Genomic DNA, 112,502 nt, shown 5'->3' with positions numbered 1-112,502 from the left:
CTTCGTCCCATTGCGCGCCGTCGATGCCGAAATACAGCCGCACGCGATCCTTGCGGGCGAGGGCGCGTGCGGTGTCGGGCTGTTCGGCCTTGCCGGCCCAGGCGGTGAGTTCAGGGATGATGTCGCGCTCGATGATCTCCGGCCGCTTTTCGCGCCAGTCTTCCCAGGGGAAGAAGCGGTACCACGGCTCGAAGGTCGCCCCCGCCGCGCGGGCGGTGTTGTCGACCGCGCGGGTCAGCGCCAGATAGCCGATCGATGCGACGTGGACGTCGGTGTCGCCGAGCCGCGCATGGCGGCCGCGGTCGCCGAACGTGTAGAGCTGCTCGACATAGCCGAGCCGCAGCCCGGTCTGCTCCTCCACCCAGGCGCGCAGGCCGATATCGAGCGTGCGGTGGGAGATCGCGTCGAACGGTCCATAGGGCAGACCGATCAGATCATTGCCGCCGGACGCCGTCAGGATCAGCGGCTCGTTGCTCTCGATCGCGACGATCGCGGCGGTCAGTCCGATCTCGATCGGAATCGGGAGTTTGTCGCCGGTCTTGTCGCTCATGCGGTCTTCGATCGTCATTCGAGATCGATGAGGAACGGCTGGCCTTCGATGCCGAGATTGCCGGGGCCGATCCGGTCCAGCGCCCGCAGCATCCGCCCCTCGCGCCCGAGCGCGCGATCGGCCAGCGTCACGATCAGCCGGTTCGGGAAGGCGCTCGGCGAAGCGTCGCGGATCTGCTGCGCGATCACCATTTCGTCGCGATGCGGGTTGAGCGCGCAGGCGGCCGCGAAGGCGCTGGCGGTGGAGCGGCTGATGCCGGCGTAGCAATGCACCACCAGCGGCGCGGCGCGGTCCCAGGCCCGGACGAAATCCAGCACCTGGGTGATGTGCTGTTCGTTGGGCGCGACGAAGCCGTCGATGTTCTCGGTGATGTCGTCCATCGAAATGCGCAGATGGTTGGCTTCCGGCACCGACGGCGGCCGCTGCACCTGGCCGACATTGGCCATCACCGACAGGATGTGGCTGGCGCCGGTCGCCGCGACGGTGGGGTGCAATGCCGCAAGGGAGCAGACGTGAATCATGGGGCCTTCCGGAGTTGCGCGATCCTAATCCTGCGCCGCAGCAGGTGAAAGCGCGATGACGGCGCCGGCTTCCGGGAACAATGCGATCGGACCCGCGTGCTAGCTGTACAGCGCCTCGAAGCGCGCCAGAAGCCGCTTCTCCGCCTTTCCGGCCGACCAGGGCGTCAGATAATCGTCGACCATCGCGGGCGGCAGGCCGGGATCGCTGCCGAACAGCCGCTTGGCTTCGGCCTTGGTGAAGCCGGCGAGGTGGGTGGCCTCGAGAAAGGCGGCGCCGCGGTCGGCGGCCTTGATCTGGCGTTCGATCGAATCGTCGAGCACCGCCGGCAGCCCGAATCGGATGTGAATCGCGGCGAGCAGCCGCCGCTCGACCGCCTTGTAGGACTCGCCGATCACCGCCTTGAACGGCGAGATCATGTCGCCGATCACGTATTCGGGGGCGTCGTGCAGCAGCGCCGCGAGCCGCAGCCGGGCGTCGACCCGGGGGCACTTCTCGCGCATCACCGCCTCGACCAGCAGCGTATGCTGCGCCACCGAGAAGATGTGCGCACCGCTGGTCTGGCCGTTCCAGCGGGCCACCCGCGCCAGGCCGTGGGCGATATCGGCGATTTCGACGTCGAGCGGCGACGGATCGAGCAGATCCAGCCGGCGGCCCGACAGCATCCGCTGCCACACCCGCGCCGCGGCCGGCGAAGTCTTGGTAGTGACCGTCTTGCCAGCGACAGTCTTGGTAGTGACGGTCTTGGTGGCGGCAGTTCTGGTGGCGGAGGTCATGGCAAGGCCAGGTAGAGTTCGGGATGATGATCAATCGGGGGCAGCAAGTCGGCCGACATATAGGCTATCTTGCCCGAACTAAGCCACCGTCTCGGCTCAGTTCTGCACGATCTCATAACTACGCTCGACTCTCTTGGTGCTGGTGGTGGTGTGCGCGAAGGGGGAATGCCATGGGAATGAACGGTCGCCGCGAAGCGGAACCTTCTCGGGCTGAAGACGGACACCGTCAGGCCGCCTCCGAAACTCTGCTGCAGGAACTGCGGCATGAGAACGAGACTCTGAAAGAGCTGGTCGTCAGCCTGTCGGAGTTGGTGATCAAGCGGGTCGCGGATCAACGCTGACGAATCGCCGTCTTGCGAGCCGGCGCTGCAGAACGTCGCGCCGGTCGCTTTGCTGCGCCGCAACGGGCGTGGCAATGGCAGCTCACCAGATGATCGTTGACCATGCCGACCGCCTGCATGAACGCGTACACGATGGTCGGGCCGACGAATTTGAATCCGCGCGCCGACAGATCCTTCGAGATCTTCACCGACAGCGGCGTCGAGGCCGGCACGCTCAACGTGGTCTTGAACGCGTTGACCTTCGGCGCGCCGCCGACGTAATCCCACAGGAACTTCGAGAAGCCCGGGCCTTCCTCCTGGATCTTCAGCCAGGCCCTGGCGCTGCCGATCGCGCCGTCGATCTTGGCGCGGTTGCGGACGATGCCGACGTCGTTCATCAGCGCCTGAACCTTCTCGGCGTCGTAGCGCGCGATCTTCTCCGGATCGAAATCGTCGAAGGCGCGGCGGAAATTGTCGCGCTTGCGCAGGATGGTGATCCACGACAGCCCGGCCTGGAAGCCGTCGAGAATCAGCTTCTCAAACAGCGCGCGGTCGTCGTATTCCGGCACGCCCCATTCGGTGTCGTGATAGGCGACATACAGCGGATCGTCGCCCGGCCACGGGCAGCGGGTGAGGCCGTCGGGGTGAACGCGCGCGCCGCTCATGCCACGGTCTTTCGCACGGCCGGCTTCAACTCGTCCGGGTCGGCGAGCTGCAACGCGATGCCGCCGGCGCTGAGCGGCACCGCCGCTTCGCGGGCATCGGCGACGCGGTCGATCCGCAGCAGCGCCAGCCCGCAGCCCTCGGCCGACGAGCCCATGGTGCCGACGCTCTTGTCGCCGGCGGTGATGTCGCTGCCGGGCTGCGGCGCCGCGCCGTCGAGCAGCACGCGCACGATCCGGGTGCGCGCGGTGCCGCGATGGTGCATTCGCGACACCACCTCCTGGCCGATGTAGCACCCCTTACTGAAATCGACGCCGTGCAGGCGGTCCATGTTGGCTTCGTGCGGGAAGGCGTCGCCATAGGCGAAGTCGATGCCGCCCGCCGGCGCGCCCAGCGCGATGCGATGCGCCTGGTAGGCGGCCGCATCCACCATCGCCGCGCCGATAGCTTCGGCGGTCTTCCGCGCCAGCAGTTCGGGCACGATGAGTCGCCAGCCGAGCCGATCGTTGCGCGGATCGACGAAGGCCGGTTCCGGCGTTCCGGCCGGTGTGCCTTCCCACACCGCGAGCACGCCGAGCCGGTCGGACAGATTCTCGATCAGCACCTTGGCGCGCAGTTTGTAGAATTTCAGCTTGGTGGCGAGCGGTTCGGCCAGCGTTTTCGGGCAATCCAGCAGGAAGCCGCCATCATCTTCCGCGGCGATCTCGGTGATGAAGAAATCGCTCACAATCTTGCCCTGCGGCGTCAGCAGCGCGCCGAACCGGCCGAGCCCCGGTTCGAGCAGCGTCAGATCCGTGGTGACCAGGCCGTTCAGCAGATGCCGCGCATCGGCTCCGCTGATCTTGATTACGCCGCGGTCGGGGAGGAGGGCTGCCTTCATTGCATTCTCTCGTGGCGCCGGTCAGGAACTTCCTTGCGGAAACCCGCCGGCTGGATAAGACATTTCAAGTTAAGCGGCCGGGCTCCGGCCAACAAGACTAGCAAGACTCGCGCCGGACCACTGAAGGGGCATCGACGGGCCATGACCGCCACATTCGACACCATTCTGAAGGGCGCCACGATCGTCAATCATGACGGCGAAGGCATCGGCGACATCGGCATCAGCGGCGGCCGGATCGCGGCGCTGGGCTCGCTCGGCCAGGCCTCGGCCGGCGAAACCATCGATTGCCGCGGCCTGCATGTGCTGCCGGGCGTGATCGACACCCAGGTGCATTTCCGCGAGCCGGGCCTCACGCACAAGGAAGACCTCGAAACAGGCTCGCGCAGCGCCGTGATGGGCGGCGTCACCGCGGTGTTCGAAATGCCGAACACCAATCCGTTGACGGTCACGGCTGAGACCTTCACCGACAAGGTCGCCCGCGCCGAACACCGGATGCATTGCGACTTTGCGTTCTTCATCGGCGGCACCCGCGACAATGTCGAGGAGTTGCCGCAGCTCGAGCGCGCCCGCGGCTGCGCCGGCGTGAAAGTGTTCATCGGCTCGTCGACCGGCAGTCTGCTGGTCGAGGATGATCCGAGCCTGCGCCGTATCCTGTCGGTGATCCAGCGCCGCGCGGCGTTCCACGCCGAGGACGAGTATCGGCTGAACGACCGCAAGGGCGAACGCATCGAGGGCGACCCGCGCTCGCATCCGGTGTGGCGCGACGACGTCGCGGCCTTGACGGCGACGCAGCGGCTGGTGGCGATCGCGCGCGAGACCGGCAAGCGCATCCACGTGCTGCACGTCTCGACCCGTCAGGAGATGGAATTTTTGCGCGAGCACAAGGATGTCGCGTCGGTCGAAGTCACGCCGCATCACCTCACGCTGGTCGGACCGGAGTGCTACGAGCGGCTCGGCACCAAGGCGCAGATGAATCCGCCGGTGCGCGACGCCTGGCATCGCGACGGGCTGTGGCATGGCCTCGCGCAGGGCGTGGTCGACGTGCTCGGCTCGGACCACGCGCCGCACACGCTGGAGGAAAAGGCCAAGACCTATCCGGCCTCGCCATCGGGCATGACCGGCGTGCAGACGCTGGTGCCGACCATGCTGGATCACGTCCATGCCGGAAAGCTGTCGCTCGCCCGCTTCGTCGATCTCACCAGCGCCGGCCCGGCGCGGCTGTTTGGCATCGCCTGCAAGGGCCGCATCGCCGCGGGTTATGACGCCGACTTCACCATCGTCGATCTCAAGCGCAGCGAGACCATCACCGACGACTGGGTCGCCTCGCGCGCCGGCTGGACGCCCTATCACGGCGTTCGCGTCACCGGCTGGCCGGTCGGCACCTTCGTCCGCGGCGCCAAGGTGATGTGGCAGGGCGAACTGACCACGCCCGCGACCGGCGAGCCGGTGCGGTTTCTGGAAACGCTGAAGCCCTGACGCTGCGATAGCGATCAAGATTGCCGTCCGGCGTTCCGCCACGCGCGGATGCGATAACGCACGATTTGTGAATGCGGCACGGAACCGCAGTCCGGGATTCTGCGTATCCCTCCCGCGGGAATTCTCCGTGATGATCACAGCAGACGATTCGGCCGCGCACGCCGAAGCGGAGCTCCGAACAGTTGGTTAACAGGAAATCAACGAAAGAGGCGCAGACTTCCAACGTCGCAACGATCGCCGGGTCGTCGAGTGACCGATACGCTTGAGGGGGATTCCAGATGGAAGCTCAGAAGACCGCGGTCGATGCCATCGTCGCCTTGACCGGATGTGATCGCGCAGCGGTGACCGAGTTCATCCGCAGGTTTTACTTGGCCGGGGTCAAGGACCCGAAACGGCTCACCTTCAAGGGGCTGCAGGCGTTCGCTCGCAATTGAGGCGGCCAACGGCGCCGTCTGCCCGGACCTGATCCGGGCACGAATCGCTGTTTTCGAGGATGATGGATTGACGGGTCGCGCCGGCAATCCCATGCAATGCGCCTTGAAAGTGCGCTTGCCGCCTTGAAAGTGCGCTTGCAGATGACGGCTACTGCTTGGCCAGCGCGACCGAAAACTCGCCGTTACGAACCCGGCCGGGCAGACCTTCGACGAACTTCGCCACCGCGTCCTCGCCATAGGTGCCGACCAGTTCCGCAAAGGCGGTGAACAGGCTGGCCTGCGCCAGGCAGTCTCCGTCGACGCCCTCGTGGAGAGCTTCTGCCCACGCTTCGCTGAGATAGCTCAGCGCGGTCTGCTTCTGGTCGCGGTCGGTCTGCATGTCGCGATCGATCGGATAAGTCGTAAGGCTCATGAAACTCAACAAGGTCGGCGCGATCCACTGCGGATCGGCGATGTCCAACTGTTACCACGCACACGCCGAGGAGCTAGGCAGATCTTTAGGAAAGGTTAATGGCGCGGGATAATCCCGGGGACCGGCCGATCAGTTCGCGTATCTCGCGGTCAGATCTCGGGAAATCCGCGAGCCCTCCTCGAGATAGCGGCGGATCGCCACCTGGGCGGCCGGCGTGCAGGTCCGGTAGGTCTGCTGGAACCCGTTATAGCCGCGGTTGAAGCCTGCGATCAGCCGGGTGCGGCGTTCGCCGGAGGGGGTTTCGGCGTCGATCAATGCCTGCATTTCGTTGCGCCATTTGGCGCCTTCGTTGCTGCCGCAGATCCCGCGCAGATAATGCAGCGTGCCGAGGATCTCGGCGAATCGCTGCAAATCGGCATCGAACGGCGCGGCGCCCTCCTGCGCCCGTGCGGGCGCAAGGCTGCAGGTCGCAGCGACGAGGACAACAGCAAGCAGGCGCTTCAGCATGAGGGGATCCCGACGCGGCCTGATAGGCTGTTTCGGCCACAGCGGCAAGCCGCACGCGGGCCGTCAGGTTCCGATCAGGCGGCGGGCGCTGGCGACGATCGCGGCCAGGCCCTCGGTGGTCCGGAATGTGCCGATGGCGTCGGGGGCGACCCAGACGGCGTCGTCGAGTTCGTCGTTCAGCGCCGGTTCGCCGGCCATCCATCGCGCCGCGAACGAAAGGATCACATAGTGCCCGGCATTGGCCGGCCCGGGCACGACCTCGCGCCACCCCGCAAGGCCGTCGATCGCGATCGTCAGCGCGGTTTCCTCGGCGACCTCGCGCGCCAGCGCGTTCTGCAGCGTCTCGCCATATTCGACCCGGCCGCCCGGCAATGAGTAGAATCCCCGCGCCGGCGAGCGCGCACGCCGCACCAGCAGCACCTGTCCGTCGCGGAAGATCGAGGCGCTGACGGCGATCTGCGGATGGCGCGGCGGCTCGGGCGTCGACACGGCTATCAATGCGCCATGATGTAGTCGATGTCGGCTTCGCTGCCCTGGCCGTTGATGACGCCGCCGGCACGCCCGATCATCGGCTTGATCCAGCCGACCGCCTCCTCGGCGAGCCGGGCGCGGGTGGCGTCCTGCCGGGCTCCGCGCATCGCATCGCCGACGGCGGTGAGGATCCGGGTCATGCTGGTGACGATGTCGTCGAAATCCGAGCGGATGCCGGGATCGGCGGTTTCATAGGCCTCGATCGCGAGGTCGCGAGCCCTGAAGTTCGACGCCCTGAAATGCTCGGCATAGGACAACGGATGCCAGCCCAGAAAATCCTCCGCACATTCCGGCATGTCGGGAATCATTTCAAGCAGCATCACCGCTTCGTTGAAGTGATTGAGATAGTCGGTGGCGAGGCCGGTTCTGGGATTGATGTTGGCCGCCCCGAGTTGCGCAGCACGCGCGGTGGTGTCCACGCCGACCGGAGTGCTTGCGTTCGCTGACGGAATTGGTTGCATCGACGACATCGGTGGTATTCTTGGATTGACCAAGTTAATAGGCTCTGAAGACGCGGCCTCGGAACATTGCGCAGATGTGCGGACGCTTTGTCATTACTTCAGCACCCGCGGCGATCCGCGAAGCGTTCGGCTATGCAGACCAGCCGAACTTTCCGGCGCGTTACAATATCGCGCCGACACAGCCGGTTCCGGTGGTGTTGATCGACAACGGTGCGCGCCGGTTTCGCCTGATGCGTTGGGGTTTTTTGCCATCCTGGGTCAAGGATCCGCGGCAATTCACGCTGCTGGTCAATGCGCGTTCCGAGACCGTGCTCGACAAGCCGGCGTTCCGGAACGCGATCAGGCGGCGGCGCTGCCTGGTCCCGAGCGACGGCTACTATGAGTGGAAAGCGGCGGGCGCACGCAAGCAGCCGTATTTCATCCATTCGCAGGGTGGCGGGCCGATCGGCTTCGCCGGGTTGTGGGAGACCTGGGTCGGACCGAACGGCGAAGAGCTCGACACCATCGCCATCGTCACCACGGCCGCGCGCGGCGGGATGGCCGAACTGCACGACCGCGTCCCGGTGACGATCGCCCCGCAGGACTACGCGGCCTGGCTGGATTGCGCCGAGGTCGATGCGGAAAGCGCCGTCGCGCTGCTGCGCCCGCCGCCGGACGGCGCCTTCGTCTGGCATCCGGTCTCGACCGCCGTCAACCGCGTCGCCAACGACAATCCGCAACTGATCCTGCCGATTTCGGAAGAGGAGATACTCTCCGAGGCGCCGGTCGCGGTGCCGAAAAGCGCGCGGACCAGGCCTGCCGCGAAGCCCAAGGCATCGGCATCTGATGATGGCGGGCAGGGGTCGCTGTTTTAGGGTGCCCTACACCACCTTGCCCGGGTTCATGATGCCGAGCGGATCGAGCGTCGCCTTGATGGCGCGCATCAGTTCGATCGCGGTCTTGTCCTTTACGGCCGGGAGGTCGTCGCGCTTCAGCACGCCGATGCCGTGCTCGGCCGAGATCGAGCCGCCGAGCCGCAGCACGATGGCGTAGACGAGGCCGTTGACCTCGTGCCAGCGCGCCAGATACTCGGCCTTGTCGGCGCCGACCGGCTGGGTGACGTTGTAGTGGATGTTGCCGTCGCCGAGATGGCCGAACGGCACCGGCCGCGCGCCGGGGATCAGCTTCACCACCGCTGCATTGGCTTGGTCGATGAACTCGGGCACCGCGGCGACCGGCACCGAGACGTCGTGCTTGATCGAGCCGCCCTCCGGCTTCTGCGCCGGCGAGATCTCCTCGCGCAGTTTCCAGAACGCCTGCTGCTGCGCGCCCGACGCGGCGATCGCGGCGTCGGTGACGATGCCGGCCTCGAAGCCCTGTTCGAGGATGGCCTCCAGCGCGCCGCTGGCGTCGTCGCGCATCGACGACAATTCGATCAGCACGTACCACGGATGCCGGCTCTCCAGCGGATCGCGGTTGGCGGCGTGGCGCACCGAGAAATCGAGCGCGATCTCGGCGATCAGTTCGAAGCTGGTGAGGGCGCCCGCGGCTTCGGCTTGCGCGATGCCGAGCAGCTTCAGCGCATCCGCCGGCGATGGCAGCCCGACGAAGGCGGTCGCGACCGCGCGCGGTTTCGGAAACAGCCTCAGCGTCGCCGCGGTGATGATGCCGAGCGTGCCTTCGGCGCCGATGAACAGGTCGCGCAAATCGTAGCCGGTATTGTCCTTCTTCAGCTTCGACAGTAGATCGAGGATGCGGCCGTCGGCGAGCACGACCTCGATGCCGAGCGCCATGTCGCGGGCGAGGCCATAGGCGAGCGCCGCGGTGCCGCCGGCATTGGTCGCGAGATTGCCGCCGATGGTGCAGCTGCCCTGCGCGCCCAGCGACAGCGGGAACAGCCGGTCGACGCTCGCCGCGCGCTCCTGCGCATGCTGCAGGATGACGCCGGCTTCCACCGTCATGGTGTTCGAGGCGAGATCGACTTCGCGAATCGCGTTCATCCGCGTCAGCGACACGACCACCTCGCCGTGATGCGGCGTCTGGCCGCCGACCAGGCCGGTGTTGCCGCCCTGCGGCACCAGCGCGACCCGCGCCTCGTGCGCCAGCCTGCAGATCGCCGCGACCTCCGCGGTCGAGCCCGGGCGCAGCACCAGCGGCGAGTGGCCGCGATACAGATTGCGCTCCTCGGTGACATAGGCTTCGAGCTCGGTCGGGTCGGTCAGCGCATGTTTGTCGCCGACGATCGCGGCAAAGCGCGCCAGCAGTTCAGGCGACAGCGCAGCGGCCGGCTGCGGATTGGCGATGTTCATGGGCGTTGTCCGTCGAGCCTGGTGTTTGAGCCCCTCCCATCGCGGCGGGAGGTGCCCGGCCGACACTTCACCACATTGGCCGGCCGATCAATCCCGCGGCGCCGCGGCGCGGCGCAGCCGGTCGTTGATCGCCTCGCCGAGGCCGTGATGCGGGATCGGCATCACCGCGATCGCGCGTGCGCCGCCGGCGTCGAGCTCGCGCAAGAACCCGAACAGGTTCGCCGCCGCCTCGGTCAGATCTGCGGCCGGCGACAGGTTACGGATGGCGGCAGCCGTCTCGGCGCCCGGCAGCGCGACCGGGCCGAACGCGAGCAGCGCCTCGCCGGGACGGACCTCGCTGGCGTCCAGCCGGACCTGCGCGCGAGGGGCGTAATGCGAGGCCAGCATCCCCGGCGCCAGCGGGGCGTCGTCGCCCGCCGGCGTCGGCTGCGGCTCGGCCAGCGCGACGCCGAGCAGCCGCTCGATCGCCTCGCGCGGCACGCCGCCGGGGCGCAGCAGCCGAGGCGCGCCGAGGCAGCTCACGATGGTCGATTCGACGCCGACATCGACCGGCCCGCCATCGACGATCAGGTCGATCCGCCCGTCGAGATCGGCCAGCACATGCGCGGCGGCGGTCGGCGACACGTGCCCGGAGCGGTTCGCCGAGGGCGCCACCACGGCGCCGCCGAACGCGCGCAGGATCGCCTGCGCCACCGGATGCGCCGGAATCCGCACCGCGACGCTGTCGAGCCCTGCGGTGGCGAGGTCACACACCGTGCAGCACTCCGTCTTCGGCAGCACCAGCGTCAGCGGCCCCGGCCAGAACGCCTCGGCGAGTTTCAGCGCGATCGCGTCGAATCGGGCGATTTTTCGCGCAGCGTTCAGGTTCGCGACGTGGGCGATCAGCGGATTGAACGAAGGTCGGCCCTTGGCGGCGTAGAGCCGGGCCACTGCGGCCGGATTCGCCGCATCGGCGCCGAGCCCGTAGACGGTTTCGGTCGGAAATCCGATCAATCCGCCGCCGCGCAGGCAATCCGCGGCCGCCGAAGCCGCCGCGTCCCCGGCGGGCAGGGTCCTGGTGTGCAAATCGAGGGTCATCCCCGGTTCATATCGCAATTCGCCCGCTTGCGAAGGGCGAAGGTCGACGCTATAAGCCGGCCTCTTGTCGGAGTGTGGCTCAGCCCGGTAGAGCACTGCGTTCGGGACGCAGGGGTCGCAGGTTCGAATCCTGCCACTCCGACCAAGATTTCGTCAGGCGCCGGCCTGATTTTCATCAACAATATCAAGCGCGAACTGAGACCCTCCGGATCGAATCCGAGCGCTTCGCTCGCCTCGGACCGCGAACGCGCGATTCTGTGGGTCGGCCTGTGACGTGGCTTGCCGGCGCGCAGTCCGGCCGCTGAGCTTCGCCAGCGGCCGGAGCTTCGCCCGGTCAGGCGGTGGTCGCGTTGGCGCAGCAGCTTGCGGCGTTGACCTCGGGCGGCAGGTCGATCCCCGGATTGCCGTTGAAGAAACCGTGCGGCACCAGCTTGAAGCCGGTCGAGATGCAGGGCTGCACCGGAAAGTCCTCCAGCCGCACCGGATGATGCAGGCCGAACACGTGCCACAGCACGATGTCGGCGTTCTCCAGCGGACGATCCTGCTTGATGAAGTCGGGCAGCCCGCCGCTGCCGTCGGAATGGTTCATGTATTCCCCGGCTGGATAGCGTTCGTCGGTATCGAACGCCGTCACCCAGAGGTGGTTTTGGACGAAGCTCGCCCGCTTGCCGGAAGGAGAATTCGGGCTGACGAACGGCGTCACGCAGTTCATCGCCTCGAGCTTGTAGCCGACCGGCGTGCCGGCGTAGTTCATCTTGTTCGGATTGATCACCTTCCAGTAGCGATGCGAGGCCGGGTTCGCGCGCCGCGCAGCCTCGACTTCGCTGCCGAGCACGGTTTCGGCCTCGTAGAACGCGTTGCCGTGCGGATTGTGCGGGCCTTCCTCTTCCGCATAGGTGTTGCATTCGACGATGCTGTTCTGGTCGCCGTCGACCGCCATGTCGAGCCGGGCGCAAAAGATGTGCTGATGGATGTGGCCGACGACGCCGGGCAGCACTTCGCGGGCGTATTTGCCGGGCTGGCCCGGAATGCAGGCGGCGGTGTTGATGATGCCGGTCGCCTTCATCTCGAATTCGATCGCGCCGTCGATGTGGAAGTACCAGTACAGCGCATATTCGTAATTGCCGACGGTGCAGATCGACGACACCACGAGCTTGCGCGCGCGCCGCACCTCGGCGCGGTCGGTGCGGAAGTCCCAGTGCTTCCACAGCAGGCCGGAATCCTCCTCGTGGATGCAGATCGCCTTCTCGATCGTCATCACGTCGCCGTTCATGGTGTTGAGGTGGACGTCGAGATATTCGATCGCGCCGAGGCAGTCGCAGCCGAGCTTCAGCGAATTGGCGAGCTTGCCGATGCCGTATTCGCCGATATCGAACACGTTCTTGCGGAAATGGCCGTTGTCGGGGCTGCCATAGGGCACCACCATCTCGACCAGCGATGCGCGATGCGCGACCGGGCGGCCGTCATATTTGATGTCGTGCAGCGTCAGCGCCTCGCGGGCGTTGAAGCCGATCACGAACGACCATTTGTCCCAGGTGAGAGCCCGGCCTTCGATCCTGAAGCTGACGCCCTGCGGCTGCGTCACGTTGATCGGCTTCAGCGGCGCGCGCTTGGATTCGATGAATTCGCGCTCGTAGTTGGCTTCAATCTTCGGGATCGGCACCACGCCGTAATCGTCGACGCGGATCACCTCCCAGGTCTTTAGATCGATCACCGCGTTGAGCCCCTCGATCGGATGGGCGTAGAAATTCTCGTTCTCGCGCAGCCGCTGCCAGGCGAAGACGTGGCACAGATGCCGGCCGTCCTCGCCGGGAATGCCGAAATTGCCCGCCGACCATGGGTCGACGCAGACCGTGGTCATGTCGGTGATGCCGCGGCGCTCGCAGCCGGCGATGAATTCGGGATGGGCGCGGACGAAGCCTTCGATGGCGAGAAACTGTTCGAGCTGGATCATCGGCCGCGCGGTCGGGAACGCCTTGCGCGAAGTGATCGTGCCGGAATCGAGCGAGACGAACAGCCGCGTCACGCCGATGCGGGTGGTGCTGAACACGCTGACGCGGGCGTTGCGCGCGATCGGCATCCCGGGCTTGAACGCGCGCACGATGGCCTTTTCGGGCTCGAGCAGCTCGATCGTCTCGAACCTTGTATCGGTGCCGTAGGGCGGGTCTGCGTTGACGATCGCCGCGACCCTGGTGATTTCGGCCGGAGTGAGAGGCTGCAGCGGATGCTGGACTGCCGGGGCGTCAGCCACTGCAGCCGCGTGACAGCAGGTGGTGTCTTCCGCGAGGCTCATGATGTCGTCTCCCTGATTGGTTGCGGCGGTTCGTCGATCGCACTGGTACGCGGCATGCTGCATCAAGGAGAACGCCGCGGGATTGACAGTAGGCGCCAATTGCGGCCGCCGACGGGTGCTCGCGCGAACACGTGACCCGGTGAGGGCGGATTCGCGTTACTGTTGAAATGAAGCGCCGCTTGTCTGGTCTTCCTGATCGACGCGCTTCTGATTGCAGACAGGAGGCGCCACCCGGCAGGTGGTGCGGTTTTTGCTTCGCGATCCCGGCGTTTCCTCTGGATCGGTGGACATGTCTGCTTCGGGAACCATCGCCTGCGGCCCTGTGCAGCAGCTTCTGGCGGCGCTCGCGCGGTTGCGGCCGGAATCCGCAGGAATCAACGCCCGCGCGGGGATTTCACGCGCGGCCCTCGACGATCCGTCCGAGATGCTGCCGCTGGCCGCCTTCACGTCGATGCTGGAGGCGGCTGCGCATGAAAGCGGCAATCGCACGCTCGGCCTCGAGCTCGGCCGCGACTTCAAGCTCGCGGCGCTGGGGCCGATCAGCGATCTGATGCAGACCGCCCAGACCGTGGGCGACGCGCTGGAGAGCTTCAACGGTTTCTTCGCCAGCGTTCAGACCAGCACGCGCACCACGCTGTCGGTCAGCGACGGCACCGCGCGGCTGTCCTACGCGATCGAGGATCCGGCGATCCGGTTTCGCGAGCAGGACGCCGGCTTCTCGCTGGCGATCGAATATTCGATGCTGGCCGGCTTTCTCGGCCCGGCGTGGCGGGCCAGCGGCGTCGAATTCGAGCACGCGGTCGGGGACGATCTGCCGTTCTATCAGCAGCATTTCGACTGCCCGCTGCGGTTCGGCCGGCGCGACAACGCGTTGCTGTTTCAGGCGCGGTGTCTCGACGTGCCGTTGCAGCAGGCCGATCGCAATCGGCACGCCCGGCTGCGCGCCGATCTCGCGGAGGCGATCCAGCGGCGGGCGACGCGGCTCGATCTGGTGGGCGGCATCGAGGCGTGGATCGCGGCCTCGCTGTGCCGGTCGGTTGCCACCGACATCGAGGTCGTGGCCTGCGATTTCGGCATGAGCACGCGGTCGTTCCAGCGCAAGCTCGCCGATCACGGCGTCAACTATCTCGACATCCGCAACCGCGTCCGCTCGCATATCGCCAAATGCATGCTGGCCGAGACCCGCGCGCCCGTGACGTCGATCGCGCTGCAGCTCGGCTACAGCGAGACCAGCGCGTTCTCACGCGGTTTCAAGAGCCAGGTCGGCGAAACGCCGGTCGAGTTTCGCAGGCGTCGGCGCGGCATGGAAGCGGTCGTTGCTGCTGTGGCGTGAGCGCGTAGCGTCGAATGCCGAGCGACCAGAATTGCTGTGAGCAGAGGCCTCAACTTGCCACAGCGTCATCCTGAGGCGCACGCCGGGCCGCGCTTTGGCGCGGCGCGGCGGGCCTCGAAGGATGAGCCGCAGGCACTCGTCTCTCATCCTTCGAGGCTCGCTGCGCTCGCACCTCAGGATGACGTCCGAATTACGTGGATGGCCGGGACGAGCCCGGCCATGACGAGACATGAGGTGATATCAACCGCGCAGGACGCCTTCAGCAGTCCAGCGTCATGTCGCGTTCCCAGTCGGTCAAATGCCGGGAGAACTCGTTCCATTCGTGGTGCTTGAGCTTGAGATAGGCCGGGACGTATTCGCCCAGGCTGTCCTTCAGCAGTTCGGAGGCCTCCAGCGCGCGCAGCGCGTCGAGCAGGTTCAGCGGCAGCCGCTTGGCATTTTCGACCAGATGGCCGTCCTGATACATGTTGATGTCGAGCCGCTTGCCGGGGTCGCGCTGGCATTCGATGCCGTCGAGGCCGGCGGCGAGGATCGCGGCCTGCATCGCATAGGGGTTGGCGGCGCCGTCGGCGAGCCGGAGTTCGAACCGGCCGGGCTCGGGAATCCGGATCATGTGGGTGCGGTTGTTGCCCGAATAGGTCACCGAGGAGGGCGACCAGGTCGCGCCCGAGGTGGTGCGCGGCGCGTTGATGCGCTTGTAGGAATTGATCGTGGGGTTGAGGATCGAGGCGAGCGCGTCGGCGGAGTGGATGATGCCGCCGATGAAATTGTAGCCGAGCGGGGAGACGCCGAGTTCGCCGCCCTCGTCCTCGAACGCGTTGGCGCCGTCCTTCCACAGCGAGACGTGGACGTGGCAGCCGTTGCCGGTGAGGTTCGAGAACGGCTTCGGCATGAAGGTCGCCCGCATCTCGTGCTTCTCGGCGATCGACTTCACCATGTATTTGAAGAAGGCGTGGCGGTCGGCGGTGACCAGCGCGTCGTCGTAGTCCCAGTTCATCTCGAACTGGCCGTTGGCGTCCTCGTGGTCGGTCTGGTAGGGCCGCCAGCCCAGTTGCAGCATGCCGTCGCTGATTTCCCGGACCACGTCGAAGCGCCGCATCAGCGCTGCCTGGTCGTAGCAGGGCTTGGTCTGGCGGTCGGCTCCGTCCTTGATGTCGTAGCCGTCCGGGGCGATCAGGAAGAACTCGCATTCGACGCCGCTCTTGAGCTGCAGGCCTTTCTCGGCGGCCCTGGCCTTGAGCCGCTTCAGCATGTTGCGCGGCGCCTGCTCGACCGGCTTGCCGTTCATCCACAGATCGGCGGCGAGCCAGCCGACTTCCGGTTTCCACGGCAGTTGCATCAGGCTGTCGGGATCGGGGATCGCGAACAGATCGGGGTCCGCCGGGGTCATGTCGAGCCAGGTCGCGAAACCGGCGAAGCCGGCGCCGTTCTTGGCCATCGTGGCGATCGCTTGCGCCGGCACCAGCTTGGAGCGCTGGGTGCCGAGCAGGTCCGTAAAGGAGATCAGGAAGTACTTGATGTTCTTCTCTTTGGCGGCCGCTACGAGGTCGACGGTCATGGAGTCCTCTTGATGACTGGGTTGAGGCTTCGTCAGTAACGCTGTCCGGGAATCCAGTCGGTGCCGACCAGTGGCACGCGGGCGATCGCGGCCGCCTCGACGGTGAGGGCGACCAGATCTTCCGGCTCGAGATTGTGGATGTGGCTCTTGCCGCAGGCCCGCGCGATGGTCTGGGTTTCGAGCGTCAGCACCGAGAGATAGTTGGCCAGCCGGCGGCCGGCGAGCATCGGGTCGAGCCGGCGCGCCAGCTCGGGGTCCTGGGTGGTGATGCCGGCCGGGTCGCGGCCCTCGTGCCAGTCGTCATAGGCGCCCGCATGGGTGCCGAGCGCCTCGTAGTCCTTCTCCAGGCTCGGGCTGTTGTCGCCGAGCGCGATCAGCGCCGCGGTGCCGATCGCCACCGCGTCGGCGCCGAGCGCCAGCGCTTTCGCGATGTCGGCGCCGTTGCGGATGCCGCCGGAGACGATCAGTTGCACCTTGCGGTGCATGCCGAGCTCCTGCAGCGCCTCGACCGCGGGCCGGATCGCCGCCAGCGTCGGAATGCCGACGTGCTCGATGAACACTTCCTGGGTCGCGGCGGTGCCGCCCTGCATGCCGTCGATGACGATGACGTCGGCGCCGGACTTCACCGCCAGCGCCGTGTCGTAATACGGCCGGGAGGCGCCGATCTTCACATAGATCGGCTTTTCCCAATCGGTGATCTCGCGCAGTTCCTCGATCTTGATCTCGAGATCGTCCGGCCCGGTCCAGTCCGGATGCCGCGACGCCGAGCGCTGGTCGATGCCGGCCGGCAGCGTCCGCATCTTGCCGACGCGCTCGGAGATCTTCTGGCCGAGCAACATGCCGCCGCCGCCGGGCTTGGCGCCCTGGCCGATCACGATCTCGATCGCGTCGGCGCGGCGCAGATCGTCCGGATTCATGCCGTAGCGCGACGGCAGATACTGATAGATCAGCGTCTGCGAGTGGCCGCGCTCCTCCTCGGTCATGCCGCCGTCGCCGGTCGTCGTGCTGGTGCCGGCCAGCGTGGCGCCGCGGCCCAGCGCTTCCTTGGCGGCGCCGGACAGCGAGCCGAAGCTCATGCCGGCGATGGTGACGGGGATCTTCAGTTCGATCGGCTTCTTGGCGAAGCGGCTGCCCAGCACGACATTGGTGCCGCATTTCTCGCGATAGCCTTCGAGCGGATAGCGCGACATCGAGGCGCCGAGAAACAGCAGGTCGTCGAAATGCGGCAGCCGCCGCTTCGAGCCGCCGCCGCGGATGTCGTAGATGCCGGTCGCCGCGGCGCGCTGGATTTCGGAGATCGTGTAGGGATCGAACGTCGCCGAGACCCGCGGGGTGGTGCGTGGAGAATTTGCAGACATGGTCTTACCCGTCAGTAGGAGGCGGCGTTGTCGACGTGGAAGTGGTAGAGCTCGCGCGCCGAGCCATACATCCGGAAGTCGTCGACCTTGGCGTCGTCGAGGCCGGCGCGGCCGAGCAGGCCGGCCAGCCGCTCGCGGTCGGCGTCCGTCATCGGTTTCTCGATGCAGTCGGCGCCGAGGCTCTTGACCTCGCCGCGCACGAAGATCGTCGCCTCGTAGATCGAATCGCCGAGCGCTTCACCGGCATTGCCGAGCACCACGAGGTTGCCGGCCTGCGCCATGAAGGCGCTCATCGAGCCGATCGAGCCCTTCACCAGAATGTCGATGCCCTTCATCGAAATGCCGCAGCGCGCCGAGGCGTCGCCGTCGATGATCAGCAATCCGCCGCAGCCGGTGGCGCCGGCCGACTGGCTGGCGTCGCCCATCACATGCACGGTGCCGGACATCATGTTCTCGGCGACGCCGGTGCCGGCATTGCCGTGAATCCGCACGCTGGCGAATTTGTTCATGCCGGCGCAGTAGTAGCCGACGTGGCCCTTGATATCGATTTCGACCGGCACGTTGATGCCGACGCCGATGGCGTGCTTGCCTTGCGGATTGTCGATCTCCCACGCGGTCTCGTTGGTGTCGGGCGTGAGCCGGTGGAGGGCTTGGTTCAGCTCGCGGACGGAGCTGACGGCGAGGTCACAGACAGGCATTACGAACGTTCCCAGGCATAGACGGTGGCGGGTTCGGGCTCGAACACCCGCGCCTTTTCGATCGCGGGCAGCACCGACAAAGCGCGAAATTCCGAGCCGAAGGCGACGTAGTCGTCGGACTCGGCCATGATCGCCGGCTTGCAGGCGATCGGATCGCGCAGCACGGCGAAGCCGTTGCGGGTGCCGACCACGAAGGTGAAGAAGCCGTCGAGATCCGAGAGGCTGGAGGTGAGCGACTGCTTGAGGCTGTCACCCTTGCTCATCCGCCAGGTCAGATAGCCGGCGGCCACTTCCGAGTCGTTCTGCGTCGAGAACGTCATGCCCTCGCGTACCAGCGTGCGGCGGATGCTGTTGTGGTTCGACAGCGAGCCGTTGTGCACCAGGCACTGGTCCTCGCCGGTCGAGAACGGATGCGCGCCGTTGATCGTCACCGCCGACTCGGTGGCCATCCTTGTGTGGCCGATGCCGTGGCTGCCGGCCATCCCGGCCAGCGCGAATTCGCTGACGACGTGTTCGGGCAGGCCGACGTCCTTGTAGATCTCCATCAGGGTGCCGACGCTGACGAGCTGAATCTGCCCCGCGCGCGCCTTGACCCATTGCAACGCCGCCGCTTCGGCGTCGCGCGGCAGCGACGCCACGATGTGATTGGCGCGGATGCTGAGATCGACCGGCACGCCGAGCGCCGCCGAGAACTCGTTCGCCAGCGCGGCGGCCGCGCCGGCATCCTCGGCGCGCAGGGTCAGCTTGACGTGATCATTGTTACCGGCGCCGTAGACGGCGACGCCGGCGCTGTCCGGGCCGCGCGCCGTCATCGTCACCAGCATCTTCGACAGCATGTCGCCGAGCGCCGGCTCCAGCGCCTTGTTCTTCAGGAATAGTCCGACGATTCCGCACATCCGATTGCTCCTTGCTGGAGCGACCATAGGCGGGAACCGTCTGGCGGGTCAACTGGGAAGAACGGAAGTTTCCTGATGAGAAACTAGACCGACGGCCCGAATTTGCGGCAGAGGGCACTGTGGCATCGTCCCTCAGCTCCGCGGATAGACGATGATCGACAGATACGTCATCGGCAGCTTCACCAGCGTTTCCGGCCCGTGCAGCGCGCCGGAATCGAACAGCATCGAATCGCCGGGCCGCAGCCGGTAGGAATTGTCGCCGTGGCGGTAGATCACTTCGCCGGTCAGCATATAGATGAACTCCATGCCGGCGTGCTGGAACGCGGTGTGGGTGCTGGCGCCTTCCTGCAGCGAGATCAGATAGGGCTCGACCACCACCTCGCCGCCGATCACATGGCCGAGCAACTGATACAGATGGCCGGCCTTGGAGCCGCGCCGCTCGATCGCGACGCCCTGCTTGGCGCGCACGAAGGAGCAATCCCGCCGCTGTTCGGAGGCCGCGAACAGCAGGCTGAGCGGCACGTTGAGCGCGCCCGCGATCGACTGCAGCGTCGACAGCGACGGCGAAATCTGGCCGTTCTCGATCTTCGACAGCATTCCGGCGGAGATCTTCGAGGCGCTGGAGAGGTCCGACACAGAGAGATCCCGCTCGCGCCGGATCATCCGGATCTTGGCGCCCAAAGCACGTTCGAGGCTTCGCTCGGTGTCCTGCGGCGCGTTCGAGCCGGTGCGATATTCGGGCGCGCCACGGGTCGGCTCTGCGGATGGCTTGTCTGGTTTCGGCGTCTTCATCTGCTTCCGGCCTTTGATGGTGTCATGCCTTCCGTCGTTAAAACGCATATTCCGGAGCCCAGCACCACCCTCGTCAGAGCCGGCGGTCGGCCGACGGCGTGCGCGCGAAGCGCTGTTTGTAGACGCGCGAGAAATGTGTGAGGCTGACGAAGCCGCAATCCGCGCCGATCTGCGTCACCGGCAACGAGGTCTGGCGCAGCAGAATCCGCGCGCGCTGCAGCCGGATCAACAGATAGCGCCGTTCGATCGTCGTCTTGAGATGCGTCGCGAACAGCCGTTCGAGCTGCCGCAGCGAGACGCCGGCGGCGCGGGCGATCTCGGTTCGGCTCGCCGGCTCGCGCAGCCGGCGCTCCATCAGCTCGATGGCGGCTGCCACGCCGGGATGGCCGAGCCGGGCGCGCTCGCGCGCCGCCGGCCGCTGGCTGGAATCGCCGAGCCGGACATTGGTCTGCAGAAACCAGTCGCTGACCTTGGCGGCAAGCTCCGGGCCGTGGTCGCGGCGGATCAGCGCCTGCATCATGTCGAGGCCTGCGACGCCGCCGCCGCAGGTCAGACGCTCGCGGTCGATCTCGAACAAATTGCGCGTCAGGTCGAGATGCGGAAACGCCTCGGCGAAGGCCGGCGCGTGCTCCCAATGGATGGTGCAGCGATAGCCGTCGAGCACCTTGGCGCGGGCGAGAATATAAGGACCGCCGGAGATGCCGCCGATCGCCACGCCGCGCCGCGCCAGCGCGCGCAGCCAGGTCATCGTGCTGCGATCGGAGAATTTGGTCGGATTGCCGCCGGCGCAGACCAGCACGATGTCGAAATCCTGCGCGCCGTCGATCGAACAGTCCGGCTTGATCGACAGTCCGCTGGAGGCGGCGGTCGGGCGGCCATCAATCGAGACGTGAAACCATTCATACAGCGTGCGCCCGGCGATCGTGTTGGCGGCGCGCAGCGGCTCCACCGCCGAGGCGAACGACATCAGCGCGAAGCCGTCGATCAGCAGGAAGCCGACCCGCGAGGGGCGAACGTCGGGCGGCGGTAACGTCTTTGGCAATGGCGCTCCTGGGCAAGAGGATGGCGTTTTCAGTCTATAGCGGGTTTCGCCGATGCGCGACAGTGAGAGCCGAAGGATCAAGCATGCGCTATTCGCTGTTCTCGCTTCTCGGCAACACACTCGGCGGCCACAAAGCCTGGCAGCCGACCTGGCGTGACGCCGCGCCGAAGCCTTCTTATGACGTGGTGATCGTCGGCGGCGGCGGTCATGGGCTCGCGACGGCGTATTATCTCGCCAGCCGCTACGGCGTGCGCAACGTCGCGGTGCTGGAAAAGGGCTGGATCGGCGGCGGCAATATGGGCCGCAACACCACCATCATCCGCTCCAACTATCTGTTGCCCGGCAACATCCCGCTCTACGAGCTGTCGATGAAGCTGTGGGAAGGGCTGGAGCAGGACTTCAACTACAACGCCATGGTCAGCCAGCGCGGCGTGCTGAACCTGTATCATTCCGACGCCCAGCGCGACGCCTATGCGCGGCGCGGCAATGCGATGCGGCTGCACGGCGTCGACGCCGAACTGCTCGACCGCGACGGCGTGCGTAAACTCTATCCGTTCCTGAATTTCGACGACGCCCGGTTTCCGATCCAGGGCGGCCTGCTGCAGGCCCGCGGCGGCACCGCGCGGCACGACGCGGTCGCCTGGGGCTTCGCCCGTGGCGCCAGCGATCGCGGCGTCGACATCGTGCAGAATTGCGAAGTCACCGGCATCACCATCGTGGGCGGCCGCGTCACCGGGGTCGAGACCACGCGTGGGCCGATCGCGGCCGGCAAGGTCGGCATCGCGGTCGCGGGCTCCAGTTCGAAGGTCGCGGCGATGGCCGGGATGCGGCTGCCGATCGAATCCTTCGTGCTGCAGGCGATGGTCTCCGAAGGGCTGAAGCCGATCATCCCCGGCGTGATTACTTTCGGCGCCGGGCATTTCTACATCAGCCAGTCCGACAAAGGTGGCCTCGTGTTCGGCGGCGATCTCGACGGCTACAACTCCTACGCGCAGCGCGGCAATCTGCCGACCGTGGAAGACATCTGCGAGGGCGGCATGGCGCTGATGCCGGCGATCGGCCGCGCCCGCATCCTGCGCACATGGGCCGGCCTCGTCGACATGTCGATGGACGGCTCGCCGATCATCGATCGCACGCCGACGCAGAATCTCTATCTCAATGCCGGCTGGAACTATGGCGGCTTCAAAGCGACGCCGGGCTCGGGCCTCGTGTTCGCGCATCTGCTCGCCCGCGACGAGCCGCATCCGGCGGCGACCGAGCTGCGGCTGGATCGATTCCAGCGCGGCGCGGTGATCGACGAAAAGGGCCAGGGCGCCCAACCGAACCTGCATTGAGGGCGCGATGAGAATTTCCTGCCCGTATTGCGGTTCGCGCGACGTCTCTGAATTCAGCTATCTCGGCGACGCAGCACCGCAACGGCCCGATCCGGCCGGCGAGCCCGCCGCCGTGGAAGCCGCGTTCTTCGACTATGTGTATCTGCGCGACAACCCCGCCGGGCCGCATCGCGGGCTCTGGTATCACGGCGCCGGCTGCCGCAGCTGGCTGGTGGTGATGCGCAATCCGTCGACGCATGAGATCCTGGATGTCGCGCTCGCGGCGAAGGAGCCGGCGGCATGAGCGCGCCTTCACGCATCCAAGGCGGTCTGATCGATCGCAGCCAGCCGCTGCGGTTTTCCTTCGACGGCAAACCGATGACCGGCTTTGCCGGCGACACGCTGGCCTCGGCGCTCGTCGCCAACGGCACGCGTCTCGTCGGCCGCTCGTTCAAGTATCACCGGCCGCGCGGCATCTTCTCTGCAGGCCCCGAAGAGTCGAATGCGCTGGTGGAATTGCGCTCGGGCGCGCGGCGGGAGCCGAACACCAAGGCGACCACCGTCGAGCTCTATGACGGGCTCGAAGCCCACAGCCAGAACCGCTGGCCGTCGCTCGCCTTCGATTGGCGCGCGGTGCATCAGTTCGCGTCGCCGCTGATCGTCGCGGGCTTCTACTACAAGACCTTCATGTGGCCGGCCTCGTTCTGGGAGAAACTGTACGAGCCGCTGATCCGCCGCTCCGCCGGCCTCGGCCGCCTCAGCGGCGAGCCCGATCCGGATACATATGAGAAGGCCACCGCGTTCTGCGACCTGCTGATCGTCGGCGGCGGCCCCGCCGGTCTGGCCGCAGCGCTGGCGGCGGGACGTGCAGGCGCGCGCGTCATCCTGGTCGAGGAGGATTTTCGTCTCGGCGGCCGGCTGTTGTCGGAGATCTGCGAGATCGACGGCTTGCCCGGCGCTTCGTGGGCGCAGATGGCGGAAGCCGAACTCGCCTCGCTCCGCAACGTCCGTATCCTGCGCCGGTCCAGCGTGTTCGGAATCTATGACGACGAGGTCGGCGTGATCGAGCGCGTCGCCGATCATCTGCCGGTGCCGCCGGCGTTCACGCCGCGGCAGCGGCTGTGGAAGATCGTCGCGCGGGAGTCGCTGCTGGCGACCGGCGCGATCGAGCGGCCGATCGTGTTCGGCGGCAACGACCGCCCAGGTGTGATGCTCGCGTCAGCTGTGCGCAGCTACGTCAACCGCTTCGCCGCAGCGCCGGGACAGCGCGCGGTGGTGTTCACGACCAGCGACGACGGCTGGCGCAGCGCGGCTGATCTGGCCCGCGCCGGCGTCGAAGTTGCGGCCGTGGTCGATCCGCGCCGCGAGGTCGCCGCCTCCGTCCGCGCGCTCGCCGGCAACGCGTCGGTGCATCTCGGCGCGTCGGTCACCGACGCGATCGGCGGGCAGGCGCTGCGGGCGGTCGAATTCGTCGGCGCGGATGGCAAGCGGCGCAAGCTCGCCGCCGATCTGCTCGCGGTGTCGGGCGGCTGGAATCCGAATATCGCGCTCGCCACCCATCTCGGCGGCAAGGGCGAATGGAATCCGGAGACGTCGGCGTTTCTCGCCACCGGCGCGCCGAAGGCGATGACCATCGCGGGTGCCGCGGCCGGGCGTTTCACGCTGGCGCAGGCGTTGGAGGACGGCGCGCGCTGGGGCCTAGAGGCCGCCTCGCGTTGCGGCCATGCCGGCGCCGCGCAGCCAAATTATCGCGCCCGCGACGAAGCCTTCGCCGTGACGCCGCTGTGGCAGGTCGCAGGCGTCCGCGGCAAGGCGTTCGTCGATCTGCAGAACGACGTCACCGCGGATGATATCGAAATCTCGGCGCGCGAGGGCTTCCGCTCGGTCGAACACCTCAAGCGCTACACCACGCTCGGCATGGCGACCGATCAGGGCAAGACCTCGAACGTCAACGGCCTCGCGATCATGGCGGCGCTCACCGAACGCGGCATCGCCGCCGCCGGCACTACGCGCGCCCGGCCGCCGCAGGTGCCGGTGGCGATCGGCGCGTTCGGCGGGCTCAGCACCGGCAAGCATTTCAAGCCGACGCGTCTCACCGCGACCCATGACTGGTCCGCCCGGCAGGGCGCGAGTTTCGTCGAGACCGGGCAGTGGCTGCGCGCGCAATGGTTCGCGACGCCCGGTGAAACTGAATGGCTGCAAAGCGTGTCGCGCGAAGTCAGCGCCGTGCGAAGCCGCGTCGGCATCTGCGACGTCTCCACGCTCGGCAAGATCGCGCTGTGCGGCGCCGATGTCGGTGCGTTCCTCGATCGGGTCTATATCAACACCTTCTCCACGCTCGCGGTCGGCAAGGTGCGCTACGGCTTGATGCTGCGCGAAGACGGCTTCGTCATGGACGACGGCACCACCGCGCGGCTGGCCGAGGATCACTACGTGATGTCGACCACCACCGCGAATGCGGTGAAGGTGATGCAGCATCTCGAATTCTGCCATCAGGTGCTGTGGCCCGAGCTGGATGTGCAGATGGTCTCGGTCACCGAGCAATGGGCGCAGGTTGCGGTCGCCGGCCCGCAGGCGCGCGCGCTGCTGCAGAAGCTGTTCGGGCCGGGCGTCGATCTGTCGGACACGGCGTTCCCCTATATGGCGTGCGGCGAATTCCGCCTCGGCGAGGTGCGGGTGCGGCTGTTCCGGATCTCGTTCTCCGGCGAGCGCGCCTACGAGATCGCGGTCCCCGCCGGCTATGGCGACGCGCTGATGCGCGCGCTGATGGCGGCCGGCGAGGGGCTCGGCGTCGTGCCCTACGGCACCGAGGCGCTCGGCGTGATGCGGATCGAGAAGGGCCATGCCGCCGGCAACGAACTCAACGGCCAGACGGTGGCGCGCGATCTCGGCATGGGCCGGATGATGTCGACCAAGAAGGACTTCATCGGCCGGGTGATGGCGGGCCGTCCCGCGCTGATCGATCCGGCGCGGCCGACGCTGGTCGGGCTGCGGCCGGTCGACCGCAACGACCGCCTGCGCAACGGCGCGCATCTGTTCGCGCCGGGCGTAACGCCCGCGCCCGAGACCGATCAGGGCTTCGTCACCTCGTCGGCGTTCAGCCCGTCGCTCGGCCACTGGATCGCGCTGGCGCTGCTGTCGCGCGGGCCGGAGCGGATCGGCGAACGGATTCGCGTGTTCGATCCGATCCGCTCGCATGATTTCGAAGCCGAGATCGTGTCGCCGGTGTTTGTCGATCCGGAAGGAGTGCGGTTGCGTGGCTGAGCTGATGTATCAGAGCCCCTGGCGGGCGCTCGCGCCGCGCGGCAGCGGCGACGGCGTGGTCGCCACGCCGGTCGAACGCCGCGGCATCGCCACGGTGATGGCCCGCAAGGGCCAGTTCGCTGAATTGAGCGCGTGCGTGCATCGCGCATACGGCGTCGCGCTGTGCGATCGGCCGAAGCGCGTCAGCGCCGCCAGCGTGACGTTTCTCGGAATCGGTCCGGGCAAGTGGCTGGCGGTCTCGCAACGCCCGGACCCCGGCTTCGTCGCCGTGCTTGCGGCGCGGCTCGACGGACTGGCATCCGTGGTCGAGCAATCCGATGGCCTCGCGCTGCTACAGCTTTCCGGACCGGCGCTGCCTGCGCTGCTTGAAAAAGGCTTTCAGATCGATTGCGCGGCCTTCGCCGCCGACGATTGCGCGGTGACCAGCGTGCATCACATCGGCGCGACGATCTGGGCCACCGGCGACGGCGGCTTCGCGATCGCGGTGGCGCGCAGCCTGGTCGGCGGATTTCTGCACTGGCTCGACACCTCCGCGGCCGCCGGCGGCCTCGCGGTCGTGCCCGATCGAGGTTGAAGCCTCTCGTTCTGTTCTGAATTCGACGCGGATTCCCCGCGCGCTTCCGCATGGAGTATCTTCCGATGCCTCACACCAATGTCGTGCTGTCGCTGTCCTGCCGCGACCAGCCGGGAATCGTCGCAGCCGTCGCCAAGGCGCTGTTCGACGCCGGCTGCAACGTCGTCGAGGCGCATCAGTTCAACGATGCCGAGACGCATCTGTTCTTCATGCGGATGCGGTTCGCGATCCTGAAGCCGGACGCCAGCATCGCCGCGGTGAAGGCCGCATTCGAGCCGGTCGCGAACGAGTTCGGCATCACCTGGACGATGCGCAGCCTGAGCGAGAAGCAGCGCGTGATGATCCTGGTGTCGAAATTCGATCACTGCCTCGCCGATCTGCTGTATCGCTGGCGTAGCGGCGAAATCGCGATGGACATCGCAGGCATCATCGCCAACCATCCGCGCGAGACCTACGCGCATCTCGATCTCGACGACATCCCGTTCCACTATCTGCCGGTCACCAAGCCGACCAAGATGGAGCAGGAGGCGCAGGTCTGGGAGCTGATCCGCGCCGCCAACACCGATCTCGTCGTGCTGGCGCGCTACATGCAGGTGCTGTCGGACGGGCTGTGCGCCAAGCTCGCCGGCCGCTGCATCAACATCCACCATTCGTTCCTGCCGGGCTTCAAGGGCGCGCGGCCGTATCACCAGGCGTTCGCCCGCGGCGTCAAGCTGATCGGCGCCACCGCGCATTACGTCACGCCCGATCTCGACGAGGGCCCGATCATCGAGCAGGACGTCGAGCGTATCAGCCATCACAATTGCGTCGAGGACCTGGTGCGCAAGGGCCGCGAGATCGAACGCCGCGTGCTCGCCCGCGCCATCACCTGGCACATCGACGGAAAGGTGATCGTCAACGGAACGAAAACGGTGGTGTTCAAGGATTGAGGAAACTCTGAGTCGTCATCCTGAGGTGCGCGCCCTTGCGCGCCTCGAAGGATGCGGCGACGAGTAGCGGCATCCGTGCCTGCGGCTCATCCTTCGAGGCCCGTCGAACCGCGCGATGCGCGGCCCGACGGGCGCCTCAGGATGACGGTGTACGCGTTGAGAGCCCGCGCCGATCAGCGAGAGCGTTCGCCTTACAGCGTCAGCTCGTGCCGCCCGACCACCATCCAGTGCACTTCGTCCGGACCGTCGGCGAAGCGGAGGTGGCGGACGTCGGTGTACATCTCGGCCAGCGGCGTCCATTGCGAGATGCCGGTGGCGCCGTGCATCTGGATCGCCTGGTCGATGATCTTGCAGGCGCGCTCCGGCACCATGGCCTTGACCATGCTGACCCAGACGCGGGCTTCCTTGTTGCCGAGCACGTCCATCGCCTTGGCGGCCTTCAGCACCATCAGCCGCATCGCCTCGATCTCGCAACGGGCCTGCGCGATGATCTGCATGTTGCCGCCGAGATGCGCGATCTTCTTGCCGAAGGCTTCGCGGGTGAGACCGCGCGCGACCATCATGTCGAGCGCCTTCTCGGCCTTGCCGATGGTGCGCATGCAATGATGGATGCGGCCGGGGCCGAGCCGGAGCTGCGAAATCTCGAAGCCGCGGCCCTCGCCAAGCAGGATGTTCTCCTTCGGCACCCGCACATTGTTGAAGCGCATATGCATGTGGCCGCGCGGCGCGTGGTCGTGGCCGAACACGTGCATCGGGCCGATCACCTCGACGCCGGGGGTGTCGACCGGCACCAGGATCTGCGACTGCTGCTTGCTGGGCGCCGCGGTCGGGTCGGTCTTGACCATCACGATCATGATCTTGCAGCGCGGGTCGCCGAGGCCGGAGATGTAGTACTTCTCGCCGTTGATCACCCACTCGTCGCCGTCGAGCTTGGCGGAGGTCGAGACGTTCTTGGCGTCGGAGGAGGCGACGTTCGGCTCGGTCATCACATAGGCCGAGCGGATCTCGCCATTGAGCAGCGGCTTCAGCCACTTCTCCTTCTGGGCCGGCGTGCCGACGCGTTCCAGCACTTCCATGTTGCCGGTGTCGGGCGCCGAGCAGTTCATCACCTCGGAGGCGAGCGGCGCCTTGCCGAGTTCGGCGGCGATATAGGCGTAGTCGAGATTCTTCAGGCCTTCACCGGTGTCGGCGTCGGGCAGGAAGAAGTTCCAGAGGCCGACTTCCTTCGCCTTGGTCTTGGCCTTGCCGAGAATTTCGAGCTGCTTGTCGGTGAACGACCAGCGGTTCGGGTTGCCTTCGCCGGCCGCCTCGAATTCGTGCGACATCGGCTCGACGGTTTCGGCAATGAACTTCTTGACGTGGTCGTACAGCGGCCGGACCTTCTCCGACATCCGCAGGTCGTTCAGTTCGTCTTCGGGTGCGAGCGTGTAGGGGGTCTGGCGGGGCACATAGGCCAATTCCATCGTTATTCCTCCCGATGTGATCATCGCGTTTCCCCATCCTGAGTGGATGGTTGCGATCCTTTATAGACACGAACGCGCGGCGATGTGAATGATGGATCGAATTGATATCTGATACCTTCCGAAGCGCCTTGACGGAATCCGATTCCGGTTCGGCGTCACCGGCCTGCGGGAACGAAATCCGCTGATCGTTCGCCGATGCTGGATCTGGCGCAGATTCGATGACCGGGTCTGCGGCGCCACAACGCCGACATTCCGTCAGGCGGTATCACGAGCGACGGCGACGATCGATGATGAAGACGATCGGCCTGAGCCCGAAGGAGAAGATGCAACTATGCGCGCAATGGTCCTGCGGGAACACGGGGGGCTCGACAAGCTCTCATACGATCCGAATTTTCCCGATCCCGACGTCGGACCCGGCGACGTCCTGCTGCGCGTGCGCGCCACCTCGCTCAACTATCACGACATTTTCACCCGCCGCGGCATGCCGGGCATCAAGATCCCGCTGCCGGTGATCATGGGGCTCGATGTCGCAGGCGAGATCGTCGAAGTCGGCGCGGGCATCGAGGCCTGGCAGCCCGGCGACCGCGTGCTGGTCGATCCGCTCAACCGCGTCGAAGGCGGGCTGATGGGCGAGACTATGAACGGCGGCCTTGCGGAACTGTGCAAGGCGCGCGCGCACCAGCTCGTGCGCATCCCCGATAATGTCGGCTTCGAACAGGCGGCTGCATTGCCGGTCGCCTACGGCACCGCGCACCGGATGATGACCACCAACGGCCAGGTCAAGGCCGGCGAGAAGGTGCTGATTCTCGGCGCCTCCGGCGGCGTCGGCGTGTGCTGCGTGCAGCTCGCCAAGATCGCCGGCGCTTACGTGATCGCCTGCGCCGGTTCGGAAGAAAAAGGCGAGCGCCTGAAACAGCTCGGCGCCGACGAAGTCATCCTCTACACCAAGGAGGACTTCATGCAGGTGGTGCGCCAGCGTCACGGACGCCCGGCGCGGGTCGGCGGCTCGTCGGAAAACGGCGGCGTCGACGTCGTGGTGAATTTCACCGGCGGCGACACCTGGGTGAAGTCGCTGCGCACGCTCAAGCTCGGCGGCCGCATCCTGACCTGCGGCGCCACCGCGGGCTATGATCCGGCCGAGGATCTGCGCGTGATCTGGACGTTCGAATTGCAGGTCCGCGGCTCCAACGGATGGCAGCGCGACGACATCGACAAGCTGTTCGCGTTGCTGTCGTCGGGCAAACTCACCGCGAAAGTCGACAAGGCGTTTCCGCTCGAACAGGCCGCGGACGCGCTGGCGATGCTGGAGGACCGCACCGTGTTCGGCAAGGTCGTGGTGACGCCATGACCGAGCCGCTCGCGTCCGCGCAGATCGAGGCGATGCTGCAGGCATCGCCGTTCATTTCGTTTCTCGGTCTCACGGTAACGTCGCTCGATGCGGCCAAGCAGGAGATCGTGATGCGGTCGCCGATGCGGCCGGAATTCGAGCGCGAGCCCGGCACCGGGCAATGGCACGGCGGCCCGATCGCCTCGATCATCGACACCGTCGGCGACTACGCGCTGGTGGTGTTCGTCGGCCGCGGCCTGCCGACGATCAATTTCCGCGTCGATTACTTCCGGCCGGCGATCGGCACCGCGCTGATCTCGACCGGCCGGGTGCGCCGGCTCGGCCGCACCGTCGGCGTCGCCGATGTCGACGTCCACGACGAGAAGGGCGCGCTGATCGCGATCGGGCGCGCCACCTATGCGATCTGAACCGATGAGATTCACGCCGGAGCCGCCATCACGATGAATCCACTCTCCGACAGGATCGCTCTCGTCACCGGCGCCAGCCGCGGCATCGGCCGGGCGATCGCTATTCGCCTGGCGCAGGACGGCGCCGTCGTCGGCATCCACTATCGCGCCGGGCGCGACGAGGCAGCCGAGGTGCTCGCGCAGATTCGCAGCGACGGCGGCGACGGCTTCCTCGTCGCGGCCGATCTCGCAGATCCCGCGGGCGCTACGCAGCTCGCCGAAGCGCTGATCGCCGAATTGCGCGCGCGACGCGATCCGCCGCTGCTCGACATCCTCGTCAACAACGCCGGCATCGACGACCGCAAGACCATCGAGCAGGTCACCGAAGCCGAGTTCGACCGGATGCTGCAGGTCAATTTCAAATCTCCGTTCTTCCTGATCCAGAAGCTGTTGCCGGTGCTGGCCGATGGCGGCCGCATCATCAACATCTCGTCGATGGCGGCGCGGCTGTCGTTTCCGACCATGCCGGTCTACGCGCCGACCAAGGCGGCGCTGTCGACGCTGAGCCGCATCCTCGCGGCGCATCTCGGCCCGCGCGGCATCACCGTGAACGCAGTGCTGCCCGGCGCCACCGCGACCGACCTCAACCCTGCCGCGTCCGATCCGCAGCGCAACGCCGCGATCCGCGACAGCGTCGCACTCGGCCGCATCGCCGGGCCGCAGGACATCGCGCCGATCGTCGCCTTCCTCGCCTCGAAGGACGGCGGCTGGATCACCGGCGAGACCATCGAAGCCAGCGGCGGTCAGCGGCTATGAGAGTCCCGCCCGGCCGGGTGTTCTGCGATTCGCGGCCGGCGGCGCGCTTCGCGATGAAGACGATCAAATACTCCCCCACGCTTTCGCTCGACGACGCGATGGCGTGAGTCCAAAGACGACGCAAGAGAGACGCAAGAGAGGTGAACAGTTGAACCACGGCAATGATCGGCGAATTGGAGAGAACATGATGGCTATCTATCGAACGACTGCGACCAGGCGACTGGCGACGCTCGCTCTCTGCGCGGGGATCGCTGCCACGGGTTTCGGCGTTGCAGGTCTGGGCATCGGCGCCGCGACCGCGCAGCAGGCGGATTCGTCGCCTGTCCGGATCGGCGTGCTCACCGACATGTCGGGCCTGTTCGCGGATATCTCCGGTCCGGGCGCGGTCACGGCGGTGAAGATGGCGGTCGACGATTTCGGCGGCAAGGTGCTCGGCCGTCCGATCGAGGTGTTGTCCGCCGATCACCAGAACAAGGCCGACGTCGGCGTGTCGCTGGCGCGCGAATGGATCGACGAGAAGAACGTGGCGATGCTCGCCGATCTGATGAATTCCTCGGTCGCGCTCGGCGTGATGGAGCTGACCAAGACCAAGGACCGCATCGCCATCGTCAACGGCGCCTCGACCTCGGTGATCACCAACGAGAAGTGTACGCCCAACAGCATCCACTACACCTGGGACACCTATGCGCTGGCGCGCGGCACCGCCAACGCGGTGGTCAAGCGTGGCAAGAAGAAATGGGCGATCCTGCAGGCCGATTTCGCCTACGGCCACCAGCTCGCCAATGACAGCCGCCGCTTTGTCGAGGCGGCCGGCGGCAGCGTGGTGTCGGACATCAAGCATCCGATCAACACCAGCGACTTCTCGTCGTTCCTGCTGCAGGCGCAGAGCTCCGGCGCGGACGTGATCGCGCTCGCCAATGGCGGCGCCGACACCATCAATGCGATCAAGTCGGCGGCCGAATTCGGCATCGGCCGCGACGGCAAGCAGCAGGTTGTCGGGCTGGCCATCAACCTCAACGACACCCGCGCGCTCGGCCTCGCCAACGCGCAGGGCCTGCTGCTGACCGAGGCGTGGTACTGGGACCTCAACGACGAGACCCGCGCCTTCGCCAAGCGGTTCCAGGAGAAGTTCGGCAAGATGCCGACCTCGACCCAGGCCGGCGACTACTCCTCGACCATGCACTATCTGAAGGCCGTGGCCGCCGCCGGCACGCTCGACGCGCAGACGGTGATGGCCAAGATGCGCGAGATGCCGATCGACGATTTCTTCGCCAAGGGCGGCAAGATCCGGATCGACGGCCGCATGGTGCACGACATGTATCTCGCCGAAGTGAAGAAGCCGGCGGAGTCCAAGGGCCCGTGGGACTTCTACAACATCCTCGAAACCATCCCCGGCGACCAGGCGTTCCGCCCGCTGTCGGAAAGCGCCTGTCCGCTGGTGAAGAAGTAATCGGCGGTCTTTGCCCGTTGCGTGCGTCCGCGCGGTCCGAGGTCTCGGGACGCGCACGCACCTCTCGACACGTCATGGCCGGGCTCGTCCCGGCCATCCACGTCTTGCCACGTCGCGAGCTCGAAGGCGTGGATGCCCGGGACGAGCCCGGGCATGACGGATGTTGTGTTGGGCGACGGCTTGATGCGCCACCCCGGCCGGCGCGATGATCGCGACCTATCGCGGCCGCCACCTGGGCAATCTTCGAAGGCGGTAATAAGGCACGCGCTGGCGCGGCGATCACGCGCCGGGCGCCAGGGTAACGTCCTGCAGATATTCATCTTTTGACCTCCGGACGATTCCGGAGGTATCCCGCTCTGCGTTGACAAATATTGCGCTGCGGTGGAGTGATGCGCTGCAGATCGGATTGCAAGGCGGTTGCGACTTCCGCGCCCCGCGGTCCGGCACAAGACAGCACGGGAGAGAGATGTGAAAGCCCTGGTCCGAGCGTTCTACTTCGTGCCGGTGATCGGCTGGTTGACCAAGGACGCCGTCCACGGCACGCCGGAGGCGAAGTACTTTTTCGCGGCCAACATGGCGGTGCTGCTGATCGGCGCGATCTATCTCGTCGGTTATCCGCTGGTGATCACGCTGGCGCTGCTCGGCTCGGCCGCCGGGCTTTCGGGGCTGGTGCTGCTGACCGCGCCCGATGCGTTCGACCTGCGCTCCTCACAGGCCGTCGCCAAGGCTCCGGCGCCGCCGGTCCGCAAGGCGCCGCAGGCCGGCAAGGCGCCGATGGCAGGCAAGGCGCCGCAGGCCCGCGCGGCGTAAGCCCGGCGCGCTCAGCCGCGTCCCGGAGGCTCCGCGCAGATCCGCGCCAGCCGCTGCCAGGCGGGCTCGTTTGCCGGCAGGCCGAAGCGATAGACGCGCGGGTTGTGCGCGAAGGCACGGATGAGGATCCCCGTGCGCGCGAAGCGATCGACCAGATCGCAATCATTCCTGCATAGATAAAGCCCGAACAGATCGGTGCCGCCGCACGCTGCGAGTTCGGCAGCGCCCAGCGTCGCATCGAGCCGGCGGCGATCCTGCGCCAGCCTGCCGCGCGTCGCGTCGATCCACGCGGCGTCGCGCAATGCAGCCGTCGCGATCGTGCAGGCCGGTCCGGACGCCGCCCAGTCGCCGAGCAGATCGCGCCATCGCTGCGCCTCGTCGGCATTCACCGCGACGAAGCCCAGCCGCAGCCCGGCGAGGCCGAAGAATTTTCCCAGCGAGCGCAGCACCACCACGCCGCGCGGCAAGGCTGCGCCGCGCAGCAGCGACGCCTCGGGCACCAGATCGCCGAACGCCTCGTCGACCACGAGGCGCTTGCCGGCCGCGCTCCAGCGCTCCGCAAACGCCGCGAGCGTATCCTGCGCGATCAGGTGGCCGTCCGGATTGTTCGGGTTGACCAGCACCACGGCCTCGAGCGGCGCATCGGGATCGGGCAGGGCGGTCAGCTCCTGCACCTCGGCGCCCGCCGCGCGCCAGGCGGCGGCGTGCGAGCCATAGGTCGGGCCGATAATGCCGACGCGGGCGATCGGGCCGGACGCGGCCAGCACGCGCGGCGCCAGCCGGATCGCGATCTCGCTGCCCGGCGCAGGCAGCATCGCGGCGCCGCCCGGCAGCCCATAGCAATCCGCCGCGGCCGCGCACAGATCGTCGATTTCGCTCGTCAGCGGCAGCCGCGCAAAGCACGACGGCGCGAGCGTCGGGATCGGATAAGCGACCGGATTGATGCCGGTCGACAGATCAATCCAGGGCCGCGGTGCATCGGGATAACACCGTGCCGCGACGTCGATCCGGCCGCCGTGAATGCGGAGCGCCGTCGCCGCGGACCCTGCGGTCACGGCGTCACCAGCCAGTAGCCGCCGACTACCAGAATCAGCGCCAGCGCGATGATCACCCCCAGCACCGCAGCAACGATCTCCGGCAGAGTGTGATCGTCGAGCCAGCGTTGCAGCTTCCGTTCCAGTCCCAAACCCATCGATCGCTCACTTGTTCTGCGGCCAGCCGGCCGAGGATGCTGCGGCCGCCGCTGATCTAGCACTTTGCCGGCCGGCGCGCGCCGGTTCGCGTGCGGCGAAAGGTTCCGACCTTCGCCTGCGGCAACGCGGCTCACTTCCCCCGGAACCAGCCGCCGCGTCCGGATTTGACCTGTGAACAGGAGGTTTGCAATGTCGATCCGTTTTCAAATCGCGGCGCTGGTTTACATGATGATCAATGCGGTCGTGTTCGGCGTCGGCCTCGTGACCGTCATGACGTTCCCGTCGCTCGCGCGCCACGCGTTCGACCTGATCCCCGCGGTGGTCGTCGCCAGTTTCGTCCTCGCCGCGCCGCTGGCCTGGCTGATCGCGCCGCGGCTGCGCGCGCGCTTTGGGCGACGGGAGCGGATCGCGGCCGGCCGCTGAGCCGCGGCGGTTCGCCGCCTCCGCTCGTTGACGAGGATCAAACGCCCGCAGAATGCTATACTGCATACAGTAACAGGGTGCGGTGAACGGCGGTCCTGATGAGCTTGCCAGATCTCGGCTGGTTGCAGCGTTTTCCGGTTCTTGCCGGAATGCCTGACGCCGAGCGCGCGCCGCTGACCGGCGGTGCGATGGCGATGAACCTTCCCGCCGGCGCGACGGTGTTCGCGCCCGATCAGCCCTGCAACATGTTCATCCTCGTCACCGGCGGCACCGTTCGGGTGTTTCAACTCGACGCCGAGGGCAACGAGATCGTGCTGTACCGGCTCGGCCCCGGCAGCATCTGCATTCTGACCACGCTGGCGCTGCTCGCCTCCGACAGCTACAGCGCCTTCGCCGTCACCGAGACGCCGGTCGACGCGGTCGGCCTGCCGGCCGCCACCTTCAATGATCTGATGGGGCGATCGGCGGAATTCCGCGGCTTCGTGTTCCATGCCCAGGCGGCGCGGATGGCCGACCTGATGGCGGTGATCCAGAACGTCGCCTTCGCGTCGATCGACTCGCGCCTTGCGGCGCGGCTGTTGGCGCTCGCCGACGATAGCCGCGCGCTGTCGATCACGCATCAGCAACTCGCCGCCGAGATCGGCACCGCGCGCGAAGTCGTCAGCCGTCATCTCAAGACCTTCGAGCGCCGCGGCTGGGTCAGCCTCGGCCGCGGTCGGGTCGAACTGCGCAACGCTGCGCCGCTGCGCGCCGCCGCCCAGGCCGGCCGCTGAACGATCGTACGCCGGCGGTGACTTCGTCACAGACCGTGTGCCCCGCGCCCCTTACACGTCCAGTGTCACTCAACCAAGCGAGGGGAATGCAAGATGACCGTCAACATGGGAATGATCGACCGCCTGCTGCGCGCCATCGTCGGCGCCGGCCTGATCTATTGGGCGCTGACCACCGGCCCGATCTGGGCGTGGATCGGCGTGGTGCCGCTCCTGACCGCTGCGATCGGCTTCTGCCCGGCCTACACGCTGTTCGGCATCCGCACCTGCCCCGCCAAGCAGCCCTGACCGACCGCGTTTTGTCGAAGCTCCCGGAATCGGCTACGGCCCGATCCCGGGAGTTGTTCTCTTTTCAGGTGAGACCATGCACAAGAACTGGATCGATTTGACCGGCGAATTGTCGACGGCGTTGCGCGAAGTGCGCGGCGGCGCGCCGGACGTGATGAAAGGCTTCTCGGCGATCGCGCAGGCGGCGCTGAAGGCCAATGCGCTCGACACCAAGACCAAGGAACTGATCGCGCTGGCGATCTCGGTGGCGACCCGCTGCGACGGCTGCATCGGCTTTCACGCCGAGGCCGCGGTGAGGCAGGGCGCTACCCGCGAGGAGATCATGGAGACGATGGGCATGGCGATCTACATGGGCGCCGGCCCCAGCGTGATGTACGCCGCGCAGGCCGTCGAGGCCTACGATCAGTTCGTGCAGAAGAAGGCGGCTGCGGAAACCGCCAATTCCGCTGTGCGGTAGCGGCACCCGGCTCCGCAGCGGCGCGGGTTGCGTCGCCGCGCGCGCTGCGTCATATGGTCTGCCTCGACTTCAGAGAGTGGACCATGGCGCACCCGATCCAGGACGTTCTGCAAGCCTTCGCTGCCGGCGAAATCGTCGTCGTCACCGACGACGACGATCGCGAGGGCGAGGGCGATCTCGTGGTCGCCGCCTCGCTGTGCACCGCCGAGAAGATGGCGTTCATCATCCGCCACACCTCCGGCATCGTCTGCGCGCCGATCACCATGGACGACGCGCGGCGGTTGCGGCTCGACCCGATGGTCGCGCACAACGACAGCAATCACACCACCGCCTTTACCGTCTCGATCGACTACAAGCCCGACAACGGCACCGGCATCTCCGCGGACGAGCGCGCCTCGTGCTGCCGCGCGCTGGCCAATCCCAATGCCGGCGCCAACGACTTCGCGCGCCCGGGGCACATCTTCCCGCTGATCGCGCGCGACGGCGGCGTGCTGCTGCGCTCCGGCCACACCGAGGCCGCGGTCGATCTTTGTCGTCTGGCGGGCCTGCCGCCGGTCGGCGTCATCAGCGAACTGATGAACGACGACGGCACCGTCACCAAGGGCGCCCAGGTCGTCGAATTCGCGAAGAAGCACAACCTCAAGCTGGTCACGATCGCCGATCTGATCGCGCATCGCCAGGCGCGCGAGAAGCTGATCGAGCGCGTCGCGACGTTCCCGCTGGAAAGCCCGATCGGGCCGATGCAGGGCTACGCCTATCGCTCGCCGTTCGACGAGATCGCCCACGTCGCCTGCGTCTACAACGGCATCGGCGACGGCAAGAACGTGCTGACGAGGTTCCACAAGCCGAACATCGTCAAGGAGATCTTCACCGGCGCGCGCCGGATGGAGGCGGTGCTCGAGCACTTCAGGAAGAACGGTTCCGGCGTGCTGATCTATCTGCGCGACGGCGCCGCCGGCGTTCCCGTCGCGCCGATCGACGCGCCGAAATCGGCGGAAGCCGATCGCCACCGGCAATGGCGCGAGATCGGCGTCGGTGCGCAGATCCTGCGCGACCTCGGCGTCTCGTCGATCCGGCACCTCACCTCGTCGCAGATGGACTACAAGGGTCTGTCGGGTTTCGGCATCGAGATCGTCGGCAACGAGCACCTTGAAGGCACCTGACCAACGTTTTACCTTCCTGCTGTCGCGCCATGCGGCGGCGTCCTGAAAGGATGATCGATGAGCGTTCGCGCCCAAACCAAGGACAAGCCGGCTCCCGCGAGTTTCAAGTGGGACGACCCGCTGCTCCTGGAAGATCAGCTCACCGAAGACGAGCGGATGATCCGCGACACCGCCCGCGCCTATGCGCAGGACAAGCTGCTGCCGCGCGTCAGCCAGGCCTATCTCGAAGAGAAGACCGATCGCGAGATCTTCAACGAGATGGGTTCGCTCGGCCTGATCGGCATCACTCTGCCCGAGGACTACGGCTGCGCCAATGCCAGCTACGTCGCCTATGGCCTCGTGGCGCGCGAGATCGAGCGCGTCGATAGCGGTTACCGCTCGATGAACTCGGTGCAGTCGTCGCTGGTGATGTATCCGATCTACGCCTATGGCGACGAGACCCAGCGCAAGAAATATCTGCCCAAGCTCGCTTCCGGCGAATGGGTCGGCTGCTTCGGCCTGACCGAGCCCGACGCCGGCTCCGATCCCGGCGGCATGAAGACCCGCGCCGAGAAGGTCGCCGACGGCTATCGCCTCACCGGCACCAAGATGTGGATCTCCAACGCGCCGATCGCCGACGTGTTCGTGGTCTGGGCGAAGTCCGCCGCGCACGACAACCAGATCCGCGGCTTCATCCTCGAGAAGGGCATGAAGGGCCTGTCGGCGCCGAAGATCGGCGGCAAGCTCTCGTTGCGCGCCTCGATCACCGGCGAGATCGTGATGGACGGCGTCGTGGTGCCCGAAGACGCGCTGCTGCCCAACGTCTCCGGCCTCAAGGGTCCGTTCGGCTGCCTCAACCGCGCCCGCTACGGCATCTCCTGGGGCGTGCTCGGCGCCGCCGAGGATTGCTTCCAGCGCGCCCGGCAGTACACGCTCGACCGCAAGCAGTTCAACCGGCCGCTCGCCGCCACCCAGCTGGTGCAGAAGAAGCTCGCCGACATGGAGACCGAGATCGCGCTCGGCCTGCAGGCGTCGTTGCGGGTCGGCCGGCTGATGGACGAGGGCCGGGTCGCGCCGGAGATGATCTCGATCGTCAAGCGCAACAATTGCGGCAAGGCGCTCGACATCGCCCGCGTCGCCCGCGACATGCACGGCGGCAACGGCATCCAGATCGAGTACCACGTGATGCGCCACTCGCAGAACCTCGAGACCGTCAACACCTACGAGGGCACCCACGACGTCCACGCCCTGATCATCGGCCGCGCCATCACCGGGCTGCAGGCGTTTTCGTAAGCTTGATGCAGCGTCATCCTGAGGCGCCGCCGCGCAGCGGCGGCCTCGAAGGATGAGCCGCATGCAGTCGTGTCCGCATCCTTCGAGGCTCGCCCTTGCGGGCGAGCACCTCAGGATGACGGCTCATGGAACGCGGCGCGTCCGCGCCTCGATCCCACAACGAACAAGAAGAGCTCACGACTAACGACAACACCCCGGGGAAACGCCATGAGCGACGCCAGCGCTACCTCCGACGACGTCCCGTTCAATCGCGACTTCCCGCTGAAAGCGGGCGTGGTCGAGGAAATCCGTCCCGGGCTGCGCCGCGTGCTCTGCGACAACCCGTCGCCGTTCACCTTCACCGGGACGGTCAGCTACATCATCGGCACCGGCAAGGTCGCGATCGTCGATCCCGGCCCGGACAGCGAGGCCCATGCGCAGGCGCTGGTCGACGCGGTGAAGGGCGAGACCGTCACCCACATTCTCGTCACCCACACGCATAAAGATCATTCGCCCGGCACGCCGCGGCTGAAGGCCCTGACCGGCGCGACGGTCTATGCCGAAGGCCCGCACCGCGCCTCGCGGCCGTATTTCGAGAGCGAGACGGTCTCGACGGAATCCGGCGCCGACCGCGCCTTCAGGCCCGACGTCACGATCCGCGACGGCGACGTGATCGAGGGCGACGGCTGGGCGGTGGAGGCGGTGGCGACGCCCGGCCACACCGCCAACCACATGGCGTTCGCCTGGAAGGATCGCGACGCGATCCTGGTCGGCGATCACATCATGGGCTGGTCGACCTCGATCGTGGCGCCGCCGGACGGCTCGATGGTCGACTACATGGAGTCGCTCGACCGCCTGATGGCGCGCCCCGAGCAGTTGTATCTGTCCGGCCATGGCGCCGAGATTCTCGAAGGCCCGCGCTATTCGCGCTTCCTCAAGCGCCACCGCCAGGCCCGCGAAGCCTCGATCCTGCATCGCCTCGCCAAGGGCGAGACCGATATCCCCACCATGGTCCGCGCCATCTATATCGGCATCGACCCGCGCCTGATCGGCGCCGCCGGCTATTCGGTGCTGGCGCATCTCGAAGACCTGGTGCTGCGCGGCATCGTTGTGACCGACGGCGATCCTCTGATCGGCGGACGCTATAGGCTGGCGAAGTAACGGCACGGCCTCGTAGGATGGGTTGAGCGCAGCGAAACCCATCAGGCGTCTTGCGCGGACCGATGGGTTTCGCCGAAGGCTCAACCCATCCTACGTATTGGTGGAGTAACGGCCGCACCTTCGTCGGCTTTTCGGATCGTCATTGCGAGGAGCGCAGCGACGAAGCAATCCAGCCCAGTGCGCTGCGCTGGATTGCTTCGCTTCGCTCGCAATGACGGACGGGCTACTTCTTCACCCCCGCCTTGCCCTTCGCCGGCTTCGGCTCCGGTTCGGGCTTCGGCATCGGCGCGTTTTCGGCGGCGGTGGTGATGGCTTCGCTGAGTTTGGCGATGCGCGCGGCGTTGCTGCCGAGGTCGCTGTCGAAAAAACGCGAGGCGGAGCGGATATCGATCCGCGCGCCGTCGCTGTCGGGCAGGATGCGGATCGCGACGTCTTCGGGCAGGCCCATCACCGCGGTGCGAGCCACCGCCTCGATATGGCCCTCGCGGCGCGGCAGTTGCGGCGGTCGCGCGTCGACCACGCGCCATTTGCGCTTGTTGATCAGGTTGAGCGTCAGCTCATAGGCGCGCTGCACCGGCAGGTCGATCTGTACGGTCTCGATCCCCGGATAGGCGTCGCGCTGCAGCTCGGCGGAGTAGAGGCCGGCATAGACCGCGGGATTGGCGCCGTCGCTGGTGCGCAGCCGGGCCAGCGTCTCGAATTTCGGCGGGTCGATCGGGTCGGTGGTGATGTCGTGGATCGCCGGCAAAGTGCGATACTGCCAGCCGAGATAGGACGGGTAGGCGAGGATCAGCACATCGATCAGCAGCGCCAGCAGGATCCGCGCCATGCCGCGCGAGCCGTTCTGCCAGATCGCCGCGAAGCCGGCCAGCGCCAGCAGGATCGACAGGCCGGCCAGCGCCAGCGCCCCGAAGAACGTCGCCATCGCCGGGCGCACTTCGAGGAAGTCGAACCGCACCAGCAGCGTCGAAGCCACCGCGGTGATCGCGGCGAACACCGCGACGTAGCGCGCCCAGACGGCGAGGCGCGAGACGGGCTCCATCTGATAGGGAGCGTTGAATCTGCGCGCCATCGGGTCCGTTTCGAAGGGTTCGGGGCAGCTCCGGCCGCCGTCGTGTCGCGCCGCAACCGATCCGTTGAGACCATGGCGGGCGGCGAATTTCAAGGCCGGATTAAGCACAGCCCGCTCCCTCTCCCGCTTGCGGGAGAGGGCCGGGGTGAGGGCGACACGGGCAGGGAGCCGGCGAATGGCGACTCTCACGGCTCCTTGATATCAAGTTCGTGCAGGCCGAGACGCCGCTGCCCCCACCCGGATCGCTGCGCGATCCGACCTCCCCCGCAAGCGGGAGAGGTTGCACCGTGCCGGTGGCGACGCCTTGCGAAAACAGCCGTCCTCACGCCGCCGCGTTCGGCAGGCTGTAGGTCTTGAACTGATCGCGCAATGCGGTTTTCAGGATCTTGCCGGTCGCCGTGTGCGGGATCGCATCGATGAACACGATGTCGTCCGGCATCCACCATTTGGCGATCTTGCCGTCCATGTATTGCAGGATCTCGTCGCGGGTGCAGGTGACGTCCGGCTTGAGCTGGCAGATCAAGAGCGGCCGCTCGTCCCATTTCGGGTGATACACGCCGATCACCGCGGCTTCCGCGACCTTGGGGTGGCCGACCGCCAGATTCTCCAGATCGATCGACGAGATCCATTCGCCGCCGGACTTGATCACGTCCTTGGAGCGGTCGGTGATCCGCATATAGGCGTCCTTGTCGACGGTGGCGACGTCGCCGGTGTCGAAGAAGCCTTCGTCGTCGAGAATGTTGGTATCGACCCGGAAGTAGGCCTTCGACACCGCCGGTCCCGACACTTTCAGCCGGCCGAAGGTCTTGCCGTCCCACGGCACCTCCTTGCCGGCATCGTCGGTGATCTTCATCTGCACGCCGAACGGCGGATAGCCCTGGGTCGAGAGCCGGTCGAGCCGCTCGTCGCCTTCGGTCTTGTCGAACGGCGGCTTCAGCGTCGCCAGCGTGCCGAGCGGGCTCATCTCGGTCATGCCCCAGGCGTGGCGCGCCTCGCAGCCCATGTCGACGAACGCCTTGATCATCGAACGCGGCATCGCCGAGCCGCCGCAGATCACCATCTTGAGGTCCGGCAGCGTCAGCTTTTCCTTGGCCATGTGCTGCAGCAGCATCAGCCACACCGTCGGCACGCCGGCGGTGTGCGTCACCTTCTCGGTCGACAGCAACTCATACACCGAGGCGCCGTCGAGCTTGGCGCCGGGCATCACCAGCTTGGTGCCCATCGACGGCGCCGAGAACGCGATGCCCCAGCTATTGGCGTGGAACAGCGGCACCACCGGCAGCATGGTGTCGGCGGCGCGGGTGCCGAGCGCGTCCGGATTGTTGGCCATCAGCGCGTGCAGCACGTTGGAGCGGTGCGAATACAGCACGCCCTTGGGATCGCCGGTGGTGCCGGAGGTGTAGCACATCGCCGCCGCGGTGTTCTCGTCGAAGGTCTTCCACTGGAAGTCGCCGTCGGCCTCCTTCAGCCATTCCTCATAGGCGACCGCGTTCTTCAGCGTGGTCTGCGGCATGTGCTCCGCGTCGGTGAGCACGATGTAGCGCTCCACGCTCGGCATCTTGTCGGCGATCTTCTCGAGGATCGGCACGAAGGTGAGATCGGTGATCATCACCCGGTCCTGGGCATGATTGACGATCCAGACGATCTGGTCCGGAAAAAGCCGTGGATTGACCGTATGGCAGATCGCGCCGATTCCCATGATGCCGTACCAGCACTCCAGGTGCCGGGCGGTGTTCCAGGCGATCGTCGCGACCCGGTCGCCGAGCGTGATGCCGGCGCGGTCCAGCATCTGGCTCACCTTCAGGGCCCGTTGATGGATCTGTGCATAGGTGGTGCGGACGATCGGCCCCTCGACCGAACGTGTGACCACCTCCTGGTTGCCATGGACCTGCGCCGCATGCTCGATGATCCGGTGACACAGCAAAGGCCAGTCTTGCATCAGTCCAAGCATCAAATCGTTCCTCCCGTTTGTTATCCCTCATGGATTGGCGGCGACTTTAGCGCGGAGACGGCCCGGCGAAAACGGTCTTGTCGCAATTTGTTCCGCGGCAAAGCGTCGGCGCTGGTGGTGCTGATCGCGCTGGTTGCGTTCGCCGCGCCGGCCGCGCTGGCGCGGGATGCAATCCCGCTGCCGAAGCCGCGTCCCGCCGAGGCGCCTGCGCCCGAAGCTGCTCGCGCGGCCGACAAGCCGGAGGCCGACGCGCCGCAGGCCGAGGTGGCCAAACCGGAATCGACGCCGGAATCGCCGCCGGAGCCACCGCCGCCGACGGCGTGCCGGCTGGCGCTGACCGAGGCGATCGCGATCGCGCCGAGCCTTCCCGATATCACCGGCCCCGGCAGTTGTGGGGGGACCGATCTGGTGAAGCTCGAGGCGGTGGTGCTGCCCGATGGCAGCCGCGTGCCGCTGACGCCGGCGGCGACGCTGCGCTGCCCGATGGCGAGCGCGCTCGCCGCCTGGGTCCGCGCCGATCTCGCGCCGCTGGCGGCGTCGCTGGCCACGCGTCTCGCCGCGCTCGACAATTACGATTCCTACGATTGCCGCGGCCGCAACCGGGTGCGCGGGGCGAAGCTGTCCGAGCACGGCCGCGCCAATGCGATCGACCTGCGCGGCTTCAAGCTCGCCGACGGCCGGATGCTGTCGCTGACCGATCGCGCCGCGCCGCTCGCGGTGCGCGAGCGCGTGCGGCAATCGGTGTGCGACCGGTTCGCCACCGTGCTCGGCCCGGCGTCGGACGGCTACCACGAGGAACACATCCACCTCGATCTGGCCGAGCGCCGCGGCGGCTACAAGATGTGCCAATGGGCGGTGTGGGAAGCGCTCCCCGTGATCGCGCCGCTGCTGCCGGCCGAGCGCCCGGCCGAAGCGCCGCCGCGCGAAGTCGCGGCCGGCGAGCCACAGGACCGCGACCCCAACCGCTCGCCGCAGCAGGCTCAGCCTGAGAACGCGCCGCCGCAGCAGGTCGAGCCGGAGCAGGGCGGGCAAGCCGCCCAGCCAGAGCCGCCGCCGGCGAGCAGTAAGGCGAAGAGAAAGCCGAAGAAGCCGGCGGGGTGAACGGCAGTCTGAGCTGCGGTCGCGTCAGCTTTCTGTGCGATGCGAGCCGAGTCCGCTGGAGTGACGTTTTCGATCAGAACTCGCAGCCGGCACAGCGCAACCTCTCCCGCTTGCGGGAGAGGTCGTCCCGGCGTAGCGCAGCGAAGCCGGGACGGGTGAGGGCACTCCGCTCCGAGCTTGCCGAGTCAGTGCCCGGGTCGCCCTCACCCCAACCCTCTCCCGCAAGCGGGAGAGGGGGCGCGCCGTGCCAGGGGGGTGCGTTCCGCAATAAAAAAAGCGCCGGAAAACCGGCGCTTTTTGAATTCCGCGGACCAGACCCGCGCGCCTCGCGTCGCGTTACTGCGTCGCGGTGCCGCTGCCCTGCGCCATCTTCGAGCTGTACGGCGAGTCGCCGTGCTTCGGCTCCAGCACCACCACGATGGTGCCATTCTTGACCCGGGTGTAGAGGTCGATGACGTCCTCGTTGGTCATGCGGATGCATCCCGAGGAGATCGAGGCGCCGATATATTCCGGCTGGTTGGTGCCGTGGATCCGGAACAGGGTGTCGCGGTTGCCCTGATAGAGATACAGCGCGCGAGCGCCGAGCGGGTTGTCGACGCCGCCGGGCACCGAGGCCGGCAGGCCTTCGATCCGCTTGTGGATGTCTGCGGTGGGCGTCCACTTCGGCCATTCCGCCATGTTGCCGACCCGGGCGATGCCGGAGAACGCCAGCGCTTCCTCGCCGACGGTCACGCCGTAGCGGATCGCCTTGCCGCCGTCCTGCACCAGATAGAGATAATGGTTGTCGGAATCGACCACGATGGTGCCGGGCGTTTCCTTGCGGTGATAGTCGACGATGGCGCGGCGGAACTGCTCCGGCACCGAGACCTTGGCGTAGCGCGCTTTCGCCAGCTGGGCCTTGTCGTTCGGCTTCAGCGTCGCTTCGGGGGCGGCCTGGTAGGTGGTCTGCATGCAGCCCGACAGCAGCAATCCTACCGCCAGCAGTCCCAGTCTCGATGCAATCGACGCCATTCTCTTGTTCCAATCGACCTTCTGCGCTGGCCTCTGCGCTGGACAGTGGCTTCCGGCGCAACGCTTTTAGCGCAAGATTCCGGCCCACGACTGCCGGCGCAATTCAGCGACTTCGCGACTTCAGCGAAATCATGATTCCACAATCTTGATTATCGCTGAATGTCCGTTGGTTTCCAGCGTGCAAACGGTTGTTGCGCGCGACGGAAGTCCAGCTGTGGTATTTATGCCTCAGAAATCCGGGTGTCTGGTCAATCCCTGTGCATTTGCCGGCGGCAAGGCGCGTCGGGCATGTCACAGTCGCGTCACTGACATCGGCAAGGTTCGCCGCCTCTGCGGATTGGTGCTTGCCAAATCCGGCCCCGTTGCGCAGTGACGGTTCAAGCCACCCCCGCGGATCGTCGTCCGTCCTGTCCGGAGTTGCCATGCTTGCACTTTTTGCCCCCGTCGATTCCGCGCTGAAGCGGGCCGCCTCGGTCGATTACGACGCGCTGCCCGAGGACACGGTGTGGATCGACCTCGAACGGCCGACGCCGGACGAGGATCGGGCGGTGGAAAAGCTGGCCGGGATCGCGGTGCCGACCCGCGAGGACATGCAGGAGATCGAGATCTCCAGCCGTCTCTATATCGAGAACGGCGCCCGCTACATGACCGCCAGCCTGATGTGCGGCGCCGACACGACGTCGCCGCGGCTGTCGCCGGTGACATTCATCCTGGCCGGCCGCCGGCTGGTCACGGTGCGCTACGACGAGCCGCGGCCGTTCGCGGTAATTGAAAACCGGCTCGCCCGCACCCCGTCGTACAACGCCACCGGCGAGACCGTGCTGCTCGAACTGCTCGACGCCGTGATCGACCGCTGCGCCGACATTCTGGAGCGCGCCGGCGCCGACGTCGACGACGTCAGCCGCGAAATCTTCGAGCCCGAGGGCTCCGCCCGCACCGGCCACCAGAAGCGCTATTCCGAGATCCTGATCGCGATCGGCCGCAAGGGCGACCTCGTCTCCAAGGTGCGCGAGAGCCTGGTCTCGATCGGCCGCCTGGTCGCCTTCCTCACCGTCGAGGGCGAGGGCCTGAAATGGCCGAAGGACAGCCGCACCCAGCTCAAGACCATGCAGCGCGACGTGATCTCGCTGACCGACCACGCCAGCTACCTGTCGAACAAGATCACCTTCGTGCTCGACGCCATGCTCGGCGTCGTCAATCTCGAGCAGAACAACATCATCAAGCTGTTCTCGGTGATGGCCGTCGTGCTGATGCCGCCGACCCTGATCGCCTCGGTCTACGGCATGAACTTCAAATTCATGCCCGAACTGCAATGGGCCCACGGCTACACCATGGCGCTCGGCATGATGCTGATGGCGGCGGTGCTGCCGTATATGTTCTTCAAGTGGAAGAAGTGGTTGTAGGCGATTAATTAGTAGGGTGGGCAAAGCGAAGCGTGCCCACGTCTTGCCGAAGCTGAAGCAGGGGTGACGAATACGCGTGGGCACGGCGCAAGCGCGCCTTTGCCCACCCTACGTCGCTCACCGAGTCGCACGGAGCAGATCGCGCAGCGTAGTCCGCTCTCGCACTAGCGCAAGGATGCTTCGAGACGATCGTCCGGGCAATGCCTCTCAATTGTCATTCCGGGGCGCGAGCGTCGCTCGCGAACCCGGAATCCATATCCCCTGAACTCGCGGTAAGGCGCAGCGTCGCGACCCTCATGCCTCACCGCCGAGCGCGGTGGTTATGGATTCCGGGTTCGCGCCGACGCGCGTGACCGCGCATCGGCGCGCCCCGGAATGACGAACGAGAAGGCATGGGGTGGGCGAGCGCTGCAAAATCCCTTGCTACGCCCCTTGACAATAATCCTATTATGATTATAGTCCGCATCGTCCTGTCCGTGAGGGGCGCTTCGCGAGGCGTCGTACAAGCGGGACAGATCGACGGGCCGGGCAACCGGTCCGGAACGATGGTCCGGCGGAGCTGACCGTTGTCAGCGAAGTCGGGCGGACGCGGCGTCCTGCGCGTCGTGCCTCGCAAGCACGCGTCCGGGAGGCAGAGGTCACCGTCCGCCGCTACTACGAGCGGCTGCCGCTTTCGTGGCTGGACGGGCGCAGCAAGGCCGGGGAGATCCCGCACCGCTGTGTTCCCGGAAGAACGGTCCCGATGCCCAAAACCGCCGCGGTGGGCGCGCCGATCAGGCGTTGCGCGATGGTCCGCAAAGCCATCGCGTTACTCACCACAACTCGCGCCGACCGGCGCGCCCCCGCCCCTCGCTGTGAAAGCGACGGGTGCACAACTCGGGCTCAGCGGAGCCGCGAGAGTGAAGCGCCGTGGCTGTTTGATATGTCCATCGTCGCTCGCGCGCCTCACCGCCGCGCCCGGAAAAATTCCCGCAGCATCAAAGCCGCCTCGCGCTCTCCGACGCCGGAATACACTTCAGGCGCGTGGTGGCAGGTCGGCTGGCCGAAGAAGCGCACGCCGCTTTCCACCGCGCCGCCCTTCGGGTCGAACGCGGCGAAATACAGCCGGCGGATGCGGGCGAACGAGATCGCGCCGGCGCACATCGTGCAGGGCTCCAGCGTGACGTAGAGGTCGCAATCCGGCAGCCGCTCGCTGCCGAGTTTTCGCGCGGCCTCGCGGATCGCCAGCAGTTCGGCGTGGGCGGTGGGGTCGCGGTCGGTCAAAGTGCGGTTGCCGGCACTCGCGATCACCTCATTGGCGCGGACGATGACGCAGCCGATCGGCACTTCGCCGGCTTGCCCGGCGGTTTCGGCGGCGGCCAGCGCCAGATCCATGAAAGAGGGCGTCGTCATATGGCTCGTATCGTTCGAAAAACTCTGCTAGGAGAACCCATTCAGCAAAAGTGGATACCGGTTTTGCGTGGACCATGCGCCTTCAACGAGAGCGCCCGTCACCGTCGTGCCAGCCCGTTCCCGAAAGCCTGAGTCCCATTTCCGATCCCGACCGGATCCTGCAGAAAGACCAGTCATGCCCCGCGACACCGACAAAAACAACGCTTCCGCGCGGGGCCGCCGCGATCGGCCCGGCGCCGGCAAGGGCGCTTCCGGCGGCAGAAGCGCGGGCGGCGGCAAGGGTGCCTCCGGCGGGAAGGGCCGTTCCGGCGCGGCGCGCGGTCCGGAGAAGAAATTCGCCAAGCGCGGCGAGGCTTATGAGCCCCGCGGCGACAAGCCTTTCGCCAAAAAAGCGCCCGGCGGCGACGCCAAGCGCGCGTTCGGCGGCGAGGGCAAGCGGCCTTATGTGAAGCGCGATGGCGCCGCGCCGCGCCGCGATTTCGCCGATCGGCCGCGCCGCGACGACGGCGATGCGCCGCGCCCGCGTTTCAATCGTGACGAGCGCCCCGCGCGCAGCGGCGGTGACCGTCCCGAGCGCGGTCCGCGCAAGGAGTTCGGCGACAAGCGTTCGTTCGCGCCCCGCGAGGGCGGCGACAAGCGGCCGTATACGCCGCGCGCCGATCGCGGCGACGGCGCCCGTCCGGCGGGCCGGTTCGGCGACAAGAAATTCGGCGACCGCAAGCCTTATGCATCGCGTGAAGGCGGCGAAAAGCGCCCCTACACGCCGCGCGAGGGGGGCGGCGAAAAGCGTCCCTACACGCCGCGCGAAGGCGGCGGCGAGAAGCGTCCCTACGCCGCCCGCGCCGGTGGCGAGAAGCGCTCTTTCACCCCGCGTGGCGATGGCGAGAAGCGTCCCTATACGCCGCGCGCCGGTGGCGACAAGCGGCCTTACGCGGCCCGCGACGGCGGCGGCGAGAAGCGTTCCTATGCGCCGCGTGCCGATGGCGAGAAGCGTCCCTACACGCCCCGCGAAGGCGGCGACAAGCGTCCGTTCAAGCCGCGCGAGGGCGGCGACCGGAAATTCGGCCGCGGCGCGCCGGATCGTGGCCCGCGCAAGGAGTTCGGCAGCCGGCCGGAGCGCGGCTCGGATCGCGGCGAGTCCAAGCCCTGGCAGAAGCGCGAGGGCGCTTCCGCCGAGCGGGGCGAGCGCGGGGCGCGTAGCTTCGACAAGCCGCGGTTCGACAAGCCGCGCGAGGATCGCGGCGGCGAGCGCCCCAAATTCGAGCGCCGCGAGCGTTCGGGAGACTGGCACGAACATCCGCGCAGCGAAGCCGGCGGGTCGGATCGTCCGCGCAGCCGCGCGACAAGCGAGCGCGGCTTCGAGCGGCCGCGCCGTGCCAACGAGGACGAGAGCAAGATCTTCGCCAAGCGCCCGGCCTTCGGCGGCCGCGGCGCCTATCGCGAGCGGCCGAAAACCGAGCGTGCGAAACCGCGCGCGCCGGCTGCGGCGAAGGCGTCCGACAAGACCGGCGATCGCATCGCCAAGGTCGTCGCCCGCGCCGGCCTGTGCTCGCGCCGCGACGCCGAGGCCTGGGTCGCCGAGGGCCGCGTCGCGGTCAACGGCGTGGTGATCGACAGTCCGGCGCTCGACGTGATGCCGTCCGACGTCATCACCGTCGACGGCAAGCCGTTGCCGGAGCGCGAGCGGACGCGGCTGTTCCTGTATCACAAGCCGCGCGGGCTGATGACCACCCACGCCGATCCCGAGGGGCGGCCGACGGTGTTCGACAATCTGCCCGAAGACCTGCCGCGCCTGATCTCGATCGGCCGGCTCGACTTCAACACCGAGGGCCTGCTGCTGCTGACCAATGACGGCGGGCTCGCGCGGGCGCTCGAACTGCCGGAGACCGGCTGGCTGCGGCGCTACCGCGTCCGCGCCCATGGCGAAGTCACCCAGGCGCAGCTCGATCAGCTCCGCGACGGCATCGAGGTCGACGGCGTTAAATACGGCGAGATCGAAGCCAGGCTCGAACGCGACCAGGGCGCCAATGTCTGGCTGGTGTTCGCGATCCGCGAAGGCAAGAACCGCGAAGTCCGCAACGTGCTGGCCCATCTCGGGCTCGAGGTGAACCGGCTGATCCGGGTCTCCTACGGCCCGTTCCAGTTGCAGGAGATCGAGGAGGGCCAGGTCGAGGAGGTCAAGACGCGGGTGCTGCGCGAGCAGCTCGGCGACAAGATCATCAAGCTCGCCGAGGCCGATTTCGGCGGGCCGTCGCCGAGCGAGACGCGGCCGAAGCCGCGCCCCGGCAAGCCCGTCACCGCCGCCGAGGCGGCGCCGGCGCCGAAGAAGAAAGCCCCGACCAAGCGCGGCGCGGTCGAGGATCGCAAGGGCCGCAAGGTCAAGGTCGAGCGCACCGGCAGCGGCGACCGCGACCCCTCCCGTGGCCCCGCCCGCCGCTACCACGGCAAGCGCGAACCGTCGCCCCGCGAGGACTGAGCAATGCGCGTGATCGGCGGGCGGCTGCGGGGCCGCAATCTGGTGGCGCCGTCGTCGCAGGGCATCCGCCCGACCGCGGACCGGCTGCGCGAGTCGCTGTTCAACATTCTGATGCACGCTTACGCCGATCCGATCAGCGACGCGCGCGTGCTCGATCTGTTCGCCGGCACCGGCGCGCTCGGCATCGAAGCCGCCTCGCGCGGCGCCAAGTTCACGCTGTTCGTCGATAACGGCGCCGAGGCGCGCGCGCTGCTGCGCGCCAATGTCGAAGCGCTCGGCCTCGGCGGCGTCAGCAAAGTGTATCGCCGCGACGCCACCAATCTCGGCCCGGCGCATCCGGTCGAGCCGTTCTCGCTGGCGTTCCTCGATCCGCCCTATCGCATGGGATTCGCCGAGAAAGCACTGGCCTCGCTGCGCGACGGCGGCTGGCTCACGCCCGACGCGCTGGTGATCGTCGAGGAAGCCAAAGACGCAAACTTCGTCGCGCCGGAGGGCTTCACGGAGCTGGAGCGGCGCGCTTATGACGATACGGAATTTACGATCCTGCGTTTCGGAACGAGCGAGTAGCAGCCCGATCGTGTTGGGCACCTACTATCAACGTCATTCCGGGTTCGCGAGCTGCGCTCGTGCCCCGGAATGACGGCGAGAGATGGTCGCTCGAACTAGAGCACTTCATCGAATGATTGAAGCAACGCGGCATTCGCGCGTGCTGAGTCGTCATCCTGAGGTGCGAGCGCAGCGAGCCTCGAAGGATGCGGCCAAGCCGCTCGCTGCTCATCCTTCGAGGCCCGCAGCGCCGCGCATGCGCGGCCCAGCGGGCACCTCAGGATGACGGCGGTGATTCCATCAAAACCAGAGCTGCTCTAATCGTCTACAGATCCGCCGCGGCGATCCAGAAGACTTCGCCTTCGGAATCCTCGCTGTCGAGCCACAGCAGCGGCAGGTGCGGGAAGTCCTGTTCGATCGCCGGACGGCAGCGGCCGACTTCGCATAGCAATCCGCCGTCCGGCGTCAGATGCTGTTTCGCCTCGGCGAGAATCCGCCGAATGATGTCGAGGCCGTCGTCGCCGCCATCGAATGCCATCGCCGGTTCGGCGCGGCATTCGGCCGGCAGTTTCGCCATGCCGTCGGCGTCGACGTAAGGCGGGTTGCTGATGATCAGGTCGTAGCGTTGTTCGCCGAGCGGCGCGAACAGGTCGCCGTGATGCAGCGAGAGGCGATCCCCAAGATGGTGATCGGCGACGTTGCGGGTTGCAACCGCGAGCGCATCCTCCGACAGATCGACGGCGTCGACGACCGCATTGGGAAAGCTGCGCGCCGCGAGAATCGCGAGACAGCCCGAGCCGGTGCATAGATCGAGCACGCGCTCGACTGCTTCCGGGTCGCCGATCAGCGACGTCTCGCCGCCGTCGAAATGCGAGTCCAGCAGTTCGCCGATGTAGGAGCGCGGCACGATCACGCGTTCGTCGACGTAGAACGGCACGCCGCGCATGTAGATCTTGTTGACCAGATAGGCTGCCGGCAGTCGCGTCGTGATGCGTTGCTCGATCAGATGGAGAATCCCGACAGCCTCGTGATCGGTGACGCGTGCGGTGGCGAACATCTCGAACTGGTCGGGATGCAGATGCAGCGCTTCGCCGATCAGGAACACGGCTTCGGCGATCGGATCGGTGGTGCCGTGCGCGAACACCACGCCGGCCTCGGCGAAGCGGCTCACGGCGAAGCGGACGAAGTCGAGCAGGCTGGCGAGTTCGCCCGGAAACATCGCGTAGGGGTCTGTTTCGAGATCCAGCGGCATTGCCACGGCGACGCGGCGCTTCGCCGGTCGCTCGTCGTCAGCGGAGGCCGGAGTGGCTTTGGCCGCGGAGCGCGGCCTGGCAGGCCGCTTTGCCGGCGTCTTCTTCTTCGCGGCTTTCGCCTTCGCCTTCTTGGCCATCAGTCCTTGCTCCATCGCGCGGCGGCCGCGTCGTCGCGGTCGTGCGCCTCGACCCAGCGCGTGCCGTCGGCGCGCTCCTCGCGCTTCCAGAACGGCGCGTTGGCCTTCAGATAGTCCATCAGGAATTCGGCCGCCGCGAATGCGGCCTGGCGGTGCGACGACGCGGCCAGCACCAGCACGATGTTGTCGCCCGGCAGCATCCGGCCGACGCGGTGGACGATGGTCAGCGCCGTCACCGGCCAGCGCTTCACGGCTTCGGCGGCGTGGCGGCCGATCTCGTCTTCGGCCATGCCGGGATAGTGTTCGAGCGTCAATGCCGCGACCGCATCATCGCCGTCGGCGCCGCGGCAGATGCCGCTGAAACTCACCACCGCGCCGATATCGGTGCGGCCGGCGGTGATCGCCGCGATCTCGGCGGCGATGTCGAAATCGGCGTCCTGAATGCGGATCGTCACCGGAACGGTCATCGGATCATCCCGTGCGCGGCGCGCTCAGCCGCCGGTCATCGGCGGGAAAAAGGCGACCTCGCGGGCGCCTGCGATCGGCGTGTCGGGGCGCACATGGGTGCGGTCGAGCGCGGTGCGGATCACGCCGGGCTTCTCGAACGCGAAGGCGTAGCCTTCGCCACGCGCCGACAGCCAGCCGATCAGATCGGACACGGTCGCGACCTCGGCCGGCGGCTCGATGGTTTCCTCGTCGAGGCCGACCCGCTCGCGGACCCAGGCGAAATACTTCACCTTCATCGCGAATCCTCTTCGATCAGGTGATGGATGCCGGCGCGGAAATAGTCGTAGCCGGTGTACATCGTCACCAGTGCGGAAATCCACAGCAGGGCCAGGCCGATCTGGGTGGTGTAGGGCAGCACCTCGTCGCCGGCGTCGCCGGCGAGCAGGAAGCCGATCGCCACCAGTTGGACCGTGGTCTTCCATTTCGCCAGCTTGGTGACCGGAACGCTGACCCGCAATGCGGCGAGATATTCCCGCAGGCCGGACACCAGGATCTCGCGGCACAGGATCACGATCGCGGCCCACAGCGTCCAGCCGTGGATGATGCCGTCGGCGGCGAGCATCAGCAGGCAGGATGCTACCAGCAGCTTGTCGGCGATCGGGTCGAGCATCCGGCCGAATGCCGAGTGCTGGTCCCAGATCCGGGCGTAATAGCCGTCGAGGAAGTCGGTGATCGCCGCGGCAATGAACACCGCCAGAGCGACCCAGCGCAGCGCGAGCGGGCCGCCCATGATCGACTGCGCATAGATGCAGCCGACCACGACGGGAATCGCCGCGATACGGGCATAGGTCAGGATATTCGGAAGCGTCAGCGACTTCGCTCCGCGCGTCGGCGCCCTGGTCGAAACATCGTTCATCAAACTTACCAATACTGCCCGCGCCGGAAGGTCAACTCCCACGAAGGCGCCCTCCGATCCGTATCAGGAAAAGGTGAAATCCGCATGGTCTGGATCGGGCTGTGCCGCTGCCGACTTTGGTCGGGCTTCAGCCCGGGCCCGGATGAAAGAAATCGAAGATCCGGCGGGCGCTCTCGGCGCTGATGCCCGGAACCTTGCCGAGATCGCCGAGCGAGGCGCGTTCGATCTCCTTCAGGGTGCCGAAATGGTGCAGCAGCGCGCGCTTGCGCGACGGGCCGATGCCGGGGATTTCCTGCAGGCCGGCCTCGCGGATGTCCTTCTTGCGCAGCTTGCGGTGCGAGCCGATCACGAAGCGGTGCGCCTCGTCGCGCAGCCGCTGGATGAAATACAGCACCGGGTCGCGCGGCTCGAGCTTGATCGCCTCGCGCTCCGGCATGAACAGCGTCTCGCGGCCGGCGTCGCGGTCCGGCCCCTTGGCGACGCCGAGCAGCGTCACCTCGGCGCCGAGCCCGAGCCCGGCCAGCACGCCGCGCGCGGCGTTGAGCTGGCCGCGGCCGCCGTCGATGATCACGAGGTCGGGCCATTGCGGCGCCTCGTCGTCCTTCGGCTTCGCCGCATCGCCCTCGGCCTTCGCTGCCGCCAGCCGCTTGAACCGGCGCTCCAGCACCTCGCGCATCATCGCATAGTCGTCGCCCGGGGTAAGGCCTTCGGAGCGGATGTTGAACTTGCGGTACTGGTTCTTGATGAACCCGTCCGGACCGGCGACGATCATCGCGCCGACCGCGTTCGTGCCCTGGATGTGGCTGTTGTCGTAGACCTCGATCCGCTGCGGCGGCTTCGCGAGGCCCAGCGTGGTGGCGAGGCCCTGCAGCAGTCTCGTCTGGGTCGCGGTGTCGGCGAGTTTGCGGCCGAGCGCCTCGCGCGCATTGGTCAGCGCGTGCGCGACCAGCTCTTTCTTTTCGCCGCGTTTCGGCGTCGAGACCTCGACCTTGTGGCCGGCCTTGATGCACAGCGCATTGGCCAGCAACTCGGATTCCTCGATGTCGTGCGACAGCAGGATCAGCTTCGGCGGCGGCTTGTCGTCGTAGAATTGCGCCAGGAACGACGCCAGCACTTCCTCCGGCGTGAACGATTTCTCGGCGCGCGGGAAGTAAGCGCGATTGCCCCAGTTCTGTCCGGTGCGGAAGAAGAACACTTCGACGCAGGAATAGCCGCCCTCCTGATAGATCGCGAACACGTCGGCTTCCTCGACGGTGCGCGGATTGATGCCCTGCTGGGACTGGATCGCCGACAGCGCGGCGAGGCGGTCGCGATACAGCGCTGCGGTCTCGAATTCGAGCTCGTTCGAGGCCTTCTCCATCTCGACGGCGAGTTCCTGCTTCACCGCCCGGCTGCGGCCGGACAGGAAATCCTTCGCCTCGCGCACCAGTTCGGTGTAGCCGGGAAAATCGACCTCGCCGGTGCACGGGCCTGAGCAGCGGCGGATCTGATACAGCAGGCAGGGCCGGGTGCGGCTTTCGAAAAACGAATCGGTGCACGACCGCACCAGAAACGCGCGCTGCAATGCCGTGATGGTGCGGTTGACCGCGCCGACCGAGGCGAACGGCCCGAAATAGCGGCCGGGACGGCTCTGCGCGCCGCGGTGCTTCAGGATCTGCGGCGCCCAATGGTCGCCGGTGATCAGGATATAGGGGAATGACTTGTCGTCGCGCAGCAGCACGTTGAAGCGCGGCCGCAGCTGCTTGATCAGATTGGCTTCGAGCAGCAGCGCCTCGGTCTCGGTCGCGGTCGAAATGATCTCCACCGTGACGGTGGCGGCGATCATCCGCGCGATCCGCATCACGTGGCCGGTCGGCCGCGCATAGGACGCCAGCCGCTTCTTCACGTTCTTGGCCTTGCCGACATAGAGCACGTCGTGCGCGGCGTTGAGCATCCGGTAGACGCCGGGCGAGGTCGGCGCCAGCCGCACCGCCTGCTCGATCGCGTCGCGGCCGACCGCGAGCGTCCCGTCGGCGACTTCGGCGCTGTCGTCCTCGATCTCCGGCAGGCGCGCCTCGTCGTCCTCGTCCACCGTCAGCGCGGCGGTCGCGGCGTCGATGTCCTGTCCGCCGGGCGCGGGGCGAGGCGGCAGTTCGGGTGAGACCGGCGATGGGGATTCGGTTTCCGCAAGCGGCGCAGCCGCCGTGTCGCGGGTCTCGGCGGGATCTTGATTCATGGTCCTAAATTAGGCGTTCGGCGTGGTCGGTGCCAGCGGCACGCGGCCGGAACCCACATCGCGTTGACATCCCGCCGGGGCGACGATCTTTCGCCACACCCCGTGAATTAAGCTCTCGTTAAGAATGCGATCTGGAACCGCCAGCCGATTAACAACCGCTTAACTTAAAACTCTCGATAAATCTTACCGGAAAAGAGTGGAAATCCGTAACCATCCGGATCGCTTTTTTCGTCGGCCGCGTGTGGCCGAGGGCTGGACGGACGGCGCGCGCAAGCAGCGTCCCTGCCGTCGAGGAGAGTAAGATGCGTAAACTTGCGATGGCCGCGGCGACCGTTCTCGCCGCAACTGGATCGACGGCGCAGGCGGCGGATATGGGCTACTACCGCTCGCAGACGCCCTACACCGTCAATCAGCCGCTGAATGCCTTCAGTTGGGCGGGACCGTATCTGGGCGGCAACCTCGGCTATGCGTTCGGCAACGTCACCAATAACATCACCAACCCGTCGGGCTTCAGCGGTGGCGTTCAGGGTGGCTACAATTGGCAGAGCGGCAACATCGTGTTCGGCCTCGAGGGTGATATTCAGTTCTCGACCGCCGAAGACACCTTCGCGCCCTATAAATTTTCGAACCCGTGGTTCGGGACTGCGCGCGGCCGCGTCGGCTATGCGATGAACGACATTCTGCTCTACGCGACCGGCGGTCTCGCCTTCGGTCAGCTGAAGGGCGAATATCTGCTGTCCTCGGAGAGCCACACCTCGGCCGGCTGGACGGTCGGCGCCGGCGCCGAATTCGCCTTTGCGCCGAAGCTCAGCGCCAAGGTCGAGTATCTTTACGGCAGCCTGTCGACCGACAATTTCTTCATCACCGGCACCCCGAACGGCTACAATTTCGGACTCATCCGCGCCGGCATCAATTATCACTTCTAAGCTTCGTGACGAAATCGTCGCGAGCAAGAAACTCGGCGATCAACATTCCCGGCCCATGCGGCCGGGATTTTTTTCGGTGCGGGTTTTTCGGTGGTGGACGTATCCGACACGATCGCGGGTCGCCGCGCGGCGATTGCATGCGCTTGGTGATGAATATGATGCCGATGCGGGCCTCTGCTGCGGGCCTCTGCGGAGGCGACGTGTCGGTCCACGCACACGGCTTCAGCGTCACGGCGTCGACACGCGCCGCACCGTCCCGGTTGCGTCAAGGCTCGTCGTGGCGCGGCCATCGTCGTCACGGCTGTCGCGCTGAACGCGCGGAGCCGGGGTTAATGGCTACGAAATCACCAGATTGACCGCCTTGGGGCCTTTGCCCTTCTTGTCCGGCTCGACCTCGAACGAAATGCGCTGACCTTCGGTCAGGTCCTTCAAGCCGGCACGCTCGACTGCAGTGATATGAACAAATACGTCACGGCCGCCGTCATCAGGCTTGATGAACCCGTAGCCGCGTTCTCCATTAAAGAACTTCACCGTTCCCGTGTTAGGCATTCCGGAAACTCCCTCCCGCATGCTTTCCGTCGCGCGCCGGCGCGTCGGTGCGACCTGGCATTGCGCTGCCGGAAAGCTTGGCCGAGGGCTGGACCTGCTGATCGTCGCAGGTCCGAGGTAGTACGGCCTTGTCACTCCGCCGCCCCCATTCGCGGAAGCAGAACGTAAAGCCAGTCCAATGGAGTCAGCATAGTACGGATTTGCGCGGATTGACTACGCCCCAAATGCGACTTTTCGCGCCACGGGGCGCGCTGTGCGAGGCGTCACGGTTTAGGTAGCTCGAGCCGGTAGCGGCTGACCCCGCCCTGGCCGAGCGGTCTCTCCAGCTCTGGAAGAACGACTCTCAACTCCGAAGCCAGCGTCCACGGCGGATTGACCACCAGCAGCCCGGTCGAAGTCAGCGCGCCGTCCGGTTGCTGCGGTGCGACGCTGAATTCCAGCCGCAGACACTTGCCGTCGCCGCCGGCTGCCGCGAGCGTTGCAACGCGGTCGGCCAGCGCGTCGGTCGCGCGCCGGTTCTTCACCGGATACCACAACTGATAGATTCCGGTCGGCCATTTCCCGTAAGCGGTGCTGAAACCCTCCGCCAACCGCTCGAATTCGTCCTTCTTTTCGAACGACGGGTCGATCAGCACGAGGCCGCGGCGCTCCTTCGGCGGCACGAAAGCTGTGAGTGCCTGCCAGCCGTCGAGATCGACCACGCGCGCCTGGGTGTCTCGGCGCAGCGCATTGATCAGCTGTTTGCGCGCCACCGGCTCGAGCTCGCTGGCGACCATGCTGTCCTGCGGTCGCAGCAGGGCACGGGCGATCAAGGGCGATCCCGGGTAGGCGGTCAGGTCGCGCTGCGGGTTGAAGGCGCGGACGATGTCGAGATACGGCTTGATCAGCTCGCCGGCCTCGTCGCTGAACCGCGCCTGCATCACCCGGGCGATGCCGGTGACCCATTCGCCGCCGCGGCGAGCTTCGTCGCTGGTGAGGTCGTAGAGCCCGGCGCCGGCATGGCTGTCGATCACCCGAAACGGCGCCGGCTTCTCCTGCAGATAGGTCAGGATCCGGGCCAGCACGATGTGCTTGATGACATCGGCAAAGTTGCCGGCGTGAAAGGCGTGACGATAGTTCATCGGCATTCCCTAGCAGTCGGCGCCCCAACCCGCCATGGGTGTTCGGGGCGTGGCGAAGGCCAGTGCGCTGCGTCCGTAAGACTACGGGGAATCTGCGAGATCGTGCGAAACATCCAAGAAGCCAGTGTGCTGTAATGGTTTCCGACGCGGTGACCGGAATGCTTCGACGACCCCCGGTTAACGGGCTGTTTAATGAGCGGTGCTAGTTCTGGTTTCCGGATGAGGCCGGGCGTTTCGAACGTCGGGTCTTCCTGAGAACCACAATTTGGCCCACCGTTGGGGCGTTTCGGCGCCCCGTTGCGGTGCCCCTGGGAGTTGAAGATGGCGGTTGATTTGTCAATGTCGGTCCTGGTGGTGGACGACTACAGCACCATGATCCGGATCATTCGTAATCTTCTGAAGCAGCTCGGTTTCGAGCACATCGACGATGCCAGCGACGGCTCGGCCGCGCTCGAGAAGATGCGAACCAAGAAGTACGGTCTGGTGATCTCGGACTGGAACATGGAGCCGATGACCGGCTACGACCTGCTCAAGGAGGTCCGCGCCGATCCCAACCTGTCGCAGACGCCGTTCATCATGATCACGGCGGAATCCAAGACCGAGAACGTGATCGCCGCCAAGCGGGCGGGCGTGAACAACTACATCGTCAAGCCGTTCAACGCGGCGACGCTGAAGACCAAGATCGACGCGGTGTTCCCGGATCACGTCGCGGCCTGACACGCGACATCATCGAATTTGACGAACGCGCTCCGCAAGGGGCGCGTTTTTGTTTGGGGGCATCCGATCGCGCACGTCGTTCCGGGGCGCGCGCAGCGCGAACCCGGAACCCCGAGATGTTCATCCCTGCGCCGTGTGCCCCGAACCTCTGGATTCCGGGTTCGCGAGCGGCGCTCGCGCCCCGGAATGACTCATCGCTCGATGGCTCGCGACCCTACCACCGCAATTCGCGCGTCAGCGCAAGCGGCGGGTGGCCGAACAATTCGGTGACGGCGGCGGCATCGAGCCGGTCGATGCCCTCGAAGGCGTCGGCATGGATGCCGCGGGTGACGAACAGCAGATCGATGCCGTAGCTTTGCGCGCCGGCGAGGTCTGTGCGGACCGAATCGCCGATCGCCAGCACGCGCGGCAGCGGCGTGTCGGCGCCGCGGAGTCCGCGCGCGAGCGCCATCGCCCGGTCGTAGATCGGCCGGTGCGGCTTGCCGTAGAAGATCACGTCGCCGCCGAGCTCGCGATACAGTTCGGCGATCGCGCCGGCGCAATAGATCAGCCGGTCGCCCCGCTCCACCACGATGTCGGGATTGGCGCAGACCAGCGTCAGCCTGCGCGCCAGCGCCTCGCCCATCATCGCGCGATAGTCCTCGGCCGACTCGGTCTCGTCGTCGAAGGGGCCGGTGCAGATGATGTAGTCGGCCTCGTTCAGCGGCGTCAGCACCGCGTCGAGGCCGCGATAGATCGAATTGTCGCGATCCGGGCCGAGCCAGAACACCGATTGGCCGGGATGCTCGGCAACGTAAGTGCGAGTGAGGTCGCCGGACGAGACGATGGCGTCGTAGCAATCGTCGGGGACGTGCAGCTTGCGGAGCTGGCGCTGCACCGAATCCGCCGGGCGCGGCGCGTTGGTGATCAGCACCACGGTGCGGCCGTCGGCGCGGGCGTTGCGCAGCGCCTCGCAGGCCTCGGGGAACGATTCAAGGCCGTTGTGCACGACGCCCCAGATGTCGCTCAGCACGACATCGACGGATCCCACCAGCTCGCGCAGGTGTTCGACGAAACGCAGCGTGGTCATGCGGGAAGGCGGTCAGATCGGGCCGACGGCACGGCGCGCGAGCGCCGCAAGGCCGGTCGCGGCGCGCGGCGGATCGATCCGGGCGGGTTCGCCCTTCGGGGAGGAGCTTGCATCATGCGGAGGGGCGATGTCCTGCTTGGCCTTGTCGCCGGGCGTGGTGGGCGCAGGCGATGGGGCGTTCTCGGGTCGCAGCGGACGGGGCGCCGCGAACAAGAACCCCTGCCCAAACCGCACATCGTAGTCAAGCAGGTCGACCACGGCGCGCTCGCCCTCGATTCGCTCGGCGATCAGATCGATGCCGAACCGGCCGAGCAGATCGGACAGATCCGCCGGATGGATGTCGGCAGCCGGATGCTCGCGCTGGTCGAGCAGCAGTGCCGCCGGCACCTTGATGAAGCGGACGCCGCGGTCGGCGAGGTCGCGCGGTTCGAACCGCAGATCGGTGACGTGGTCGATCGAGAACCGGAAGCCGCGCTGCGCCAGGGCCGCGAGGTGCTCGGTTTCGAGCGGCCCGAGATTGCGCAGTGTGCTCTGCTTGAATTCGAGCACGAAGGACGGCGCCAGCGCCTTGTTGGCCTCGAGGAAATCGAGGCACTGCGCGAACGTCTCGGCGTCCGACAGCGTGGCGGCGGCGATATTGACGAACACGCCGACGTCCTTGTTGCGCACCATCAGCCGGCGCAGCACCTGGACCGCGCGCAGAAACACCGCATGGTCGATCCGGCCCATCAGCCCGGCGGTCTCGGCGACGCTGAGGAATTCGTCGGCGGCGAGGATCTGGTCGTTGCCGTCGCGCAGCCGTGTCACGATCTCGTAGAACCGCACCTTGCGCTGCGGCAGGCTCACCAGCGGTTGCAGGTAGATGTCGAGCCGTCCGGTCTCGAGCGCGGTCTTCACCGCGATCAGAACCTGCGCCGGGTCGCGCGCCGGCTTCGGCGCCGCCGGCAGGGGCGTGACGGTGGCGGAAACCAGTTCGGTCAGGGCCAGCGGCTCAGCGGCAGGTTGCGGCGTCTGCTGATCCGCGACCCTGGCTTCCGGATCGAGCGTCGGCGGACGGTGCGGTGCGGCACCCGTCGCGGCCGAATTCAGGATGTCCTCATGGGTCGCGACCGACGCGGCGAGCTGCTTCACCAACAGCCCGAGCTCGCCGATCTCGCTCATGGCGACCTGGGTGCGGTCCTGGCTGGCCGCATTGGCGGCGAGTACCCTGCCTTCGACCGCGGCGAGCCGGCGGCCGAATTCGGCGATCTGGCGGGCGAGGTCGGCGGTGCCGCGCGACAGATCGGCGATCTGGTGACCGGCGTCGGAACGGTCGCGGAGCCGGATCGACACGGCGCTGTAGAGAATGAACAGGCTCAGCGTCGCCAGCGCGACGATCGCGGACTCGACCGCGCTGAAGCCGGCGAGCGAATACACCACCGTACCCAGCGATACGGAGATCAGCACCATGCAGATGGCGACGAAAATGGTCGAGATTCGGATCATCCAGCGCCGGTTTCCCTGCAGATCCCGCCATCATTGGTGATTCGGCGGACGAGTCCAAAGGATTCGTCCGCCGCAGGCAGGGTCGAGGCGGGGAGCGTCAGGCGATGGCGCGGATCACGCGGCCGACTTTCTCGACGATTTCGCCGATATGGTCCGCATTGAGGATCAGCGGCGGGGTCAGCGCCAAGGTGTCGCCGGCGATCCGCAGCATCAGATCATGGTCGTGGAAGGCCGAGTTCATCGCTTCGAAGCCGCGCTTGCCGGCGCCGTCCGGGAGCGGCGCGAGGTCGATGCCGGCGGTCAGGCCGAGGGTGCGGATATCGACGACGTTCGGCTCGGACTTCAGCGACATCACCGCGTCGGCGAACACCGGCTCCAGCGCCTTGGCGTTCTCGAACAGCTTCTCGTCGCGATAGAGGTCGAGTGTGGCGAGGCCTGCGGCGCAGGCCAAGGGATGCGCCGAATAGGTGTAGCCGTGGAACAGCTCGATCGCGTAATCGGGCCCGCTCATGAAGGCGTCGTGGATCTCGGAGCTGGCGATCACGCCGCCCATCGGCACCGCGCCGTTGGTGACGCCCTTGGCGAAGGTGATCATGTCCGGCGTGACGCCGTAGCGCTCGGCGGCGAAGCTATGGCCGAGCCGGCCGAAGCCGGTGATGACCTCGTCGAAGATCAGCAGGATGCCGTGCTTCCTGGTGATCTCGCGCAGCTTCTGGAGATAGCCCTTCGGCGGCGGGAGCACGCCGGTGGAACCGGCCATCGGCTCGACGATCACTGCCGCGATGGTGTTGGCGCCGTGCAGATTGACGAGGCCTTCGAGTGCGTCGGCGAAGTGCGCGCCGTAGTCCGGCTCGCCCTTGCTGAAGGCCTGCTTGTCGCGGTCATAGGTCGCGGGCAGATGGTCGACGCCGTTCAGCAGCGTGCCGAACATCTTGCGGTTGTTGCCGATGCCGCCGACCGCGGTGCCGCCGAAGCCGACGCCGTGATAGCCGCGCTCGCGGCCGATGAAGCGGGTGCGGCCGCCCTGGCCGCGGATCTGCTGCCAGGCCATCGCGATCTTCAGCGCGGTGTCGGCGGCTTCCGAGCCGGAATTGCAGAAGAACACGTGGTCGAGGCCTTCGGGGGCGAGGTCCGCGATCCGGCTGGCGAGTTCGAACGCCTTCGGCTGGCCGAATTGGAACGGCGGCGAGAAGTCCAGCGCCTCGGCCTGGGCGGCGATCGCCGCGGAAATCTGGGGGCGGCCGTGGCCGGCGTTGCTGCACCACATGCCGGCGGCGGCGTCGATGATCTTGCGCCCGTCCGTGGTGAAATAGTGCATGTCCTTGGCGCCTGCGATCATCTTCGGCGCGCGCTTGAAGGCCCGGTTCGCCGTGAACGGCATCCAGAACGCATCGAGGTCGTTCGGCACGTTGACGGCGGAATTGGGCTTGCTCTTGTCTAACATAGCGCTCCTCATGCATGCGCAGGCTGGTTTGCGGACGGCGCGGCAGGCTAGCAGCTTCGAGGAACCACGGAAACGCCGGGAGCCCGCACAATTGCGTGGGGCATCCATTCGCAACGGCAGGCTGACGCTCACAATCGAGGCAGCCCGCTTCCGATTTGCGCTGGATCATGCAGCCCAGCCTTGCTGCAGGGCAGGGCGGCTGGTACCAACCCGGCCCTGAGCGGAAAGGCGACCATGGCTGAGAAATCGAAGAAACCGCAGAAGTTGCGCGCCCGTCTGCCGCGCGGCCTGGCCGATCGCGGCCCCGCGGAGATCGCGGCGACGCGCGCGATGGTGGAAACCATCCGCGAGGTCTATGAGCGCTACGGCTTCGAGCCGGTCGAGACCCCGGCGTTCGAATACACCGACGCGCTCGGCAAGTTCCTGCCCGACCAGGATCGCCCCAACGAGGGCGTGTTCTCGCTGCAGGACGACGACGAGCAATGGATCAGCCTGCGCTATGATCTCACCGCGCCGCTCGCCCGCTACGTCGCCGAGAATTACGACGCGCTGCCGAAGCCCTATCGCAGCTACCGATTCGGCTGGGTGTTCCGCAACGAAAAGCCCGGCCCCGGCCGCTTCCGCCAGTTCATGCAGTTCGACGCCGACACCGTGGGCTCCGGCTCGCCGGCCGCCGACGCCGAGATGTGCATGATGGCTGCCGACACCATGGAAGCACTGGGCATCCCGCGCGGCAGCTACGTGGTGAAGGTGAACAACCGCAAGGTGCTGGATGGGGTGCTGGAGTCGATTGGCCTCGGCGGAGAGGAAAATGCGGGGCGGCGGCTCACAGTGCTGCGCGCGATCGATAAGCTGGATCGTATCTCAGATCAGGGTGTCAAAGCTCTCCTAGGCGAAGGTCGGCTTGACGAATCTGGCGACTTTACAAAAGGCGCAGGTTTAACTTTCGATCAAATCGACAAGGTAATGTCGGTAGTAGACCCTGCTTGGCTCGACAACGACAACCAATTCAACGTTCGCCAATTGAGCAATATCTTGTCTGACGTGAATTTGGGGCGCGAGGGCGCTGAAGAACTTCGGGCAATCAATGAAATTGTTGAGTCGTCTGGATACAATGATGGACGTATCCGTATAGACTCGACCGTTGTCCGCGGACTCGAATACTACACGGGCGCGGTCTTCGAGGTCGAACTGCTGCTCGAGACCAAGGACGAGAAGGGTCGCCCAATTCGGTTCGGCTCGGTCGGCGGCGGGGGCCGTTACGACGGTCTCGTCTCGCGCTTCCGCGGCGAGCCGGTGCCGGCGACCGGGTTCTCGATCGGTGTGTCGCGGCTGCAGGCGGCGCTGACGATGATCGGCAAGCTCGGGACCCGGCCCGCGACCGGCCCGGTGGTGGTGACGGTGTTCGACCGCGAGCGGTTGGCCGACTACCAGAAGATGGTGTCGCAGCTCCGCGCCGAGGACATCCGCGCCGAGCTCTATCTCGGCAATCCGAAGAACATGGGCAACCAGCTCAAATACGCCGACAAGCGCAACTCGCCTTGCGTGATCATCCAGGGCTCCGATGAGAAGAACGATCCGGACGGCGCGCAGGTGATCGTCAAGGACCTGATCCTCGGCGCCGAACTCGCTGCGCTGGACAAGGATCGCGACGACTATCTGCAGCGTCAGGCCGACGCCCAGCGCAAAGTGCCGCAACTCGGGATGATCGACGAAGTGCGGAGGATTCTGGCGCGGCACGACATCGACTGGAATTGACGGCGGGCGGCGCGCTGTCGAACCCTCTCCCCTTGTGGGAGAGGGTCGCTTCGCGAAGCGAAGCGGGGTGAGGGGTCGAGGGCCTTTGCCGAGATCACAGGTCCCCCTCATCCGTCGCGGACTTCGTCCGCGCCACCTTCTCCCACAAGGGAGAAGGACAAACCAACAGCGCTCATCGCGCGACCACAGGGAGACACCACGATGCCCGAGATCACCGTCAACATGGCCGTAGGCCGCACCGACGAGCAGAAGGCGGCGATGATGCGCGACATCTCGCAGGCGCTGGTGACGCATCTCGGCGTCGCCGCCGAGGACGTGGTGATCCAGATCAACGAGGCGCCGCTCATCAACAAGATGAAGGGCGGCAAGACCTTCGTCGAGCGCAAGGCCGCGCAGGGCAAGTAAGCGGCTTCCAAATCCCCTCCGTCATTCCGGGGTACTCACGAAGTGAGCGAACCCGGAATCCATACCCCCTGTTCGTGTTGCCTGGTCGCTGACTTGCCACGCCCGGGTTCATCGCTGACACTGGGCGTATGGATTCCGGGTTCGCGCAAGCGCGCCCCGGAATGACAGCGCGTGTCGCAGGGATCGCTCAGCGCCCCTCGCGCAGCCAGGTCGCCGCAAACGCGCCGAGCAGCAGCATCAGGCCGATCAGGCCGGTGAACACCGGCAGCACGCCGACGCCGCGGACCACGCTGGCGTCGCGCATCCGCACGCCAAGCCAGCCGTCGCCGCGGAACAGCGTGGCGGATTGCACCGGGACGATCCGCGGCAGCTCGACGCTGCCGCCGTCGGCGATCCGTCGCGCATCGCCGCCGGTCGCCATCGCCAGCGGCTTCAGCGTCTCCGCCGTCGAGGTGACTTCGGAGAATTCCTTCGGGTTGACCGGACCGACATTGATCAGCGCCTTCAGCGTGCCGTCGGTGGCGGCCCACAGGCCGAGTTCGTCGGCCGGCAGCGTCGTGCGCCAGATGCCGGGATCGCCCGGGGCGAGGGTGAGCTGCCGGGTCTGGCCGGACGGCGAGGTGACGGTGACCGGCGGCACGGCGTCGGCCATGGTCTGGCGGATCACCTGCAGATCCTTGCCCTCGACCTTGAGCCGCAACGCTTCCTCGTCCAGATCAGGCTGCTTCATCAGCCAGTGCGACATCCGCCGCAGCAAATCGAGATGCGGGCCGCCGCCCTCATAGCCGCGCGCCCACAGCCAGATGTGGTCGCTCAGCAGCAGCGCGACGCGGCCCTCGCCGAAGTGCGACAGCAGCAGCAGCGGCATGTTGTCGGCGCCGGTCATCAGCGGCGGCGTGGTGGCGTTGCGGGTGTCGATGGTGCGGAAGAAGCGGCTCCATTTCGGCGGCTCGGAGTTCGAGCCTTCCAGCCCGCGCGTTACCGGATGGCGTTTGCCGGCGTCGGACAGATGCGCGTAGAACGGCTTCTCGGTGACGCCGACCGGCTCGGCCGGCAACAGACTGTCGAGCGGCGTCCGCCAGATCGACGTGGTCGAGGCGTAATCCGGCCCGGCCGACACCAGCACCGCGCCGCCGTTGCGGACATAGCGGGCGATGTTGTCGAAATACGCGATCGGCAGCACGCCCTGGCGGGCGTAGCGATCGAAGATGATCAGTTGAAACTCGTTGATCTTCTGCTGGAACAGCTCGCGGGTCGGAAACGCGATCAGCGACAATTCGTTGATCGGCGTGCCGTCCTGCTTCTCCGGCGGCCGCAGAATCGTGAAGTGCACCAGGTCGACGCTGGCGTCGGATTTGAGCAAATTGCGCCAGGTGCGTTCGCCGGAATGCGGCTCGCCCGACACCAGCAGCACCCGCAGCTTGTCGCGGACGCCGTCGATCGAGACCACGGCGCGGTTGTTGACCGTGGTCAGTTCGTTCGGCACCGGCGAGGCGTCGATCTCGACGATGTTCTGGCCGGCGTGCTTGATCTCGACGTCGACATTGACGGTCTGGCGGCTGGCGACGCTGCGCTCGGTCAGCACCTCGCCGTCGCGGCGGACGACGACGCGGGCACGCTCGCCGCTGATGCCCTGGTCGTCGAGCCGGTAGGTGATGGTCTGGATCTGGCCGACGATGCCGAAGCGCGGCGCGGCGACGATCGCGATGCGGCGGTCGCGCTCGTTGCTGCGGCCGGTGACCAGCGCGTGCACCGGCGCCTGGAATCCGAGCGCGGCGGCATTGGCCGGAATGTCGTGGACCCGGCCGTCGGTGATCAGGAAGGCGCCGGCGACGCGGTCGGTCGGCACGTCGGAGAGCGCCGAGGTCAGTGCGCCGAACAGCTTGGTTCCGTCGGTCTCGCCGTCGGCCTGTCCGGCCTCGACGACGCGGACCTCGACGCCCTTGAGCTGCTTCAGCCGGTCGACCAGCGCCTGCTTGGCCTGTTCGGCCTCCTCCGCGCGGCTGCCGAAATTCTGGCTCGGGCTCTTGTCGACCACGACGACGGCGACCGAGGACAGCGGCTCGCGTTCCTCGCGGGTGAAGGACGGGTTCGACAGCGCCAGCAGGATCAGCGCCAGCGCCGCGATCCGCACCCACGCGCCGCGCGAGCGGCCGAGCAGCAGCACGACTGCGATCACCGCGATCGCGGCAAGCGCGACCCACAGCACGGCTGCGGGAACCAGAGGCGCGAAGGCGATGCCGTATTGCAACTCAAGCACCTCTCAACTTGAAAGGCGTCATCCTGAGGTGCGCGTCGCGCGAGCGACGCGCCTCGAAGGATGGCCGCGGATTCCCTGTGGCAGTCATCCTTCGAGGCTCGCTGCGCTCGCACCTCAGGATGACGGCTGTTGTATTCCCAGCGAAGTCATTCCGGGGCGCGCCGACAGGCGCGAACCCGGAATCCAGAGCTTTAGGGCATCTCGGGATTCCGGGTTCGCGAGCTGCGCTCGCGCCCCGGAATGACGTGGTGAGGGCGGGATAAACTCGCATCACTGCCCCAATCGTTCGATCAGCGCCGGGGCGTGGACCTGGTCGGCCTTGTAGTTGCCGGTCAGCGTGTACATCACGATGTTGACGCCGGCGCGGAAGGCGAATTCGCGCTGGCGTGGTTCGCCCGGCGTCAGCGGCAGCATCGGCTGGCCGTCGGGGCGCATCGCCCAGGCGCCGGCCAGATCGTTCGAGGTGATGATGATCGGCGACACGCCGTCGCCGCCGCGCGCCGGGCGCGCATTGTCCTCGTCGTCGTTCTCGCGCGGCAGGGTTTCCACCCAGGTCTCGCCGGAGGTGAAGCGGCCGGGAAAGTCGCGCAGCAGGTAAAACGTCTTGGTCAGCACGTGCTCGCGCGGCACCGGCTCCAGTTCCGGCACGTCGAGCGACGACAGCACGTTGCGCAGCGTCAGCATGCCGGGCGTCTGCGACGCGCCGTTCGGGCCGGCGGGCGCCTCGATCGCGTCGCGGGTGTCGAAGATCACCGTGCCGCCCTGCTTCATATAGGCGCCGATCTTGTCGAGCGCGTCCTGCGGCGGCTTCGGCGCGCCCGCGATCACCGGCCAGTAGATCAGCGGGAAGAACGACAATTCGTCGCGCGCCGGATCGATGCCGATCGGCTCGCCGGCTTCCAGCGCGGTGCGCTGCGCCAGAAACAGCGTCAGCCCGTTCATCCCGGCTTTGACGATCGAATCGACGTCGGCATTGCCGGTGACGACGTAGGCCAGGTGCGTCTGCGACGTCGCCTTGATGGCGAACTCGTCCTTTGGGCCGTCGGCATAGGATGGCCGTGGCGCAGCGGCGAGCGGCATCGCGAGCAGCAGTGCCAGCGCCGCGGTGGCGGTGCGGCGGCGGCGCATCATCAGCGCGGCGAGGCCGCCGCCGAGCAGCGCCACGATCAGCGCGTCGAGCCCGAACAGGCCGAGCGCGGAAGCGAGCAGCATGCCGCGCAGGTCGCGCGGCTCGGCGTTGGTGTAGTTCGCCCGCCGCGCATTGATCGCCGCGGTGTCGAGCGGCGCGATGCGGTCGGCGCTCGCCAGCGCATTCACCGCCAGCGGACCGTCGGCCGGGCCGTAGAAGCCGGGCGGATGATCGGCGCTGCCGCGGTCGCGATAGTCGGTCGGGATCGGTTTGGCGGAGGCCGGCGGCGGGCCGAATGCGCCGAAGCCGTCGAGCGTGCGCAGCGGCGCCACGGTCTCGGCGGCATTGGCCTCGGCGGCGACGCCCGCGCCCGGCGTCGCCGTGTAGCCGGACATGTCGACCAGCCGCCGCAGCATTTCGACGAAGGTGCCGGACATCGGCAGGTCCGACCAGCGCATATCGGCGCTGACGTGGAACAGCGTCACCAGACCCTTGCCGCGATGCTCGCCGGTGACCAGCGGCGTGCCGTCGGCGAGCGAGGCCCAGCTCTTGGTCGCCAGCACCGCGTCGGGCTCGGCCAGCACCTGGCGGTTGACGGTCACGTCGGTCGGCACCGCGATGCCCGCGAACGGCCCGTCGGCGGCGAACGCGGCGAGATGTTGCGGCTTCTCCCAGGTCAGGCTGCCGCCGAGGCTGCGGCCGCCATGGCGCAGCTTCACCGGCACCAGATCGTCCTCGGTCTGGCGCGCGAGGCGGGGGCCGGCGAACCGCACCAGCACGCCTCCCTGTTCGATCCAGGCATCGAGCCGCTGGCGCAATTCCGGTGACAGCGCGCCGACATCGGCCATCACCATCATCGGCAGCTTCTGATCGAGAAACTGGGTGATCACCTGCTGCGGCGCGGCGCGGTCGCCCAGTCGCACATCGGCAAACGGCGACAGCGCGCGGGCGAGATAGAAGGTCGGCGCCAGCAGCGGCTGCGCGGTGTCGGTGCTGGCGCCGGAGACGATGCCGATGGCGCGGCGGCGCCAGCGCTTGTCGAGCAATTGCACCGCGCCGGCGGAGCGTTCGCCGGCGATCTCGAGCCGCGCGATGTCGTTGCGCAGTTCGACCGGCAGTTCGAACGCTGCATCGGTTTCGCGATCCAGCGGCGGAAAATTGAACCGTGCTTCGCCGATCGGCGCGCCCTTGGCGTCGAGCGCGCGCACCGCGCCGGTGTCGATGCCGCCGGCCTGCGCGCGCAGCACCTTCACCGTCATCTTGGCGGCCGCATTCTCGGCGGCGGCGAGCGCATGCGCCGTCGGCGCACCGCCCTCGACGATGGTAATGCTGCGGTTCTGCAGAATCTTGTTCAGGCCCTCGACAAATTCGCCGCCGCGGCCGGTGTCGACGCCGTCGGTCAGCCAGACGATCTCGGCGTCGCCCACGGCTTTCAGGAAGCGCCCGATCGGCGGCAGCGCCTCGACGCGCTCGACCGCATAGGGCTTCGGCGAAAGCTGGCGCAGCGACACGCGCGCGGTGCCGGCCGGCATCAGCGTCGGGTCGCGGGTCGCCTCCGACAGCGGCGCCAGCGCGACGGCCCGGCTCACGCTGTCCGCCTCGGCGATCAGTTCGTCCGCGGCCTTGATCCGCATTTCCCAGCTCGCCGCCGAACTCCAGCCGTCATCGAGCAGGATCAAGAGCGGCGCGCGGCTGTTGCCCGCTGCGGTCTGCGGATTCCAGATCGGCCCGGCGAGCGCGATAATCACCAGCGCCGCGGCGAGCATGCGCAGCGCCGTCAGCCACCACGGCGTGCGCGACGGGGTTTCTTCCTTCGGGGCGATCTCGAACAAAAGCCGGGTCGGCGGGAAGTCGATCCGGCGCGGTCGCGGCGGTGTCACCCGCAGCAGCCACCACAGCGCCGGCAGCGCCAGCAGGCCGAGCAGCAGCAGCGGTTGTGCGAAGGACAAAGGCAAACCGCCGATCATGCGCCGAGCCCCGCTTTGACGCCGCGCTCGACGCCCTTGGCGGTGGTCATGCCGGCGTGCAGGAACAGCAGCAATTCGGCGGCCGAACGGCTGGTGGTGTGAGACGAGAACAGCCAGTCGAGCTTGCCGGTCTCGATCCGGATCGCGTCGCGATGCGCCGCGACGAGCGCGACGTAGTCGCTGGCCCAGGTTTCGGCGCGGCCGGCGGTGATCGCGCCGCCGCCTTCCGGCTCGACGAATTCGACGCGGCCGGAGAACGGAAAGCTCTCTTCCGCGGGATCGACCACCTGCACGAGCGAGCCGTGCGCGCCGGAGGCCGAAAGACCCGCGAGCATCTGACGGATCTCGCCGATCGGCGACCAGAAGTCCGAAAGCACCACGATCTCGGCCAGCGACGACGGCACGAAGGACGGCGGCAGGCTGTCGCGGGAGGTGGTGTCGTGCAGGATCGCCTGCGCCATCCGGTCGATCACGTTGCTGTTCGAGGTCGGGTTCATCAGCCCGGGAATGCCGACCCGCTCGCCTCCGGCGACCAGCAGTTCGGCGAGTGCGAAGGTGACGATCAACGCGCGTTCGAGCTTGCTGTCGCGCACGCCCCTGGAGGCGTAGGCCATCGAGGCGGAACGGTCCGGCCACAGCCACACGGTGTGCGCGGCCTCCCATTCCAGCTCGCGGACGTAGAGATGATCGTCGCGCGCAGAGCGGCGCCAGTCGACATTCTGCGCCGGCTCGCCGGAGACGAAGCGGCGATACTGCCAGAAATTTTCGCCCGCACCGGCGCGGCGGCGGCCGTGCAGGCCGTGGGTGACGTTGTTGGCGATGCGGCGCGCTTCGAGCATCAGGCGCGGCAATGAGGCGGCGAGCGTTCGGCTTTCGCCATCCGCGCGTCGGACTGCCAGCGTCTCCTTGTTCGGTTGCTCGGGCGCCTGCGCCATCAACCGATCCGGCTCTTGAGCTGCCGGATCACGTCCGGAATGGTGCGGCCTTCGGCGCGCGCCGAGAAGGTCAGCGCCATGCGGTGCTTCAGCACGGGCTCGGCGAGATCGAGCACGTCGTCGATCGACGGCGCGAGCCGGCCGTCGAGTAGCGCGCGGGCGCGCACCGCCAGCATCAGCGACTGGCTGGCGCGCGGGCCGGGGCCCCACGCGATCAGCTTGCCGAGCTCGCCGGCATCGGGGCCGGGCCGCGCCGAGCGCACCAGCGACAGGATCGCCTCGACCACCGAATCGCCGACCGGCAGCCGGCGCACCAGCCGCTGCGCCGAGACCAGCAGTTCGGCGTTCATCGTCGTCTTCGGGATCGCGTGTTCGGCGCCAGTGGTGTCGAACAGGATGCGCCGCTCGGCGTCGCGATCCGGATAGTCGACGTCGATTTCCATCAGGAAGCGGTCGAGCTGCGCTTCGGGCAGCGGATAGGTGCCTTCCTGCTCCAGCGGGTTCTGCGTCGCCAGCACGTGGAACGGCTTCGGCAGGTCGTGGCGTGCGCCGGCCACCGTGATGTGCTGCTCCTGCATCGCCTGCAGCAGCGCCGATTGCGTGCGCGGGCTGGCGCGGTTGATCTCGTCGGCCATCAGCAATTGCGCGAACACCGGACCCGCGATGAAGCGGAACGAGCGCCTGCCGGCGGCGGTCTCGTCGAGCACTTCGGCACCGAGAATATCCGACGGCATAAGGTCAGGCGTGAACTGGATGCGCTTGGCGTCGAGGCCGAGCGTCACGCCCAGCGTTTCAACGAGCTTGGTCTTGGCGAGGCCGGGCACGCCGATCAGCAGTGCATGGCCGCCGGCGAGGATCGTGACCAGCGTGTTTTCGACGACGCGATCCTGCCCGAAGATGACGGTGGCGATCGCCTCCTTGGCGGCGCGGACGTCGCTCGCGACCTGCTCGGCTGAGCGGACGATCACGTCCTCCAGCTTCTCGACACTGTCCGCCATCCGGTCTCTCCTGTTCATGCTGGCCGTTCGACCAGTCCACCCGGCTCGACGGCATCGTCCCGTCACGGCCAGATATGCTAGGCTGCCTCCTGCGACGAAGCGAAGGCTATGGTTTTATTAGCCAAATCTATCCCCACATTATGGGCATCGCGGATCGACGCGCATCACGATGTGGAGAGTTGAACCGCGCCGCATGTTGTCGAAGATGTGCAGCTATCGTGCCACTTCAGCAGTTGAGGGTCAGGGCAAACCATGGCGAAGCAAGGGCAGAGCGCGAATCGCAGCCTCGACGGATTGACGGAAGCGGCGCGCGAGGCGGCCGGCAAAGCCGCGACCGGCAAGGGCCTGCCGCCGGTGCATCTGTGGAATCCGCCGTTCTGCGGCGATCTCGATATGCGCATCGCCAGCGATGGAACCTGGTTCTATCTCGGCACGCCGATCGGACGGCCGGCATTGGTGCGGCTGTTTTCAACCATCCTGAAGCGAGAGGACGGCAAGCACTTCCTGGTGACGCCGGTCGAGAAGGTCGGGATCAAGGTCGACGACGCGCCGTTTCTGGCGGTCGAGATGGCGAAAGACGAGGATGCGCGCGGCCGATTGCTGCGCTTCCGCACCAATGTCGACGACTGGGTCGCCTGCGACGCCGATCACCGGCTGCGGTTCGAGGCCGCGGAAGACGGCGGCATGGTGCCCTATCTTCACGTTCGCGCCGATCTCTGGGCCAAGGTGACGCGGGCGTTGTATTACGATCTGGTTGACATCGGCGAGGAGCGGGTGGTCGATGGTCATCCGAAGTTTGGAATTGCTTCCGGCGGCGCGTTCTTCGCAATGGCCGACGCGGAGCAGATGAGGGAAGCACTTTGAACGGGCCGGAAGCACTTTGAACGAGCCGATGATGGGGATTGAGTCTGCCGCGGGCAGCATCAGTTCGGCCGACTTCTTCGATCGCGCATTGCGGCGGTTGCGGTTCGACGTGCCGCCGGCGCTGACCGACGCCAGCGTCATTCCCGACAGCGGCGATCACGGCACCGACCGGATGCTGCGGCTGATCGCGGAGGAGCGGCCGATCCGCCCGGCCGCGGTGCTGATTCCGGTGGTGGAACACGCTGAGCCGACCGTGCTGCTGACGATGCGCGCCGCGCATCTCAACGATCATGCCGGGCAGATCGCGTTTCCCGGCGGCAAGATCGACGCCACCGATAATTCCCCGCTCGACGCCGCGCTGCGCGAGGCGGAGGAGGAGATCGGCCTCGACCGCTCCTATGTCGAGCCGATCGGCTATCTCGACGTCTACGGCACCGGCTTCGGCTTTCGCATCCTGCCGACGGTGGCGCGGGTGCGGCCCGGCTTCGAACTGACCATCAACAAATCGGAAGTCGACGACGCTTTCGAGGTGCCGCTGTCGTTTCTCATGAATCCGGGCAATCACCAATTGCACAGCAAGGAATTCCGCGGCGCGCAGCGATCCTACTACGCGATGCCGTTCGCCGAGCGTTACATCTGGGGCGCGACCGCAGGCATTTTGCGAGTCTTGTATGAACGGATTTGCCTGCCATGATCCGTGCCGTGCTGACAGAAGTCGCGATCTTCCTCATCCCTTTCATCTTCTACGCGACCTACCTGGTGATCACGCGCTCGGCGCTGACGCACCGCTCGTCCTGGCCGTTCCGCATCGTCGGCTGGCTGCTGATTTCGGCGCTGGCGCTGGTCATCCTCAGCCTGCTGCTGCTGGTTCACTATTCCGGCGCGCCGCCGGGAGCGACCTATGTGCCGGCGCATATCGAGGACGGCCGCCTCGTCCCCGGAGTCGAAAAATGACCGGGAGCGCGGTGCGCGCCGACGCGCCGTGGCTGCAGGCCGGCCCGGCCGCGCAGGTTCTCGCCCTGCTCAACGACGATGGCGAAGAAGCCCGTGTGGTCGGAGGCGCAGTGCGCAATGCGCTGTTGAAGCTGCCGATCGGCGACGTCGACATCGCCACCACCGCTCGGCCCGACGAAGTCGTCCGCCGCGCCCGGGCCGCCGGCATCAAGGCGGTGCCGACCGGGATCGAACATGGCACCGTGACGCTGGTGCTGGACGGCCACGGCTTCGAGATCACCACGCTGCGTGAGGACGTCGAGACCTTCGGCCGCAAGGCCAAGGTCGCGTTCGGCCGCGACTGGATGCGCGACGCGCAGCGCCGCGATTTCACGATCAACGGGCTGTCGGTGTCGGCCGACGGCGTGGTGCACGACTATGTCGGCGGCCTCGACGACATCGCCGCGCGGCGGGTGCGGTTCATCGGCGATCCGGATCAGCGCATCGCCGAGGATTATCTACGCATCCTGCGGTTCTTCCGCATCCATGCCGCCTACGGCGTCGGCGCGCCGGAGCGCGACGGCACTCTCGCCTGCATTCGCGGTCGCGGCGGCCTCTCCAATTTGTCGGCCGAGCGGATGCGGATGGAGATGCTGAAACTGATGGTGGCGGACGGCGCGCTCGCCTCGGTCGAGGCGATGGCGGACGGCGGCCTTCTGCTCGCAGTGCTCGGCGGCGTGACCTATCCGGGAACTTTCGCTGCAATGATCGGCGCGGAGCAGGCGCTCGGGCTCGATCCCGATCCGGTGCGGCGGCTCGGCGCACTTGCGGTCGCGGTCACCGAAGACGCCAGACGGCTGTCGCAGCGGCTGCGGCTGTCGAACGCCGAGAGCAAGCGGCTCGACTCGATGGGACATCGATGGTGGCGGCTTGCGGGCATGGACGAGGCGACCGCGCGACGCCGGCTGTACCGCCTCGGCGAGTCGCGCTTTCACGATCGCATGATGCTGGCCTGGGCGCGGGCCGGCCGACAGGCCGATCCGGCGCCGTGGCGGAACCTGATTGATCTGCCGCAGCGCTGGCGCGCGCCGGGTTTCCCTTTGAGAGCCGCCGATTTCATCGCTCGCGGCTTTGCCGCGGGGCCGGCGCTCGGCCATGTCCTCACGCTGGCCGAAGATGCCTGGCTGGCGGCGGACTTTCCGGTCGATGTGGAGAGGCTGCAGACGATCGCCGACCAGACTGCGGCGCGGTTTGCCCGCGATCACCTGCTGTAGTTGCTTCCCAAAGATTCGCGGCCCTGGACTATGTCCATGGCCGCGAGGTTCCGGGGTTGAACGCAACGAAATTGGACGGATGCCCCTCAGGTGACCTTGTTCGCCTCGGTGTCCTTTGCGTCATCTTCTGCGTCGTCTTCGTCTTCGTCGTCGACTTCGATCGCTTCGAGCACGGCGAGTGGCAGGCTCTCGCGGAACAGATCGCCTTCCTCACCCATCCACACGCAGACCACTTCGTCGGCACGGGCTTCCGCCACCGTCATTGCCTGGCCGCCGGATTTCAGAATCACGACGTCGCCCGCCTTTAAGTCCATGTCTGGCTCCCGCTTGAAGTGTTGATCACGCGCCCGAGCCTAGCGATTCGTCATGACACGCCAATCACGGCGAGGCGGCACCGGCGCCTACCTGATCCCGATCACCTTGTGGGTCTGCACGCTGAGCCGCCATTGCGGATGGCGCAGGCAGTAGTCGATCGCGCGGCGGGTATTCTCGTCGCGGTCGGGGCCGTCCATCGGCTGCAGCGAGAACCGCTCGAAGGCGAGCCCCTGGAGCTGGTCGGGCATAGCGCCCGGCTGCGGGTAAACCAATTTGAGCTCGTTACCGCACTGCACGCGCAGCGGCGCGCCAGCTTTCGGGCTGACACAAAGCCAATCAATTCCGAGAGGTGGTTCGATTGTACCGTTAGTTTCGACCCCGATCGCGAAGCCCTGCTTGTGCAGTGCATCAATTAGTTTCAGGTCGAGTTGCAGCAGCGGCTCGCCGCCGGTGATCACGACATAACGGTCCTGATCGTCGCCCGCCCATTGCGCGGCAATTGTGGTGGCGAGCTGATCCGCGTCGGTGTAGCGACCGCCGAGCGTCCCGTCGGTGCCGATGAAGTCGGTATCGCAGAACTGGCAGACAGCGTCGTTGCGGTCCTGCTCGCGTCCGGTCCACAGATTGCAGCCCGCGAACCTGCAGAACACCGATGCGCGCCCGGCATGAGCGCCTTCGCCCTGCAGGGTCAGGAAGATTTCTTTGACCGCGTAGCTCACGGCGTCGTGTCCTCTAGCCTTGTCGGGTCTGGCGAAGCGCTTCGCCGACCACCAGCGCCGCGGCCATCGCGACGTTGAGCGAACGCATCCCCGCTTGCATCGGGATCACCACCCGGGCATCGGCGCCTGCGGCGACTTCGTCGGGCACCCCGGCGCTTTCCCGGCCCAGTAGCAGCACGTCAGTGGGATGGTAACGCTGTTCGAGATAGGGTGTTACGCCTTTCGTTGTAAGCAAAATCACCCGGCAGTCAGCGTCTTTCCTCCATTGCTCGAATTTTGGCCAGGAATCATGGCGAACGATGGTGATCTGATCGAGATAGTCCATTCCCGCGCGACGGAAATGACGATCCGAAACGGGAAAACCGGCGGGCTCGATGATGTGAGCTTCGACGTTCAAACAGGCGCAAAACCGAAGCAAAGTCCCGGTATTCTGGGGAATGTCGGGCTGGTACAGGGCGATCCGCATTCCGTATTGCTCCCAAGCAACTGAATCCTAACTGGCAGTGCGTACGACAACTCTTCCGAATTGTTCTGGCTGCGCTGATTAGCCCTTCGCGGGCTTGCGCTCTACCGGCAAGGGTGCCAATAGATCGATTCTGAACTGTCTGTTTCTACCTGACCGGCTGTGATAGCGGCCAAGGGATGCGTGGGCTGCGGACTTCGGCGGCTCTCCCTCGGACGATCGTTTCGCATCCTGCCGAGACCGCTTCGCCGGCCGCAGATATGAAAGGGCTTTGGATCGTGACGACAGAGACTTCGGCGGAACCGACGCGCCGTGATTTTCTCTACATTGCAACCGGTGCTGTGGCCGCAGTCGGCGCAGCAGCTGCGGTGTGGCCGTTCATCGCCCAGATGAACCCGGACGCATCGACCATCGCCGCCGGTGCGCCGATCGAAGTCGATCTGACTCCGATCGCCGAAGGGCAGGACATCAAGGTGTTTTGGCGCGGTCAGCCGATCTACATCATGAACCGCACCCCCAAGCAGGTGGACGAAGCGCGCTCCGTGAGCCTTTCGGCACTGCCGGATCCGCAGACCGATGAAGAGCGCACCAAGGCAGGCCACGAGAAGTGGCTCGTCGTTGTCGGCATTTGCACCCATCTGGGCTGCATTCCGATCGCGCATGAAGGTCTGTTCGACGGCTTCTTCTGTCCGTGTCACGGCTCGCAATACGACAGCTCCGGTCGTATCCGCCAAGGGCCCGCGCCGCTGAACCTGGCGGTTCCGCCCTACCAATTCGTCTCCGACACCAAAATCCAGATCGGCTGACGCCCTCCCGACCCGCGTCGCTATACCCTTGCTTAGGATCGCATCATGAGCGGACCATCGACCTATCAGCCGCAGAGCCCCTTCATGAAGTGGCTCGAGCAACGCCTGCCGATCGCCGGCCTGGTTCATTCCTCGTTCGTCGCTTACCCGACCCCGCGGAACCTGAACTACTGGTGGACGTTCGGCGCCATCCTGTCGATGATGCTCGCGGTGCAGATCATCACCGGCATCGTGCTGGCGATGCACTACACGCCGCACGTCGACTTCGCCTTCGACTCGGTCGAGCGGATCGTGCGCGACGTCAATTACGGCTGGCTGCTGCGCAACACGCACGCCGCCGGCGCGTCGATGTTCTTCATCGCGGTCTACATCCACATGTTCCGCGGTCTGTATTACGGGTCGTACAAGGCACCGCGTGAGGTGCTCTGGATCCTGGGCGTGATCATCTATCTGCTGATGATGGCGACCGGCTTCATGGGATACGTGCTGCCGTGGGGCCAGATGAGCTTCTGGGGCGCCACCGTCATTACCAACCTGTTCTCGGCGATCCCGTTCATCGGCGAAAGCATCGTGACGCTGCTGTGGGGCGGTTATTCGGTCGGCAACCCGACCCTGAACCGGTTCTTCTCGCTGCACTATCTGTTGCCCTTCGTGATCGCCGGCGTGGTCGTGCTGCACGTCTGGGCGCTCCACGTCACCGGTCAGAACAATCCGACCGGCGTCGAGCCGAAGACCGAAAAGGACACCGTTCCGTTCACGCCCTACGCGACGCTCAAGGACGTGTTCGGTGCGTGCTGCTTCCTGCTGTTCTTCTCCTGGTTCATTTTCTACATGCCGAACTATCTCGGTGAGGCCGACAACTACATTCCCGCCAACCCGGGCGTGACGCCGCCGCACATCGTGCCGGAATGGTACTACCTGCCGTTCTATGCGATCCTGCGTTCGATCCCGAACAAGCTGATGGGCGTCGTCGCGATGTTCGGCGCGATCATCGTGCTGCTGTTCCTGCCCTGGCTCGACAGTGCCAAGGTGCGTTCGTCGCGTTACCGGCCGCTCGCCAAGCGCTTCTTCTGGGGCTTCGTGGTGGTCTGCATCATGCTCGGCTGGCTCGGTTCGAAGCCCGCGGAAGGCATCTACACGATCCTCGCCCGCGTCTTCACCTTCGCCTACTTCGCCTACTTCCTGATCGTACTGCCGCTGCTGTCCAGGGTCGAAAAGACCTTGCCGCTGCCGAACTCGATCGCCGAAGACGTTCTGAACAAGGGCAAGGTTGCCGGCACGACCGCGGCGAGCCTGTTTGCCCTTGTGCTGGCGGGATCGTTGATGTTCGGCGGTGCGCAGAGCGCGAAGGCTGCGGAAGGCGGCGAGAGCCCGCCGTCGCTGGACTGGAGCTTCGCAGGCCCGTTCGGCACCTACGATCGCGCCCAGTTGCAGCGCGGCTTCAAGATCTACAAGGAAGTCTGCGCGACCTGCCACTCGATGAAGTTGCTGCAGTATCGCAACCTCGCCGAGCCGGGCGGCCCCGGATTCACCTTGGATCAGGCCAAGGCGATCGCGGCTGAAGCCTCGATCCAGGACGGTCCCAACGACGCCGGCGAGATGTTCGAGCGGCCCGGCCGGCTCGCCGACACCTTCAAGTCGCCCTTCCCGAACGAGCAGGCGGCGCGTGCTTCCTTCGGCGGCGCGCTTCCGCCGGACATGTCGCTGCTGGCGAAAGCCCGGTCCTATCCGCGCGGCTTCCCGCAGTTCGTGTTCGATTTCTTCACCCAGTTCCAGGAGCAGGGCCCGAACTACATCGATGCGCTGCTGCAGGGCTATCTCGATACGCCGCCGGAGGGATTCAGCCTTCCGGATGGTTCGTACTACAACAAGTGGTATCCCGGGCATTCGATCAAGATGCCTCCGCCGATGGTCGACGGTCAGGTGACCTACGACGACGGCAGCCCGGAGACGTTGCCGCAATATTCCAAGGACGTGACGGCTTTCCTGATGTGGGCTGCCGAGCCGCATCTCGAAGCGCGCAAGCGCCTTGGCCTGCAGGTCATGATCTTCCTGCTCATCCTCAGCGGCCTCTTGTACTTCACCAAGCGCAAGGTCTGGTCGAACGTGCACTGAGCACGAACGATAGAGCAGAAGACGAACACGTGACAGAAAGCCCCTTCGGGGGCTTTTTTGTTATGCGGAGTCCGCGATCTGCGGCCGCACCTCCGGTGATTGCATCTTTCAATCCCTGCGCACACAATGTTCGCAACGATTTGCAACTCAAGTGGAGGAAACATGGGCACGATCATTACCTTCAAGCGTCCCGACGGTCAGGATGCCAGCGGCTATCTCGCCAATGCCGCACGCGGCAACGCGCCGGGCGTCGTCGTGATTCAGGAATGGTGGGGCCTGTCCGAACAGATCAAGGGGCTGACCGATCGTTTCGCGCTCGCCGGCTTCGATGCGCTGGCGCCGGATCTCTACAACGGCAAAGTCGTGCCCTATCACGACACGGACGCCGCCAACAAAGAGATGAACTCGCTCGACTTCATGGATGCGACGACGCAGACCGTCCGTGGCGCGGCGGCCTATCTGTCGCGAAACGGCGCCAAGGTCGGTCTCACCGGATTCTGTCTCGGCGGCGCCGTCACGGTGATCGGTGCGTGTAAGATTCCAGAACTAAGCGCGGCGGTTGTGTTCTACGGCATCCCGCCGGAACAAGCGGCGAAGCCTTCCGAAGTCCGAGTCCCGATGCAGGGGCATTTCGCCAATCGGGACGACTGGTGCACGCCGGAAGTCGTCGACGCGTTCGAAAAAGGGCTGAAAGACGCCGGGAAGAGCGCGGAGTTCTTCCGCTACGACGCCGACCATGCCTTCGTCAACGAACAGCGTGCCGCGGTCCACGATCGGGAAGCCGCAGAGCTCGCGTGGTCGCGTGCGGCGGCATTCTTTGGAAAGCATCTGGGCTGACCGGCGGCTGCATCTAAAATTTGAGCGTTCGTCTGAACAGTTGGAAGAAGGGTTTGCTGCGATAAGCCTGTCACATATACGAGGACAGCAATGGTTGAGAAAGTTGTAACACCACGTCGCAACGTCATCGACCTCGCAGACTATCAGCGAGCGCAGCGACCGAGTCAGGCAACAGCGATAAGCGGCCGCTTCTGCCGCCACTGCGGCGCACCGCTGTTCGAGGGCGATTCCGAGGATGACTGCTCGAGCGCCGGCATCGCCCTTCAGCGCCCCGGCCGGCTGCGGCCGCCGCGGCGTTTTCGGGCCGACTGACAAACAAGAAATTGCGGCGGGGCGATCGCTCGCTCCGCCGTCGATATCAAAAAAGAGCGGCGTCGCTACACGTGCTGGCCGCCATTGATGTGGATCTCGGCGCCGTTCACGTAGGACGACGTCTCCGTGCACAGCACGTAGATGATCTTGGCCACCTCATCCGGCGTGCCGAGGCGGCGCATCGGGATGTCTTCTTCCACGATCTTCTCGGTTCCGGGCGACAGGATCGAGGTGTCGATCTCACCCGGCGCGATCGAATTGACGCGAACCCCGATGCGGCCGAAATCCGAGGCCATTTCGCGGGTCAGCGCGGCGAGCGCCGCCTTCGAGGTGGCATAGGCGGCGCCCGCGAACGGATGCACGCGCGACCCCGCGATCGAGGTCACGTTCACCACCGAGCCCTTGGCCGCCTTCAATTCCGCGATCAGTCCGCGCGCCATCATGATCGGCGCGAAGAAATTGACGTGGAAGACGTGCTCCCATGTGTCCATTTCGGTGTCGATCGAGCCGAGCCGACCGCCGCCGGCGGCCTTCGGCGAGATCGCGGCGTTGTTGACCAGCGCGTGGAGCTGGTCGCCGTCGAGTCGCTCGCGGATCTCGTCGATGCCGCGCAGCGTATCGGCGCGGTCGCCGAGATTGATCTGAATGTGATCCTCGGGCCCGGCGCCCCACGGGCATTCCTCCGGGAACGGATGGCGCGAGCAGGTGAGCACGCGCCAGCCGGCGCTGGAAAAGCGGATCACGGTGGCGTGGCCGATGCCGCGGCTGGCGCCGGTCAGAATCATGGTCCGGCGCTGCGCATTGCTATCCGGTGCGCGCGGCTTCGGGGTGTCGGGGGGGCTCATGGATACAGCCTTGTCTTGGTCCAGGGTTGGGCCGGGGTGTCCCGGCTGAATTCGATGCGGTCGTGCAGGCGGAACGGGCGGTCGTGCCAGAATTCGAACCGTGACGGCGTGATCCGCCATCCGCTCCAGCCGGGCGGTCGCGGAACCTCGCCGATCAGATAGCGCGCGGCGACCTTGGCGATGGCCTGCTCGAACGCGAACCGGCTTTCCAGCGGCTGCGACTGCTTGCTGGCCCATGCGCCGATCTGCGCCTGCTTCGGCCGCGTGGCAAAATAGGCGTCGGCCTCGGCTTCGGTGACAGGCGTCACGGCGCCGCGGATCCGGACCTGCCGCCGCAGCGACTTCCAGTGGAACAGCAGCGCCGCCTTGGGAGTGGCGGCGAGTTCGCGGCCCTTCTGGCTGGCGATGTGGCTATAGAAAACGAAACCGTCGGTGTCGTAGCCCTTCATCAACACCATCCGCACGTCGGGCAGGCCATCCGAATCGACCGTGGCGAGCGCCATCGCGTTCGGATCGTTGGGCTCGGACGCGTTCGCTTCTGCAAACCATTCAGCAAACAACTCAAATGGATTCTCCGACGCGGTGAAATCACCTGACGTTAACTGACTCTGGTGTTTGGTGGAGGTATCGCTCATGCGAGGAAATCCGACTTGTGCTTTACCGCGGTCCGGAACGCGCTGACGGCTCTGTATAGGCCAGACCTATATAGGGTACGCAATTGCGTTGGCCTATCGGGGATCACCCCCGCTGTGGCGATGATAGCGATTCTAACGGGGGCCGGATTGGGCGGCTGCAGTGTGGGTGGCAAGAACGCGGCCTTTGCCCAAATGGACAGCAGCGACTTCACAGGCTCGATCCGGGCGCTGGCGCCGCCTGCGGACAACGGCCCGACCGAAGCCGACCTCGCGCTGGCGCGGATTGCAGCATCCGACGTGCTGACCAAGGGCGACAAGGATTCCAGCCAGCCTTGGGAGAATCCCGCGACCGGCGCGCGCGGCTCGGTCACGCCGCTCGCCGCCGCCTACACGGCCGATGGCCGCTCCTGCCGCGATTTCCTCGCCAGCTACGTCAAGGACAGATCGGAAAGCTGGATGCAGGGTGCCGCCTGTCGTTCGGCACAAGGGCACTGGGAAATCCGCTCGCTGAAGCCCTGGCGCCGCGGTTGACGGCCGCGGAGGTGGCCGAAAGCGGTTGCAAAAGCGACACAAACATCCCAGATGAAACGACAATGGGCGGTCTGCCCATCATGTGAATTCCTTGAAGGAGACGAGACGGATGCGCGACCCCTATGAGGTCCTGGGGGTGCAGCGGGACGCCAGCGCTGCGGCGATCAAGAGCGCCTATCGCAAGCTGGCCAAGAAGCATCACCCCGACGCCAACGCCAACGACCCGAAGGCCGCCGCCCGCTTCGCCGAAGTCAATTCGGCCAATGAGATCATCGGTGACGAGGCCAAGCGCAAGCAATACGACCGCGGCGAGATCGACGCCGAGGGCAAGCCGCGATTCCAGGGCTTCCCCGGTGGCGGTGGCGCGCGCGGCGGACGTGCGGGTGGTCCCGGCGGCGGCTTCGAGCAGTACAATTTTCGCGGCGGCAGTGGCGGATTCGCGGGCGGCGGCGGTGGCTTCGAGGACGTCCTGAACTCGATGTTCGGCGGTGCGGCCGGCATGCGCGGCGGACCGCGCGGCGGCGCCCAGGGCTTTGACTTCGACACCGGCGGCTTTGCGCCCGACCTCGATCAGAGCGTCGCGATGACGGTGACGCTGGAAGAGGCGGCCAAGGGCACCGAGAAGCGCGTCAGGCTGCCGACCGGCAAGGAGCTCAACGTCAAGATTCCGGCCGGCGTCGGTTCCGGCCAGCAGATCCGGCTGAAAGGTCAGGGCGAAAGCGCGCCCGGCCACCGCCCGGGCGACCTGCTGATCACCGTCAATTATGCCGCGCATCCGTATTTCAAGGTCGACGGCAGCGATCTGCGGCTCGAACTGCCGATCACGCTGTACGAGGCGGTGCTCGGCGCCAAGGTGCGCGTTCCGACGCTGACCGGCGCGATCGAACTGTCGATCCCGAAGAACACCTCGAGCGGGCGGACCTTCCGGCTCAAGGGCAAGGGCCTGCCGAAGAGCGGCGCCGCGGGCGACCTGTTCGTCACCACGCGGATCGTGCTGCCGGACGGCCATGATGCCGAGCTGGAAGCGCTGATGCAGAAATGGCGCGACGGCCATCCCTATCATCCGCGCAGCGACCTCAACTGACTTCGGTGCCCACGCAGCCTCGCAGGCTGCGTGGGTGCGACACGCCCGGCCGCGGGGTGGACCGCTTCGATCGCGTCGCCGCTTCGGTCAGGTCGCCACGTCCGTCACGAATTGATCGAGCAGGGCGTTGAACAGTTCGGCCTGCTCCCACTGCGGCAGGTGGCCCGCGCCGTCGATCACCTGCACTTTGCCGCGCCACAGGGTCGGCATCGTCAGCGTGTCGAAATACGCGCCGTTGACGAGCTGTTCCTCCGCGCCATGCAGCACCGCGAGCGGCTGCTTCAGATCTGCCGCGACCGCCACCTCGTCGCGAAAGCCGCCGGGCCGGATGCTGGCGGCGAGCTGGCCGCGGGCGCGGCCGTCAGTGCGCAGCACATCGGTGACCATCTGCGCCGGCAGGTCGGTGACGCCCGGCCGGAAGGCGGCGGCCACATAGGCGCGCGCCTGCTCCTCGTTCAGTTCGGGCTGGAAGGTATAGGCCATCGCCGGCGTCGGCAGGAACGCCTGGTCCATCGCCGGCGGAAAGCTGATCGGCGGGGTGCCGACGATCGCGAAGCCGCGCGCCTTTGCAAGGTCGGGCGCGGCCTCGAGCACGATGTGCCCGCCCAGACTCCAGCCCACGAATACCGCATCCGTGGCGTCGAGCCTGGCGACGACCTCATGCAGCACGGCGGCATAGCCGGGCAGGTTGTAGGTGCCGGCCGGATCGGTCGCGTCGTCCGAACCGCCGTGCCCGGGCAGATCGGGGACGAGGATCCGGTATTTGTCGCCGAGCGCGCTCTCGATCTGCGGCGCGAAAGCATTCGAGGAGGCCGAATTGCCGTGAAGGATCACGATGGCCGGCCCGCTGCCCTTGGACTGGCGGCAGGCAATCCGCCCGCAGGTGGTGTCGATCGTCTGAACTTGCATGGTATCCCCTTCGCACTTGCGGCAGGGATACAATCTGAAAGTCGCGCTCCGGGGAAGGCCCTGACGCCGCCGGCGTTCAGCAGCGCTGCGCGGCACCGAAACGGGTGCGGCCCCGGCGCGGGGGATCAGCGCGACCCCGGCCGAGGCCGCAGTGCGCCGATCGGCGGATCAGACGCACCGAAACCATCCGGAGTTCGTCGGACGATAGTGAGGCGCGCCGATGGTCGAATCCGCGAATATCGATGTCGAAATTTGGACCGTGGCATTCGAGGCACCACCGCAGGCGGCTGCAACTAACTGACGACTAACCGCCGCCCCTTCGGCAGGGTCGTGCCGCGACCCGCCCGAGCCGGCGCCCGCCGGCTCCGGCGCGCCGGCTGCACCGTCCCGAAATGCGTTCGCCGCTCCGATCACCCCGGCCGGCTGGTGCGGCCCGCTTCGGCTGCGCCGAGATCGCCCGAGCGGCCGAAATCGTCACGAACAGGGGCTGTACCAAGCCCGGCCGCTGGTGTACCTCCAGAGCCCGATCAAGGCGATAGGATAAGAAATGGTGACCGATTCAGGCCTGATGCAAGGCAAGCGTGGGGTGATTCTGGGGGTGGCGAACAACCGCTCGATCGCCTGGGGGATCGCCAAGGCCTGCCGCGCCCACGGCGCCGAGATCGCGCTGACCTGGCAGGGCGACGCGCTGAAGAAGCGGGTGATGCCGCTGGCGGCCGAGCTCGACGGTATTTTGGTCGGGCATTGCGACGTCACCGATCCGGCCACCATCGATGCGGTGTTCGACGAGCTGAAGGCGAAATGGGGCAAGATCGACTTCGTCGTCCATGCCATCGCGTTCTCCGACAAGGACCAGCTCGACGGCCGCTATGTCGAGACCACCGCCGACAACTTCTCCAAGACGATGCTGATCTCGTGCTATTCGCTGACCGCGATCGCGCAGCGCGCCGAGAAGCTGATGCCGGACGGCGGCTCGATCCTGACGCTGACCTATTACGGCGCCGAGAAGTGGATGCCGCACTACAACGTGATGGGCGTCGCCAAGGCCGCGCTCGAAGCCAGCGTGCGCTACCTCGCGGCCGATCTCGGCGAGAAGAACATCCGCGTCAACGCGATCTCGGCCGGTCCGATCAAGACGCTGGCGGCGTCGGGCATCGGCGACTTCCGCTACATCCTGAAATGGAACGAATACAATTCGCCGATGCGCCGGACGGTGACGATCGAGGAGGTCGGCGACAGCGCGCTGTATCTGCTGTCCGGCCTGTCGCGCGGCGTCACCGGCGAAGTGCACCACGTCGATTCCGGCTACCACGTCGTCGGCATGAAGCGCCCCGACGCGCCGGACATTTCGCTGGCGAAGGACTGAGCGCTGCTACCATCCCGGTGCCGTCATCCTGAGGTGCTCGCCCGCAAGGGCGAGCCTCGAAGGATGCGGAGATGCGCACAGCCGGTGTCTTGCGGCTCATCCTTCGAGGCTCGCTGTGCTCGCGCCTCAGGATGACGGAGCGCAAGTCGGGGACCTGCTCGCGCTGGCATCTTCACTTATCAAACAGCCACGACAACTTGGTCTCGCGGCGCCGGAGCGTCCGAGGCTTGCACCCGTCGCTTCGCAGCGAGGGGTGGGGGCGCGCCGAAAGGCGCGAAGGTGGTGAGTAACGCGATGGCTTTGCGGACCATCGCGCAACGCCTGATCGGCGCGCCCACCGCGGCGGTTTTGGGCATCGGGACCGTTCTTCCGGGAGCACAGCGGTGCGGGATCTCCCCGGCCTTGCTGCGCCCGTCCAGCCACGAAAGCGGCAGCCGCTCGTAGTAGCGGCGGACGGTGACCTCTGCCTCCCGGACGCGTGCTTGCGAGGCACACGCGCAGGACGCCGCATCCGTTCGACTCCACCGGCCGAGCCGGCATTGCCGAACTATCATCGGGGCTGGTTTCCCAACCCGTCGATCTGTCCCGCTTGTACGACGCCTCGCGAAGCGCCCCTCACGGACAGGACGATGCGGACTATAATCATAATAGGACTATTGTCAAGAGGGGTGAGCGACGCCTTCCTTCTCCCCTCGTGGGAGAAGGTGGCGCGGACGCAGTCCGCGTCGGATGAGGGGGCGGCCGCGCCAATCTCCTACGCACTGCGCGTGGCACCCCTCACCCGGCGAGCTTCGCTCGCCACCCTCTCCCACAGGGGGAGAGGGTCGGTTTGACCCTGCCCGGTCAGCGGGTTACGACAGCCGCGCGTTGACTTTTCGCATCCAGGTTGACGGTTCTCATTCCTGTCCGGGCGTTCTCGATGTCGTTCAACACTTTCGGCCACATGTTTCGCGTCACCACCTTCGGCGAGAGCCACGGGGTGGCGATCGGCTGCGTGGTCGACGGCTGTCCGCCGCTGATCCCGCTGACGGAGGCCGACATCCAGGGCGATCTCGACCGCCGCCGCCCGGGCCAGTCGCGCTTCACCACCCAGCGCCAGGAAGCCGATCAGGTGAAGATCCTGTCCGGCGTGATGGCGCATCCGGAGACCGGCGCGCAGGTCACCACCGGGACGCCGATCGCGCTGCTGATCGAGAACACCGACCAGCGCTCCAAGGATTATTCCGAGATCCAGAACAAGTTTCGGCCGGGCCATGCCGACTTCACCTACGAGGCGAAATACGGCATCCGCGACTATCGCGGCGGCGGCCGCTCCTCGGCGCGCGAGACCGCGAGCCGGGTCGCCGCCGGCGCCGTCGCCCGCAAGGTGATCGGCGGCATGACCGTGCGCGGCGCGCTGGTGCAGATCGGGCCGCACAAGATCGACCGCGAGAAGTGGGATTGGGCCGAGATCGGCAACAACCCGTTCTTCTGCCCCGACAGGGACAAGGCGGCGTTCTTCGCCGACTATCTCGACGGCATCCGCAAGAACGGCTCGTCGATCGGCGCGGTGATCGAGGTGGTCGCCGAAGGCGTGCCCGCGGGCCTCGGCGCGCCGATCTACGCCAAGCTCGACACCGACCTCGCCGCGGCGCTGATGAGCATCAATGCGGTCAAGGGCGTCGAGATCGGCGACGGCTTCGCCACCGCGGCGCTGACCGGCGAGGAGAACGCCGACGAGATGCGGATGGGCAATCACGGCCCGCAATTTCTGTCGAACCACGCCGGCGGCATTCTCGGCGGCATCTCCACGGGGCAGCCGGTGGTGGCGCGGTTCGCGGTGAAGCCGACCTCGTCGATCCTGTCGCCGCGCAAGACCATCGATCGCGACGGCCACGACACCGACATCCTCACCAAGGGCCGCCACGACCCCTGCGTCGGCATCCGCGCGGTTCCGGTCGGCGAGGCGATGGTCGCCTGCGTGCTGGCCGATCATTTGCTGCGCCATCGCGGGCAGGTCGGGTAGACCGCCTCGGAGGCGCCGCGGCGGCTGCGCCGGCAATGGCAGGCCTGAGGACCTGCCATGAGCGGTAACACGGTCCCAATGCCGATGCGTTCCGCTAGGATGGCGCGATGCAATCGCAACCATTTCACGACCTGATCGACTGGCTGATCGACGGCGCGCGCTCCGAGGCCGAGCCGGTCGCCATGATGACGCGCACCTGCGAGCGGCTGGTCGCGGCCGGGCTGCCGCTGTACCGCGTCGGCGTGTTCGTCGAAACGCTGCATCCGGACATTTACGGCTACGGCTTCGTCTGGCGTGACGGCCAGGAGACCGTGACCAGCGAAACCACGGTGGACGTCGAGAGCCTGGAGGAATATCAGCGCAGCCCGCTGAAGCTGATGTACGACACCGGCGTCGAGGTCCGTTTCCGGCTCGACGATCCCGTCAGCAGGACGTTTCCGTTCTTCGACGACATGCGCCGCGAAGGCGTCACCGACTATCTGGCGCTGCCACTGAAATTCATGGACGGCAGCATCAACGGCTCCAGTTTCAGCACACGCCGGCCGGGCGGTTTCGGCGACGACGAGTTGGTTGCGTTGCGGCGGCTCACCGGGCCGCTGGCGCGGCTGATCGAGGTGATCAGCCTGCGCGCGATCGCCACCACGCTGCTCGACACCTATGTGGGCAACCGCGCCGGCGCGCGCATCCTGTCCGGCCAGATCCGGCGCGGCCACGCCGACACCATGCGCACCGCGATCTGGCTGTCGGATCTGCGCGGCTTCACCGCGCTGTCGGACCGGCTGCCGCCGGAGGTCGTGGTCAAGCTGCTCAACGCTTACTTCGATTGCCAGGTCGGGCCGATCCTGCGCAACGGCGGCGAAGTGCTGAAATTCATGGGCGACGGCCTCTTGGCCGTGTTTCCGATCGCCGCCGACGGCGGCGACGAAGCCGACGTCTGCGCGCGGATGCTCGCCGCCGCGCAGGAATGCCGCGGCACCGTCGCGGCGATGAACTATATCGAGGGCAACCACATCATCGAAACGTTTCGTTTCGGCGTCGCGCTGCATGTCGGGCAGGTGCTGTACGGCAATATCGGCGGCGGCAACCGGCTCGACTTCACCTGCATCGGCCCCGCCGTCAATCTCGCCGCCCGGCTGGAGCGGATCGCCGGCCGGCTCGGCCGCACCGTCGTGGCCTCGTCGGATTTCGTCGGTCTGTGCGGCGAGGGCTTCGTCGAGATCGGCGAGTTCCCGATCGAAGGCCTGTCGCATGTCGAGCGGGTCTACGGCCTTGCTGTCGAGACGCTGCAGGCGGCGGAGGGATTGTAGATCGCTCTCGAGAGAGGACGGAGACTATCAGCAATGCACGGCGCGCTCCCTCGCCCCGCTCTTGCGGGGAGAGGGTTGGGGTGAGGGGCGACGCGAGTCTCTGACTCTCGGCCTCGCGGAGACGCCCCCTCACCCGGATCATCGCTGCGTGCTGATCCGACCTCTCCCCGCGCGCGGGGAGAGGTGAAACTGCCGCTACTCCTCCGGCTCGGTCGTGAACAGCAGCGGATAGCCCTTGGCGCGGCCGGCGTCGGTGGCGCGGGTGGCTTTGGTCTCGGCGACGTCCCTGGTGAACACCGCGACCACGCAGACGCCGCGCTGATGCGCGGTCAGCATGACTTTGTAGGCCTGTTCCTCGGTCATCCGGAACTCGGACTTCAGGATCATCACCACGAAGTCGCGCGGCGTGAAGTCGTCGTTGACGAGGATCACCTTGTGCAGCTTGGGCCGCTCGACCTTCGGCTTCGCCTTGGCCGTCGGCCTGGTGACGACGTTGCTCATGCGCCTGGTCCGGTTTGATGGCCCCGCAGTTTACAACCGCGATTGCGATCGCGAAACCGCCCTCGGGCGAGCGGACTGCGTGATTTCAGTGCAGCGCGGCATGTTCCGGAACGCGCCGATTGTATCAGTGACTGAAACGTGATCGCGGCGGAACCGGCTTTGCCGCTTTTCGTCGTCACCATGGCGTGTCACGATCTCGTCACCTCGACCGGAGGGCGCGCGATGCGCTGGTGGGTCTCGATCGGAGCGGTGGTCGCCGCTGTCACAACGGCCGGCATGGTGGCGGGAATGGCTGCGCCCAACCGGGCCCCGCCGATCGCCGACCGGTCCGACGGCACGAGCGAGGTCGACGTCGAGCTGATACTCGCGGTCGATGTCTCCTACTCGATGGATGTCGACGAGCTCGCGGTGCAGCGCGAGGGCTATGCGGAGGCGCTGCGCTCCGCCGATTTCATGAAGACGTTGAAGACCGGGCCGAACGGCCGCATCGCGGTGACGTATTTCGAATGGGCCGCGGCCGGCGATCAGAAGATTATCATGGCCTGGCAGGTGATCGACGGCCCGGAATCCGCCGACGCCGTCGCGGCCGAGATCATGAACGCGCCGCTGCGGCGGGCGTCGCGCACCTCGATCTCCGGCGCGATCGCTTTCGCGGTGCCGCTGTTCGATCAGAATCCGTATCACGGCCTGCGCCGCGTCATCGACATCTCCGGCGACGGCCCCAACAACAACGGCGAGCCGGTGACGCTGGCGCGCGACGCCGCGGTCGAGAAGGGAATCGTCATCAACGGCCTGCCGATCATGGTGAAGGAGCCGTCCTATTCGACGATGGATATCGAGAACCTCGACCTCTACTACGAGGATTGCGTGATCGGCGGCCCCGGCGCGTTCGTGGTGACGATCAAGGACCGCGCCAAGTTCAAGGAGGCGATCCATACCAAGCTGGTGATGGAAGTCGCCGGTCTGACCCCGCCGGGCCGCATCCTGCCCGCCGCCGACAGGGAGCAGCCGCCGCGGGTGTCGTGCCTCGCCGGCGAAAAGATCTGGCAGGATCGCTGGGGGCGTTAGTCAGCTCAGCCTCTCGTTCGTCATTCCGGGGCGCGCGCAGCGTGCGACCTCTCGTTTGTCATTCCGGGGCGCCGCGCAGCGGCGAACCCGGAATCTCGAGATGTTCTGCAACGCGGATGCGGGATTACGTCGTCGATGTGCGCGTCGTGCTCGGAATGCCCTGAACCTCCAGATTCCGGGTTCGCGAGCTTCGCTCGCGCCCCGGAATGACGGCGGCGGTGTGCGTTTAGAATCCGGGGCACTCACGGCGTGAGCGGCCCCGGATGGTCGGGTCCGTCGTTCTGAGCAAACCCGCGAACGCACGGCGCGCGTCCGCGGGTCGGGCAGACCTCGTCAGGCCGCGGCGCGGAAGATGGTTTCGATCTCCGTTTGCGTCGCCTGTTTCGGATTGGTGAAGCCGCACGCATCCTTGAGTGCGTTGGCGGCGAGGGTCGGCACGTCGGCCTCCTTCATGCCGAGGCCGCCGAGGCCGGGCGGAATGCCGATATCGGACGACAGCCGCTGGATGGCGTGAATGCAGGCATCGGCGCCTTGCGCATCGGTCATGCCAGCGGTGTCGACGCCGAGTGCGTGGGCCACGTCCTTGAGCCGTCCCGCCGCAACCTGCGCATTGTAGGCCTGCACATGCGGCAGCAGAACCGCGTTGCAGACGCCGTGCGGCAGATCGTAGAAGCCGCCGAGCTGATGCGCCATCGCGTGAACATAGCCGAGCGACGCATTGTTGAACGCCATGCCCGCGAGGAATCCCGCATACGACATGGCTTCCCGGGCGGCGAGGTTCTGCCCTTCGGCGACGACGGTGCGCAGACTGTTCGAGATGATCGACATCGCCTTCAGCGCGCAGGCGTCGGTGATCGGCGTCGCGGCGATCGACACATAGGCCTCGATGGCGTGCGTCAGCGCGTCCATGCCGGTGGCGGCCGTCAGCGCGGCAGGCTTGCCGAGCATCAGCACCGGATCGTTCACCGAGAGGATCGGCGTCGTATGCCGGTCGACGATCGCCATCTTCACCTGGCGTTCCTCGTCGGTGATGATGCAGAAGCGGGTCATCTCGCTGGCGGTGCCGGCCGTCGTGTTGACGGCGATCAGCGGAAGCTGTGCCTTCGCCGACCTGTCGACGCCTTCGTAGTCCTTGATGCTGCCGCCGTTGGTGGCGGTGAGCGCGATGCCTTTCGCGCAATCATGGGACGAGCCGCCGCCCAGCGAGATCACGCAGTCGCAGTCCTCCTGCTTCAGCAAAGCGAGCCCGTCCTCGACGTTCCTGATGGTCGGGTTCGGCTTCGCGCCGGGAAAGATGACGCTGGTGACGTCGCGCTCGATCAGCATCGAGGCGATCTGGTCCGCGATGCCGAGCTTGTGCAGCCACTGGTCGGTGACGATCAGCGCGCGCTTGAAGCCGCGTGCTTTGGCGTGGTCGGCAGCGCTGGAGACGCATCCGGCGCCGAACAGATTGAGAGAGGGGATGAAAAAGGTCGTTGCGGTCATGGTGTTTCCTTCCTTGGGTTTCATTGTTGGTCGGTTGTCGAAGCGCGGCCCGACCGAACGCTTGCGGCCGGACACGAACGCGCCCCGTTTCGCAGGGCACATGCCCTGCTGCCCGGACGGCAGTGTGAGAACACTGCCGTCCGGAATCGTCACGGCCAGGTGCCGCGCGCCGCCGTCGATGCGCTTAGTCGCGCATCAGAAGAAGCCGAGCGGCCCGGTGCCGTAGCTCACCAGCAGGTTCTTGGTGTGCTGATAGTGATCGAGCATCATCTTGTGGGTTTCGCGCCCGATGCCGGACTGCTTGTAGCCGCCGAAGGCGGCGTGGGCCGGGTAGGCGTGGTAACAGTTGGTCCACACCCGGCCGGCCGCGATCGCGCGCCCGAACCGGTAGGCGCGGGTGCCGTCGCGGGTCCAGACGCCGGCGCCGAGACCGTATTGTGTGTCGTTGGCGATCGCCACCGCCTCGTCTTCGTCCTTGAAGGTCGTGACCGACACCACCGGGCCGAAGATCTCCTCCTGGAAGATGCGCATCTTGTTGTGGCCGTGGAAGACGGTCGGATTGACGTAGTAACCGCCCGCGAGCTCTCCGGGCATCGTCGCGCGCCCGCCTCCGGCCAGCAGCTCGGCGCCTTCCTGGCGGCCGATTTCGATGTAGGCCAGGATCTTCTCGAGCTGTTCCTGCGACGCCTGCGCGCCGATCATGGTGGCCGGGTCGCGCGGGTCGCCCTGCCGGATCGCGGCGACACGGGCGAGTGCGCGTTCCATGAAGCGGTCGTAGATCGATTCCTGCACCAGCGCGCGGCTCGGGCAGGTACACACCTCGCCCTGGTTGAGCGCGAACATCACGAAGCCTTCGATCGCCTTGTCGAAGAACGGATCGTCCTCCGCCGCCACGTCGGAGAAGAAGATGTTGGGCGACTTGCCGCCGAGTTCGAGCGAGACCGGAACGAGGTTCTCGCTGGCGTACTGCATGATCAGTCGTCCGGTCGAGGTCTCGCCCGTGAAGGCGATCTTGGCGATCCGCGGACTCGACGCCAGCGGCTTGCCGGCCTCGATCCCGAACCCGTTGACGATATTGAGGACGCCCGGCGGCAGCAGGTCGGCGATCAGTTCGGCCCACACCAGGATCGAGGCCGGAGTCTGCTCGGCCGGCTTGAGCACCACGCAGTTTCCGGCGGCGATTGCCGGCGCCACCTTCCAGGCGGCCATCAGCAGCGGAAAGTTCCACGGGATGATCTGCCCGACGACGCCGAGCGGTTCGTGAAAATGGTAAGCGATCGTGTCGTGATCGATCTCCGAGACCGAGCCTTCCTGGGCGCGGAGCGCGCCCGCAAAGTAGCGGAAGTGATCGATCGCGAGCGGCAGGTCTGCGGCCCGCGTCTCGCGGATCGGTTTACCGTTGTCCAGCGTCTCCGCGGTCGCAAGCAGGTCGAGATTCGCCTCCATGCGGTCGGCGATGCGATTGAGAATGAGTGACCGCTCCGTCGTCGTCGTCCTGGCCCAGCCCGGACTCGCCGCGTGCGCTGCATCAAGTGCAAGCTCGATATCTTCTTTTTGCGAGCGCGGAATCTCCGTGAGCTTTGCGCCGGTGATCGGCGTCGTGTCGTTGAAGTACCGCCCATCGACCGGGTCGACCCAGCGGCCGCCGATGAAGTTGCCGTATCTCGCCTTGAAAACCGAGCCGACTTCCGGATGTATAGTTGTGATGATGTTCATGGCTTCCTCCCACTGTTGAAGCGGGCAGAACTACGCACAATGCGTGCCAGCCGCGCGCGACGGTGCGGCGGATCGTCCACGATTCAATCAGCTCGTTGATAAAGCTGGGAGGATTCTATTTGCAGCGGTCGGGCGCCGGGCTGTGATCTATGGACAGCGCGCGCGACTGCGTGTGATACTGCGATCAGTTGGGCGCAACACCTGTTGCAGAATCCAACACCCCGGAGACGCCCATGTCGCTCGCATCAAATGGTGATGCTGTCTTTGTCGCGCGCCGTCGTTTCTTCGGCGAAGGACGCTCCGTCGAGGGAATGCTGGCCGCTCCGATCCTGCGTTCGTGGGAGCGCTGCGCCGGCCATGGTCTCGACGCCAGCCGCTCGCCCTCGGTCGAGCCGCCGACCGCGCGTGAGTTGCGCGAACTACAAGAATTCCACGAGCGGCTCGGGCGTCTCGCCAGACCGGAACTCGACGCACTGCAAAACGACGCGCGCCTGACCGGCAGCGTCGTGATTCTCACGGACACCGCTGGCGTGGTCCTCGATATGGTCGGCGACGGGGCCTTTGCAGGGCGCGCCGCCCAGGTGGCGCTGCGGCCCGGCGTGTCGTGGAACGAGGCCGCCACCGGGACCAACGCGATCGGCACGGCGCTGGTGGAGCGTCAGCCGATCGCCGTTCACGGTGCGGAGCATTTCTTCGAACGCCACCAAATTCTGGCCTGTGCCGCCGCGCCGCTGATCAATCCGCGTGGCGAGGTGGCAGGGGCGCTCGACATGACCGGGCCCGCGGCTATTCGGCATGTTCATGCGCTCGGCCTGATGCGGCTTGCCGCCGAGCAGATCGAGCACCGCTTCTTTACCGAGGGGTTCGAGCATTGCATGATGCTGCGTTTCCACGCGGACCGCGCGCTGGTCGGCACCCCGCGCGAGGGCGTGCTGGCTTTCGCCGATGGTGTGCTGGTCGGCGCCAATCGTCACGGCCTGGAGCTGATGAGGCTCGATTGGTCGTCGCTCGACCGGACGAGACTGCCGGCGGTGCTGCCGGGGATACGGCCCTCGGATCAGATCCAGCCTTTGCGCGGGCCCGGAGGCACGCGGCTGTTCGGCCGCCTCGTCGACGCGCGCAGGCGGCCCTCCCGCGGCAGGGCGGTGATGTCCGCTCCGGCAGCGCGGCCGACACCGGCGGGCGAGATCGAGCCGATCCTCGGGCCGGAAATGCTGGCGTCGCTGTCGCGTTCCGTGCGTCTGGTGAATGCGGGTATCCCGTTGCTACTTCTTGGCGAGACAGGCTCCGGCAAGGACGTGTTCGCACGCCGCATCCACGCCGAAAGCGAGCGGCGCAACAAACCGTTCGTGCCGGTGAACTGCGCGGCGCTGCCGGAGAGCCTGATCGAGTCGGAGCTGTTCGGCTACGAGGCCGGCGCGTTCACCGGGGCGCGGCGCCAGGGCGCGCCCGGCCTTCTGCGCCAGGCCGACGGAGGCGTGCTGTTTCTCGACGAGATCGGCGATATGCCGTTATCGCTGCAGAGCCGCCTGCTGCGGGTGCTCCAGGACAAGCACGTCTCGCCGCTCGGCGGCGGTCGCCCGGTGCCGGTCGATTTCGCGCTGATTTGTGCGACGCATCAGTCGCTCGGGACGCTGCTGGCCGCCGGTGCGTTTCGGCAGGACCTGTATTTTCGCATCGCCCAATACGTCGTTGAACGGCCGCCGGTGCGCCATCATCCGGACCGGCTCGCGCTGATCCGCGGCGTGTGGCGTCAGCTTGGCGGCGAGGCGGCCGGCGTCCAATTGTCGGAAGAGGTCGAACGCCGGCTTGCCGGCTATGACTGGCCGGGCAATTTCCGGCAATTGGTCGGCACGCTGCGCGCGCTGCTGGTGCTGGGCGAGCCGGGCCATCCGGTCGAGGTCTCCGCCTTGCCGGCTGAAATCAGCGCGGCCGTCGGCTCGCCGGGCGAGGCCCCGCTCGATCCACCGCCGGTGCCGTCGCTCGCGGCGCAGACCCGCTCGGCGCTGCAGCTGGCGCTGGAGGCGAGCGGCGGAAATGTGTCGCGCGCCGCGCGCCGGCTCGGAATCGATCGAAGTACTTACTATCGCCGCCTGCTCAAGGAATAGAACGGTTCCGTGTGGGTGGGTGCGGCCGGCGCCCTGGACGCCGCCTTGGGCGCCGGACCACGCTCACCCCGCCGCCACCCAATTGCCGTGGAAGCCGTCCGGGACGCGGTGGCCGAGCTGCACCAGGGCGATCGGGCCGGCGGCGACGTCGGCGGCGTTGAACACCGCGAGGTCGCTGCGGTTCTCGCAGCTGCGCCAGATCACGGTCAGCAGCCAGCCATCGGCTTCCGCCGAATCCGGCTTGCGCGGCACGAACACCGGCTCGCCGATGGTGTCGCCGGTCGGCAGCAGATAGCGCGCGCGGCGATGGCCGTTGCCGTCGACATGCACAAGCCCGGTGAGCATCCCGAGCATCGGCGTCTCCGGGCTGGCGCAGGCGTACCAGCCGTGGCCGCTGCGCAGGCCGGCGCGGCGCTCGTCGATCCGCGGGAATTCGCCGCTGATGTCGTCGAGATAGCTGCGCTTGAATGCGTTGGTGTTGCCGGCGAGGTCGAAGCTCCAGCGGCACAGCCGCGCGCGGCCCTTCTCCGGATCGGTGCGGCGGCCGTCGGGATGGGTGAACAGCGGCGCTTCCTCGGATTGCATCACGTCGGCGACGATCTTTGTCCCCTCCTCCCACGCATTCATGACGTGGAACACGAAGCAGGCATCGCCGCGAAACCAGCGGATGTCGCGGGTCGTGCCGGTGCGCTTCATCACTCCGACGTAAGAGCCCTTGCCGGGGTCCCAGGCATAAGGCGGCCGGCCGCGCATCGCGCGCCAGAGGCTGCCGGTCAGCGGCAGGATCGGAAACAGCACGTAGTGCTCGGTGACGATGAAGTCGTGCACCATCGCCGCGTAGGGCGCCTTGAAGTGCTCGAACCGCGTCACCTGACCCGACGCATCGATCGCGCCGAACGACATCGTGCGCTTCAGCGGCCCGGCGGCGTTGTAGCCGAAGAACAGCATCTCGCCGGTGACGGGATCGATCTTCGGATGCGCGGTGAACGGCCCCTTCAGCGCGCCGCCATAATCGCAATAGCCGCGCGTCTCCAGCGTGTCGCGTTCGATCTGCATCGGCAGATGCGCCTCTTCCAGCGCCAGCAGCCGGCCGGCGTGGAACACGATGTTGGTGTTGGCGACGTTGCCGTCGTCGGGCGCCGAGCGCGGCGCGTCGGGCAGCTTGAGATTGAACTCGCCGTAGAGCGGCCGGCCGGCTTCGTGCTCGGCCAGCCATTTCGGGGTGCGGACCCAGCGGTTGCGATAGGAGGCGCGGCCGTTCTCCAGGCGGAAGGCGTGCAGCATGCCGTCGCCGAAGAACCAATGCGCGTTCGGCGAGGCGAATTGCGGGTTGGCGCCGTTGCGATACAGCGTGCCGTTGAGCTCGCGCGGCAGCTCTCCCGAGACCGGCAGAAACGACGCGTCGCATTCCATCGGGATCGGCGACAGATTATCGCACGCATCCGGAACTCCGGTGATCTGCAGCATGTCGAGCTCCTGTCTTCCGCGCCGTTCTTCCGCGCCGTGGCCTCGATCAGCTCAACGCGAGCAGCCGGCCGAACGGCTGCACGGCATGTGAGTAATTCTCCGGCACCGCCCAGATCACCGGCCAGCGCGGCTTGAAATCGGCCGGGCCTTCGAGATCGGTCAGCACCACGGCGATGTCCGGTCTGTGGCGGTCGGCTTCGGCCAGCAGCGGGGTGAAGTCGGTGCCGCCGCCGCCGCCAAATTCGATCTCGCTCAGCACGAAACGACGGCCCGGCTCGAAGAACTCGACCTGGCGCACCCGCTCGTCGCCGATGATCAGCACCAGCCCCGCTTCCTGCCGCCGGATGATGGTTTCGATCTCGCGCGCGAAGCGCTCCATCAATCCATCGTCGATCGAGCCGGAGACGTCGATGATCAGCGCCAGCCGCGGCTCGTTCTTGCTCGCGCTGAACCCCGGCTCGAACGGCATCCGGTGAATGCCTGCGCGGCCCTGATTGGCGATGTAGGAGCGCGCCGGCCGCGACCAGGTCAGCGACGGCTTTCGCGCCAGCCCGCGCGCCAGCTGGACGCGCAGCACCTGCGCCCACGGCGTGCGGGTGCGCGGCAGATCGGCGATCAGCGCGCGCAGCATCGAGAACGCGCCGTCGCCGGCGTGGCCGCGCAGGATCCGCTCGCTCCATTCGCGGGCGTGCTCGGCTTCGTGTTCCGGCGCCGATTGCGATTCCGGATTCGGCACCAGATCGCGGGCGCTGCCGGCGCCGAGTTCGCGCACCTTGGCGGAGCGGGCGCCGTCGGCGCGCTGCTCGGCGCTTTGCTGTTCGGAATTGGATTGCGACTGGGACTGATCGCGGCCGCCGGAGCCGGACGCATCGGCCTCGGAGCCGGACTGCGACTTGTTGCCGGATTTCGACTTGCCGTTGTTGCCGTCGCTGTCGCGATCGTCGATCGCGCGATACAGCTTCTCGACGTCCCATTCCAGCAGCGCCGCCTCGGCGTCCTGCTCGCGCCTCAGCGCCTTGGCGAGGATCTGCTCGAGCATCACGGACTTTTCCGGCAGCGTCAGCCAGCTCAGATGCGCCAGCGTCGAGTTGACGATGGCGTCGGCGCAGATGTTGAACAATTCGAGGTCGACATCGCCGATCACGCGCTGCAGCTCGACGAAGCGCTGCGGATGGCGCAGCGCGATGTGCAGCACCTCGTGGGCGACGAGGCCGACCTGTTCGGGCAGCGGCAGCTTGTCGAAGGCGGCGCCGTAATACACCACGGTGCCGTCGGTGAACGCCACCGTCGCTGCGTCGCTGTCGGCCGGCAGGTCCTGATGCCGCACCCACAGCGCCAGCCCGCCGGTGGACGGCGCGAACTCGACCATGCGCTGGATGGCGCGGGTTCCGCGGTGGCAATACAGCGCGGCGGCCTCAGGCATCCTGCATGTCCATCTGCCGGCGCTCGCCGTAGCGGGCGTAGGCCGGGCTGTCGAAGATCGCGGCCTCGAGGCCGTTCTCCAGCGCGCGCTGCATCAGCAGCTCCATCGCCAGCGTCTGCGCCTCGCGGATCGGCAGCGGGACGTTGCCGCGGATATCCGGCAACTGCTCGATGATTTCGAGCGCGCGCGCCAGTGTCGGCTGATCGGAGCAGGCGGCGAGCAGGCCGTACAGCATGCCGTAGAGCGCATCCAGCGTCTTCGGCAGCAGTGCGGCGGTCTCCGGGCCCGGCCGCGCCGCCAGCAGCCGCACCACGTCGGCCCCGGCCCTGATCTCGCGCAGCACGCCGAAGAACTCCGCCGCATTGGCGGCGCCGATCCGGCCCTGCACGAACAGCCGCTTGGCCGGATCGGACAGCCCGGATTTCAGCACGTTGGAGATATCCTCCCAGCCGCGCGGGCTGGCGCCGATCAGATGATCGCCGGCGAGCTGCGCCTGGGTGTCATCGAGCTTGTCCGGGCGGATCTTGAGATAGGCCATCACTTCCGGCGCGAATTCACGCGCCATGGCGTGGCTCAGAAAGGCGTCGATCGCGGTCTGGACGTTGAAGTGGAACATGCGGTCGGCGAGCGCCGTGCCCATGTCGTGGCTGATCGCGCCGTGGAAGCTGGCATTGCCGGCGGCGACCACCAGCCAGCCGTCGGGCAGTTGATAATTGCCGACGCGGCGATCGAGGATCAGCGAATAGGCCGAGATCTGCAGCCGCTGATCGGCGGCGGTGAGCTCGTCGAGAAACAGCAGACCCTCGCGCTGGTCGGGCGACGGCAGGAATTCGGGCGGAAACCACACCGTCTTGGCGAGATTCTCGTCGGCGTAAATCGCGCCGCGGATATCGACCGGCTCGATCGTGGTGAGGCGCAGATCGACCAGCGGCACTTTGTAGTGCTCGGCGACCTGGCGCACCACCGACGACTTGCCGACCCCGCGCGTCCCCCACAGCATCGACGCGCGCCGACGCAGCGTCGGCTCGGCATATTGCTCGATCAGTGCCGCCTTCGCCGCAGCGATCGAGACCGGAGGAATGTTCATGGGGTTGCCGTGCATCGATCGAATCCTCGCTCAGGTCGGACGAACGTCGAGAGTCTCCGGCGCCGCAGTCCCGGTCTGCGGTTGCCACGCGGCGCGCGCGATGCGGCGCGGGAACGGCGGGATCTCCAGCGACGGCGTATCGCGCATGCCGAAGGCACCGAACATCAGCAGCGGCGGCGCACCCATCAGCAGCAGGTTGAAGATCGAGTCCTGGGGGATGTCGACCAGCGTCAGGCTCGCCGAGCCCGCGATCAGGCCGCCGAAAAACAGCAGAGGGCCAGCGCGCCGCAGGGTTACGCCCCACCGCGCCCGCACCATCGCATCGTGATACGCAGCGGGCGGCCGCGCCAGGGTGTGGGTCAGATGCGCCACCGTCTTCTCCAGCCGCGCCTCGATCGCCCGGCTCAGCTCCGGCTCGCGGCCGCGCACCTTGATCTTGCCGGTCCAGCCCGCTTTCTTTCTCCGCAGCGGCGACCATGACCAGCCGATCACGGCGAGCAGATCCTCGGGCAATTCGGCGTCGGCGGTCTTCGGGGTGATGTCGATCTCGACCGGATAGCCTTTGACCTGGGCCGGACGCAGCGCCAGGGTGAAGCCTGCGATTTCGGCTTCGCCGCGCAACAGCTCGCGATGCACCGCTGACGGTTGTCCGGTCTCGTTACCGATCGGAACCAGCCGATAGCTCAGCGCAACGGTCGTGCCGTCGACCGAGCGAAACTGCTGCTGCGGCAGCACGGTCTCGATCCGCGCCAGCAGGGCGGCGGGATCGTCGCCCTGGGTTTCGAGGGTCGCCACCAGGCCGCTTGCAAGCGTCAGCGTTCGCGTCAGCACGCTGAAGCCGGGTCGCGGATTGTCGAGTTGCAGGATCTCGCTGGCGTCGATTCCGGCGTGATCGGCCTCGTCATGCGTGACCGGCTTGAAGATCAGCCGCCGATTGATCCGATCGCTGGCGGCAAGATCGACGTGAAAGTCGCGGCGTGTGAATGGCTGCACCAATCCGAGGATTTCGTGGTGCGTCAGTGGATGCGCCGGTGATTCGTCGTGACCGGTCGGGCCGGTCAGTAGTCTTGCGTAGTTCATTCTCGTTCAACACCTCCGCATGTGGTGCTTCGTCGTCCGGCAATTCAACTCATGACTTGCATCGGCAATTAACAGCGTTCGCGACGCTGAATGCAACTTGAAAACCAGATCCATGTACTGATCCCAGGGAGCGCCGCTTCACATATGCGTGCGGCGCTCCCCGATTGTCAGGCGCTGACGACGGTGGCGTCAGGCGCTGCTGACAAAGCGAGGAACTGATCGTACGAACGAACGACCTGATCGAGCACCTCGAAGTGCATCATCGCGCCGGCATCGAACTTCACGATGGTCCAGTTCGATCGCCCGGCGACACGACTCTTGTGGCGATAATCCACAAAGTCGCCGCGGACGCCGTGCGCCATCCAGACCGGAAGGCGGAGCGATTCGTAGATGCTCAGAATGTCCTTGCTGAACATAAAGCCGGCCACGAAGTAGTACGGGGCATAGCGTGCGCCGGGCTGGTGGGTAGTATGGTAGTCATATTCCAGCATCGACTCGTCGATGTTCTTCGATCCCCAGGCTTTCTCGAGAAATTTGCGAATCACCGGCTTCGCCGTCAGCAATTTGAAGAAGCCTTCATCCCACAACCGGAAGCGCAGCGTGCTCAGCAGCCACGACTGGCCGCGCGTGGTCGGGACGCGCGCGTCGCGCGCCTTGCCTTCGAAACCGGTCGGGCTGATCAGGCCGAGGGTGGCGAATGCCTCGGGCTTCTCGGCCGCCGCGCGGGCGACGAATTCGCACGACAGCGACAGCCCCAGGACGTCGATCGGCTGCTGCCCGTGCACCTCCTGCACGCGCGCGACTGCCGCGTGCACTGCGTCGGTCATCATCCGCGCGGTGTATTCACGATCGTCGCGGTCCGACTGGCCGAAGCCCGGAAGGTCGAACGCATGAACAGGACGATGCTTGGCGTAGTGGTCGTACAGCGTCTTCATTTCGAAAGCCGAGCCGGCGGCATTCACACTGTGCACCAGCAGCAGCGGCCGCGTCGTATCGTCGCCCGACGAAACTCCAAGGGAGTAGGTCGCCAGTCGCCCGACTTTGGCGACGATATCGGCCCGTGTGCCTCCGACCGGATTGGCGAGGCTCGAGCGCGCGTAGCTCTGATTGGTTCGGTGAAGAAGGTCTTCGCTGACGACCGACATTTTGAGTGCCCTCGACGATTAAATCTGAGGAGCAAATGGCGTGGAACTCGTCTGGTTCCAGCGCAGCGACGTCGAAATGAAACTAATCAGAAAAACGGTATCGAAGTGTGTTCACGCAGAGCGCAGACACAGCAAAAATCCGTACTTGTACGCATCGCCACGTCTCGTTTGAGACGCGCGACGAGTCATGCGGAGTTGACGTCAATCATCTGTTAGTTCGACCGACGAACCGCTGTCCATTCGGTTTGACGCGGATGCCCGGACGCAGCCGCGTCCAGGACAACGATGCGGTGTCGGCCGGCATCGCGCCGGGCGCGGCGCAGATCAGCAGTTGCTCCGCGATCGGCTGGAAGTCGGCGCGGAAATGCACCGAACTCTTGACGACGAGGATCGCCTGTTCGGTCGGCTCGATGCCGACATAGCGGTACATCGCCTGATCGGCGAGCTGCGCCTTGTGCGAACTGACGACGATTCGGACATCGCCGATGCGCAGGCACGCCGACGGCCCCATCTCCATCTCGCGGCCGCCATAATAAGGACCCGGCGCGACGAAGCGGCCATCGGACAAGCGCTCGACGACGAAGCTCTCTTCATACGGCGCGTCGCAGGCGATGCCCGACTTGCCGCCGAGCGCGAGCCTGATGGTCGCGCCGATGCCCGCGGCATGCGCGGCCTGCGCCGACGCCGGATCGTAGATCACGCCGATCGCGGCGCGCTGCGCGTCGTTTCGCACCAATGCGCGCAGCATCCCGGTGGTGTCGGAATCGCCGCCGGCGCCGGGATTGTCCTGGGTGTCGGCGATGATCACCGGCCTGGCCGCGGTCTTGGCGATCTCCATCGCCAGACGCACGCCGTCGTCGGGCGAATGGATGGTGCCGTCGAAATCATTCTCGTGGCCGATCACCAGCGCGGCGACCTTGTCGGCCGCGGCGTCGGCGTCGGCCTGCGTCCGGCCATAGGCGAACACGCTCGGTCCGCAATCGGGGAAATCGGCGGCGGGAAAGCCCGGCGCGAACGACAGCGTCGGCACCGCGTCGCTCTCCAGCGCCGCGAGCTTGCCGTAGATGCCCCTGGTCGGCTCATCGAAGGTGCATTGCCACGAGATCGGAATCAGGAACGGCAATTGCCGGAACGCCTTGGCGTACTTCGCGCCGCTCTGCAGCAGCAGATCGAGGTGCTTCGCCGCGGCGCGGCCGGTGTCGGCCATGTCGACATGCGGATAGGTGCGGTAGGCGATCAGCGCATCGGCGTGCGCGATCATCGCCGGCGTGACGTTGGCGTGCAGGTCGAGGCTGACCACCAGCGGCAGATCGGGGCCGATCACCTGGCGCACGCGGGCGAGAATCTCGCCTTCGCCGTCGTCGAGATGGTCGGTGACCATGGCGCCGTGCAGATCGAGATACACCGCGTCGAGCGGCCCGGCAGCGGCGATGCCGTCGATCATTGCTTTGACGACGCGCTCGAACGCGTCCTCGGAGACATGCGCGGAGGGACTGGCGCCGCAGGCGATGGTCGGCACGAGATCCCAGCCCTTGCTCTCGGCGTCCTCGACGAAGCCGGCGAGCCCGACATTGATGCCGCGCATCACCTTCAGCACCTCGGCGCCGGTGGTCATCGCCGGCCAGCCGCCGCCATGGACGAAATCGTCCCATGTCGCCTTGGTCGGCGCAAAGGTGTTGGTCTCGTGCAGAAAGCCGCCGACGGCGATACGGGTCATGGTTGTCTCTTGGTTGTCTTGCTCCGTCATTCCGGGGCGCTCACGCAGTGAGCGAACCCGGAATCCAGAGGTGGTGAAAAGGGAGATTCCGGGTTCGCGCTACGCGCGCCCCGGAATGACTCGGGAAGGGGTGGATACTTAACTCACCGCCACGACCGGCGCCTCGCTCACCGGGCGGAAATTCGCGAAATCCCAGCCGCGGCCGGGGGCGGCTTCGAGCAGTTGCCGGGTGTAGGCCTGTTTCGGATTGGTCAGCACCTCGGCGGCCGGGCCCTGCTCGACGACGACGCCCTTCTCCATCACCGCGACGTCGTCGCAGATCTGGGCTGCGACGCGCAGATCGTGGGTGATGAACAGCAGCGCGATGCCGAGCCGGGTCTGGATCTCGTCGAGCAGGTCGAGCACCTGGGCCTGCACCGAGACGTCGAGCGCCGACACCGCTTCATCGGCCACCAGCACGTCGGGATCGAGCGCCAGCGCGCGGGCAATCGCGATGCGCTGGCGTTGGCCGCCGGAGAACTGGTGCGGATAGCGCGAGATCGCGTCCGCCGGCAGATGCACCAGTTCGAGCAATTGCCGCGCCTTCTCCATCGCGTCGGCGCGCGACACGCCGTAATTGATCGGCCCCTCGGCGATGCTCTCGCCGACGCTGACGCGCGGATTGAGCGAGCGATACGGGTCCTGGAAGATGATCTGGATCTTCTTGCGGTGCGGCCGCAGCAGCCGCCGCGACAGATCGGAGATTTCGCGGCCGGCGAGGCGGATGCCGCCCGAGGTCGGATCGATCAGCCGGACGATGCAGCGCGCCACGGTCGATTTGCCGGAGCCGCTTTCGCCGACGATGCCGAGCGTGCGGCCCTTGTGCAGCGTCAGCGTCACGTCCTTGGCCGCCACCACTTCGCGTCGGCCGCCGAGGAAGGAACGCTCGCGATACACTTTGCCGAGTTCGTTGGCTTCGAGCACCACCGGCAGCCGGCTGGCCTCGCGCGGCGCCCGCGGCACCAGGCTCGGCACCGCCGACAGCAGATTGCGGGTGTAGTCCATCGCAGGCCGCCGCAGCACGGCGTCGAGCGCCCCGGTCTCGACCAGCCGGCCGTGCCGCATCACCGCGACGCGGTCGGCGATTTCGGCGACCACGCCCATGTCGTGGGTGATGAACAGCACCGCGGTGCCGTGCGCCTGCTGCAATTCGCGGATCAGCGTCAGGATCTGCTTCTGGGTGGTGACGTCGAGCGCGGTGGTCGGCTCGTCGGCGATCAGCAATTTGGGTTCGAGCACCAGCGCCATCGCGATCATGATGCGCTGGCGCTGGCCGCCGGAGAGGCGGTGCGGATAGGACGCGAAGATCCGCTCGACCTCCGGCAGGCGGACCTGCTCCATCATGTCCAGGATGCGCTGGCGGCGGGCGCGGGCGCCCAGATCGGTGTGGAAGCGCAGCACCTCGTCGATCTGCTTGCCGACCGGCACCACCGGATTGAGCGCGGTCATCGGCTCCTGAAAGATCATCGCCATCCTGGAGGCGCGCAACTGGCGCAGCCGCCGCTCGCTGGCGGCGAGCACGTTCTCGCCGGCGAGCCGGATCTCGCCGCCGGTGGCATGCAGCACGCCTTTCGGCAGCAGCCCCATCGTGGCCAGCGACGTCACCGATTTGCCGGAGCCGCTTTCGCCGACCAGGCACATCGTCTCGCCGGGCCGCACCGATAGCGAAATTCCGTCGATCACCTTGTCGCCGTCGCCGCTCCTGCCGAGCTGCACGATGAGGTTGTCGATCTCGAGAACGTTGTCGGTCATGTCCGCATTGCTCGCTTGCGATGAGTCTGTGCCCCGGATGCGGCGCAGCGCGCCGTTTTTACGGCGTGGTGCGCTGCTGATCCGGGGTCCCGGTCGTTCGGCTGCGAAACCGGGGTCCCGGATCTGCGGCGCGGCACTTCGCGCCGCACCGCGTCCGGGACACGAGAGGAAAACTCGGCCGTCATCGCGCGCTCTCCCGCTGTTTCATCCGTGGATCGAGCGCGTCGCGGGCGGCGTCGCCGATCAGGTTGACGCTGAGGATAGCGATCGACAGCAGCACGCCGGGCCAGAAGATCAGCGACGGCTTGATCTGGAACAGCGCACGGCCCTCGGCCATGATGTTGCCCCAGGTCGGCGTCTCCGGGCTGATGCCGGCGCCGAGAAACGACAGGATCGCTTCGGTGAGGATCGCCGAGGCGCAGATATAGGTGCCCTGCACGATCAGCGGCGCCACGGTGTTGGGCATCAGATGCCTCACCATGATCTTGGGCAGGCTGGAGCCGAGCGAGATCGCGGCCTCGACATAGGGCTCCTCGCGCGCCGACAGCACCACCGAGCGCACCAGCCGCGCGACGCGCGGGATTTCCGGGATGGTGATCGCGATCAGCACCGTGGTGAGACTGGCGCCCGACAGCGACACCACGGCGATCGCCAGCAGGATGCTGGGGATCGCCATCAGGCCGTCCATCAGCCGCATCATCACGGCGTCGATCCATTTGAAGAAGCCCGAAACCAGGCCGATGACGAGGCCGATCGCGATGCTGACGATCGCGGCGCCGACGCCGATCAGCAGCGAGATCCGGCCGCCGTAGAGAATGCGCGACAGCACGTCGCGGCCATAGGCGTCGGTGCCGAGCAGGAATTCGGCGCTGGCGGGTTTCAGCCGCTGCGCCGGCGCCAGCAGCAGCGGGTCATGCGGCGCGAGCCACGGCGCGAACACCGCGGAGGCGACGACCAGCGCGAGGCAGATCGACGCCGCGGCGATGATCGGGCTGGAGTACAGAAATTCGAACCTCTGTCCGAACGGCCGCGTGATCGGGATCGAGGATTCGGGGAGACTATCGATGGCCATCGCGCGCCTCTAATATCTGATCCGCGGATCGAGCAGCGTATAGGCCACGTCGATCAGCAGGTTGACGGCGACATAGATGCCCGAGGTCAGCAGGATCATGCCTTGTATCACCGGATAGTCGCGCGCCAGCACCGCGTCGACGGTGAGGCGGCCGATGCCGGGAAGATTGAACACGCTCTCGGTGACGACGACGCCGGAGATCAGCAGCGCGAAGCCGGTGCCGATCACGGTGATCACCGGCACCGCGGCGTTGCGCAGCGCGTGGCGCAGCAGCACGCGGCTTTCGGTGATGCCCTTGGCGCGCGCGGTGCGGACATAGTCCTCGCCGAGCACGTCGAGCATCGCCGCGCGGGTCATCCGGGCGATCAGCGCGATGTAGATGAAGGACAGCGTCAGCGTCGGCAGCACCAGCCGCTCGAAATACGGCCCGAAGCCGCGCGCCATCGTTCGGAAACCCTGCACCGGAAACCAGCGCAGCTCGATGGCGAAGATCTGGATCAGCACATAGCCGATCACGAACACCGGCACCGAGAAGCCGATCACCGACAGCCCCATCACGAAGCGGTCGATCCACGTGCCGTGCTTCCACGCGGCGACCACGCCGAGCGGCACCGCGACGACGATCGAGAGAATGATGGTGGCGATCGCGACGCTCAGCGTCGGCTCGATCCGCTGGCTGATCATCTTCAGCACCGGCACCTGCGAAATCAGCGAGACGCCGAGATCGCCGTGCAGCAGTTTGCCGACCCAGGTGAAGAACTGGATGTAGAGCGGTTCGTTGAGGCCGAGCGACGCGCGGATGCGCGCGAGTTGTTCAGGTGATGCGTTGTCGCCGGCGAGGATCGCGGCCGGATCGCCCGGCGTCAGCCGCAGCAGCAGGAAGACGACGAGCGCGACCACGCCCATCACCGGAATCGCCGCGAGGATGCGGCGGATCAGATAGCCGAGCATCGGGGCTCCATCGCTGATGCAGAGTGCCGATTAGCAGAACTTATTCGGTGACTGGTGTGTGTCATTATCGTCTGGACCTGCGGTGAGCGAAGTTCGGTGATCTTCACCAGAATATTCAGCAATTCCCATGCCACGAAACGCGGCATGGCATGAATGTTCCGCCGCCGGCGACACTCATTCGAGAGTCGCGAGCAGTCCGGCCATCAGGCGTCCGCGTTCTGCCAGACTATCGACTTCGATATGCTCGTTCAGCGTGTGGGCATCGGCGCCACGCACGCCGAGACCGTCGAGAGTCGGGATCCCCATCGCGCCGGTGAAGTTGCCGTCGGAGCCGCCGCCGGCGCTGCCGTGCGGCAGCTTCAGTCCGAGCTGTTCGGCGATCGCGGATGCCTTCGCGTACAGCGCCATGGTGCCGGCGTCGGGCTCCCAGACCGGCCGCGTGACGCCGCGGGTGACCTCGAAGGAGACGTCGTTGCTGCTGCCGGACAGCGCCAGCATCCGTTCGACGCCGCGATCGAGATCGGCCTGCCGCTTGGCCATGCTGAGCGCTTCACCGCTGCAGGTGGTCGCGACGCAATTGACCCATTGCCCGCCGTGCACGATGCCGACGCTGAAGGTGCAGTCTTCCGTCGTCATTGCGTCGATCGCCAGTATCTGCCGCGCCATTTCGCGGATCGCGGACCGGCCCGACGACAGCGTGGCGCCGGCGTGGCTGGGCTTGCCGGTCGCCGTCAGATTGAAACGTGCGATCGCGTAGCGGCCGGTGACGACGCCGTTGTCTGGGCGGCCCGGCTCCGGCACCAGCACGTATTTGTTGCGTGCAGCCTCCGCCTCGATGACGTCGCGGGTCGACGGCGTACCGACTTCCTCGTCCGGCGTGAACAGCACGGTGATCGGCAACGGCGTCGTGAACGACGCGCGGGCGAGCTGTCGAACAGCTTCGAGCGTCAGGTAGTTGCCGCCCTTCATGTCGAAGATGCCGGGGCCGTAGCATTTGTTGCCGTCGCGGCGCCATTGCAGTTTCTCGATGGTGCCGACCGGATGCACGGTGTCGAGATGGCCGGCGATCAGAATGCCGGGCTCGCCCTGCCGCGGATGCGGAAAGCGCGCGCGGACGCAGCCGGCGAAGCCCTGCCGTCCGGCGATGCGTTCGATCGACGCCCCCATCACCGCCATGTCGCGCGCGGCGAGGTCGAGCATGCGCCCGACGGCGGCGGCGTCCCAGGTCGGGCTTTCGCATTCGACCCAGGCGCGCAGGCCCTGCAGCATTGTTTCTGAATCGAACGGCAAATTGGCTGGGTTCATTCGTACACTCACGGTTCTGGCTGGCGCTACGAGAATGACTGCGCGTGAATTTGTAAAGTGAAAGATGCGCGAGCGGCCATCCCGGCCTGCCGCATGCTGCTCTGCGGGAGCAGATTGACGCCTGGCACGCTTGGTGCAAGTCTTTGCGATCAGGGTGTTGCGGCGCGCAATGCGTGAGCCTTGATGCCCTATCGTCTCTCACGCTGCCCAAGCAATCAGCTGGGTTTGGTCAGTTTCACGCCAGGAGAAATCATAATGATCCGAACTTCGCATTGGCTGCGTTCAGTAGCTGCGTCGAAATTCGCGCTGCCGGCGCTGGCGCTAGCAGCTTCGCTGACACTGCCTGCGTTTGCCGATGCCACGACCATTCAGGCGGTGATGCATTCCGACCTGCGCGTCACCGATCCCGGTCTGACGACCGCCTACATCACGCGTGACCACGGCTACATGGTCTACGACACCCTGCTGGCGATGGACTCCAACTTCAAGGTCCAGCCGCAGATGGCGGACTGGAAGGTCTCGGACGACAAGCTGACCTACACCTTCACATTGCGCGACGGCCTGAAATGGCACGACGGCAAGCCGGTCACCGCCGAGGATTGCGTCGCCTCGCTGAAGCGCTGGGGCCAGAAGGACGGCATGGGCCAGAAGCTCATGGACTTCACCGCCAGCCTCGAGGCCACCGACGCCAAGACCATCACGCTGAAGCTGAAGGAGCCCTACGGCCTGGTGCTCGAGTCGATCGGCAAGCCGTCGTCGCTGGTGCCGTTCATGATGCCGAAGCGTCTGGCCGAAACCTCGCCGGACAAGGCGATCTCCGAGCAGATCGGGTCCGGTCCCTTCAAGTTCGTCGCCGCTGAGTTCCAGCCGGGCGTCAAGGCGGTGTACGTCAAGAACACCGACTACGTGCCGCGCAAGGAGCCGCCGAGCTGGACTTCGGGCGGCAAGGTGGTGAAGGTCGACCGTGTCGAATGGATCACCATGCCGGACGCGCAGACCGCGGTGAATGCGCTGCAGTCCGGCGACATCGATTTCATCGAGGCGCCGTCCTTCGACATGCTGCCGGTGCTGAAGGCCGATAACGAATTGACGATCCAGACGCTCAGTCCGCTCGGCTTCCAGACGCTCGGCCGGATGAACTTCCTGTATCCGCCGTTCGACAACCTCAAGGTCCGCCGCGCCGCGTTCCTGGCGTTGAGCCAGAAGCCGGTGCTCGACGCGCTGGTCGGCAATCCCGATTACTACAAGATCTGCGGCGCCGTGTTCGGTTGCAACACGCCGTTGGCCAGCGATGTCGGCTCCGAGTCGCTGGTGAAGGGCAACGGCATGGCCGAGGCCAAGAAGCTGCTCGCCGAGTCCGGCTATGACGGCACGCCGGTGGCGCTGATGGCGCCGGGCGATGTGGTCTCGCTCAAGGCGCAGCCGATCGTGGCGGCGCAACTGCTGCGCGAGGCCGGCTTCAAGGTCGACGTGCAGGCGACCGACTGGCAGACCGTGGTGACGCGGCGCGCCAGCCAGAAGCCGCCCGCGGAAGGCGGCTGGAACATGTTCTTCACCAATTGGGCCGGCCCGGACATTCTCAACCCGATCGCCAATGTTTCGACCGGCGGCCGGGGCAAGAACGGCGGCTGGTTCGGCTGGCCGGAAGACGCCAAGATCGAAGAGCTGCGCGACAAGTTCGCCCGCTCGACCTCGCCGGAGGAGCAGAAGAAGCTCGCCGCGGAAATCCAGAAGGAAGTCTACGACAAGGTGATCTACATCCCGCTCGGGCAGTACACGTCGCCGAGCGTCTGGCGCAAGGATCTGACCGGCGTGCTCACCGGCCCGGCGACCCCGGTGTTCTGGAATATCGAAAAGAAGGAGTAGGCGCGGCAGCCACTCCGGCTTCGCATCGATCCTTCGGCACCAGCCTCGCCGTCCCGCCCCGCGGGGCGGCGAATTGCCGAGAAGCGCCGTAGAGCACTTCATTTCAACTCGTCATGCCCGGCCCTGTGCCGGGCATCCACATTCTGCAGCGGACGCCGCAAGCAAGGCGTGGATGGCCGGGACAAGCCCGGCCATGACGGAGTGAATTGCGAAGTGAACGACTTGCGCAAGCGACCGATTTTGCTGCCTGCATTTTCGGTCAGCCGCTGAGGAGCCGGGCGCAGCCGGGCGTCGCGAAGGATGCGACGGCGCAGTGCCGGCGGCGCATGGTTCGAGACGGCGCCTCCTCACCACGGGGTTGTGCCTGTGGTGAGTGTCTCGAACGTCAGTGCTGATTCCATCGGAAACAGAACGGACCCAGGGCCGTGCGAACGCGCCGATCCAACAAACGGAAAGCCCGGCGCGGGCGCCGGGCTTTCTTGTCGTCACGAACCTGTCGTTGAACTGTTACTTGCGGGCGCAGGCGAGCGAGATGCTGTTGGCGCTGGGGCTGCATTTCGCCGTCACCACGCCGTCCTTGACCTGAAGCTGATCGGCCAGCCGCGCGGCGCCGCCGCTGATGCAATAGGCCGAGGCGAGGATTTCGTCGGCGCCGCACGCCAGCGGGCAGCCGTCCGATGCGCAGCTCGACGAGGTGAGCATGCGCACCGCGCCATTGGCCGACATGCTTGCCATCGCGCTGGACTTCCGTTCGGCCTGGGCCTTCTGGTCCGGTGCAGGCGCTGCAGGCGGCG

104 protein-coding genes and 1 tRNA gene (2 of these 105 only partly in view) are annotated in these 112,502 nt (G+C 66.6%); 46 read left to right on the top strand and 59 right to left on the bottom strand.

Features of this window, described 5'->3' with window-relative positions; translation table 11 throughout:
* From ACTZWT_RS13005 to ACTZWT_RS12995, 3 genes are all read right to left on the bottom strand, one after another.
* Positions 1-568, bottom strand: the 5' portion of a protein-coding gene (locus ACTZWT_RS13005; protein WP_444770099.1) for an NUDIX hydrolase. It extends 434 nt beyond the left edge of the window; only the first 568 of its 1,002 coding nucleotides appear in the window; its start codon is at positions 566-568; its stop codon lies beyond the left edge, outside the window.
* Entirely contained in the window at positions 565-1,071 is a 507-nt protein-coding gene (locus ACTZWT_RS13000) for a tyrosine phosphatase family protein (protein ID WP_444770098.1), read from the bottom strand. The genes ACTZWT_RS13005 and ACTZWT_RS13000 overlap by 4 nt, the downstream gene beginning before the upstream one ends.
* A gap of 99 nt (positions 1,072-1,170) precedes the next feature.
* A complete protein-coding gene (locus ACTZWT_RS12995) occupies positions 1,171-1,734 on the bottom strand; it encodes a YfbR-like 5'-deoxynucleotidase (protein ID WP_444770302.1) in 564 nt (187 codons plus the stop codon).
* Positions 1,735-2,015: 281 nt separating this feature from the next.
* Between ACTZWT_RS12995 and ACTZWT_RS12990 the strand changes: the two genes are divergently transcribed.
* A complete protein-coding gene (locus ACTZWT_RS12990) occupies positions 2,016-2,186 on the top strand; it encodes a hypothetical protein (protein ID WP_444770097.1) in 171 nt (56 codons plus the stop codon).
* Here the strand turns inward: ACTZWT_RS12990 and ACTZWT_RS12985 are convergent.
* Together ACTZWT_RS12985 and ygfZ are read right to left on the bottom strand one after the other, a co-directional pair.
* Complete coding sequence (locus ACTZWT_RS12985) at positions 2,177-2,830, bottom strand: DNA-3-methyladenine glycosylase I (protein WP_444770096.1); 654 nt, start codon at positions 2,828-2,830, stop codon at positions 2,177-2,179. The genes ACTZWT_RS12990 and ACTZWT_RS12985 overlap by 10 nt on opposite strands.
* A complete protein-coding gene (gene ygfZ, locus ACTZWT_RS12980) occupies positions 2,827-3,708 on the bottom strand; it encodes a CAF17-like 4Fe-4S cluster assembly/insertion protein YgfZ (RefSeq protein WP_444770095.1) in 882 nt (293 codons plus the stop codon). The genes ACTZWT_RS12985 and ygfZ overlap by 4 nt, the downstream gene beginning before the upstream one ends.
* 141 nt (positions 3,709-3,849) lie before the next feature.
* On the opposite strand from ygfZ, the gene ACTZWT_RS12975 reads away from it, so the two are divergent.
* Positions 3,850-5,184, top strand: a complete 1,335-nt coding sequence (locus ACTZWT_RS12975) for a dihydroorotase (protein ID WP_444770094.1) — start codon at positions 3,850-3,852, stop codon at positions 5,182-5,184.
* A 278-nt stretch (positions 5,185-5,462) separates the two neighbouring features.
* A complete protein-coding gene (locus tag ACTZWT_RS12970) occupies positions 5,463-5,618 on the top strand; it encodes a hypothetical protein (protein WP_011440024.1) in 156 nt (51 codons plus the stop codon).
* 148 nt (positions 5,619-5,766) lie between these two features.
* Here the strand turns inward: ACTZWT_RS12970 and ACTZWT_RS12965 are convergent, their stop codons facing one another.
* From ACTZWT_RS12965 to ACTZWT_RS12950, 4 genes are all read right to left on the bottom strand, one after another.
* Positions 5,767-6,030: a hypothetical protein gene (locus tag ACTZWT_RS12965; RefSeq protein WP_444770093.1), complete on the bottom strand. Its 264-nt coding sequence runs from the start codon at positions 6,028-6,030 to the stop codon at positions 5,767-5,769.
* 129 nt (positions 6,031-6,159) lie between these two features.
* Entirely contained in the window at positions 6,160-6,537 is a 378-nt protein-coding gene (locus ACTZWT_RS12960; RefSeq protein WP_444770301.1) for a TIGR02301 family protein, read from the bottom strand.
* Positions 6,538-6,600: 63 nt separating this feature from the next.
* On the bottom strand, positions 6,601-7,026 hold the full coding sequence (locus ACTZWT_RS12955; RefSeq protein WP_444770092.1) for an NUDIX hydrolase: 426 nt from the start codon (positions 7,024-7,026) through the stop codon (positions 6,601-6,603).
* 5 nt (positions 7,027-7,031) lie between these two features.
* Positions 7,032-7,538 carry a hypothetical protein gene (locus ACTZWT_RS12950; protein ID WP_444770091.1) on the bottom strand — a complete coding sequence of 169 codons (507 nt, stop codon included), beginning with the start codon at positions 7,536-7,538 and terminating at the stop codon, positions 7,032-7,034.
* Positions 7,539-7,603: 65 nt separating this feature from the next.
* On the opposite strand from ACTZWT_RS12950, the gene ACTZWT_RS12945 reads away from it, so the two are divergent.
* The gene (locus tag ACTZWT_RS12945; protein WP_444770090.1) at positions 7,604-8,383 is read left to right on the top strand and encodes an SOS response-associated peptidase; all 780 of its coding nucleotides are present in this window, start codon (positions 7,604-7,606) and stop codon (positions 8,381-8,383) included.
* Positions 8,384-8,389: 6 nt separating this feature from the next.
* Here ACTZWT_RS12945 and ACTZWT_RS12940 read toward each other — a convergent pair whose 3' ends face one another.
* A complete protein-coding gene (locus ACTZWT_RS12940) occupies positions 8,390-9,817 on the bottom strand; it encodes an FAD-binding oxidoreductase (protein ID WP_444770089.1) in 1,428 nt (475 codons plus the stop codon).
* Positions 9,818-9,904: 87 nt separating this feature from the next.
* A complete protein-coding gene (locus tag ACTZWT_RS12935) occupies positions 9,905-10,894 on the bottom strand; it encodes an L-threonylcarbamoyladenylate synthase (protein WP_444770088.1) in 990 nt (329 codons plus the stop codon).
* Between the two features lie 68 nt (positions 10,895-10,962).
* On the opposite strand from ACTZWT_RS12935, the gene ACTZWT_RS12930 reads away from it, so the two are divergent.
* Positions 10,963-11,039 (top strand) — tRNA-Pro (locus ACTZWT_RS12930).
* A 189-nt stretch (positions 11,040-11,228) separates the two neighbouring features.
* On the opposite strand, the gene ACTZWT_RS12925 is transcribed toward ACTZWT_RS12930, so the two are convergent.
* Positions 11,229-13,187, bottom strand: coding sequence for a primary-amine oxidase (locus ACTZWT_RS12925; RefSeq protein WP_444770087.1), 1,959 nt, complete (start codon positions 13,185-13,187; stop codon positions 11,229-11,231).
* A 289-nt stretch (positions 13,188-13,476) separates the two neighbouring features.
* On the opposite strand from ACTZWT_RS12925, the gene qhpR reads away from it, so the two are divergent.
* The gene (qhpR, locus tag ACTZWT_RS12920) at positions 13,477-14,520 is read left to right on the top strand and encodes an AraC-like transcriptional regulator QhpR (RefSeq protein WP_444770086.1); all 1,044 of its coding nucleotides are present in this window, start codon (positions 13,477-13,479) and stop codon (positions 14,518-14,520) included.
* Positions 14,521-14,779: 259 nt separating this feature from the next.
* Here the strand turns inward: qhpR and glnT are convergent, their stop codons facing one another.
* The 6 genes from glnT to ACTZWT_RS12890 all read right to left on the bottom strand — a co-directional run bounded on the left by glnT (position 14,780) and on the right by ACTZWT_RS12890 (position 20,864).
* On the bottom strand, positions 14,780-16,078 hold the full coding sequence (gene glnT / locus ACTZWT_RS12915) for a type III glutamate--ammonia ligase (RefSeq protein WP_444770085.1): 1,299 nt from the start codon (positions 16,076-16,078) through the stop codon (positions 14,780-14,782).
* Positions 16,079-16,110: 32 nt separating this feature from the next.
* Positions 16,111-17,436, bottom strand: a complete 1,326-nt coding sequence (locus tag ACTZWT_RS12910) for an FMN-binding glutamate synthase family protein (RefSeq protein ID WP_444770084.1) — start codon at positions 17,434-17,436, stop codon at positions 16,111-16,113.
* An 11-nt stretch (positions 17,437-17,447) separates the two neighbouring features.
* Complete coding sequence (locus ACTZWT_RS12905) at positions 17,448-18,134, bottom strand: GltB/FmdC/FwdC-like GXGXG domain-containing protein (RefSeq protein WP_444770083.1); 687 nt, start codon at positions 18,132-18,134, stop codon at positions 17,448-17,450.
* Entirely contained in the window at positions 18,134-19,030 is an 897-nt protein-coding gene (locus tag ACTZWT_RS12900) for a class II glutamine amidotransferase (RefSeq protein WP_444770082.1), read from the bottom strand. Before ACTZWT_RS12900 ends, ACTZWT_RS12905 begins: the two co-directional genes overlap by 1 nt.
* A 132-nt stretch (positions 19,031-19,162) precedes the next feature.
* Complete coding sequence (locus tag ACTZWT_RS12895; protein WP_444770081.1) at positions 19,163-19,822, bottom strand: helix-turn-helix domain-containing protein; 660 nt, start codon at positions 19,820-19,822, stop codon at positions 19,163-19,165.
* A 73-nt stretch (positions 19,823-19,895) separates the two neighbouring features.
* A complete protein-coding gene (locus ACTZWT_RS12890) occupies positions 19,896-20,864 on the bottom strand; it encodes a GlxA family transcriptional regulator (protein ID WP_444770080.1) in 969 nt (322 codons plus the stop codon).
* Between the two features lie 83 nt (positions 20,865-20,947).
* On the opposite strand from ACTZWT_RS12890, the gene ACTZWT_RS12885 reads away from it, so the two are divergent.
* The 5 genes from ACTZWT_RS12885 to purU all read left to right on the top strand — a co-directional run bounded on the left by ACTZWT_RS12885 (position 20,948) and on the right by purU (position 26,944).
* Complete coding sequence (locus ACTZWT_RS12885; protein ID WP_444770079.1) at positions 20,948-22,198, top strand: sarcosine oxidase subunit beta family protein; 1,251 nt, start codon at positions 20,948-20,950, stop codon at positions 22,196-22,198.
* Positions 22,199-22,205: 7 nt separating this feature from the next.
* On the top strand, positions 22,206-22,481 hold the full coding sequence (locus tag ACTZWT_RS12880; protein WP_444770078.1) for a sarcosine oxidase subunit delta: 276 nt from the start codon (positions 22,206-22,208) through the stop codon (positions 22,479-22,481).
* A complete protein-coding gene (locus tag ACTZWT_RS12875; protein WP_444770077.1) occupies positions 22,478-25,441 on the top strand; it encodes a sarcosine oxidase subunit alpha family protein in 2,964 nt (987 codons plus the stop codon). The genes ACTZWT_RS12880 and ACTZWT_RS12875 overlap by 4 nt, the downstream gene beginning before the upstream one ends.
* Positions 25,434-26,015: a sarcosine oxidase subunit gamma gene (locus ACTZWT_RS12870; protein ID WP_444770076.1), complete on the top strand. Its 582-nt coding sequence runs from the start codon at positions 25,434-25,436 to the stop codon at positions 26,013-26,015. The genes ACTZWT_RS12875 and ACTZWT_RS12870 overlap by 8 nt, the downstream gene beginning before the upstream one ends.
* Before the next feature lie 65 nt (positions 26,016-26,080).
* Positions 26,081-26,944, top strand: a complete 864-nt coding sequence (purU, locus tag ACTZWT_RS12865; RefSeq protein WP_444770075.1) for a formyltetrahydrofolate deformylase — start codon at positions 26,081-26,083, stop codon at positions 26,942-26,944.
* A gap of 191 nt (positions 26,945-27,135) precedes the next feature.
* On the opposite strand, the gene ACTZWT_RS12860 is transcribed toward purU, so the two are convergent.
* Entirely contained in the window at positions 27,136-28,407 is a 1,272-nt protein-coding gene (locus tag ACTZWT_RS12860) for an acyl-CoA dehydrogenase family protein (RefSeq protein WP_444770074.1), read from the bottom strand.
* A 331-nt stretch (positions 28,408-28,738) separates the two neighbouring features.
* Here ACTZWT_RS12860 and ACTZWT_RS12855 point away from each other — a divergent pair, with 331 nt between their 5' ends.
* From ACTZWT_RS12855 to ACTZWT_RS12835, 5 genes are all read left to right on the top strand, one after another.
* A complete protein-coding gene (locus ACTZWT_RS12855) occupies positions 28,739-29,755 on the top strand; it encodes a zinc-binding dehydrogenase (RefSeq protein ID WP_444770073.1) in 1,017 nt (338 codons plus the stop codon).
* Positions 29,752-30,162: a PaaI family thioesterase gene (locus ACTZWT_RS12850; protein ID WP_444770072.1), complete on the top strand. Its 411-nt coding sequence runs from the start codon at positions 29,752-29,754 to the stop codon at positions 30,160-30,162. Before ACTZWT_RS12855 ends, ACTZWT_RS12850 begins: the two co-directional genes overlap by 4 nt.
* Positions 30,163-30,195: 33 nt before the next feature.
* Positions 30,196-30,957, top strand: a complete 762-nt coding sequence (locus ACTZWT_RS12845) for an SDR family NAD(P)-dependent oxidoreductase (protein ID WP_444770071.1) — start codon at positions 30,196-30,198, stop codon at positions 30,955-30,957.
* Between the two features lie 187 nt (positions 30,958-31,144).
* Positions 31,145-32,407, top strand: a complete 1,263-nt coding sequence (locus ACTZWT_RS12840; protein WP_444770070.1) for an ABC transporter substrate-binding protein — start codon at positions 31,145-31,147, stop codon at positions 32,405-32,407.
* A gap of 468 nt (positions 32,408-32,875) precedes the next feature.
* Positions 32,876-33,217, top strand: coding sequence for a hypothetical protein (locus ACTZWT_RS12835; RefSeq protein ID WP_444770069.1), 342 nt, complete (start codon positions 32,876-32,878; stop codon positions 33,215-33,217).
* Positions 33,218-33,228: 11 nt separating this feature from the next.
* Here the strand turns inward: ACTZWT_RS12835 and cobD are convergent, their stop codons facing one another.
* Positions 33,229-34,272, bottom strand: coding sequence for a threonine-phosphate decarboxylase CobD (cobD, locus tag ACTZWT_RS12830; RefSeq protein WP_444770068.1), 1,044 nt, complete (start codon positions 34,270-34,272; stop codon positions 33,229-33,231).
* The gene (locus ACTZWT_RS12825) at positions 34,269-34,409 is read right to left on the bottom strand and encodes a hypothetical protein (protein WP_444770067.1); all 141 of its coding nucleotides are present in this window, start codon (positions 34,407-34,409) and stop codon (positions 34,269-34,271) included. The genes cobD and ACTZWT_RS12825 overlap by 4 nt, the downstream gene beginning before the upstream one ends.
* A 190-nt stretch (positions 34,410-34,599) precedes the next feature.
* Between ACTZWT_RS12825 and ACTZWT_RS12820 the strand changes: the two genes are divergently transcribed.
* From ACTZWT_RS12820 to ACTZWT_RS12790, 7 genes are all read left to right on the top strand, one after another.
* Positions 34,600-34,833 (top strand): hypothetical protein, encoded by a 234-nt coding sequence (locus ACTZWT_RS12820; RefSeq protein WP_444770066.1) that lies wholly within the window; start codon positions 34,600-34,602, stop codon positions 34,831-34,833.
* A 98-nt stretch (positions 34,834-34,931) separates the two neighbouring features.
* Positions 34,932-35,606: a Crp/Fnr family transcriptional regulator gene (locus ACTZWT_RS12815; RefSeq protein ID WP_444770065.1), complete on the top strand. Its 675-nt coding sequence runs from the start codon at positions 34,932-34,934 to the stop codon at positions 35,604-35,606.
* Positions 35,607-35,699: 93 nt separating this feature from the next.
* Entirely contained in the window at positions 35,700-35,891 is a 192-nt protein-coding gene (locus ACTZWT_RS12810) for a YgaP family membrane protein (protein ID WP_444770064.1), read from the top strand.
* A 76-nt stretch (positions 35,892-35,967) separates the two neighbouring features.
* The gene (locus ACTZWT_RS12805) at positions 35,968-36,348 is read left to right on the top strand and encodes a carboxymuconolactone decarboxylase family protein (RefSeq protein WP_444770063.1); all 381 of its coding nucleotides are present in this window, start codon (positions 35,968-35,970) and stop codon (positions 36,346-36,348) included.
* A gap of 83 nt (positions 36,349-36,431) precedes the next feature.
* Entirely contained in the window at positions 36,432-37,511 is a 1,080-nt protein-coding gene (gene ribB / locus ACTZWT_RS12800) for a 3,4-dihydroxy-2-butanone-4-phosphate synthase (RefSeq protein WP_444770062.1), read from the top strand.
* Between the two features lie 57 nt (positions 37,512-37,568).
* Entirely contained in the window at positions 37,569-38,783 is a 1,215-nt protein-coding gene (locus tag ACTZWT_RS12795) for an acyl-CoA dehydrogenase (RefSeq protein ID WP_444770061.1), read from the top strand.
* 207 nt (positions 38,784-38,990) lie between these two features.
* A complete protein-coding gene (locus ACTZWT_RS12790) occupies positions 38,991-39,923 on the top strand; it encodes an MBL fold metallo-hydrolase (protein WP_444770060.1) in 933 nt (310 codons plus the stop codon).
* 223 nt (positions 39,924-40,146) lie between these two features.
* Here the strand turns inward: ACTZWT_RS12790 and ACTZWT_RS12785 are convergent, their stop codons facing one another.
* Entirely contained in the window at positions 40,147-40,995 is an 849-nt protein-coding gene (locus tag ACTZWT_RS12785) for a DUF1499 domain-containing protein (RefSeq protein WP_444770059.1), read from the bottom strand.
* A gap of 322 nt (positions 40,996-41,317) precedes the next feature.
* On the bottom strand, positions 41,318-42,946 hold the full coding sequence (locus ACTZWT_RS12780; protein ID WP_444770058.1) for a fatty-acid--CoA ligase: 1,629 nt from the start codon (positions 42,944-42,946) through the stop codon (positions 41,318-41,320).
* A gap of 87 nt (positions 42,947-43,033) precedes the next feature.
* Between ACTZWT_RS12780 and ACTZWT_RS12775 the strand changes: the two genes are divergently transcribed.
* On the top strand, positions 43,034-44,047 hold the full coding sequence (locus ACTZWT_RS12775; RefSeq protein ID WP_444770057.1) for an extensin family protein: 1,014 nt from the start codon (positions 43,034-43,036) through the stop codon (positions 44,045-44,047).
* A gap of 336 nt (positions 44,048-44,383) precedes the next feature.
* Here ACTZWT_RS12775 and ACTZWT_RS12770 read toward each other — a convergent pair whose 3' ends face one another.
* A complete protein-coding gene (locus tag ACTZWT_RS12770) occupies positions 44,384-45,058 on the bottom strand; it encodes a L,D-transpeptidase (RefSeq protein ID WP_444770056.1) in 675 nt (224 codons plus the stop codon).
* Between the two features lie 422 nt (positions 45,059-45,480).
* Here ACTZWT_RS12770 and ACTZWT_RS12765 point away from each other — a divergent pair, with 422 nt between their 5' ends.
* Positions 45,481-46,461 (top strand): magnesium transporter CorA family protein, encoded by a 981-nt coding sequence (locus ACTZWT_RS12765; RefSeq protein ID WP_444770055.1) that lies wholly within the window; start codon positions 45,481-45,483, stop codon positions 46,459-46,461.
* Positions 46,462-47,406: 945 nt separating this feature from the next.
* On the opposite strand, the gene ACTZWT_RS12760 is transcribed toward ACTZWT_RS12765, so the two are convergent.
* A complete protein-coding gene (locus tag ACTZWT_RS12760; RefSeq protein WP_444770054.1) occupies positions 47,407-47,853 on the bottom strand; it encodes a nucleoside deaminase in 447 nt (148 codons plus the stop codon).
* A gap of 175 nt (positions 47,854-48,028) precedes the next feature.
* Between ACTZWT_RS12760 and ACTZWT_RS12755 the strand changes: the two genes are divergently transcribed.
* Positions 48,029-50,329, top strand: a complete 2,301-nt coding sequence (locus tag ACTZWT_RS12755) for a pseudouridine synthase (RefSeq protein ID WP_444770053.1) — start codon at positions 48,029-48,031, stop codon at positions 50,327-50,329.
* Positions 50,330-50,332: 3 nt separating this feature from the next.
* Positions 50,333-50,896, top strand: coding sequence for a 16S rRNA (guanine(966)-N(2))-methyltransferase RsmD (rsmD, locus tag ACTZWT_RS12750; protein ID WP_444770052.1), 564 nt, complete (start codon positions 50,333-50,335; stop codon positions 50,894-50,896).
* Between the two features lie 304 nt (positions 50,897-51,200).
* Here the strand turns inward: rsmD and prmB are convergent, their stop codons facing one another.
* The 5 genes from prmB to uvrC all read right to left on the bottom strand — a co-directional run bounded on the left by prmB (position 51,201) and on the right by uvrC (position 55,843).
* The gene (prmB, locus tag ACTZWT_RS12745) at positions 51,201-52,265 is read right to left on the bottom strand and encodes a 50S ribosomal protein L3 N(5)-glutamine methyltransferase (RefSeq protein ID WP_444770051.1); all 1,065 of its coding nucleotides are present in this window, start codon (positions 52,263-52,265) and stop codon (positions 51,201-51,203) included.
* On the bottom strand, positions 52,265-52,732 hold the full coding sequence (locus tag ACTZWT_RS12740; protein ID WP_444770050.1) for a molybdenum cofactor biosynthesis protein MoaE: 468 nt from the start codon (positions 52,730-52,732) through the stop codon (positions 52,265-52,267). Before ACTZWT_RS12740 ends, prmB begins: the two co-directional genes overlap by 1 nt.
* Positions 52,733-52,756: 24 nt before the next feature.
* Positions 52,757-53,008: a molybdopterin converting factor subunit 1 gene (gene moaD / locus ACTZWT_RS12735; protein ID WP_444770049.1), complete on the bottom strand. Its 252-nt coding sequence runs from the start codon at positions 53,006-53,008 to the stop codon at positions 52,757-52,759.
* Positions 53,005-53,628 carry a CDP-diacylglycerol--glycerol-3-phosphate 3-phosphatidyltransferase gene (gene pgsA / locus ACTZWT_RS12730; RefSeq protein WP_444770048.1) on the bottom strand — a complete coding sequence of 208 codons (624 nt, stop codon included), beginning with the start codon at positions 53,626-53,628 and terminating at the stop codon, positions 53,005-53,007. The genes moaD and pgsA overlap by 4 nt, the downstream gene beginning before the upstream one ends.
* A gap of 127 nt (positions 53,629-53,755) precedes the next feature.
* Positions 53,756-55,843 carry an excinuclease ABC subunit UvrC gene (gene uvrC, locus ACTZWT_RS12725; protein WP_444770047.1) on the bottom strand — a complete coding sequence of 696 codons (2,088 nt, stop codon included), beginning with the start codon at positions 55,841-55,843 and terminating at the stop codon, positions 53,756-53,758.
* 302 nt (positions 55,844-56,145) lie between these two features.
* Between uvrC and ACTZWT_RS12720 the strand changes: the two genes are divergently transcribed.
* Positions 56,146-56,769, top strand: a complete 624-nt coding sequence (locus ACTZWT_RS12720) for an outer membrane protein (RefSeq protein WP_444770046.1) — start codon at positions 56,146-56,148, stop codon at positions 56,767-56,769.
* A gap of 336 nt (positions 56,770-57,105) precedes the next feature.
* Here the strand turns inward: ACTZWT_RS12720 and ACTZWT_RS12715 are convergent, their stop codons facing one another.
* Both ACTZWT_RS12715 and ACTZWT_RS12710 read right to left on the bottom strand, forming a co-directional pair.
* Entirely contained in the window at positions 57,106-57,318 is a 213-nt protein-coding gene (locus tag ACTZWT_RS12715) for a cold-shock protein (protein WP_011440078.1), read from the bottom strand.
* 263 nt (positions 57,319-57,581) lie between these two features.
* Positions 57,582-58,439 (bottom strand): 23S rRNA (adenine(2030)-N(6))-methyltransferase RlmJ, encoded by an 858-nt coding sequence (locus ACTZWT_RS12710; protein ID WP_444770045.1) that lies wholly within the window; start codon positions 58,437-58,439, stop codon positions 57,582-57,584.
* Positions 58,440-58,760: 321 nt separating this feature from the next.
* On the opposite strand from ACTZWT_RS12710, the gene ACTZWT_RS12705 reads away from it, so the two are divergent.
* Entirely contained in the window at positions 58,761-59,156 is a 396-nt protein-coding gene (locus ACTZWT_RS12705; RefSeq protein WP_322515760.1) for a response regulator, read from the top strand.
* Positions 59,157-59,370: 214 nt separating this feature from the next.
* On the opposite strand, the gene ACTZWT_RS12700 is transcribed toward ACTZWT_RS12705, so the two are convergent.
* The 3 genes from ACTZWT_RS12700 to aptA all read right to left on the bottom strand — a co-directional run bounded on the left by ACTZWT_RS12700 (position 59,371) and on the right by aptA (position 63,154).
* On the bottom strand, positions 59,371-60,225 hold the full coding sequence (locus ACTZWT_RS12700; RefSeq protein WP_444770044.1) for a TIGR01459 family HAD-type hydrolase: 855 nt from the start codon (positions 60,223-60,225) through the stop codon (positions 59,371-59,373).
* A 12-nt stretch (positions 60,226-60,237) separates the two neighbouring features.
* Positions 60,238-61,710 carry an EAL domain-containing protein gene (locus ACTZWT_RS12695; RefSeq protein WP_444770043.1) on the bottom strand — a complete coding sequence of 491 codons (1,473 nt, stop codon included), beginning with the start codon at positions 61,708-61,710 and terminating at the stop codon, positions 60,238-60,240.
* A 97-nt stretch (positions 61,711-61,807) separates the two neighbouring features.
* Positions 61,808-63,154, bottom strand: a complete 1,347-nt coding sequence (aptA, locus tag ACTZWT_RS12690) for an omega-aminotransferase AptA (RefSeq protein WP_444770042.1) — start codon at positions 63,152-63,154, stop codon at positions 61,808-61,810.
* Between the two features lie 234 nt (positions 63,155-63,388).
* Here aptA and hisS point away from each other — a divergent pair, with 234 nt between their 5' ends.
* Both hisS and ACTZWT_RS12680 read left to right on the top strand, forming a co-directional pair.
* Positions 63,389-64,912: a histidine--tRNA ligase gene (gene hisS / locus ACTZWT_RS12685; RefSeq protein ID WP_444770300.1), complete on the top strand. Its 1,524-nt coding sequence runs from the start codon at positions 63,389-63,391 to the stop codon at positions 64,910-64,912.
* A gap of 201 nt (positions 64,913-65,113) precedes the next feature.
* Entirely contained in the window at positions 65,114-65,317 is a 204-nt protein-coding gene (locus ACTZWT_RS12680; RefSeq protein WP_444770041.1) for a tautomerase family protein, read from the top strand.
* Between the two features lie 187 nt (positions 65,318-65,504).
* Here the strand turns inward: ACTZWT_RS12680 and ACTZWT_RS12675 are convergent, their stop codons facing one another.
* The 4 genes from ACTZWT_RS12675 to ACTZWT_RS12660 form a co-directional block, all read right to left on the bottom strand.
* Positions 65,505-67,568, bottom strand: coding sequence for a hypothetical protein (locus tag ACTZWT_RS12675; protein ID WP_444770299.1), 2,064 nt, complete (start codon positions 67,566-67,568; stop codon positions 65,505-65,507).
* Positions 67,569-67,847: 279 nt separating this feature from the next.
* Positions 67,848-70,673 carry a DUF4159 domain-containing protein gene (locus tag ACTZWT_RS12670; protein ID WP_444770040.1) on the bottom strand — a complete coding sequence of 942 codons (2,826 nt, stop codon included), beginning with the start codon at positions 70,671-70,673 and terminating at the stop codon, positions 67,848-67,850.
* Positions 70,670-71,608, bottom strand: coding sequence for a DUF58 domain-containing protein (locus ACTZWT_RS12665; RefSeq protein WP_444770039.1), 939 nt, complete (start codon positions 71,606-71,608; stop codon positions 70,670-70,672). The genes ACTZWT_RS12670 and ACTZWT_RS12665 overlap by 4 nt, the downstream gene beginning before the upstream one ends.
* A complete protein-coding gene (locus tag ACTZWT_RS12660; protein ID WP_444770038.1) occupies positions 71,608-72,606 on the bottom strand; it encodes an AAA family ATPase in 999 nt (332 codons plus the stop codon). Before ACTZWT_RS12660 ends, ACTZWT_RS12665 begins: the two co-directional genes overlap by 1 nt.
* A 252-nt stretch (positions 72,607-72,858) precedes the next feature.
* Here ACTZWT_RS12660 and ACTZWT_RS12655 point away from each other — a divergent pair, with 252 nt between their 5' ends.
* From ACTZWT_RS12655 to ACTZWT_RS12640, 4 genes are read left to right on the top strand one after another with little or no spacing between them, the layout of a single operon-like run.
* On the top strand, positions 72,859-73,470 hold the full coding sequence (locus tag ACTZWT_RS12655) for a DUF1285 domain-containing protein (RefSeq protein WP_444770037.1): 612 nt from the start codon (positions 72,859-72,861) through the stop codon (positions 73,468-73,470).
* 28 nt (positions 73,471-73,498) lie between these two features.
* A complete protein-coding gene (locus ACTZWT_RS12650; RefSeq protein WP_444770036.1) occupies positions 73,499-74,164 on the top strand; it encodes a CoA pyrophosphatase in 666 nt (221 codons plus the stop codon).
* On the top strand, positions 74,161-74,424 hold the full coding sequence (locus ACTZWT_RS12645; protein ID WP_444770035.1) for a DUF6111 family protein: 264 nt from the start codon (positions 74,161-74,163) through the stop codon (positions 74,422-74,424). The genes ACTZWT_RS12650 and ACTZWT_RS12645 overlap by 4 nt, the downstream gene beginning before the upstream one ends.
* Positions 74,421-75,677, top strand: coding sequence for a CCA tRNA nucleotidyltransferase (locus ACTZWT_RS12640; RefSeq protein WP_444770034.1), 1,257 nt, complete (start codon positions 74,421-74,423; stop codon positions 75,675-75,677). The genes ACTZWT_RS12645 and ACTZWT_RS12640 overlap by 4 nt, the downstream gene beginning before the upstream one ends.
* An 86-nt stretch (positions 75,678-75,763) precedes the next feature.
* Here the strand turns inward: ACTZWT_RS12640 and ACTZWT_RS12635 are convergent, their stop codons facing one another.
* The 3 genes from ACTZWT_RS12635 to ACTZWT_RS12625 form a co-directional block, all read right to left on the bottom strand.
* A complete protein-coding gene (locus ACTZWT_RS12635; protein ID WP_444770033.1) occupies positions 75,764-75,991 on the bottom strand; it encodes a YodC family protein in 228 nt (75 codons plus the stop codon).
* A gap of 87 nt (positions 75,992-76,078) precedes the next feature.
* Positions 76,079-76,711 (bottom strand): 7-carboxy-7-deazaguanine synthase, encoded by a 633-nt coding sequence (gene queE, locus ACTZWT_RS12630; protein ID WP_444770032.1) that lies wholly within the window; start codon positions 76,709-76,711, stop codon positions 76,079-76,081.
* Positions 76,712-76,724: 13 nt separating this feature from the next.
* Entirely contained in the window at positions 76,725-77,177 is a 453-nt protein-coding gene (locus ACTZWT_RS12625; RefSeq protein ID WP_444770031.1) for a tRNA (cytidine(34)-2'-O)-methyltransferase, read from the bottom strand.
* A gap of 275 nt (positions 77,178-77,452) precedes the next feature.
* Here ACTZWT_RS12625 and petA point away from each other — a divergent pair, with 275 nt between their 5' ends.
* From petA to ACTZWT_RS12610, 3 genes are all read left to right on the top strand, one after another.
* Complete coding sequence (gene petA / locus ACTZWT_RS12620; RefSeq protein ID WP_444770298.1) at positions 77,453-77,980, top strand: ubiquinol-cytochrome c reductase iron-sulfur subunit; 528 nt, start codon at positions 77,453-77,455, stop codon at positions 77,978-77,980.
* 45 nt (positions 77,981-78,025) lie between these two features.
* Complete coding sequence (locus ACTZWT_RS12615) at positions 78,026-80,095, top strand: cytochrome c1 (protein ID WP_444770030.1); 2,070 nt, start codon at positions 78,026-78,028, stop codon at positions 80,093-80,095.
* A gap of 162 nt (positions 80,096-80,257) precedes the next feature.
* Positions 80,258-80,932 (top strand): dienelactone hydrolase family protein, encoded by a 675-nt coding sequence (locus tag ACTZWT_RS12610; protein WP_444770029.1) that lies wholly within the window; start codon positions 80,258-80,260, stop codon positions 80,930-80,932.
* Positions 80,933-81,309: 377 nt separating this feature from the next.
* On the opposite strand, the gene ACTZWT_RS12605 is transcribed toward ACTZWT_RS12610, so the two are convergent.
* Together ACTZWT_RS12605 and pdxH are read right to left on the bottom strand one after the other, a co-directional pair.
* Entirely contained in the window at positions 81,310-82,089 is a 780-nt protein-coding gene (locus ACTZWT_RS12605) for an SDR family NAD(P)-dependent oxidoreductase (protein WP_444770028.1), read from the bottom strand.
* Positions 82,086-82,724, bottom strand: a complete 639-nt coding sequence (pdxH, locus tag ACTZWT_RS12600) for a pyridoxamine 5'-phosphate oxidase (RefSeq protein ID WP_444770027.1) — start codon at positions 82,722-82,724, stop codon at positions 82,086-82,088. Before pdxH ends, ACTZWT_RS12605 begins: the two co-directional genes overlap by 4 nt.
* Positions 82,725-82,844: 120 nt before the next feature.
* On the opposite strand from pdxH, the gene ACTZWT_RS12595 reads away from it, so the two are divergent.
* A complete protein-coding gene (locus tag ACTZWT_RS12595; RefSeq protein WP_444770026.1) occupies positions 82,845-83,255 on the top strand; it encodes an RT0821/Lpp0805 family surface protein in 411 nt (136 codons plus the stop codon).
* Between the two features lie 109 nt (positions 83,256-83,364).
* Complete coding sequence (locus ACTZWT_RS12590) at positions 83,365-84,339, top strand: DnaJ C-terminal domain-containing protein (protein WP_444770025.1); 975 nt, start codon at positions 83,365-83,367, stop codon at positions 84,337-84,339.
* 87 nt (positions 84,340-84,426) lie between these two features.
* On the opposite strand, the gene ACTZWT_RS12585 is transcribed toward ACTZWT_RS12590, so the two are convergent.
* A complete protein-coding gene (locus tag ACTZWT_RS12585) occupies positions 84,427-85,248 on the bottom strand; it encodes an alpha/beta fold hydrolase (protein ID WP_444770024.1) in 822 nt (273 codons plus the stop codon).
* Between the two features lie 547 nt (positions 85,249-85,795).
* On the opposite strand from ACTZWT_RS12585, the gene fabI reads away from it, so the two are divergent.
* From fabI to ACTZWT_RS12570, 3 genes are all read left to right on the top strand, one after another.
* The gene (fabI, locus tag ACTZWT_RS12580) at positions 85,796-86,614 is read left to right on the top strand and encodes an enoyl-ACP reductase FabI (protein WP_444770023.1); all 819 of its coding nucleotides are present in this window, start codon (positions 85,796-85,798) and stop codon (positions 86,612-86,614) included.
* A 919-nt stretch (positions 86,615-87,533) separates the two neighbouring features.
* Complete coding sequence (aroC, locus tag ACTZWT_RS12575; RefSeq protein WP_444770022.1) at positions 87,534-88,619, top strand: chorismate synthase; 1,086 nt, start codon at positions 87,534-87,536, stop codon at positions 88,617-88,619.
* Between the two features lie 107 nt (positions 88,620-88,726).
* Positions 88,727-89,926 carry an adenylate/guanylate cyclase domain-containing protein gene (locus ACTZWT_RS12570; RefSeq protein ID WP_444770021.1) on the top strand — a complete coding sequence of 400 codons (1,200 nt, stop codon included), beginning with the start codon at positions 88,727-88,729 and terminating at the stop codon, positions 89,924-89,926.
* 195 nt (positions 89,927-90,121) lie between these two features.
* On the opposite strand, the gene clpS is transcribed toward ACTZWT_RS12570, so the two are convergent.
* Positions 90,122-90,427 (bottom strand): ATP-dependent Clp protease adapter ClpS, encoded by a 306-nt coding sequence (clpS, locus tag ACTZWT_RS12565; RefSeq protein ID WP_444770020.1) that lies wholly within the window; start codon positions 90,425-90,427, stop codon positions 90,122-90,124.
* A gap of 222 nt (positions 90,428-90,649) precedes the next feature.
* Between clpS and ACTZWT_RS12560 the strand changes: the two genes are divergently transcribed.
* A complete protein-coding gene (locus ACTZWT_RS12560; RefSeq protein ID WP_444770297.1) occupies positions 90,650-91,495 on the top strand; it encodes a DUF1194 domain-containing protein in 846 nt (281 codons plus the stop codon).
* Positions 91,496-91,828: 333 nt separating this feature from the next.
* Here the strand turns inward: ACTZWT_RS12560 and yiaY are convergent, their stop codons facing one another.
* Positions 91,829-92,980: an L-threonine dehydrogenase gene (yiaY, locus tag ACTZWT_RS12555; protein WP_444770019.1), complete on the bottom strand. Its 1,152-nt coding sequence runs from the start codon at positions 92,978-92,980 to the stop codon at positions 91,829-91,831.
* A gap of 195 nt (positions 92,981-93,175) precedes the next feature.
* Entirely contained in the window at positions 93,176-94,696 is a 1,521-nt protein-coding gene (adh, locus tag ACTZWT_RS12550; protein WP_444770018.1) for an aldehyde dehydrogenase, read from the bottom strand.
* A gap of 233 nt (positions 94,697-94,929) precedes the next feature.
* Here adh and ACTZWT_RS12545 point away from each other — a divergent pair, with 233 nt between their 5' ends.
* Positions 94,930-96,804 (top strand): sigma-54-dependent Fis family transcriptional regulator, encoded by a 1,875-nt coding sequence (locus ACTZWT_RS12545; protein ID WP_444770296.1) that lies wholly within the window; start codon positions 94,930-94,932, stop codon positions 96,802-96,804.
* 63 nt (positions 96,805-96,867) lie between these two features.
* Here ACTZWT_RS12545 and ACTZWT_RS12540 read toward each other — a convergent pair whose 3' ends face one another.
* From ACTZWT_RS12540 to ACTZWT_RS12495, 10 genes are all read right to left on the bottom strand, one after another.
* Positions 96,868-98,271 (bottom strand): carotenoid oxygenase family protein, encoded by a 1,404-nt coding sequence (locus ACTZWT_RS12540; protein ID WP_444770017.1) that lies wholly within the window; start codon positions 98,269-98,271, stop codon positions 96,868-96,870.
* Between the two features lie 46 nt (positions 98,272-98,317).
* Positions 98,318-99,694 (bottom strand): vWA domain-containing protein, encoded by a 1,377-nt coding sequence (locus ACTZWT_RS12535; RefSeq protein WP_444770016.1) that lies wholly within the window; start codon positions 99,692-99,694, stop codon positions 98,318-98,320.
* Complete coding sequence (locus ACTZWT_RS12530) at positions 99,687-100,796, bottom strand: ATPase (protein ID WP_444770015.1); 1,110 nt, start codon at positions 100,794-100,796, stop codon at positions 99,687-99,689. The genes ACTZWT_RS12535 and ACTZWT_RS12530 overlap by 8 nt, the downstream gene beginning before the upstream one ends.
* A gap of 15 nt (positions 100,797-100,811) precedes the next feature.
* On the bottom strand, positions 100,812-101,774 hold the full coding sequence (locus ACTZWT_RS12525) for a hypothetical protein (RefSeq protein ID WP_444770295.1): 963 nt from the start codon (positions 101,772-101,774) through the stop codon (positions 100,812-100,814).
* 254 nt (positions 101,775-102,028) lie between these two features.
* On the bottom strand, positions 102,029-103,006 hold the full coding sequence (locus tag ACTZWT_RS12520) for an alpha/beta hydrolase (RefSeq protein WP_444770014.1): 978 nt from the start codon (positions 103,004-103,006) through the stop codon (positions 102,029-102,031).
* Positions 103,007-103,211: 205 nt separating this feature from the next.
* The gene (locus ACTZWT_RS12515) at positions 103,212-104,723 is read right to left on the bottom strand and encodes a M81 family metallopeptidase (protein WP_444770013.1); all 1,512 of its coding nucleotides are present in this window, start codon (positions 104,721-104,723) and stop codon (positions 103,212-103,214) included.
* Between the two features lie 138 nt (positions 104,724-104,861).
* Positions 104,862-106,514, bottom strand: coding sequence for an ABC transporter ATP-binding protein (locus ACTZWT_RS12510; RefSeq protein ID WP_444770012.1), 1,653 nt, complete (start codon positions 106,512-106,514; stop codon positions 104,862-104,864).
* A 181-nt stretch (positions 106,515-106,695) separates the two neighbouring features.
* A complete protein-coding gene (locus tag ACTZWT_RS12505; RefSeq protein ID WP_444770011.1) occupies positions 106,696-107,586 on the bottom strand; it encodes an ABC transporter permease in 891 nt (296 codons plus the stop codon).
* 9 nt (positions 107,587-107,595) lie between these two features.
* Complete coding sequence (locus tag ACTZWT_RS12500; protein ID WP_444770010.1) at positions 107,596-108,537, bottom strand: ABC transporter permease; 942 nt, start codon at positions 108,535-108,537, stop codon at positions 107,596-107,598.
* 174 nt (positions 108,538-108,711) lie between these two features.
* Positions 108,712-109,842, bottom strand: a complete 1,131-nt coding sequence (locus ACTZWT_RS12495) for a M20/M25/M40 family metallo-hydrolase (RefSeq protein ID WP_444770009.1) — start codon at positions 109,840-109,842, stop codon at positions 108,712-108,714.
* Positions 109,843-110,097: 255 nt separating this feature from the next.
* Between ACTZWT_RS12495 and ACTZWT_RS12490 the strand changes: the two genes are divergently transcribed.
* Positions 110,098-111,708 (top strand): ABC transporter substrate-binding protein, encoded by a 1,611-nt coding sequence (locus tag ACTZWT_RS12490; RefSeq protein ID WP_444770008.1) that lies wholly within the window; start codon positions 110,098-110,100, stop codon positions 111,706-111,708.
* A gap of 507 nt (positions 111,709-112,215) precedes the next feature.
* Here ACTZWT_RS12490 and ACTZWT_RS12485 read toward each other — a convergent pair.
* Positions 112,216-112,502, bottom strand: partial view of a hypothetical protein gene (locus ACTZWT_RS12485; protein WP_444770007.1) — the 3' end only. It continues 439 nt past the right edge of the window; the window shows 287 of its 726 coding nt (coding positions 440-726); its start codon lies beyond the right edge, outside the window — the gene reads right to left on this strand; the stop codon is at positions 112,216-112,218.

Origin of the sequence: Rhodopseudomonas sp. NSM, from assembly GCF_052445935.1 — a bacterium.
Lineage (GTDB): Bacteria > Pseudomonadota > Alphaproteobacteria > Rhizobiales > Xanthobacteraceae > Rhodopseudomonas.
The sequence above is the reverse complement of the archived record's forward strand: the minus strand, read 5'-3'. Positions and strand labels throughout refer to the sequence as shown.

Excerpts from the sequence above, each read along its gene's own strand:
- ACTZWT_RS13000 (WP_444770098.1), bottom strand. The coding sequence starts at position 1,071 with ATGATTCACGTCTGCTCCCTTGCGGCATTGCACCCCACCGTCGCGGCG.
- ACTZWT_RS12995 (WP_444770302.1), bottom strand. The coding sequence starts at position 1,734 with ATGCTGTCGGGCCGCCGGCTGGATCTGCTCGATCCGTCGCCGCTCGAC.
- ACTZWT_RS12990 (WP_444770097.1), top strand. The coding sequence starts at position 2,016 with ATGGGAATGAACGGTCGCCGCGAAGCGGAACCTTCTCGGGCTGAAGAC.
- ACTZWT_RS12985 (WP_444770096.1), bottom strand. The coding sequence starts at position 2,830 with ATGAGCGGCGCGCGCGTTCACCCCGACGGCCTCACCCGCTGCCCGTGG.
- ygfZ (WP_444770095.1), bottom strand. The coding sequence starts at position 3,708 with ATGAAGGCAGCCCTCCTCCCCGACCGCGGCGTAATCAAGATCAGCGGA.
- ACTZWT_RS12975 (WP_444770094.1), top strand. The coding sequence starts at position 3,850 with ATGACCGCCACATTCGACACCATTCTGAAGGGCGCCACGATCGTCAAT.
- ACTZWT_RS12970 (WP_011440024.1), top strand. The coding sequence starts at position 5,463 with ATGGAAGCTCAGAAGACCGCGGTCGATGCCATCGTCGCCTTGACCGGA.
- ACTZWT_RS12965 (WP_444770093.1), bottom strand. The coding sequence starts at position 6,030 with ATGAGCCTTACGACTTATCCGATCGATCGCGACATGCAGACCGACCGC.
- ACTZWT_RS12960 (WP_444770301.1), bottom strand. The coding sequence starts at position 6,537 with ATGCTGAAGCGCCTGCTTGCTGTTGTCCTCGTCGCTGCGACCTGCAGC.
- ACTZWT_RS12950 (WP_444770091.1), bottom strand. The coding sequence starts at position 7,538 with ATGTCGTCGATGCAACCAATTCCGTCAGCGAACGCAAGCACTCCGGTC.
- ACTZWT_RS12945 (WP_444770090.1), top strand. The coding sequence starts at position 7,604 with ATGTGCGGACGCTTTGTCATTACTTCAGCACCCGCGGCGATCCGCGAA.
- ACTZWT_RS12940 (WP_444770089.1), bottom strand. The coding sequence starts at position 9,817 with ATGAACATCGCCAATCCGCAGCCGGCCGCTGCGCTGTCGCCTGAACTG.
- ACTZWT_RS12935 (WP_444770088.1), bottom strand. The coding sequence starts at position 10,894 with ATGACCCTCGATTTGCACACCAGGACCCTGCCCGCCGGGGACGCGGCG.
- ACTZWT_RS12925 (WP_444770087.1), bottom strand. The coding sequence starts at position 13,187 with ATGAGCCTCGCGGAAGACACCACCTGCTGTCACGCGGCTGCAGTGGCT.
- qhpR (WP_444770086.1), top strand. The coding sequence starts at position 13,477 with ATGTCTGCTTCGGGAACCATCGCCTGCGGCCCTGTGCAGCAGCTTCTG.
- glnT (WP_444770085.1), bottom strand. The coding sequence starts at position 16,078 with ATGACCGTCGACCTCGTAGCGGCCGCCAAAGAGAAGAACATCAAGTAC.
- ACTZWT_RS12910 (WP_444770084.1), bottom strand. The coding sequence starts at position 17,436 with ATGTCTGCAAATTCTCCACGCACCACCCCGCGGGTCTCGGCGACGTTC.
- ACTZWT_RS12905 (WP_444770083.1), bottom strand. The coding sequence starts at position 18,134 with ATGCCTGTCTGTGACCTCGCCGTCAGCTCCGTCCGCGAGCTGAACCAA.
- ACTZWT_RS12900 (WP_444770082.1), bottom strand. The coding sequence starts at position 19,030 with ATGTGCGGAATCGTCGGACTATTCCTGAAGAACAAGGCGCTGGAGCCG.
- ACTZWT_RS12895 (WP_444770081.1), bottom strand. The coding sequence starts at position 19,822 with ATGAAGACGCCGAAACCAGACAAGCCATCCGCAGAGCCGACCCGTGGC.
- ACTZWT_RS12885 (WP_444770079.1), top strand. The coding sequence starts at position 20,948 with ATGCGCTATTCGCTGTTCTCGCTTCTCGGCAACACACTCGGCGGCCAC.
- ACTZWT_RS12880 (WP_444770078.1), top strand. The coding sequence starts at position 22,206 with ATGAGAATTTCCTGCCCGTATTGCGGTTCGCGCGACGTCTCTGAATTC.
- ACTZWT_RS12875 (WP_444770077.1), top strand. The coding sequence starts at position 22,478 with ATGAGCGCGCCTTCACGCATCCAAGGCGGTCTGATCGATCGCAGCCAG.
- purU (WP_444770075.1), top strand. The coding sequence starts at position 26,081 with ATGCCTCACACCAATGTCGTGCTGTCGCTGTCCTGCCGCGACCAGCCG.
- ACTZWT_RS12860 (WP_444770074.1), bottom strand. The coding sequence starts at position 28,407 with ATGGAATTGGCCTATGTGCCCCGCCAGACCCCCTACACGCTCGCACCC.
- ACTZWT_RS12855 (WP_444770073.1), top strand. The coding sequence starts at position 28,739 with ATGCGCGCAATGGTCCTGCGGGAACACGGGGGGCTCGACAAGCTCTCA.
- ACTZWT_RS12850 (WP_444770072.1), top strand. The coding sequence starts at position 29,752 with ATGACCGAGCCGCTCGCGTCCGCGCAGATCGAGGCGATGCTGCAGGCA.
- ACTZWT_RS12845 (WP_444770071.1), top strand. The coding sequence starts at position 30,196 with ATGAATCCACTCTCCGACAGGATCGCTCTCGTCACCGGCGCCAGCCGC.
- ACTZWT_RS12840 (WP_444770070.1), top strand. The coding sequence starts at position 31,145 with ATGGCTATCTATCGAACGACTGCGACCAGGCGACTGGCGACGCTCGCT.
- ACTZWT_RS12825 (WP_444770067.1), bottom strand. The coding sequence starts at position 34,409 with ATGGGTTTGGGACTGGAACGGAAGCTGCAACGCTGGCTCGACGATCAC.
- ACTZWT_RS12820 (WP_444770066.1), top strand. The coding sequence starts at position 34,600 with ATGTCGATCCGTTTTCAAATCGCGGCGCTGGTTTACATGATGATCAAT.
- ACTZWT_RS12815 (WP_444770065.1), top strand. The coding sequence starts at position 34,932 with ATGAGCTTGCCAGATCTCGGCTGGTTGCAGCGTTTTCCGGTTCTTGCC.
- ACTZWT_RS12810 (WP_444770064.1), top strand. The coding sequence starts at position 35,700 with ATGACCGTCAACATGGGAATGATCGACCGCCTGCTGCGCGCCATCGTC.
- ACTZWT_RS12805 (WP_444770063.1), top strand. The coding sequence starts at position 35,968 with ATGCACAAGAACTGGATCGATTTGACCGGCGAATTGTCGACGGCGTTG.
- ribB (WP_444770062.1), top strand. The coding sequence starts at position 36,432 with ATGGCGCACCCGATCCAGGACGTTCTGCAAGCCTTCGCTGCCGGCGAA.
- ACTZWT_RS12795 (WP_444770061.1), top strand. The coding sequence starts at position 37,569 with ATGAGCGTTCGCGCCCAAACCAAGGACAAGCCGGCTCCCGCGAGTTTC.
- ACTZWT_RS12790 (WP_444770060.1), top strand. The coding sequence starts at position 38,991 with ATGAGCGACGCCAGCGCTACCTCCGACGACGTCCCGTTCAATCGCGAC.
- ACTZWT_RS12785 (WP_444770059.1), bottom strand. The coding sequence starts at position 40,995 with ATGGCGCGCAGATTCAACGCTCCCTATCAGATGGAGCCCGTCTCGCGC.
- ACTZWT_RS12780 (WP_444770058.1), bottom strand. The coding sequence starts at position 42,946 with ATGCTTGGACTGATGCAAGACTGGCCTTTGCTGTGTCACCGGATCATC.
- ACTZWT_RS12770 (WP_444770056.1), bottom strand. The coding sequence starts at position 45,058 with ATGGCGTCGATTGCATCGAGACTGGGACTGCTGGCGGTAGGATTGCTG.
- ACTZWT_RS12765 (WP_444770055.1), top strand. The coding sequence starts at position 45,481 with ATGCTTGCACTTTTTGCCCCCGTCGATTCCGCGCTGAAGCGGGCCGCC.
- ACTZWT_RS12760 (WP_444770054.1), bottom strand. The coding sequence starts at position 47,853 with ATGACGACGCCCTCTTTCATGGATCTGGCGCTGGCCGCCGCCGAAACC.
- ACTZWT_RS12755 (WP_444770053.1), top strand. The coding sequence starts at position 48,029 with ATGCCCCGCGACACCGACAAAAACAACGCTTCCGCGCGGGGCCGCCGC.
- rsmD (WP_444770052.1), top strand. The coding sequence starts at position 50,333 with ATGCGCGTGATCGGCGGGCGGCTGCGGGGCCGCAATCTGGTGGCGCCG.
- prmB (WP_444770051.1), bottom strand. The coding sequence starts at position 52,265 with ATGGCCAAGAAGGCGAAGGCGAAAGCCGCGAAGAAGAAGACGCCGGCA.
- ACTZWT_RS12740 (WP_444770050.1), bottom strand. The coding sequence starts at position 52,732 with ATGACCGTTCCGGTGACGATCCGCATTCAGGACGCCGATTTCGACATC.
- moaD (WP_444770049.1), bottom strand. The coding sequence starts at position 53,008 with ATGAAGGTGAAGTATTTCGCCTGGGTCCGCGAGCGGGTCGGCCTCGAC.
- pgsA (WP_444770048.1), bottom strand. The coding sequence starts at position 53,628 with ATGAACGATGTTTCGACCAGGGCGCCGACGCGCGGAGCGAAGTCGCTG.
- uvrC (WP_444770047.1), bottom strand. The coding sequence starts at position 55,843 with ATGAATCAAGATCCCGCCGAGACCCGCGACACGGCGGCTGCGCCGCTT.
- ACTZWT_RS12720 (WP_444770046.1), top strand. The coding sequence starts at position 56,146 with ATGCGTAAACTTGCGATGGCCGCGGCGACCGTTCTCGCCGCAACTGGA.
- ACTZWT_RS12715 (WP_011440078.1), bottom strand. The coding sequence starts at position 57,318 with ATGCCTAACACGGGAACGGTGAAGTTCTTTAATGGAGAACGCGGCTAC.
- ACTZWT_RS12710 (WP_444770045.1), bottom strand. The coding sequence starts at position 58,439 with ATGAACTATCGTCACGCCTTTCACGCCGGCAACTTTGCCGATGTCATC.
- ACTZWT_RS12705 (WP_322515760.1), top strand. The coding sequence starts at position 58,761 with ATGGCGGTTGATTTGTCAATGTCGGTCCTGGTGGTGGACGACTACAGC.
- ACTZWT_RS12700 (WP_444770044.1), bottom strand. The coding sequence starts at position 60,225 with ATGACCACGCTGCGTTTCGTCGAACACCTGCGCGAGCTGGTGGGATCC.
- ACTZWT_RS12695 (WP_444770043.1), bottom strand. The coding sequence starts at position 61,710 with ATGATCCGAATCTCGACCATTTTCGTCGCCATCTGCATGGTGCTGATC.
- aptA (WP_444770042.1), bottom strand. The coding sequence starts at position 63,154 with ATGTTAGACAAGAGCAAGCCCAATTCCGCCGTCAACGTGCCGAACGAC.
- hisS (WP_444770300.1), top strand. The coding sequence starts at position 63,389 with ATGGCTGAGAAATCGAAGAAACCGCAGAAGTTGCGCGCCCGTCTGCCG.
- ACTZWT_RS12680 (WP_444770041.1), top strand. The coding sequence starts at position 65,114 with ATGCCCGAGATCACCGTCAACATGGCCGTAGGCCGCACCGACGAGCAG.
- ACTZWT_RS12670 (WP_444770040.1), bottom strand. The coding sequence starts at position 70,673 with ATGATCGGCGGTTTGCCTTTGTCCTTCGCACAACCGCTGCTGCTGCTC.
- ACTZWT_RS12665 (WP_444770039.1), bottom strand. The coding sequence starts at position 71,608 with ATGGCGCAGGCGCCCGAGCAACCGAACAAGGAGACGCTGGCAGTCCGA.
- ACTZWT_RS12660 (WP_444770038.1), bottom strand. The coding sequence starts at position 72,606 with ATGGCGGACAGTGTCGAGAAGCTGGAGGACGTGATCGTCCGCTCAGCC.
- ACTZWT_RS12655 (WP_444770037.1), top strand. The coding sequence starts at position 72,859 with ATGGCGAAGCAAGGGCAGAGCGCGAATCGCAGCCTCGACGGATTGACG.
- ACTZWT_RS12650 (WP_444770036.1), top strand. The coding sequence starts at position 73,499 with ATGATGGGGATTGAGTCTGCCGCGGGCAGCATCAGTTCGGCCGACTTC.
- ACTZWT_RS12645 (WP_444770035.1), top strand. The coding sequence starts at position 74,161 with ATGATCCGTGCCGTGCTGACAGAAGTCGCGATCTTCCTCATCCCTTTC.
- ACTZWT_RS12640 (WP_444770034.1), top strand. The coding sequence starts at position 74,421 with ATGACCGGGAGCGCGGTGCGCGCCGACGCGCCGTGGCTGCAGGCCGGC.
- ACTZWT_RS12635 (WP_444770033.1), bottom strand. The coding sequence starts at position 75,991 with ATGGACTTAAAGGCGGGCGACGTCGTGATTCTGAAATCCGGCGGCCAG.
- ACTZWT_RS12625 (WP_444770031.1), bottom strand. The coding sequence starts at position 77,177 with ATGCGGATCGCCCTGTACCAGCCCGACATTCCCCAGAATACCGGGACT.
- ACTZWT_RS12615 (WP_444770030.1), top strand. The coding sequence starts at position 78,026 with ATGAGCGGACCATCGACCTATCAGCCGCAGAGCCCCTTCATGAAGTGG.
- ACTZWT_RS12610 (WP_444770029.1), top strand. The coding sequence starts at position 80,258 with ATGGGCACGATCATTACCTTCAAGCGTCCCGACGGTCAGGATGCCAGC.
- ACTZWT_RS12605 (WP_444770028.1), bottom strand. The coding sequence starts at position 82,089 with ATGAGCCCCCCCGACACCCCGAAGCCGCGCGCACCGGATAGCAATGCG.
- pdxH (WP_444770027.1), bottom strand. The coding sequence starts at position 82,724 with ATGAGCGATACCTCCACCAAACACCAGAGTCAGTTAACGTCAGGTGAT.
- ACTZWT_RS12595 (WP_444770026.1), top strand. The coding sequence starts at position 82,845 with ATGATAGCGATTCTAACGGGGGCCGGATTGGGCGGCTGCAGTGTGGGT.
- ACTZWT_RS12590 (WP_444770025.1), top strand. The coding sequence starts at position 83,365 with ATGCGCGACCCCTATGAGGTCCTGGGGGTGCAGCGGGACGCCAGCGCT.
- ACTZWT_RS12585 (WP_444770024.1), bottom strand. The coding sequence starts at position 85,248 with ATGCAAGTTCAGACGATCGACACCACCTGCGGGCGGATTGCCTGCCGC.
- fabI (WP_444770023.1), top strand. The coding sequence starts at position 85,796 with ATGGTGACCGATTCAGGCCTGATGCAAGGCAAGCGTGGGGTGATTCTG.
- aroC (WP_444770022.1), top strand. The coding sequence starts at position 87,534 with ATGTCGTTCAACACTTTCGGCCACATGTTTCGCGTCACCACCTTCGGC.
- ACTZWT_RS12570 (WP_444770021.1), top strand. The coding sequence starts at position 88,727 with ATGCAATCGCAACCATTTCACGACCTGATCGACTGGCTGATCGACGGC.
- clpS (WP_444770020.1), bottom strand. The coding sequence starts at position 90,427 with ATGAGCAACGTCGTCACCAGGCCGACGGCCAAGGCGAAGCCGAAGGTC.
- ACTZWT_RS12560 (WP_444770297.1), top strand. The coding sequence starts at position 90,650 with ATGCGCTGGTGGGTCTCGATCGGAGCGGTGGTCGCCGCTGTCACAACG.
- yiaY (WP_444770019.1), bottom strand. The coding sequence starts at position 92,980 with ATGACCGCAACGACCTTTTTCATCCCCTCTCTCAATCTGTTCGGCGCC.
- adh (WP_444770018.1), bottom strand. The coding sequence starts at position 94,696 with ATGAACATCATCACAACTATACATCCGGAAGTCGGCTCGGTTTTCAAG.
- ACTZWT_RS12545 (WP_444770296.1), top strand. The coding sequence starts at position 94,930 with ATGTCGCTCGCATCAAATGGTGATGCTGTCTTTGTCGCGCGCCGTCGT.
- ACTZWT_RS12540 (WP_444770017.1), bottom strand. The coding sequence starts at position 98,271 with ATGCTGCAGATCACCGGAGTTCCGGATGCGTGCGATAATCTGTCGCCG.
- ACTZWT_RS12535 (WP_444770016.1), bottom strand. The coding sequence starts at position 99,694 with ATGCCTGAGGCCGCCGCGCTGTATTGCCACCGCGGAACCCGCGCCATC.
- ACTZWT_RS12530 (WP_444770015.1), bottom strand. The coding sequence starts at position 100,796 with ATGCACGGCAACCCCATGAACATTCCTCCGGTCTCGATCGCTGCGGCG.
- ACTZWT_RS12520 (WP_444770014.1), bottom strand. The coding sequence starts at position 103,006 with ATGTCGGTCGTCAGCGAAGACCTTCTTCACCGAACCAATCAGAGCTAC.
- ACTZWT_RS12515 (WP_444770013.1), bottom strand. The coding sequence starts at position 104,723 with ATGACCCGTATCGCCGTCGGCGGCTTTCTGCACGAGACCAACACCTTT.
- ACTZWT_RS12510 (WP_444770012.1), bottom strand. The coding sequence starts at position 106,514 with ATGACCGACAACGTTCTCGAGATCGACAACCTCATCGTGCAGCTCGGC.
- ACTZWT_RS12505 (WP_444770011.1), bottom strand. The coding sequence starts at position 107,586 with ATGGCCATCGATAGTCTCCCCGAATCCTCGATCCCGATCACGCGGCCG.
- ACTZWT_RS12500 (WP_444770010.1), bottom strand. The coding sequence starts at position 108,537 with ATGCTCGGCTATCTGATCCGCCGCATCCTCGCGGCGATTCCGGTGATG.
- ACTZWT_RS12495 (WP_444770009.1), bottom strand. The coding sequence starts at position 109,842 with ATGAACCCAGCCAATTTGCCGTTCGATTCAGAAACAATGCTGCAGGGC.
- ACTZWT_RS12490 (WP_444770008.1), top strand. The coding sequence starts at position 110,098 with ATGATCCGAACTTCGCATTGGCTGCGTTCAGTAGCTGCGTCGAAATTC.